This is a genomic window from Niallia sp. 01092 (assembly GCF_052318935.1).
Lineage (GTDB): Bacteria > Bacillota > Bacilli > Bacillales > Cytobacillaceae > Niallia.
In genome coordinates, this window is sequence record NZ_JBQRKO010000007.1 from 115,343 (window position 1) to 199,558 (window position 84,216).

Genomic DNA, 84,216 nt, shown 5'->3' on the forward strand with positions numbered 1-84,216 from the left:
AAAAGGACCATTTGTTCCATAATTGCCCCGTACACAGCAGGATCTCCTGTATGGACACGAACAACCTTTTTCCCTTCACGGATTCGCTCCACCATAACAGCTACCATTTCTTCTAAATGCATGCCTGCCGTTTTCATCACTTCTGCTGTTGGTTTTGCTTTTGCGATCAATTCTTCATTCACAAGAGAATCGGCATAAAGTACCACATCAGCTTCCTGAAGATGCTTTAAACCTTTTACTGTAATTAAATCCGGGTCTCCAGGTCCTGCTCCAATTATGTATAGCTTCATTTTCTCACCACCATTAAGGATAAATATTCAAGTTCTGCTCCTTCAAGCTCATCTAATTTCCAAACAATCTCTTCGTCCGATGTAACCTTTGTTACGACTGATGCTTTATGTAATAAATCTAATTCTCGTAAAATTTGAATCATCAAATCAATCACTTTTGCCACTTTTATAAAAACAATGCAATCATGGTCTTCAATCGCTTTTTTCATTGTTTCATAGTCATCTCGCGCCGGAATAATGGCCACATGCTCATCACCATCTGCCAGTGGAATGCCAAGTCTTGCAGCAGCTCCGTTCATAGATGAAATACCTGGTACTACTTCAATTGGCACTTCTGGATAACGTTCCTTCATAAGGCGCATCATATGTATAAACGTACTGTAAAGAAGTGGATCGCCTTCTGTAACGAATGCAACATCCTTGCCTTCTCGAAGCTTCTCCCAGATGCTTTCAACCGTTTCGCTCCATTTTCTTTCTAAAATTCCTGTATCTTTTGTCATCGGAAAAACAAGTCCAAGCATTTCCTTTTCATTTGGCTGAAAATATACTTCTATGATCTTTTGGGCATAGCTTTTGCTTCCTCTTTGCTTTTTCGGATAAGCAATAACCGGTGATTCTTTTAACTTTCGAAATGCTTTTACTGTGATTAATTCTGGATCCCCAGGTCCAACCCCTAGGCCATATAGTGTTCCAAGCATGCTTATGCTCCTCCCTGTCGCTCTGCAGCAATAATATAAATAGGATTTAATGCATCAAAACGTGTCAAATTCAAAATTGGTTTGCTTCTTGAAATTTGAGCAAGTGTAATCTCTGTATTAAACCCTTGCTTTTTGAATACCGCTGCAGCTTCTGCTAAATTTTCAATGGTGACTGCATTTAATACAATCCGGCCTTTATCTTTTAAACGGCTGCAGCAAATAGATAAAATTTCATCCATTCCACCTGCCGTACCTCCGATAAACACCGCATCGGGATCTGGAAATTCATCCAGCTTCTCTGGTGCTTTGCCATGCACTACCGTTGCATCCACACGAAATTTGGCCAAGTTTTGTTGACAATTTTCCAAGTCGGCTTCATTTTTTTCAATCGCAAATATTTGCCCTTCTCGAGCAATCTTTGCCGCTTCAATCGCTACAGATCCTGTACATGTCCCAATATCCCAAACTATACTGTTTTCTTTTAAACGCAATGCACTGATGCTTAAAGTTCGAATCTCTTTTTTTGTAATCAGCCCTTTATCAGGCTTTCTTTGAATGAATTCTTCGTCATCAATGCCAATCGACCATGACGGCCCTTCTGCGTTTTTCTTTAATACGAGAACATTCAACGGTGAAAATTCAACACCCTTCATGTCTTCAAGATTAAACCATCTGCATCTTTCATTTTCTCCGCCCAAATTCTCTCCAACAAATGCCTTGAATTCAGTCATACCAAAAGACAACAAATAGTCCGCAATTTTATTTGGTGAATTTTCTACATCTGTCAAAATGGCTACTTTTTCTTTGCCATCAATGCGCTGTGCCAATCCCTTCATACTTCTTCCATGAACGCTTGTGAAATACGCATCCTGCCACCGTTCTCCCATTTTGGCAAAAGCAAGCTGTACTGAACTTAAATAAGGGTAAATTTCAATACTCATCTTGCTCGATAAATAGCTTCCGATTCCGTAAAATAACGGATCTCCTGATGCTAAAATAACAACGCTTCTCGTCTCAGACTGAAGGAGCTCCACAAGTGAAGTGAGCCCCCCTTCAATGACAACCTTGTCTCCTTCGTAATCGGCAAAAAAAGAAAGCTGCCGCCTGCCGCCTACTAATACTTCACTTTCATCAATCCACTTTTCATACATTGGCAGCAGACTTTGTTTCCCTTCATCACCAATTCCAATCATTTTAATAGACTTCACCACTTTGCACCGCCGTTCCTAAAAACTCTCCCTTCATTGTATATAGGGAGGTATCTACTTCCATGCCGCCTCCTGTCTCTTTTAAAGCAGAAAGACAGCAATACTTGCAAAGCGTCTCAAAAAATTGCAAATGGCCATTTGCTGTCATCATGTCGCCAACCTGTGATGCTGTGTTGGCATTTTTAATTTCTTCCACTAGTGCAGAAGATGCTCCCGCTTCGCTGGCTGCTTTCGCCAAAAAATGAAAATCAACAGGAGCACTTTTGGAATGAACCATCATGACACCTTGTGCAACCTTTGAAAATTTCCCCATCATACCAACCATGGAAACTCTTTTAACACCTTGCTTTTTGCATTGCTTCAATGTAAACCCAACAAAATCTCCCATCTCGATAAATGCTTCTTGCGGCAACTCTGGATATTGCTCCATCGCATATTTTTCACTTCGCCCGCCTGTTGTAATGACAATATGGTCGCAATGACTTGCCCGTGCTACGCTAATAGCCTGAACGATGCTGGCTTTATATGCAGATGTAGAAAAGGGAACAACGATTCCCCTTGTACCTAAGATTGAAATACCGCCAATAATACCTAAACGTCCATTTAATGTCTTTTTGGCTATTTCTTCGCCGTCTGGCACAGAGATGACAATTTTAATTCCGCGGTTAATGTCATATTCCTTTAATACCTCTTCGGCTGCCTCTCTTATCATCCTACGGGGCACCGGATTAATCGCTGCCTCACCTACTTCAACCGGCAATCCTTCTTTCGTTACACGCCCAACACCTTTACCACCGTCTATCACAATACCTGTGTTATCAGACCAGGAAACAGCAGAAATAATTAATGCTCCATGTGTTGCATCCGGATCATCTCCAGCATCTTTAATGATGCTCGCCGTCCCTGTATCAGTTGTGAACTCACAACTTTCTATCTGAAAAGTGGCAAAGCGCTTAACCGGCAAATAAATCGTTGCTTCGGTTTGCGCTTCATTTGTAATTAATGCTGTTAACGCTGCCTTTGTAGCTGCAGTTGCACACGAGCCTGTTGTATACCCTTCACGTAGCTTGCTTTTATCTTTTGGTAGTTCTTTCATGTTTCTTATTCCTTGTCTGCAAGAATAGAAATGGCATTCAATGCTGCAACTGTGACGGTACTCCCGCCTTTTCTTCCAATATTCGTAATAAACGGAATATCAAGTTTCGCCAGCTCTTCCTTGGACTCTGCAGCAGAAACGAATCCTACCGGCAGTCCGATGACAAGACCAGGCTTAGCCTCTCCTTCCTTAATAAGACGAATTAGTTCAAGCAACGCTGTCGGCGCATTACCAATTGCAAAAATACCGCCATCCGCTTCTTTTATCGCTTTTCTCATCGAAATAATTGCACGTGTTGTATTTAACCTCTTTGCTTCTTCCATCACATCCGGATCAGAGATGTATACTTTAATTTCTCCGCCGAACTTTTCAATTCTTTGTTTGTTTGCTCCAACTTGAACCATCTGAACATCTGCTACGACTTTCTTCCCGCTTCGAATCGCACGAATTCCGGCTTGGATTGCATCTGGATGAAACAGCATACTGTGTCCTAGTTCAAAATCGGCTGATGCGTGAATGACACGCTGCACAATCGGATATTGTTCATCTGTAAAAGAATGCGGTCCAACTTCCTCATCAATCATTTCAAAACTTTTTCCTTCAATTTGCTGTGGCTGCACGGTAATAGGTTTAAATTCTGTTTTAAAATCCATCCATTCCAACTCCTTATCGAATAATTTTTTCTTTTTCTGCTGTAAGTGGCAGTATTTCACTTATGGCTTGAATAACATCAGAAAACTGAGAATAAACATGCCCATAATCAATTCTCGGACGCCTGATCATGATAATCTCGATGCCAAGCTCTTTCGCCGCCTCTACTTTTTGATCAACCGAACCGACTTTCCCACTTTCTTTCGTCACCATCACATTTACTCCATATTGTTTATAAAGAGCCTGATCAAATTCCTTTGTAAAAGGACCTTGAATCGCTATAATATTTTTTTGCAGAAGCCCAAGCTTCGTACATTTTTCCATATTTTCAGCGATTGGAAGCATACGAGCAATCAGACGTATATCCGGAACTTCCAACAGCTTCTTCGTAAACACTTGAAGTGTTTTGCTTCCTGTTGTCAGCATCACAACTCCTTTTTTCGTTGCTGCCAATGACGCCGCTTCTTCGTAATCGTCGACAACAGACATTTTTTCATACGCAAATGTCTGTGATTCACGTTCATATCGAATGTACGGAACCTCTGCTTGTTTTGCAGCACTTATTGCATTTTTGGAAGCTTCTTCTGCAAAAGGATGGCTTGCATCAACAACAGCTTGTACGCCTTTTGCTTTTATTAAGCTCATCATTTCTACATCTGTCAGCCTTCCTGTCAGCACGTCGATTCCAGACCGTTTCATTTCGGCTTCTGCACTTTCCGTAACAACGGTTGTAAGAATGTTATATCCCACTTCCTTCATTCTAATTGCCAACATACGAGCATCACTCGTCCCAGCCAACATTAATATCATGTTGTATCTCCTGCCTTTTGCACCGCATGTTCATGACTATGATGGTGATGATGATGGTGATCGTGATCATGGTCGTGGTCATGATGATGGTGGTGATGAACATGCTCCATTACACCAAGGCGATATTGACATGTGTCACAATTCATTTTCACTTCGTCTTGAAGTGCTTCTTCGGCACGGTCCTTTAATATAGTTTGCAATTTAGGATGGAATCCAAAATAGTCTGCCAACTTAAATTCAACAGCCGGGTATTGAGTTTCATATTGAACTACCATATCCTCCAAACGTTTAATTAAGATGCCTGTGAATAAAAAGTAAGGTAAAATAATCACTTTTTTCGCTCCAAGCTTTATACAGCGATCTATTCCTTCATCTACAAGCGGATTTGTAACCCCCATAAAAGCTGGCTCAACAATCTTATAATTTGTTTTCTCCCATAGTAATCTTGCAATCTTATACAAATCGCTATTTGCATCTGGATCGCTCCCGCCGCGCCCAGTCAGCAAGATTGCTGTATCAGAAGCAGGGTTATCCAAATCCTCCCCGGTTTCTGCTAATCTCGTTGTTAAAATCTCGAAGGTTGCTTCATGAACACCAATTGGTCTTCCATATGTAAGCTGCACATGCGGATACTTTTCCTTTGCTTCGTCAATTGCTGCTGGAATGTGAATTTTTGAGTGTCCAGCAGGCAAGAGCATAATTGGAATTACGACAATGTCATTAGCTCCCTTTTCTACGCAAATATCAATCCCCTGATTCACGTTTGGCCTTTCAAACTCTAAGAAACACGTTTCTATTAATAATGATTGATCCCAATCTGCTTTCATATTTTCAATAAATTGCACAACTTGGCTATTCCCCTCAGGATCTCTACTCCCATGTCCTACAAACAAAATTGCTCTCATCTTGTTTCCCCCTTTGTTTAACTTTAATTATTTCTTAATCACCGCACGGCGCTTCTGCAACCTGCATTTTTGGTGTAATATCTTGATATTGGAATCCTTGTATGTTCTTTATTCGTTTAAAAAATTTATGGAAACGCTCATTCGGGTGCGCTTTCTCTTTATATTCTTGTATAACGGCTTCTACTATTCTCACAATTTCATCAGGTGAAATGCCTTCCGCAACAATTTGACCAGAGTGTGCATTTCTTCCAACTGTCTTTGCACCTAAAAATAAATCAAACGCACCTTTACGATACACAATGCCAATATCCTCTTTTACTGCACCGTAACATGCCATACCGCAGCCATTAAAACCAAGCTTCAGTTCTTTTGGCAGCTGCATTCCCCCAAGCTTTTGCTGCAATGCTTCTGCATGTGGGATAGAATCACTTTTCTCACCATCACAAAAATCACATGCTTTTACTGTCAGGACATCTCCTACTGGAGAAAGCAGAAAATTAGCAGCCGTTAATTTCTCTGTAATTTCAGCTGGATTGGCAGTTGGAATTTGGAGCTTTATATGATGATCCTGTGTATACTCCATTACACCCTCTTCTCCAACAATATCAGCAAGTACAATCAGCTGCTTTGGCGTGAATTTTTTATTGACAACACCAGGGCTAACTGCAAGTTCAAAAATAGATTGGATAGGCTGATGGACGTATTCGCTTTTGAAAGAATCCTTCTCTTCCCCTAAAATCGCTTTTAATGCCTGTTCTGCTACTTCTTTTGATGAGGCTTTTACTTCTGCAACTGCAACAGCCGCTTCACTCTTTGCTGCCGTTTCCACTTGGTCAAGCGCCCACGGCTCTGCTTCTTTTCGCAAGCGTTGATGCGGTTTTAATGGCTGTTCTGTTTGATTCAGCGTATATTTCTTTTGATATCCACGTGGTGTAATCATCAAATCATCATAAAAAAAGGTAGACGAATTTCCGATAATAACGGTTGTCAACATCCCGATTTCATGATCAAGCATTTCCTTTAGGTTGGTCATGACAATACTTTGGCGGTCACGATACGCACTTTTTACTAACCCTACTGGTGTATCAGGAGAACGATACTTTAATAAAATTCTTTGCGCTTCCGCAATCTGTCTCGTTCTTCTGCCGCTTTTTGGATTATATAAAGCGATGACAAAGTCAGCCTGAGCAGCAGCATAAATTCTCTTTTCGATTAAACTCCAAGGTGTTAAATGATCACTTAAGCTGATTGTACAAGCATCATGCATAATAGGAGCTCCTAATAAAGAGGCACAAGAGTTAATCGCAGAAATGCCCGGAACAATCTCTACTTCTACTCCTGTTTCTTTTCTCCATCCTTGTTCAATCAGAACTTCATAAACAAGGCCTGCCATTCCATAAACACCTGCATCACCACTGGAAATAACAGCAACCTTTTTTCCTTGCTCCGCTTGTTTTACAGCTTCCTGCGCCCTGGTTACCTCTTCTGTCATTCCCGTACTGACAAGCTCTTGCCCTGTTAATAACCCCGCAATTAATTCAACATATGTTTTATAGCCAATGACTACATCGCTTTCTTGTATCGCTTCTCTTGCCCGATCCGTGATATGCTCAAAGCTTCCTGGACCGAAGCCAATTACAAGTAGTTTTCCCTTCATCATCATGCTCCTCCTTGCCAATATTCAAACATCATATACTCCTGTTATAGAGCCCTATGTTAAGTAAAATTTTCTTCTCTCTAAAATAAAAAAGCACTCCTACCAAAGCAGGAGTGCAGAATAAATACACACAAAACGATGCGTTTTGCATTCAACAGCACTTCCTCCTATATCCCGTAGGTTAATGAAGTCTTTAGATAAGGCAGGTCTCCTGACTTAAAATCTACATTCCATTGCGTCTTCCCAAACATTTTCAGTGACACTTGCAATGAAACTCCTTATTACAGTGGCGGGTACCGTGACGGATTTTCACCGTTCTTCCCTTTTAACGCAATTTTTGCGCACCTTGTCTAAAGCATTATGTAGTTGTATTCGTATCTCATAAATCGTTTCATTTTCTGTATTACAAAACTTGTTGCCTTCTATTCTTTAATACTACTTTAAAGTAACTTTTCTTAAATGTCCATTAATCAAACAAATAATCCATTCTATTGTTTCTTCTAAAAAAATAAAGTGCCCCTGTTAACACCATTAAAATAGAAAAATCCGTTAAATAATTTCTACTACGTTTATAGTGTTTATTCTATCAATTGTAAGCAAAAAAAGAAATCCTAAAAATGATGTCTATATCTTGATAAAGTAAAATTACAATTGACTATTCTAAATTAATCTATTATTCTTAACTGGCTTTAACTTAATGATATTACCCTATTTTTTCTTACACTAGCATTATGCAGCTTCTTCCTAAATATTTGCGTTGGACTTGGAAAAGAGATAAAATTACATAAATCGTAACCATTACGCTTTAAAAGGAAGAATGAAGCAAGACAAAGAAATAAAACTATTAACTATTTTAAATCGTGATGACTTTATTTTATTTGGAGGGAAATATTTATGGCGACATGGGACTTAAGCAATACGAAGCATCATATCCTTATCTGCAACGGCAGCAGCTGTAATCGGGCCGGAGCAGAGGAGCTGACACAAGCGATTCGGAAAGAAATCTTAGACCGAGAACTTGACGATGCGCTTCACACGACACGTACACGATGTAATGGAAGATGTCATGATAAATGTGTTGTTATCGACTATCCGAAAGGAACATGGTATCAAGATTTAAAACCTGAGGATGCCCCCCTCTTTGTTGACTCGCTTCTTGTCAATGAAGATTTTACAGAAAAAGTAAGCCATACGTTTAATGGTGAAGGGTTTGATCGTGAACCTGAAGTCATCACAGGGGTTTTTAAAGACACAGAAAAGGTGAAAAAAGTATCTAAAACACTATAAATAGTGATACTAAAATAATAGCAAAACAAAAAACCAATTGTAGACAGGTTCCTTTTTCTCTACAATTGGTTTTTATTCTAATATAATGAATTTCTCTCTACTTTTTTCACATTAACTTTTCCTGAAAAAAAGGTTGCGCCTCCACCCATATCAGCGATCCGATCAGGTGTAAGACTGTTCACTAACTGCTTCTTATCTTTTTCATCTGCCCACAAGCCTTGCGATACTACAACTCCAGACAAAACATTTTCACCTACAGATGCAATAATTTCACATTCTCCTCGTTCATTCCACACTTTAACAAGATCCCCATTTTCAATGCCATTTTCTTTCGCATCTAGAACGTTCATAAAAAGCTTTGGATATTTCTCCATCGAAACATGCTTTTCATTGTTTGAAAAGGTTGAATTTAGAAAATTATGATTTGGCGCTGGTATATACAGAAAACCACCATCTTCTTCACTTTCAAGTGGAATATAGGTTGGAAGTGGAAGATAACCGTCTTCCTCCATTTTTTTTGAATAAAGCTCAATTTTTCCACTTGGCGTTTTAAGTGGAAATAAGGATTTTGAGCTCGCTTTTACATACTGATAATCTAAAAGTGATTGAAGAGTGATACCTTCTAAATAACGATTATTTTCATTATCAAGCGCTTGTTCAATCATCTCTTCCTCTGTATCTTGGAAAATCGAATCAGTGAAGCCCATCCCTTTTGCTAAAAGACGCATCACCTCAACATTTGATTTTGATTCACCATAGTTCTCAATTACTGGCAGGTGAATTTGTATATATTGATGCCAATAAGAAGCGTAGAAGTCCATATTTTCAAATGCTGATGTTGCAGGTAATACTATATCGGCATATGCAGCTGTTTCTGTTAAAAACAAGTCGTGAACAACTGTAAAAAGATTCTCCCTCATTAATCCTTCTTTTACTTTATTTGCATTTGGCGCAACAACGGCAGGATTACAACTATATACAAACATAGATCGAATTGGCGGATCAGCGTGCAGTAATGCATGTCCAATCGAATTCATGTTAATAACGCGAGTTTTTTGATCAAGCAATAAATCTGGTCTTTGCAAAGCCTTTGCATTTGTAGCTAAAAAACCTGAATTTGATTTTATTGCCCCGCCTCCCTTAACAAGCCACTGTCCCGTTAATGCAGGCAGACAAGAAATTGTTCGTACACAATTTCCTCCATTATCATGATGCTGCAACCCATTGCCTATTCTAATGAAAGAAGGAGATGTTTTCCCGTACATCCGTGCAAGCTTATAAATATCATCGACCGGTACTCCTGTTATGCCCGATACAGTTTGCGGATCATATTGATGGACATGCTTTTGCAATTCTTGATATCCAATCGTATATTCTTGTAAAAAATCCCTGTTCACCATATTTTCTTCAAAGAGAATATGCATGATTCCTAATGCAAGTGCACTATCCGTACCTGGCAAAATAGGAATAAACCAATCTGCCATACGTCCTGTTTGATTTTTATGCACATCAATAACGACGATCTTTGCTCCTTTTTTCCTAGCTTTTTGAGCAATTGTCAATTGATGCATATTTGTACTAACAGCGTTAATACCCCAAAATAAAAAGAGTTTTGTGTTAATCGTTTCTTCTGGGTCAATCCCTATAGCATCACCCATTGTATATTTGTAGCCTGTTGAACCAGCAACTTGACAAATCGTTCGATCCAACCTGCTTGCTCCTAGACGATGAAAAAAGCGTCGATCCATTCCTTCTGCATTTAATCTCCCCATATTTCCATAAAAGCTATATGGGAGGATACTTTCTGAACCATATTGTTCGATTAATTCTTTCCAATGGTTTGTAATGGTTAAGATCGCTTCATCCCAGCTAATTGGTTCAAATTTCCCTTCCCCTTTTTCTCCTACTCTTTTCAGCGGAGTTTGAAGGCGTTTCGGATCGTATATCCTTTCCGTCATATGACGAACTTTATTACAAATATTTCCTTTTGTAATCGGATGATTCGGATCCCCTTCCACCTTAATTATTTTTCCATTTTGCTTATGAACGAGCAACCCACATTGATCCGGACAATCGAGTGAACATACAGACGGAAAAATCCCATCCTTTTGCTGAACAATATTTTGCATGATTATCACCTTTATCCTTTAAGAATCTCCTTTTAAACCTTATACTACTTAAACCATTCATACAACGTAATCTCATGATAAACAGGGTCATAAATAGGATTGGATTGAAACGTTTTTACTTTTTGGATTTTGCCTGACAGATCAATCCCTTGTTTCGAAAACCCTTCAATTACTTTATTCGTTAAAAAAATTTGACTGTTTTTATAATAACTCATATCATGCAAGAAAATCTCGTATGTCATAATTTTTTTATGATGAATTGGGGAGTCCAAGTATTCCAATACCCTTGTTTCTTCCCATGTGTAAAGAATAGAGTTTTTATCCATTTTTTTTGTGTATTCTGCTAATTGATAGCTGGCAGGCATTTCGTTAGCTTGTTCATCAATCATTTGGACCGATTTTACCGAATTCGAAAAAAGCAAGATTATAAAGATAACGCCTGCTATCGGATGAGTCCATTTCTTTAAAACTGCTACGAACAGGATAAATAGGATAAACAAGACAACAGGCACAATATGCCGAGGTTTATCCACATTTTGTGCCAACAGCGCCCAAATAAAGTAGCTTAAAGCCATCACATAAGCCAACGAAAATGTTTTTAAACTCCACTTAAAATGCAATAAACCATAAAGCAAAAATAAGACCATGATGATAGCAATAATAATAGACAGCGACGATAATCCATGCCAAAAAAGATTGTTGAACATCAATGTAAATACCCGATCCAAAATAGATTGATCGCTTGAAACCGCCGTATTTCCCCAATCATTAAAGTGGCCGCTCGTAAATGCAAAGGCAAGCTTCACAAATCCATGAATACTTCCTTCAGAAAAAATAATGCCCGCTATCCATATGAGCTGAAACAGGAAAGCAAACACGATGCGCATATACAGCTGCTTCCGTGTATATGTTTTGTCGTTCCATTTTTTCCAGAACAAATAAATAAGTCCAACGCCAAAAGGTATGTAAGATAAACGTATTCCAAGCAATACACTAAAAAGAATCAGAGGCAGCCAATCAGCAAGGCGCCCATTCTTTCGAACGGCTCTATCAATGCTCCAAAAATACCACCATAATGCCGCTAAGCCCGCTCCTTCAGACATCGGTTGATTTACAGTTAATAGAATATATGAAGAGGAGTATATCATGGCAGTAATCAAGAAACTGAACGGCTTTGAAACATGTCCTCTTGCCAGATTATAAATCGGAAAGGTTGCACTAAAATAAAAAAGAATATTAAATACCGTTAAGGAAGCTGTTTGATCTTCTATGAATTGATGGATAAACATTCCACCAAGAATAAAGTAAGGGTATCCGGGAAAATGTGGCTGCATCGCCATGATATCGAATCGTTCCAAAGCAAGAGAATAATCCACCTGATCCCATGAAGCTGCGAAGGCATTAATGTGCTTTAATTGGTACAAGAATAAAATGATGATGGCGGCTATACTTGTCAAGACAAGTATTTTGTAATGCCACTCAGCTTTTTTATGTATATCCATATGACCTTCCTTCTAATAAGCATATAGAAAAAAGCACAAGGAAATCCTAGTACTTTTCATAAACGTGCTTATTCTTTTGATTGCTTACTGCGTTTTTTAAAGCTTTTGTCTTTTTTTTACTGTTTTGTTTTACATCGTCAGTAGATCGATAAGACGTTAATAAATAAATTCCGGCAAAATAGCCAAGGTAGGCAATAACTTCTTCTATAGATGGCATCGATGAGTAGCCAAACAATGCTTTCAAAAAGATGCCAATTTCCCCTGACAATAACGGTGCTGTCCCATGATCTCGCAAATAATGATCATAATCAATCGGATGCTCCGGCAGGAACCAAGTTAAATCGTATAGATGTGGAATGACACTTCCGATAATCTCTAAATCCTGCATCATCGAAATAGCCTGAACCAGAAGCCCAGCAGCGATTAAAATGATAAATGCCCCTGTCACTTTAAAAAATGTCTTAAGCGATATTTTCATTGTTCCTTTAAAGAATAGGTGAGAAACAACAAATGCAATGACGACGCCAGTAATAGCACCCCATCCGTGCATCGCAGCACCAATATTCCCGCCAGTAATAGCAGCAAAGAAAAAGACGGTTTCAATCCCTTCCCTAAGGACTACTAAGAAAGAGTGAATGACCATTCCAACAACATTTCCTGTTGAAATAAACTTACTCATCTTGTCTTCCGTATTGCCTTTTAAGTCTCTGCTATGGCTAGCCATCCAAAATACCATTTGTGTCAATAGGAGAGCAGAAATAATCATGATGCTTATTTTCAAATACATTTCACTGACCATTGCCGCAAAGCCAGTGAATACAAGTTGAAATAACATAGCAGCCCCAAAACTAGCCAATACAGCTAGCCCGGCTCCCAGCCATACATATTTTGTATACTTCTTGTTATCCGTTCTTTTTAAGTATGTCGTGATAATTCCTACAATCAAGAGCGCTTCAAGAACCTCACGAAATGTAATTAACAGTGCTTGTATTTCCATAAAATGACCACCTCTCTCCTATTGAAAATAATTATTTTCTTTTTTGTCTTGCCACGATAATAACAGCTGCAATAACAACTACGATGATAATGATTGGCAGCCAGTTTCGGATATTGGATAAATCTGTCCAATCTTTATTTTTTTGTTCTGTTTCTGTAGCACTTTCAGAAAAATGTCCTACTTCTAAACTTTTTATCTTAAATTCTGATTGAAGCTTTGAAAGAATTGTCTCTTTACTTGCTTTAAAAGCGTCTAAATCAGCTTTTTTTTGCCCTACTCCAAAAAGTCCAGGATTGCCCAGAGAATCTAAAGCTTTATCAAATTCTGCTTTGAGCTCTTTATCAAGATCTGCGTTTTTTGCTTCTATTTTCGGAGACAGTGCTTCATATGTAGCAAATCCCTTCGCCAACAATCGTTTACTCGTATCAAACTCTTTGAAATTTTTTTCAACATTTTCCAAACGCCGAGCAATATTTAATACAAGAAGCACATCCATATTTTTAATCGTCTGTTCCTTATCTTTATCCTCTATGTTTTGGAGAATAATTTTCGATGGATCCGGTCCCATATGCATATCGACTTCTTCTTTAACGGTTTCATAATGTTTTCGTGCTGTAGTAAAATCTGGAGGATTTTTATCTAATTCGATCACCATTTCTTTATATGCTTCAGCTAATTCTTCCTTATTTGGATCACCATATGAATAAGCATTCGCTGTTATAGAAAACAAATGGGTAAAAAGAAAAATAACTGCAAAAGTTAAAATAATTCGCTTTTTCATATCCTAGTTCCTCCTATCGATAATGTTAATGATAATGATTATCATTATTTATGTCAATGTTATTTTGCTATTTTCAGGCTGTTTTTATGAACTTTTTCTGACTTTTCCAATTCTTCTAAATTATAAGCATTCTTATGAATATCAATTTTTTCAACCTTACGATTCCATTCCTTCCAAATTACAGGAAGAACGGAAGATAAATATCCTTTAAAAGTAATAAATGATTCCCCAGTTGTACGAACTTGGTATGGAATAGCTACTTCCTTCATCCGAAACCCTTTTCGAACGAGGTTTAATGTGAGAACTTGTGCATAATTATAATCATGAATAATTTCAGCATGTTGAAGGGCTTGTCTCGAAAAAGCCCTCATCCCCGACTGTCCGTCGTGAATCCATTTTCTCAATAACAAGCTCTGAAGAAAGGTAAAACAATAGTTGCCTAAACGGCGGTGAATCTTCATGCCCTTAATGGTGCCTAAAAAGCGTGACCCCATTGTATAATCTGCCTCTCCTTGAAAAATGGGGTGCAACAGATTAGGAATGTGATGAGCAGGATACTCTCCATCTGCATCGATCATCACACCAATGTCTGCTCCTCTTTCAAAGCACTCACGAAGCCCAGCGCGAACCGCTGCACCAAGTCCCTGGTTTTTCGAAAAACTGACAATAAAGTCTGCTCCAGCTTTGTTTGCTACTTCAACAGTTTGATCACTGGAGCCATCATCAATGACCAAAACTTTTACATCCACTTTTTCATGAAATTCCCGGGGAATATTTTTAATAACGTCTCCGATTGATTCCTCCTCATTAAAGGCTGGCAAAAATACAATCACTTGAAGTTTATTCATTATTACATCTCATCCTTCTGTTCAATGGCATCTGTTAAGACTTTTCCTCTGCTATGACTTGGAAAAGGCGCACCTAGTAAATGAGCTAATGTCGGTGCTAAAGAAACAAGACTATGTTTTTCTTCCACTTTCTTTCCTTTAGCAATATTCGGTCCGTGGATAAAAAAGGGAACAAATCTTTCTCCTTCATCTAAATGACCATGGCCGCCGATCCCGTCAGCCTGCCCATGATCCGCACAAATGAAAAGGGTTGTATTGTCCATCTTCCCCTCTTCAGTAAGCCAGTCTACAAAATCTTTTATAAGTCTGTCAGCTTCGTGTATTTTTTGCAGGTATTCATCATAAAGCACACCGCGGCTATGACCGGTTTGGTCTGTTGCAATCATCTGTACAATAAACAAATCTGGATCTTGTTCTTTCATGATTTTTTTTGCCCGCTTCATAATATTCGGATCCGCCTGATCATTATGCATTACAGCCGTTACCGTTTCAACATCGCTTCCCATCGAATCAACTAAATGGGCGATTCCAAGCAGCCTTCCTTTTTTGCCAACCTTCCTTAACGAATCAAAGATACTCTCTACCTTAATTCCTAATTTCCAAACCATATTGGAGTGAATGCCATGTTCCTTAGGATAAGTTCCTGTAAACATCGATGAAAAACAAACGACCGTTCTTGCAGGGTAGACGGTTTCCATGTTCATATATTCTGTACCGTTGTCCTTTAAATAATCAAGAAATGGCGTATTTGCATCATAAAAACGCTCCTTGCGCATTCCATCTATCACAATAACAATCGCTTTATCAGAAATGCTTTTTTCCGGCTGTGCAAACTGATCTCTTGTAAAGCCGCTATACATTTTTGGCTTCCAATCGAATAGATTGCGATGAAGAATATAAGCAAAGACAAGCACACTTAAATAAAAGATGACAATAGATGTAAAATCAACTGAAGTACCTGAATCTAATTTTGCATAGAAAAATTCCCAAAGAGACAACAACAGTAAAAACTTAGGAATTTGTTCCTGAGCGTTTCCGCTTGTTGAATCACTATTTTTCATTACAAGCTTCCAAAAACGGGTAAAGTTTAACCACGACGTACCGATTCTTAAATGATAATAAAGCGTACCCCAAAAGAATACGGTAAAAAAGAAATATAGACCGATTGAAAAGAATAAAAGACTAATATTTGTATCATTCCATATGATTAAATAGGCAACAAAAGGAACCCAAAGATAATTGCGTAAAAAAAGCGGAAAATCAAAAAGATAATAAACAACTAACAATGGGATCACATACAAAAACGATTGAAATAAGGCTAAGGACGAATCCCAATCGGTCAAAACTGCCATGTGAAATAACAGCATCGTTCCGACCACAAAGATCGGTGTAAAAGGTTTCCCCTCATTTAATAAATTCCAGCATCGTGCCGCAACCTTTTCAAATTTTGATGCACTTTTCATTTGCTTCTCACTCCTCTCACTCTTGTCCAGCTTAACATTGTCTTAAATGATACCCGATATAGAAATATAGCTATTGCCCCTGCTGCATATGAAAAAAAGAATTTGACAGCATGAGTAACAATAGCAATCGTATAACCTTCTTGAATCGCAAATCCGAATAGTCGCAATGCAAAGACTAGAAAGCTTTCATAGTTGGCTATTCCACCCGGTGTTATTTGGAAAATTTGTCCTGAAACCGTTACACTATTGGCAAAAACAGCTTCGAGAATCGATAAGTTTCCCTTGTAAACGATAACCGTTCCGTATAAGACAGCTGCTTCTAAAATCCAACTTAATCCTATAGCAGTAAAGATCACCATTCCATTTCTGCCTTTAAACGCTTGTTTGAATAGTTTAAGGTGCCGTTTTAAAAAGACTGGAAAAAACCGCACTACGACGATCACGGAAAGAATTAGTACAACACTTCCAATTATGACCAGTGGAATAGGTATTTGAAAATCTACTCCAAGCACAAAAAGACCAGCCATTGTAAAGGCTATTAAGCAGATCATGTCCAGCAGCCTTAGAACAATAACAGAATGGACCGCATCCTCCCCGCTTATGTCATCCCTGGTGCTCAAGATTTTTATTCTGACAAGGTCGCCTGCTTTGATGGGCAATAAATGGTTCACAAACAAACTATATAAAATTCCCACTAAACATGTCGAAAACCTAGGCCGTCCATTTAAATAAACTTTCCAAGCTAAGGATTTCAAACAAAAAGAAAGAAAATATACTAATAATATTGCAGTCAGAGTGAATGGCGATTGTATAATAGCCTTTATACCATTCCAAATCCATCTACCATCAAAGTAATAGAATGTCAGATAAAAAAAGAAACCTACAACCAATAAGGAACATATTAACTTTACCGCTTTAAAGGTAATCTTCATTTTCCTTCGCCCACTTTACGGTTTCGGCTAAACCTTTCTCAAAACTTATTTTAGGCTTGTACTCGAAAAAATCTGCTGCTTTATCAATATCGGCCCATGTTTGTACAACATCTCCTGTACGAGATTTTTCTTTCCTAATCTTCATCTCTGGAAAATATCGCTTTAATTCATCTAATAAGGAGAGCATGGAAATTGGGTTGCCTGAACCAAGATTAATTACTTCGCTTTTATGTAATTGAGTCAACGATAAATAAATGCCGTCAACAATGTCATCTATATAGGTAAAATCACGAATTCGATCTTCACCAAACAGTGTGATTTCTTGATTCTTAAGCAGCTTTTTTAAAAAGATCCCGAGTGCCATATCTGGGCGAACCCAAGGTCCGTATACAGTAAAAAAACGTAAGATCTTCGTTTCAAATCCGTATAAATGTCGATATACATGACAAAAAGACTCTGCGGAATATTTGGAGGCAGCATACGGTGAAATCACGTTGCCGGTAGCCAGCTCTTCCTTCAATGGCCCCTTTTGGTTTCCATACACAGATGAGGAAGAAGCAAAAATCATTTGCTTAGCACCACTTTGTCCACAGGCTTCCAGAACATTGATGGTTGCTTTAATATCATAATCCACATATTCTAATGGCCTTTCAATCGAATAAGCAACACCAGGCAAGGCTGCTAAATGGATAACCGCATCTGGTGAAATAGATTGAAAGAAAGCAATTGTTTCTTCCCTATTTAAAAGGTCCAATAGTGTAAATCGATCCTTGCTCAAAGAGTCAATGGTACTCAATTGTTTCCTTTTTCTTTCTTTAGAATAGTATGGATGCAGACAATCGATGATATGGACCTCATGATTTTCTGCTATTAATCTTCTTGCTAGATGGCAGCCAATAAATCCTGCACCACCTGTAATGATAATCTTCAACATAACACCTCTATCTATTTTATTGGACTTCATTATTCCAATTATAGACGTTTTATTCAACAGGAAAAACCTTGTTTAATGACAAGGTTTTTCCATTAGTGTAAATGGTTTATTTCGCTTGTTCAATAACTTTTTGCAATGTAGCTTGGATTTCTGCTAAGATTGGCTCTCCTGCCTTTTTATCCTTCGCCTTTGCTGCTTCAAGGTATTGTTGAGCCTGCTCGGTTAAAGTTTTATAGTCTTTTTCACCAATAAGTCCTTTGATATCTTCCCCAATGACATCAATAAACAATGCACCTTCCAATGCGGTAACAGCTGACTTATCTTCTCCCCAAGTTTCTACACTTTCCTTATATTCATCCAAGGCAATTTTGGAAAATCCACGTACAAATGCTTTATTTACAGCTTCTGGGTCAAGCTTTGCTACATCATTTTCTAAATTGAATTGGCTCTCTATAAATGCTGCTTCCTCTGCAGAGTGCTTGTCCACGTATGTGAAAATAGATTGGTAAAATGCCCAGCCTTCTGCTTGTTCAATTTTAGCCTCTTCTGCGTTTTCTTTTGCAGCTGCAGCAGCTTTTGTCGCATAACCATTAGGCTTTGCACCTGTTGCCAAATAGAATGTTTTCATTAATGTTTTATCTACCACTTGTTTTCCTAATAAGAAGCCTAGCTGATCACCTGACTCTGCAGCTTTTTCAATTTCATTGAATCCGCCGTCAATAACGGAAACCATATTCGTTCCATAGGCAGCATCACGCTTTTCAACCGTTGTTTGCAGGATAGAATAAAATTCCTTTGCTTCTTCTATTTCTTCTTTTACTTCATCCTTTTTGCCCCAGTTTTCTTCAATTTCAGTAAATTCATGTTTAACTGTTGTATAGAAAACCTTTTGCATTAATTTATCGAAAATCTGTCTTACAACGACAGGATCCATTGATTTGTCTTTGCCTGCCTGAAGAGCAGCTGTTATGTGCTGGTCGCTCTTTGCTTCAAACTCTGCATCGCGGTTTTGAACAAGGGTTTGAAGATTTTTTGTATAAAGCTCGGATACTTTCCCGAAATCAACTTCTTTTCCTTCTTTGGCTTTATCTAATTCTGTAATAGCTTCTGTATAAACGGAAGCATAATCTACTTCTTCTGAAGCTTTAGATTCTTCCTTTGCTGCTGTCTCTTCTTGTTTTTCCTCTTTTGGCTTTTCTGCATTATCCTGTGCTCCACAAGCTGTTAAAAAAGCTGAAGCCATGATAAAACTGGCAAAAATAGATTTTAATTCTCTCTTTTTCATTTCGTTTCCCCTCTTCTGTTTTAATAAAAAATAGATAAAATAATTACTTAATTGAAATTGATTTTCATTTATGAATTTGATTATATGGAGAATGATTCTCAATGTCAATGAGTTGTGAGATAATTTTTTGAAAAGTAATAATATTTTTTTATAAGAATCCATTATTGGTATCTACTGTAAGTATGCTGCTGAATTTAATGGAAATAATAGTGAAATCAACCAAAAAATGCTTCGGTTATGAACTTAACCCAAGCATTTTTTACTATAATGTAATTTATTCAATACTTTTTTTCAACCTATTACAAAACAATAAATTCTTTGTTTATTATACTTCCAATTCCTCCTTTAAGGCCTCCAAATCAACTTTAAATACTGCCTTATACGATTCTTTTTCCCCATTGCTGATTTCTACAACTGGTACATATCTAATACCATATTTCACCTCTAATACATCTCTTAATATATCATTCTCTGTTACATCAATATTGGAATATTCTATATTATTTTCTGTTAAATAAGACTTTACTTCTTCACAATAGCTGCAGCCTACTTTACTCCATACGACTACTTTTTTTGTTTGACTCATATTGCCTCTGCCCCTTCTATTTCCAATTTTATATCTGTTTGAATTGCTTCTTTTAATAATCTAAAGGATTTAATTCGTTTCTCTATATCTTCAATAGGTGTCAAAGCAATTATTTCATCTATTTCATATTGTTCTGATAATTGAACAATTCTTTTTCTTACACTTTCTTTTGTACCTGCAATATAGCCTGCCTTTTGCACTTTTATTTGATAATCTAGTCCTTCGCTTTCATTTATTAATTTTTCTGCTTGTTCATTTGTGCCCACATTCAAACTTTTCCCGTTTGAGAAAGTTACCTTAATTGTTTCCTTTTGTTTTATATAGTCAAGTGCTTCTTCCTCTCTTTCAGCAACTGCAATAGTCGTTGATAAAATGAAAGTGTTTTTTGCATCTTTAGGAGATAGTTGTTGAAATCTTGCTCTTGCTTCTTTTAATACAGCTTCTTCTCCATTTATAAAAAAGGCAAACACATAGGAAATCCCTAATTTTGCAGCTAGTTCTGCACTTTCAACACTTCCTCCAAGCAAATAAAGCTCTGGTTTTACTGTTGGAACAGGAGTTGCCTTTAACTCCGCAGGTGAAAGATTATATTCGCTTGATATAAAATTTTTTACCTCTTTAATCTTTTGTTCAAAGCTTTTTTGTGTTTCTTTTTTGTCCTCTTGCAAAGCCTTTGTAGATAAATTCAATCCGCCCTGTGCCTTGCCAATGCCTAAATCTACCCTATTGGGAGCCAGCGATGATAAAACATGAAAAGCTTCTGCCACTTTATAAGGACTATAATGCTGCAGCATCACCCCGCCTGAGCCAATTTTTATATTTTTCGTTTTTGCTAATAAGTATCCAATAAGAACTTCAGGCGCAGATCCGGCAATTTCTTCACTGTTATGATGTTCAGATACCCAAAAACGATGGTAGCCTAAATCATCAGCTGCTTCAGCAAGCCGGACTGTGTTCAGCAAACCTTGTTCTGCTTTTTCCTTTTCTCCTACTGGACTTTGATCAAGAATGCTTAACTTTATAGTCATTTTTTCACCCTCCCCGCCGATTGAATAAAGTCATATTCGGGCTGAATTTGAAACCCTCCCTCTAAATAATTTTTATTTTGAGTATCCATTATAAAATCACCTGATAAATTTGTTATTTTTCCCAAAATTATATTCTCCTTCCACAATTCCATCTAAACCACTTGGAATAGTTGTTGATATAGATTATAATAAAACAAATATTTGCATATGTATAATCAGTAAAAGTAAATCTGTACTTTAAAATTTTTAAATTTCATATAAAGAGGTGTAAATAAATTGGAAATACGAGCGATCAGAACCTTTACAACAATCATTAAATTAGGCAATTTTCAAAAAGCTGCCGAAGCCTTAAATTATTCTCAGCCAACCATCACCCTACATATTAAGCATTTGGAAGAAGAAATCGGCGAAAAATTATTAGATCGAGGAAAAACGCTCAAAATGACTGAGGCAGGTCGGCTTTTTTATGAACGAGCGAATGCTTTATTAAGGGAGTACGACCGATTAGATAAAACTTTAGAAGATTTAGAAGGCGGCAATGCAGGTTTAATTCGCATAGGTGTATCTGAACCAACAGCTAGTCTAGAATTTCCGCACATACTATCTAACTTCTTAAAGGAGCATCCAAAAGTAGAAGTGTCTATATATGTGGCAGATGCTAATACATTAAGCACGATGCTTTATCGCGACGAAATTGATTTTGCCATTTGCGGTGCACCGGAAGTAACGATGGAAAACGTTTATAAACCTTTATATTATGACGACATTGTTTTACTAGTATTTGAGTCTCATAGGTTAGCTGATAAAAATGAAATTAATCTAAAAGATCTACAGGATGAAACACTACTTTTTACTCCGAATAATTGCCCAATCCGGATCAAAATTGAACAATCAATTGTAGAAGCAATTGGAACAAGTTATAAGAAATTAGAGCTAAGCAGCAGCATGGCCCATAAACATTATGTACAGAAAGGAATAGGCATCTCCCTTTTTACACGAATAGCCCATTCCTCCCCAATACCAGGAACAAAAATAGTGGAGATTAAGGATCTGGATGCAGCACCAGTAATTGGGCTACTAAGAAGAAATAATAGCAGTTTTGGCAAAGCTTCTACCAACTTGCTTCAAGTCATTGAAGATTATTTCACCGAAAAATCTTCAATGAAAAAGCCTTTGGCTATCTAGAGTATAAATATGAAATTTTCTTTAGGAGGATCATCAAATGAGTAATGAAGACCTTTGTCAAAAAAGAAGAATGCTCATCAATAAATTAGTCTGCTTTGGAAACGATAACATCACGACGTTAAACAACTTGTCCCTTAAAGAACTACAAGAAAAATATCATCAATTTGAATTTTGTACACATCCACATTTTGGGGCAGGTTCACTTATTTGGAGAAAAGGAAGTTAATCAAAGCTTAAACAAGCGGTTGCTCCTTCGTCCGTCTAAACCCAGTGCTTTTTCAGTGCCGAGAATAATAATTTCTATTAAAAATAATCCATTATCCTCCTATAACTTTTAGGAAGATAATGGATTATTTATTGATACCTATTCATACTTGTGGGATATACTTAGCAGATAAGGACTGCCCGTATAGTTCTACTAATGCTTGTTCCGCTAAATCTGCAAAGTAATAGCTTGCAGGCAATATCGCTTCTTCATTTAAATAATATTTCGGATGATGAAGCCCGTATTCTCCCGCTACTCCAATGTTGACAAAAGCACCTCTGATTTTTTGCTGGTAAAAAGCAAAGTCTTCACCACCTGCAGTCGGTTCTACTTCGACCACTTTATAGCCATTTTGCACAGCAATGCGTTTCGCGAAGAGCGTCCATTCTTTGTCATTTTGAACAGATGGTGGTCCAGGATGCCATATTAAACGTGCTTCTCCGCCATAGCTTGCAGCGACTCCATTTAACACCCTTTCTATTTTTGCCGGAATCGTTTTTCTTATTTCTTCTTTAAAGGTGCGGACAGTTCCTTCTAAATAGACTGATTCAGGTATTACATTCCACGTGTTGCCTCCATGTATTTGTGTCACACTTATTACAACACTTTCACTAGATTTCGCCTCTCTGCTTACAATCGTTTGTAATCTTGAGATAATTTCCGCTGCTATAATAATAGGATCTATTCCTTCCTCCGGTTTTGCAGCATGGCTGCCTTTCCCTTTTACTTCTATCTCAAATCGATCTACACCTGCGGTTAGCACCCCTTCTTTTGTTCCTAATACACCTAACTCGCTAAGTGGATCATTATGCAATCCAAAGATTGCTTCTACATTTTCTAATCCTTTTGATGCGAGAATTGCTTTTGCTCCATGCCCTGTTTCTTCAGCTGGCTGGAAAAGTACTCGAACGGTTCCCTTTAAATTTTCTTGCCTTTTCTTTAATAAATAAGCAGCACCTAATATAACAGCAGTATGAAAATCATGTCCACAAGCATGCATGACACCTGGAACTGTTGATGGAAATGGAATATCTGCTTGTTCATGAATTGGAAGTGCGTCAATATCTGCACGTATTGCTATTGTAGGACCAGCAACATTCCCACTTATTTCACCAATAACTCCCGTTTTAAGAGGCAGGTCCAAAATGTCAATGTCCGCTTCTTCTAACCACTTTCTTATTTTTAAGGTGGTTTTTACTTCTTCATTCGATAATTCTGGTTCCTGGTGAAGATTTCTTCTGACATCAATTAATTTTTGTTCTAATTCACTTTCATTTTTTGTAAAAATATCTAGAACCAACGGTTTCCTCTCCTTTTCTTCATAAAATAATAGTCTTCTATTTCAAGCTATTACTAGCCCAATATCCCCATGAATTCAATTAAAGTATATTAGACTTTAACGAGGAATACTCTAATTTTGGCAAATGATTATCGTTCAGTTCTTGTTTTCCTAAAACTCGATCTAATATCATCTTCTCGTAGTAGATAAATTCATTATTTCTAATTCTTGGTCTTGCTAATGGAATCGAAACATCCATCGCTATACCCCCTTCTTCTATTAGAAGCACACGGTCAGCTAAAGCTACTGCTTCACTGACATCATGTGTGACTAAAATAGCAGTAAACCCTTTTTCTTTCCATAAGTTTTCGATTAAGTTTTGCATTTCAATTCTCGTTAATGCATCTAATGCACCAAGAGGCTCATCAAGCAATAACAGCTTAGGATCAGCTGCCAACGCTCTCGCTAAAGCTACTCTTTGTTTTTGGCCTCCGGATAATACCCTGGGCCATTGATTTCCCTTTTCTTCTAAACCTACAGATGCTAAAGCTTTATAGGCATCTTCCTTGTTCTTATTGACAGCGCAAACTCTTACATTTTCGACTACTTTTTTCCATGGCAATAACCTTGACTCTTGGAACAGCACTCTTGTTTCTGCATTATATCCTTGAATTTTTTTCCCTTCTGTAAGCAGCTCTCCATTAGACGGCTGTTCTAAACCAGCTATCAATCGTAACAGCGTACTCTTTCCGCAACCGCTTTTCCCGACAATCGCAATAAATTCGCCTTTATTAATAGTCAAATCAATATTTTTTATTATATTTGCCTCACCAAAGCTTTTGTCCAGTCCTTGAATTTTCACATTAACTCCACTCATTTTATAGCTCCTGCCTCCTATCATTTTTTATTCCATTTGTATTAATTAATTTTTTGAAAAGTTAGGATGCCATTGCAGCCATCTTTTCTCCAGAAATTTAGCAATCGTATCTGATAGTTTTCCAAGAACGGCATATATTAAAATACTTAAAACAATTACATCCATTTGCATAAACTCTCTTCCGTTCATTGCCATATATCCAATCCCTGAATCAGCTGCAACTGTTTCAGCAACAATTAACGTGAGCCACATCACGCCTAAAGAATACCTCACACCTACTAAGATAGAAGGCAGCGCCCCAGGCAGAATAACATGCCAGAATAAAGCAAAACGATTTAAATTATACACTTTTCCCATTTCCGTTAATCCCTGCTCAATGGAGCGAATACCATGAAACGTATTTAAGTAAATCGGAAAAAATACCCCTAATGAAATAAGCACTAATTTTGCCGGCTCCGCAATTCCGAACCATAAAATCACTAGCGGAATAAGTGCAAGATGAGGAATATTCCGCACCATTTGAATCGTTGAATCCAAAAGTTTTTCAGACGTTGAACTTAATCCGTTCACTAAACCTAAGAGAAGGCCGACGCTTCCCCCTATAATAAATCCACTGAAAGCTCTTTTTGCACTATCGCCAATATAGTCAGCTAACTCCCCGCTTTTTACTAAAGCAATAAATGTACCTAACACCTTTAAAGGTTCTGGAAAGGTTTGTACGCCAATGGTTCCACTTGTTGTAAGTACATGCCATAAAAGAAGAAGAATTACAGGTACAATCCATGGCAAAATTTTATAAGAAATTCTTACTTTCTTCTTCACCGAAATTCCTCCTTATAGTGTGTGTTCAAAAAGGTAACAAATTAGAAGCAAGAAGATCGAGGCGGCGTAGCTTTGAGCAACACAGCGTATGCTTTTAGATACGTGAGTAGCGGAAAAGCAAGCCAACGAAGAGGTTCGACGCTTATCATTTGGTGCCTTTTTGAACATCCTCTTATACTAATTTTTAGATAATTCGTCTGTAAGCTCTTGATCAAAATCATGATTCCAAAAGGAAGAAACATCAATATTTTCCTTTATTAAGCCAACCTTTTTGAATGTTTCCACGATATCCTGCTGCGAATCGGTATTCGCTTCTGACAGAGGAATAACAGTTGATGGACGCTGCTCTTCCCCTTCTTTTAATATCTGCAATGCTTGCTCTACTGGCTGCTTTGTATTTTTCGCTACTATTTCCGCCCATTCTTCCTTATTATTGCGTTCCCATTCATATGCTTTATTTAATCGATCCAGATAATCAATAATAGCCGCATGTTTTCCTGGATCTTTAATAGCTTCCACTGATGCATTCACTTGGAAATTGCCTGATAAAATATCTTTTGCACTAGCAATCGTTTTTGCATGCTGCTGTCTTGCAGAAACAATCGCATTCCCATAGCTTGCTAAAGCATCAATATTTTTTCCTAATAATGCTGCTAAACCGTCCGAAGTTGTTAACGGTACAGGCTTAATATCATTCCATGTCAACCCAGCGCTTTCTAGCATTTTAATAAGAAAATAATGAGCTGTTGTATTATTGACATAACCTACTTTTTTCCCTTTTAATTCGGAAACATCCTTTATACTGGACCCTTGTGGTACAACAAGTTCCTGATTCAATGTACTCGATTGAATGATCGCAATTACTTTTGAATTGTCTCCATTTTGTGATAAGGAAGAAAAAATTGGTGGAATTTCACTTGAAGTTCCAAGGTCCACATGACCAGCATTCATTGCTTCCAGTATTAAATTTCCACCTTGAAACACATTGTATTGAACCTTGTATGGTGTATCGTCAAGACCAGCTTCTTTAAGTGCATTTTGATAAGTGCCCCATCCTGTCTCTGCTACCCGCAAAGTTACATCACTTAACTCGTTTTTCGTTTCCTTTCCAGTTGCACTCGTTTTTGTACTATCATTGGAGCATCCTGCTAAAACACCCGCTGCTAAAGCGATTGTTGCAATAATTGGCATGATTTTCTTCTTCATACTTTCTCCCCCTAAATTTCAATACAACTAAACTTATCTATTAACTCGGTTTTAAAGCAATAAACATTTTATATAGATGTATTTAACGCTCTTTCTACTATTTTTTCACCAAATGCATTTGCTTTCTCTATTGCATTTATTAATGTCTCTTCGTTTACTTCAAAGTCCAATACTCTTATTGCTTCTTCTCTAATTTTGACACTTGCGGCGATTCGATTAATTTGTTTCTGTTTCTCATGCTGTACTTCAAGCTGCTCTAATGTGATGGAACCTTCCCATTTGTGCAGGATAGAAATCAATTCAGCTACTTCTTCATCCGGTTTTCCTTCTAATATAAGTTGTGCTATTAGTCCGAAACCAACTTTTTCTCCGTGCAAGCTTTTAGCTGTCCCTGGAATAGCAGTGATGCTGTTATGGATAGAATGAGCAATTGCTGCACGAGGCTTTTCTGTTTTTATGCTGCCAACCATCCCTGCCAACATAATGATTGCATCTACAACTTTTGTAAATTCTTTCGTTACTCTAGCCTTCTTATTGTCCTGAAGTGCTGCTGCCCCGTTTTCAAGAAGAATATCTAATGCTAATTTTGCTGTCGTTAAGGATGTTTGAAACGCAACATCATTTCCTTCATTGCTTATATGTGGTGCAATTTCATACCATTTAACAATCGTATCCGCAATACCTGCAGCTAAATATCTAGAAGGAGCCTTTACCAAAATATTAGGATCGACTAGCACGGTATGGGGAGATTCTTTTAAAATTTTATACCCTACTGCTGCACCTTTATCGTTGTATAGAACTGTTAAGGCGGACCATGCTGCACATGTAGCCGCAATGGTTGGTATCGTGACAACCGGTACACCAATATTTTCGCCGACTGCCTTTGTACTATCTAAAACAGTTCCACCACCAATCCCTACAATAACATCTGCCTGTAATTCAACTGCAATCCCTGTAATAGCTTGAATCGATTCTTCTGTGCAATACCCAGAATAAACATGTACTTGATACTCGACTCCTGCATTTTCTAAGCTTTCCCACACAATCGAATCAACCGCTGCTAAAGCGGTATAGCTTCCTATAACAATCGCCTTTTTTCCAAGTTTCCCTATATATTCACCTGCAGAATAAATAATATTTTCTTTCTGTATATACTCTTTCGGCGCTTTTATTTTGGACATATAAAACCCTCCTATTTTTGGTTTAGATCTTGGTATTCACTTTTTAAACTAACTAAACAAATCGGATTAGTTTGATGTGTATTCATCATACAACAACACTTAATAAAAGTATAATTAGTAAAAATGAAGAGGTGCTTTACTATTTTTAATAGAAAAGACATAGAAAACACATAAATTACAAAAGGAGTTTCAAAGATTATTCGCTGGAGACCCAGTAGTGTAAATTAGAAGAAATATTTAATACTATTAAAAACAAAAAGAACCAAAACGTATCCACTTGCAAGTAGATACGTTCTGGCTCTTATTTAAAAACATTAAAATATGGAAAATAAAGAACCGAAAATGACAATAAACATGGAAGCCACACGGTAACTGATTTGTCTCATGTCAACTTCACAGAATTTTAGGCAAAGGAAGCCCATTCCTTCAGGCGTGGAAGGAATTTGTTTTTTTTGAACATTTTGTTAAAAGGTGCATTTGTTCTAGTTTATTTGTTATAATCGAAACGCGAACGAATGTTCGGTAAGGAGGATTGAAATGGCAAAGGAGATAACGCCTTCCTATGTATTAACGATGGAATTATGGACAAATCCTTCTATTATTAAAGATATAGAAAGCAATTTAGAAGTGAGTCGCGTCATTTATAATTCGTGTCTTGGAGAACTATTAAAACGGGAAAAACAAATGAAACGGACAAAAAAATATAAAAAATTAAGAAGGTGTCTTCGTACTGTTTGTAAAAAAAGTTTCCTATTATGAAACGCAAGGAAATAAAAAGAACATTCCATTCTATCAAAACGAGAAAAAGCAAATCATGAGGAAAATATTTGATATACAAGAACAATTTGAGTTAACAGAGTATGCGATGCACGATTTCTTAAAACCATTCGGAACCATTTTGGAAATACATTAAATGCAGATATTGCTCAGAAGACTGCTACTCGTGCTTGGAATACATTTTGTAAGAAATTGAAGGGTGAATCCAAGAGAGTGAACTTTATTAAACGCGGAGAAATGTTTAGTTTTGAAGGGAAGAAAAACAATACCGGCTGGTTTTATCGAGATGGAACCATTGTTTTTGGAAAAACAAATATACATTTAATCATAAAAGAAAATGATTTGTACGTGCAGGAAGCATTGTCTAACATCGAAAACAGCGTTGAATTTGCATACAAAACGAAAAAAGGCGAGCTAAAAAAATCTTTCCATAAAGTAAAATATGTTCGTATTGTAAAGCGTGTCATTCGCGGGAAAACTCGTTATTTTACCCAATTAATCGTTCAAGGATTTCCTCCAGCGAAACGAAAGAAAGATGGTTCATTCAGGCATCAAATTGGAAAAGGTCGTGTTGGCGGAGACTTAGGAACTTCTTCTATCGCAGTCGTTGGAGAGAATAACGTTCTCTTAACGAATTTAGCTGAGAATGTGATGAATCAATCAAGGAAAATTCGATTGATTCAAAGAAAAATGGATCGTTCCAAACGAGCGATGAATCCGAACAATTAAAAAAGGAAAAAAGACATGGATTTACTCCAAACGTTATTTGAAATTAAAATCGAAACGGAAAGAGTTATACCGAAAACAAGCCGATACCAGAAAACAATCTCATCGTACATTAGCTAATAGACTTCTATCTTTCGGAGATGAACATTACTGGGAAGAAATGAATATAAAGAGTTTGCAAAAGCGTTCTAAGAAAACAGAAATCAGTGAAAAAACAGGAAAATACAAACGTAAAAAGCGTTTTGGAAAAAGTATTGGACATCGAGCTCCAGCAATGTTTATGAGTATACTTGAACGAAAAGTAGCAGCTCAAGGCGGAATGTTTAAGAAGGTAAATACAAGAACATTCAAAGCTAGTCAGTATAATCATAAGACAAATAATTATAAGAAAAAAGAATTGAAAGAAAGATGGCACATCTTTAATGATGGGACAAGAATTCAACGAGATTTATACTCGGCGTTTCTGTTGATGAATTCTAATCGAACAGGGACAAAAACGAATAGAAAACGTTGTGAAAAGACGTTTGAAATGTTTCAATCTTTACATGATAAAGAAATAGAACGAATAGAAAAACAAGGAGTAATGGTGTTAAATTCAGGCATTCAATTAAAAAACAAAAAAACTGCCGTAGCAGTTTAAAAAAATAATGGCGGTGTGACCTACCGAGTCTGTGAGGACCATAGATACAGTCGCAAATGGCAACAGAGGTTGCTTTGGCTGTGAAAGTTCTGAATAAACCTTTAAACATAATGTTTATTAATGTCAGTGCTTCATTCCCAAGCCGTCCGCTTATAAGAGTGTGGAGTGTGTGAATGTACTTGTACATGTATGAATGAAGAGAAGCAAGAATTTTTCAGAACCCCATTGCTTTAGCGATGGGAGTGTGTCAGCTTTCTTTTAGTATGGCGGCAAGACTGAGTCTTTCAGCATTAGTTGATACACAACATCACCTGGTAAATCCTCATATAGATAAACGGATCCAAAAAAAGCGCCATTCGATCCTATATGAGTTAAAATTCGTAAAAGAACTTTCTTCATACTTATTTCACCGCCTTTTCATCTCTATTTACTTTCTTTCTGGTACTTTACTGTAACGATTAATAGGAACCTTTAAACCTAAATGACCTCTTAATGTGTCATGTTCATAAGCTTCTGGATAAATCCCGCGCTCTTGTAAAATAGGGACTACTTGTTCCACAAAATCGGATAAATCATTAGGAAGCAGGGTATGAATGATAAAGCCATCTGCAGCTTCTTCCTCCAGCCATTCTTGAATCAAGTTTGCAACATATTCAGGTGTACCTAAAAAATTACTTCTCGGTACTGCTACTTGAAGTGCCACTTCTCTTAACGTCAAATTGTTTTCTTTCGCTAGTCTCTTAATCTCATCTGTTGTACTTTGGAATGCTTCTTTGCCAATGTTGCCGATATCAGGAAATGGTTCATCAAGCGGAAATTTGCTGAAATCAAAGTGATCAAAGAATCTTCCTAAATATTTAAGGGCATTTTCAATTGGTATGAGGCTAATAAAATCATGATATTTACGCTCCGCTTCTTCAGTCGTGCGTCCAATAATTGGTGTAATTCCTGGAAAAATCTTTACCCTTTCAGCTGATCTTCCCTTTTGAATTGCCTGCTCTTTAATGTCTTTGTAAAACTCCTTGGCTTTTGTAATATCGCTTTGATTCGTAAACACCGCATCTGCTGATTCTGCCGCAAACGCCCTCCCCCTTTCAGAAGAACCTGCTTGAAAAACAACGGGATGTCCTTGGTTTGACCGAGCAATATTTAATGGTCCTTTTACCGAAAAATGCTTCCCTGAATAATTCAGTTCATGCAGTTTATCCGGATCAAAAAATACACCTGTTTGCTCATCTCGAATAAAGGCATCATCTTCCCAAGAATCCCATAGTCCCCGAACAATATCTAAATGCTCCTCTGCAATTTCATAGCGGAGTGAATGAGAAGGAAGACCACTTTTACTAAAATTTTCTGCGGCTCCACCAAGTGGAGTCGTAACCACATTCCAGCCTGCTCTTCCACCGCTAATTTGATCAAGGGAGAGAAATTGCCTTGCTACAGTGAACGGTTCACTGTACGTCGAAGAAACAGTTCCAACTAAACCAATATTTTTTGTCGCTGCTCCTAAAGCTGATAATATGGTAATTGGTTCAAATCTGTTTAGAAAATGCGGCAGTGATTCTTTATTAATGTGAACCCCATCTGCAATAAAAACAAAACTAAATAATCCTTTTTCCGCTGTCTTTGCTTGATTGATATAAAAATCCCAATTTACACTGGCATCGGAAGGGATATCTGGATGTCTCCAACCGTCTGTCGTTCCACCAACACCATGTATAATCAACCCAAATTTCACATGTTTCTTTTTAGCCATTAAAATCCCCTCCAAAAAGTATTCTTATAAGTTTAGTTGGTTTTTAATAAAAAAATTATTTTTTTAATTTATTGTTATATACTCTAAAACTGCTTCTCTTCATTCTTTTCTCCTGCGAATCTCCTAATCAATTATTCTTTCACAGGCTGCTGAATCTGGCTTAATACTTCGTTAAGCGTGTTGATTACCCTCTCTTTTACCGTTTTTTCTAGTTCAAAACGATTCCCTTCCAGCTTTGTAATTTGCGTATCAACTGTATAAACAACTTTTAAAATATTCGTTGCACCTAATGCGGAAAGAACTGGCTTTAGTGCGTAATCTATCACCAATAAATGACCAAAAGATCCGCCAAGAACGAGTGGCACAATTATTTTATTATTTAATCCATTTTGTGGGAGCAAATCTAGATAGGTTTTTAAAATCCCTGTAATAGAAGCTTTATAAACAGGTGTTACAATAACAATAACTTCACTTTTCTCTACGATTTGATTTATTTCCTTAATCTTATCGTTGTTGTAGTCAGCAGTTATTAACGCCTCGCTTGGTAATTGATGAATTTGAATCACCTCTGAATCAATCCCATGTTCTTCTAAATAATTTGTACTAAAATCAATCAAACCTGTCAGCCTCGAATAAACAGAATTACCTCCAGCTAAAATAGCAACTTTTGTCATGAACAATCCTCTCCTTTTTTCATTTCATTTATTCCTATATGATTAATTGGTTATTATTATAAGCCAACCCGACTATAATGTATATTTTGTATTTCTAAAGTGACACTTTAATAATCCTAAATTTACCTGTATTAAATTTAGAAATAAAACTTTGATTAAAACACATCACAAACCCGTATTTTACGGTCAATAAGAAGAATTAAGCTTCGTTTTTATAAATCTTTGTCCTTTAATCGACGCGAAATAAGCTTCTGCTAGTATTTTGATTCCCCGGTCAATTTGTTGCTCATCGCAGTAAGAGAAACATAGACGGATTTGATTTTTCCCTTCACCGTTAACATAAAATGAACGCCCTTCTATCACACTTACACCATTTTCAAAGGCTTGTTGTACAAACTTTGCTGTATCTACCTCTGGCTTAAAGTTTAACAATAGGAAGAACCCACCTTCTGGTACGATAAAATGGACTTCATCTCCGAAATACTTCTGAATACTATTGACCATCGCATCTTGTTTTGAGCGATACGTATCAATTAAATTTTTCAAATGATCCTTATATGAAATTTTTTCTAGTAATGCAGTAACAATTTCTTGTGTAAATGGACTTGTTTGGCTGCCTAGTGCTAATGTGTGTACTTTTTGCAGCACTTCTTCATTCGCAATCATCCAACCTAATCGAAGACCAGGGGCGATAATTTTAGAGAATGTACCCAAGTAAATAACACGCTTTGGGGCAAATGAATAAATAGACGGTAAATATTCATGTGTAAAGCTTAAATCACCGTATGCATTATCCTCTAAAATATAAAAGTTATATTCATAAGCAAGCGCTGCTAATTTTTTCCGACGCTCTATCGATAGCGTTACACCAGCTGGATTATGGAAATTAGGCATGCAATAGAAGAACTTAGGAATTGGTTGATTCTTCCCTTTAGCATCCTTTAATGACTGTTCAAGAATGTCCACTTGTACACCCTCTTCATCTAGAGGAAATGTTTTAATCTGGGCGCCAGCTAAACGGAATGACTGTAAACCATTAAAAAACGTTGGACCTTCAACCCAAACCTCATCACCTGGATTAATTAGAACACGTGTCGTTAAATCGATACCTTGCATAGCCCCGAATGTCGGGTAAATTTGCGTTGCCTCAACGAAAATCTTACTTTTTTCCACTTGTTCTTTAATCCATTGTCGTACCTTTGCGGGTCCTAATCCTCCTGAATAATGTAGCGCCTTATGACCATTTTCTAAAATCGACTCAGAAGCGGATTGCGCTAATGTGCGGATTGGAAAAAGAGGGGTTGACGGGAATCCAAATGATAAATGGACGTGATTAGGTTCAGTTACCGTCGTACCTCCAATAGAAGGTGTTTCTGGTAAAAGCTTAGAATATTAATAGTTTGGTAGTTGTTCTGTCATAGATAATCTTCTCCCTTACATTACTTTAGAAAGATTAATTTCACCATCAGCACTTATAGCTTTGACATTTAATAAATGTTTTTTATAAGTGTTCGAGGTTCGTTGCTCCATATCGTGCTTGGAATCTCACGCCTTAGTGTTGGTGCAACATCTGCTGCGAATCGCTCGATCTGCTCTAGCTGTTCTTCTTCTGTTAATCCATCCACACTAATACTTAATACTTGGTTTTTATAAGCAGCATGATAGTTTAGTATTTTTTCTATTACACTCTCCGCACTGCCGACTAAAACTGGTCCATTCTTCATGTTATCTTCAAGGCTCTTAAACGGTGATTGATTATGCTTCGCTGCATCTGTATTATTAAATGCATGATAGTATGGACGATAGCGCTTGATTGCCTCCTCCATTGTATCAGCCAAGAACAAACTGCCTGTACCTGAGCCGACAACAGCACCCTTTGGATTATGACCATAATAGGCCCACCGTTCATGATAGTGATCAATCAAGGATTTGTACTTTGCCTGAGGATGAAAGGTGTTTGATGAAAATATCGGGTCTCCATATTTTGCAGCAAGTTCAACAGAGAGCATGCTTGATGCACTTCCATGCCATACTGGAATAGACTGCTGAAAGGGTCTCGGCTGAGTCGTTACATTATTCAACGCAGGACGATAACGTCCCTTCCAGGTGACATTTTCCTCCGTCCACAATCGCTTTAGAAGGTCATATCTCTCCGCAAGCGATTCCCATTGCTCTTCTTCAGTAATACCAAAAAGGGGATAGTGGCGCGGGTCATTTCCTTTACCGATGATTAATTCCAGCCGCCCACCTGAAAGATGATCTAGGGTGGCATAATCTTCCGCTACACGCACTGGATCTAATACGCTAAGAACAGTAACGGTGGTTAACAGACGTATTTTCGAAGTTCTAGCGGCAATGGCTGTAAGGATAACTTGCGGAGAAGAAGATAAGAATGGTTCACCATGCCTCTCTCCTATTCCAAAGGCATCAAAGCCATGTGATTCAGCAAAAACTGCTTGTTTTAATACATTTTGAAATTTTTGCTGTGTCGTCAATTTTTCCCCAGTTAATGCATTTGGGAGATTCTGCACAAGTGTAAATAAAGCTAATTTCATCTGCCATAGACCCCCAATTCCTATTTTGGGGTCAGACCCCTTTTTTCTTTCTATTCAAATAAGTCAGTTGATAAATATCTCAATCCGGTATCTGGAAGAATTGCAACAATTCTTTTTCCTTTATTTTCGGGGCGTTTTGCAAGCTGTGTTGCCGCCCAAATTGCCGCACCTGAGGAAGTCCCAACCAAAATCCCGTCTGATTTTGCTACTGCTCTTGCTGCTTCATAAGCTTCGCTCGTTTCCACCTCTATTACTTCATCATAAACATCTAGATGAACATTATCCGGCACTCTTTCTTCTTCCACATCAGAGAATCGATGTACACCAGTTATTTCAACTATATCCGGATTGTCTAGTGTTGCAATGGATGCTATTCCTGGTTCCACTCCTACCACTTTTATGTTTGGATTTTTCGACTTTAAGTATGCTCCGGCACCACTAAGTGTCCCGCCAGTTCCAATTGTCGCTACCAAAATATCTACTTGACCATCTGTATCCTCCCAAATTTCCGGTCCTGTTGTCTCTCGGTGAACTTTAGGATTTGCTTCATTTCCAAGCTGATTTAAGAAAACAGTATTTTCTTCTTTTTCAACAACAGCTTTCCTAAAGACATTAATAACTTCAACAAAGTCTCCGTCTGTTTCTTCAATAGCCTCAACTAGTTCAGGTACATCGGAAAATGGAATGACTTCTGATCCATATGCTCTTATAACTTTTGTTCTTTCCTCACTTACACCGTCTTGCATGTAAATTCTAAGCTTATAACCTTTAGCTGCAGCAATTGCTGCCAAACCTATCCCCGTATTACCACTTGTTGTTTCTAGTATTGTGGCGCCATTTTTTAATAATCCTCTGTTCTCTGCGTCTTCAATCATTCCCTTTGCAATTCTGTCTTTAATACTATTGGAAGGGTTTAAATATTCTAGTTTTCCAATAATCTCTGCTTCTAACTGATTTTCTTTTTCGTAATTCACGATTTCCAATAAAGGAGTTCTGCCCACAAGTTCAGTAATAGATTTTTTAATTTTGTTCGTAACAATTTGACTCATACACTTTATCCTCCTTAATAAATAAGAATAATAGGAATTAATCGGTTGATTTACCCATTCAATAAAATAATGTCTTATCTTTCATACGAAAAGCGTCCTAGGAATTGCTTTGTCCGCTCTTCTTTTGTATGTTCAAAGACTTCCTTTGGAGAACCTTGTTCAACAATTACGCCATCTTCCATAAAAATTACTCTATCAGCAATATCATAAGCGAAACTCATCTCATGTGTAACAATGACCATGGTTACACCTTCTTCTGCAACCTTTTTAATGACATCTAATGTTTCCCCTACTAATTCTGGATCTAGAGCGGAAGTTGGTTCATCGAATAAAATAACCTCTGGATTTATAGCCAATGCCCTTGCTATGCCAACGCGTTGTTGCTGCCCACCAGATAATTGATGAGGATAAGCATCTTTTTTATCTTTCAGCCCCACTTTATCCAATAAATCCAGACCAATATTATATGCCTTATCTTTTGGTACCTTCCGAGCTATAATTAATCCCTCTATAATGTTTTCAATTGCTGTTTTATGCAGGAAAAGATTATATTGCTGAAAAACCATAGCTGTGTTTCTGCGTATATCAAGAATATCTTTCGAACTTGCTTTTTTAAATTCTACTTTTTTATTACCTATAGTAATTTCCCCATTGTCTGCCCGTTCTAAAAAATTCAAGCATCGCAAAAAAGTCGATTTTCCTGACCCGCTTGGTCCTAATATAACCACTACTTCTCCCTTTTCAACTTTTAGATCAATGCCCTTTAAAATTTCATTTGTTCCAAATTTTTTGGAGATATTTTTAACTTTTATCATACTAAACGTCTCCTTTTACCTCGATTGAAATGATTTTCATAAACTGTTGACACGCCTTCAATGGCAGCACATACAGACCAATATATAAGAGATACAGCCACATATGCCTCAAGGAAACGATAATTAGCATTAGCTTCAATAATAGCCCCATCCAATATATCCACTACCGAAACCATAGAAACTAGCGAAGAAGTTTTAATGAGACCAATTAATGTACTATTAATCATCGGAAAAGCAATAGGAATTACTTGTGGAATGACCATTCTTCTAATTAATTGACTTTTTGTTAATCCTATCGAATAAGCCGCATCAAATTGTCCTTTTGGGATTGCTGCCAGAGATCCCCTAAAGACCTCTGACAGACCGCTAGTTGCATATAAAGTTAGGGCAAAGATCGCTATCCATCTGCGATCAATATCTTTGAAACGTATAGACCAAGAAAATGTTTGTGCTATTTTATCTAAAAGATCTGCACTAACAAGATAAGCTACTAATAAAATTAATACGACGGGAATTGCTTTAAAAATTGTAACAAACCACTTAAAAATACTCGAAAGGACAGGGATATTAAAAAAGCGTACTAGTGCAATAATAAGCCCCAAAATGGAACCTAAAATAAGTGGCAGAAATCCCAATAGTAGAGTGGTAGGTAAATATTTCACTGCCGCTAAAAATACTTTAAACATAAATGCGAAATCAAAATCCATTTTCTCTAACTCCTTTCGATTTATTTTGTGTAATCTCCTCCTAAAACCTCTTTGGAAATTTCAGCTAGCTTCCCTTCATCAATTAATTTTTGTAATGCACCATCAATGTCTTCCTGAAGCTTTGTATCAGATTTTTTAGATAAAAAATAGGTTTTCGAAACATATGCTGGTTCCCCAGATGTTACTAGGTTTGCATTAAACTGCTTATTTAATTTATTTACATCATATTTTGTCGATAAAATAGCATCAACTGTTCCGTTTTGAAGATTTTTAACACGGATTTCACTTGAACCATCTCCATAAAGGATGTTAATTTTTTTATCATGTTTTTTATTGTATTGCTCTAAAAGATACGCATAGTTGCTTCCTGTAGATACTTGCACTTTTTTCCCTGCTAAATCTTCTAATTTTTGAAAGTTATTACCTGAATTTTCATCTACCACTATATAGCCTGTATAATCCGTGTATCCCACTTTTCCATATAAATATTTCGCTTTTCTTTCATCATTAACTTCATATTGATGGGCTGCTAAGTCTACTTTATTTGCATCAAGAGCAGGTAATACATTTTTAAACTCAAATGTTTCATATTTAAATTTGTATTGAGGTAATTTTTCATCCACTGCATCAAGAACTGCTTTTTCATATCCAGTCGGATTTCCCTTTTCATCTAAATAAGCAAATGGTTGATAGGAATTGCCTGTCCCGATAATAATTTCTTTTGCATCTGAATTATTATTTGCTCCAGCACTTTCACTTTTAGAAGTTTCATTGCTTCCGCATCCAGCCAAAACAATTCCAAGTAAAGCACTTAGTCCAATAACTTTTAATCTACCAAATTTTGTTCTATTCATCATTGTAATTCCCCTTATTTGTATTCTAGTTTGATTTATTTTTTTCATTTGTTAATAACAAGGGTTTATTTTTGTTAACTGTAAATAAAAACCCTGTTAACTTCTTCTTACTTCTGCTTGGATAGCGATATTTAATTTCTAAAATGTTAAATACTTTTTCAAGTAGGATGCTTAAAACAATAAATATGATTGCTGCAATAAAGTAACCCTCAATAACACGATAATATAATGCTCCTAATGCCTGTACTTTCCCCATTACATCCAATATCCCTATAGAAAAAGCTAACGAAGTATCTTGCAGGAGATTTATGATCGATGCTCCCAAATTTGGAATAGCGAATGCACGTGCTTGCGGGATTAGTATTCTTTGATAGGTCTGTCTTTTGGTCAATCCTATAGATGCAGCCGCTTCGTACTGGGAAACGGGAACACTTAACAAGGACGAACGGAATATTTCAGAAAAGAATGCTGCTGTATTTAACCCATAGGTAATATAAATGAAATATATTTTGTTCCATTGAGAAAGGTCTATTCCTATTAAAGCTAATAAATTTGGAAGACCATAAAATACAATAAACATTTGAACTAAAATTGGTGTCCCCCTTATAAAAGAAACATAAAGAATACAAATTTGTTTTAATATCGGGATGTTTTCTATCCTGATATAAGCAATTAAAATACCTAACACACTTCCTATAATGGTCGCAAACAATACAATCAATAAAGTTGTTGGAAGAGCGCTCAACACTTTTGGGAAAAGTGAAAAGACATACTCCCATTTGAAAAACTCTCCCATGTAATTCCTCCTTTCTTCTTTTGCAAGAGAATCACATTAAGCTTTTGACTCGGCAAATGGCGGCGTTCCCAATAGCTCTTCATCAAAGCGGTCTGGAATTAGCACTTTATACATTAGTACACCAAGATCCCCATCATTTTCATGTTGAAAATATTCTTTATAGCCCTTGCGTTTGTACATGTCAAGAAGCCAAGGATGTTTCCTGCCAGAAGTCCCCAGTGTATAAGCAGGAGCTTTGAAAGTATCACGCAGTAGCGTTTCTACATAGTCTAACAATTTATTCCCAACCCCCTGCCCTTTCAAATTCGGTGCGGTTGCAAACCACCATACAAAAGGATAGCCTGACACGGGAGTTGTGCTTTCCCATGGAAAACGAATCGTAATCGTTGATATGATTTTGCCATCGCGTTCTAATACTATAGCAGTTGACTTCACTATATTTTCAGTTACCGTTTCAATTGTTGCATTTGCAGATGGCCAGTTGATTCCTAAATCGCGAATCGGCTCAAAAGCACTAGATAATAATTCAAAAAACGCTGGAGCATCTTCTTCTGTCGCTATTCTAAAAATATCTTTACTCATATAAATTCTCCAATCTATATAATATTTTTTGGTTATTTCCTTATTTAAGGAAAAGATATTACATTAACATGTAACCTTAGTAAAACCAAGCTACGATGTGAAATTTTTAACCTTTGTCTGTAAATGAATTACTCCTTCCGTTATATCTTTCTATTAATCCATGTATTCGTATCGGATATATACACTATAATGTTTTTTAACACTCTTGACCAATTAGTAATAATAAAGTGACACTTCAGTAAAACTAAATAATCATAAAAAACTTCTTTTCTAAATAGCTGCAAAAAAAGACGACTCCAAAATTCAGAAATTGAATTTTAGAGTCGTCTTTTTGATTATCGAATTACCTATGTTTTTTTAGATGTTTTTTTCATTTTCCACAATATGTTTCAAAATAGATAATTTATTTTCCCAAAAGCGTTCATAATAAGAGATCCACTCTTTTACATCTGCCAACGGTTCTGGGGATAGTGTATACAGTTTTTCTCTGCCTACTTTTTTTGAACGGACTAGTTTTGCCTCTGATAGGATAGCGAGATGCTTGACAATTGCGGTCCGGCTTATCGGAAAATGGCTCGTAATATCGGCAATAGGTAGCTCCTTTTCCGATAATAATTCCATCACTTCTCTTCTCGTAGGATCAGCTATTGCCTGATAAACATCATGCTTTTTTGCTGTACTAGCCATGATTATTCCACAGTCTCTTTCAGCCTAATGACAATTTGCGACCATCCCATGTTCATGCGATCGCGGATAATTGATGCTTTTTCATTCGCTTTCCCTACGATTTCATCTGCTTCTTTCCATCCAGCATGAATAACTGTAAATTCTGTTGTCGTGCTGTCTATTTCTTTTAAAAGAAAAGAAACAACCCACCCATCAACATCCCATGTAAAAGATAATTTCGTTGGTGCTTCTACCTCAATCACTTTACAAGGAGACGGACCAAAGGGAGATTGCAAATAAAATTCATGCCCTAGCTCTAATTGAAAATCATTAGGCATAAACCATGCAGCTATTCCTTCAGAAGTCGCTACTTTTTGCCAAACTTTTTCAATCGGCGCATTTAAATTAATTTTTTGCACAATATCTTGCACTTTTTCACCCATAGAAAAACACCTACTCTTTCTAAAATTATGACACCTTTTGGTTTCATTTATAATATAACACCTTTTGGTTATATGTCAACTTTACTTCAGATTTGTCATGTATGCTCTTCTAACGCAAAAAGGGACTGTCCCTTAAGTCGGTTAAACCGACTTTTGAGACAGCCCCAGAATTTTTAAGATATATCAGATACACTCTCTTGCAATTCTTTAATATTCCCTTTTTTACGCATATACCATACACCGTTATATACAGCAAAATAGTAAAAAACCAATCCTACTATTGCTGCAACAACAGACATAAATGGTTCTGGAACGATTCCATGACCGCCAAAATTCCCTAAGTAGCTCAACCCAACAAGGAGAAGAATGTAAACAACAAGATATAGGCCACCAAAGAATTCTTCTATTTTATGTTTCTTGATAAAATGAATGACTAAGTAGCCGCCAACTCCTAAAATTAATCCGGTAATGGCAAGCTGCACCCTGCTCCAGTTTGTCCAATAAATAAGAAGTGTAGCAAAAACAAAGGCTAATGGCGCAATAATATTCATACCTGGAAGTCCATTATTTTTTGTCAAACCAACCTTACGGAAAACCATAACGGTTACACATGCTGAAGCATACTTAAATATACCAATTGCTCCTACAATTGCAACAATTGCAGTCCAACTCTTTAAAGGAAATAAGAATAATAATCCAATAAAGAAATTAAGAGTAAGTGCACGAGTTGGAACGCCAAATCTTTTGTTAATTGTTCCGAAGAAAGATGGCAGGAACCCGCTTTTCGCCATGCCAAAGACATGTCTTGACGTACCCGCTGTATAAGCAAGCGCTGAGCCTGTTGGAGAAACCATGGCATCAGCAGTAATGATCCAAGATAACCAAACCATATTTGCCATAAGAGCTAGATTAGCAAATGGAGAATCAAACTTAATTCCACTCCAGCCATTAGCCAACATATCTGGTGGAACTGCTCCAATAAAAACAATTTGCAGCAGAACATATAATATTGCTGCAGCTACCAGTGAAGTGATTAAAGCTAGTGGAATATTCCGTCTAGGTTTAACCACTTCTCCACTCATCATAATAACGTTCCCAAATCCTGTATAAGCAAAAAATATACCACTTGTTAATACCGCACTTAAACCAGCACTATACCCATTAGGGGCAAACCCTTGACTTGTAAAGTTCTCGGCATGAAAACCTGTCATAAAAAAAGCAATGATTGTTAAAACAGGTACTACAAATTTGATAGTGGTGATTACAGTGTTTGTGACAGCAAATAGCTTCACACCAAAATAGTTAAATATAATAAAGAATATCATTAATAACATTGATGCGAGCATGCCTGTTGTAGTAAGTTGCTCCTTTGCTGCATCATACAGCCCTGGCCAGAACTGATTAGCGTATTGAATAACTCCTGCCGATTCCACAGGTGCAGTAGCACAGTAGCCAAGCCAGATAGAATAACTAGTTACTGTAGCAAGCATTTTTCCATGAGAATATAGGGGATAGCGCCCTAAACCACCTGTTTCAGGCTTAACTCTTCCTAATTCAGCATAAATAAGCGCTATGAGTGTAATGGCAACTGCGCCAATCACCCAAGAAATAATCGCTGCAGGACCAGCTAATTTCGCTGCTGCCCACGGACCAAAGAGCCAGCTTGACCCTATTATTCCTCCAAGGGATAATGCCGTAAGCGACCAAAATCCCATTTTCTTTTTCAAATATTGTTCTTGATTCATGATGTACCTCTCTTAACTAATATTAAATCCTTAATCTATTATTTCGTTCGACTTTATTGATTTTATTGTAATCATTTTTATTTTTCAATGTATATTTTTGGATATCAAAAAAAAACAACTATTCATATTGCTGAATAGTTATGTAAAAACCAATCAAATCAAATGTTTAATTGGAGAGCGGATTAATTTTATATTAAGAAAAAATTAATTGTTGTTCTAATAAGACCATTTTCTTTTCTTCTATGCTTTTCCGGCAATTTATCACCCGTTGATTGCTGCTTCCTCTATATAATAAGGATAAATCTCTTTTTTCTTTTACAAAAGGGCCATCTACAAGAATATCCAACTCCTTGCATAACTTCATAAATGGCTCCTTTTTTGCTTCCATCAAATACTCCCACTTATATCCAGTATAGCACCATATATTTTTACCTGCTTTTTTCAGCTTTTCAGCCAAAATAGCCAAGTCATTTAATTGCAGAAGCGGCTCTCCGCCGCTGAAAGTAATATTTGTCAAAGGATTATCCATTAACTCATCATAAATTGCTTGAATGGACATTTCTACTCCGCCATCCTTATTCCAGCTTTGCGGATTATGACAGCCTGTACATTTATGGGGACAACCTGCAAAAAATACGGTGCTCCTTAAGCCAGGGCCATCTACAATGCTGTCATGAATAATATTCAGCACTCTCATGAATGCTTAACCCTCTCCCTTTCTTCAGCACGTTTTGCTGTATTCCATTTATCCAATGACCCTACTAAATACCCTGTTATCCGGCGGATTCGTTCAATTTGACTTTCCTCTTCCTCCCCGCATTTCGGGCACCCGTTATCAATAATTCCTTTATGACCGCAAGTCAAGCATCTATCTACAGGATGATTAATGCTGCCATAACCGATGCCTGCTTCTTTCATTGCACAAACAATTGCCTTCATTGCCTCTTTATTTTTGCTGGCATCGCCGTCTAATTCTACATAAGTAATATGTCCTGCATTTGTTAGTTCATGAAAAGGAGCTTCTTTTTTAATTTTTTCGATTGCTTTTATTTGATAATAAACAGGAATATGAAAGCTGTTCGTAAAATACTCTCGGTCAGTGACTCCTTTAATGACTCCATGCTTCTTTTTTGTTATCTTAAGCGACTTTCCTGCAAACGATTCTGCAGGTGTTGCAATAAGCGAATAATTTAATTGATATTTTTCCATCGCTTGATCTGCCGCGTTTCTCATATGCTTTACAATTTTCAATCCTAAATTATACGCTGCTTTGCTTTCCCCGTGATGAACACCTAACAAAGCTGTTAAACATTCTGCCAACCCTACAAAACCAATCGATAATGTACCTTGTTTTAAAATATCTTCTAGATAATCGTCCATCTTTAATGTTTCCCCGTTTGCCCATACACCTTGTGTAAATAAGAATTTAAAGTTTGCGACTGTTTTTTTCCCTTGATAAACATAACGATCATATAGCTGTTTAATGGTTATTTCTAAGAATGCATCTAATTTGGCAAAAAATTGATCAATCGACGTCACTTCTAATGCAAGCAGCGGTAAATTAATGCTTGTAAAAGATAGATTTCCTCTGCCAACAGCCTGCTCTTTGCCATGGATATTCCCCATCACTCTTGTCCGGCAGCCCATCGTTGCCACTTCGGATTGTGGCGTCCCATCATAATATTTAGCATTAAAAGGAGCATCAATAAAAACAAAATTCGGAAAAAGCCGCTTGCTTGTTGTTTCAATTGCCAATTCAAATAGATAATAGTTTGGGTCGTCTTGAAAATAATTAATCCCTTCTTTTACTTTAAAGACAATGATCGGAAAAATAGGCGTTTCCCCTGTACCCAACCCTGCTTGTGTAGCAAGCAATAAACATTTTGTTAACAAGGCTCCTTCTCTAGAAGTATCTGTTCCTAAATTAACGGACACAAATGGAGTCTGGCCCCCTCCTCTCGAGTGCATGCTATTGCAGTTATGTGTAAAAGCTTCACAAGCTTGATATGTTTCTTTTTCGGTCCATTCCCAAGCCTTTTTTTCAATCAAAGCTTTATCCTCCATTATTTCTTGTAGTTTTCTTTTATTTTTTTCATTCGTTTTTTTTATGTAAGGAGCTAAATCATAATCCAGCATTGGAATAGCTTGTCCACCATGCTGCTGATTTTGATTTGCCTGTAATATAATAGAAGTTAATGCCATCGCACTCATAATATTTTGTGGTTCTCTCATAAACCCATGACCTGTATTAAATCCATCTTTCAAAATTTTCCCTAAAGGAATTTGACAGCATGTTGCCGTTCCAGAAGAATAAAAATCAAGATCATGAATGTGGATGTATCCTTGTTGAAATGCTTCTTTTGCTTCAGCAGATAAAAGATTTTCAACTGTATAATGTCGAGAGGATGTGGAAGCAAAATGCATCATATGACTCATCGGTGAAAGTCCATCTATGTTTGCATTTTCTTGTATGAAATCATGATTGTCACTGCGAACAATTTCATCAAATTCCGTTAATAGTTCTGAATAATTCCCCATTATTAATCACTCCAATAGATTTATCTTCCTTGTAATTATAAATGGTTATCCTCACCAACAACGATATATAGACAATATTTCACTGAATGTACACAATATATAGTGTTTTTGATTTTTTAGTTAAAAAAGAGGTTGACCCAAAGCTTAGGAGGGATTTTTGCACCTTCGCTTCATTAGGATGGTATGTGATAAACTAGGCATAAAATGAAGAATTATAATTGGAGGATTTATCATGCAATCTTCAAAAGGCACGATACAAGAAATGTTTATTACAAGCAAAGAACTAGGTGAAGAAGTGAAACTGCTAGTATATCTTCCACCTTCTTATTCACCACTTTATAAATACAATATTCTTTTCGCACAAGATGGAAAAGATTATTTTCAATTTGGACGAATTGGAAGAGTGGCAGATGAATTACTGCAAGCAAATAAAATTCAAAATACGATTATTGTTGGTATTCCTTATGTGACGGTTCAAGACAGAAGAGAAAAATATCACCCTTCAGGACAAAAAAATAAAGCATATATCCGTTTTTTAGCACATGAACTTGTTCCGTTTATTGATAAAAAATTTCCAACTTATCAAATGGGACTTGGAAGAGGACTTATTGGCGATTCATTAGGTGCAACTGTTTCCCTTATGACAGCACTAAAGTTTCCTCATACATTCGGCAAAGTAATGCTTCAATCTCCTTTCATAAATAAAGAAGTCTTACAGGCTGTTCAAGCATTTGATCGATTCCACCTTCTTGAAATATTCCATATTATTGGTACAGAAGAAACATCGGTTAAAACAACGATTCAAACGATCGAAGATTTTCTGACGCCAAATCGGGAACTGGCACAGCTTTTACACGAAACAAACGCCGATTATACATATGAAGAATTTAACGGAGATCATACTTGGAAGCATTGGCAGCCAACGCTTAAAACAATCTTAGAAAGAATGCTTTGTTAATGGTAAAGGGGACGGAGCTGACGCTACTTTAATGAAGGCTGTTTTCTCAAAGTTTGTTGTTTTCACAAAAAAGGGAGGGCTTACTTTAGTGTTGCCTTCTACCCAAAATTAATTTTCATACAAAAATTTGGAGAAGAAGTACTCAGCAGACTGAATACACGTAGACTCCTGTGGGAATGCGAGAAAGACGAGACCCCACAGGAGCGTATGCGACGAGGAGGCTCGACGCTCGCCCACGGAAAGCGTAGTGTATTCAGTCTGCGAGTTTAAAAGCAACAATCTATATGAAAACAGCCTTAATGCAAAAAAACGATGATGCTCTATAGTTTGTTTTTGTCCTTAGAAAGGATGGAGTAGCTTCACTCACGCCGCCTTTATTAGGTTAGAAACTGCTTTTTCCTTGTTAGATGATGAGACGAGGCATGAGTCTCCATACGAATTTTGTTTACTAATTCTTAATATTAAAACGATAATAACTTTTTAAACTTCACCAAAATATTTGTTATAATATCTTACATAAAACAATAAAGACAACACGATATATGTTGGCTTCTTAATAAAATGGAGGGAATAATCAAATGAAATATAGTATTGTTATTTTCCCAGGAAAAGAGTTGCAAGATAAAGCTAATTCTTTACGTAAACGGTTTGACCCTAAATATGCATTAATTCCACCGCATATTAGCCTTATTAGTGAATTTGAAGCAAATCCTGCAGAAATAAAAGAAATTAGTAAAAAACTAGAGAAAGTAGCCAGTCACTTCCCTACTATTGGACTAAATATTTTAAAAATTAGCACGTTTCAACCTGTCGAAAATAAAGTTTATTTAAAAATAGAGCCTACCCCGGATTTAGAAGATTTACATATTGAGCTTTCCAGCATACTTGGAGTGGAACAACAAAAGGATTCGTTTGTTCCACATATAACAATTGGCCAGCAGCTGACAAATGATGAGCATCTTGATATGTATAGCAGTTTGAGGATGAATACTTTTCAATATGAAGAGCAAGCTGACCGTTTTCATTTATTATACGAGCTTGAGAACGAATCCTGGACAGTATACGAAACATTTAGACTAGGAAAGGAAATGTGAGTAAATTGGAAGTAATTATAGCTAAAACCGAAAAAGAGTTAGAAGATGTATATTATGTTCGCCGGACTGTTTTTATAGACGAACAACAAGTACCAGAAGAAGAAGAATACGATGAATACGAACAAGACAGTATCCATTTTGTCTTGTACGATCACAATAAGCCGGTTGGAGCTGGACGTTATCGCACATTTGATGAGTACGGAAAAATTGAAAGAATTTGCATCTTAAAAGAAAACCGCAAAGGCGGTTCAGGCAAAACTATCATGAAAAAAATAGAGGAGTATGCCAGTCACAATGGAGCACCTGCACTTAAATTAAATGCACAAACACACGCGATTCCTTTTTATTCGAAACTCGGTTATGAAGTAGTATCAGAAGAATTTTTAGATGCAGGCATTCCTCATAAAACGATGATGAAAAAAATAAAAGAATGATTGTTTTTTGCTCCTAAATTCAATCACGGTTCAGTTAATCAACTTGTAAAATAAACAAAAAACTCTTGTCAAAATTAGACGAGAGTTTTTTGTTTATTTTTTTATTATTTGCCTACAATGGTAAGGAAAGGGTTGATTTCATTGGATTTTCTTCACATCGTAATAGAGCTTATTATTGGTTTTCTTTCCCTTCTTTTTTTAACTAAGATTCTCGGGAAAACGGAGATTACTCAAATTACTACCTTTGATTTTGTTTCTGTTTTAGTGCTTGGTGAATTAGTTGGAAACGCCATGTATGATAAAAAAACGGGATTGCTGGAAATTCTTTTTGCCGTCGGAATCTGGGGATTGTTAATTTATACTACCGCAATTTTCACACAAAAGTTGCGATTAACACGAAAACTATTAGAAGGAAAACCAGCCATAATTATAAAAAAAGGGCAAATTGATTATCAAGAGATGAAAAAAAATCATCTAGATTTAAATCAGTTGCAGCATCTTCTTCGAGCTAAAGAAATATTTTCCATCACGGAATGCTATTATGCTATTTTAGAAACAGATGGCACTATTAGCGTTATGAGAAAACAAGCTTATGCCACACCTACTAAACAAGACTTAAATTTGCCTCTCCAGAGTGTTTCCTTGCCGATAAGCATTATTCTCGATGGAGAAATAGTCGTGGAGAATTTACCGATCATTGGCTGGGACGAGCAAAAATTAAAAAACGAGCTCAGTTTTTTAGGAGTTTCCTCTTATAAAGACATTCTTTATGCAGAATGGCAGGAAAATAAACCATTATATGTGCAAGGCTATTAATGCGCCGGCGCTTTTCTTAAACAAATGCATGAAAGTTTCTTCCTTTTCCAGTAAGCTGTGCTTCTAATAAGGAAATGTCTTTATTTTCATGCATTTGATTGTTCGAATGAGAAACGCTTATATGATTAAAAATGTTCTCATTCGCATCTTTTGTTTCCTTTTGCAAGCGATTGTTTATTGGAAATATACGAGATATCTCCTGTTGTTTATACGGGTTTGTTTTTTTGCCAATTTCTCGTAAAGTATATTGTTCATACTGATAATTTGTAATCGGAAGAATATAACCCATTTCCCTTTCCCTCCTATAAAAAATTATATGTTGAACACGTACTATTATTATTCCCAGCATTTTTAACCGCTTAAGCACGCTTCCCCTCTTTTCTCTCTCCTATGATTTTGATATGATTAACTGTAATCTTTGTAGAGCGGAACTCCGCTGTTAAAACTAGTTAGAATTAATAGATTTGAGGTTGCCTATGCTATCAGCTTTTTACGTAAATAAATTAATACACTTACATACAATTAATAGACAAGATCTTCAAAAAATTCATGAAGATGGAAAACAAGGCTTGCTGGCATGCCCAGTTTGCGGAGAAACCGTTATGCTTTATATAGGAATAGAGAAGACTCCCCATTTCTTTCATCTATCAACCAAAATAGATTGCGAAGAATTTTCCTCTTCCGCTTCAGAAGAAACAGCAGCAGGTAAAGAATATGAAGAAAAAAATGGATTTAGAATTCCAAAATCTCGAACGATTGGCAGTGAACCAGTAAAAACAGGCTATAAAGAAACGAAGCAGCTACAAATAAAAGCACCCTTTTATCAGCCCGTCCCAACTGAGCCTTCCTATAAAGAGAATTATCTCCAATTGCTTCATAAAAGCGGTGTAATGCTTGATCCATCTCAAGCAAAAGCTGTTGCGATTCAAAATGGGCCAGCTTTAGTAGTAGCTGGTGCCGGCAGTGGAAAAACCCGTGTGTTAACAACAAGAGCAGCTTATTTAATACATGAAAAAGAAGTAGACCCATCATCCATCATGTTAGTCACATTTACATTAAAAGCAGCGACCGAAATGAAGGAACGTTTGCTTCAGTATCCTAATATGTCCCAGTCGCTCGTCAATAAAATTGTTTCCGGTACGTTCCATCGTATTCTTTATCAAATATTAATTTTTCATCAACCAGATAAATGGCAGCGGCAAAATTTATTAAGTAAAGATTGGCAAAAAGAAGCATTATTAAAAGAGATAGGCAAAGACTTGAACTTGGATGGAAAAGAGTTTCCTTTTGATGCAGCCATACAGCAAATTGGCACATGGAAAAACTCGTTGCTTTTTCCACATGAAATAACCGCTGCAACAGAATGGGAAGAAAAGGTACTCCCTCTTTATAAACGCTACGAGGAGAGGAAACATCAACAAAACTTATATGATTTTGATGATATGCTGCTTGGTGGATATTACTATTTCCTTGAAAATCCGCATATGTTGGAAATGTATCAAAATCGCTTTCAACATTTTTTATTAGACGAATTTCAAGATATTAATAAAGTGCAATATGAATGGATTAAACTGATTTCGAAAAAAGCAGCAAGCGTGTATGCGGTTGGAGACGATGATCAATCTATATATGCATTTCGAGGAAGTGATCCAAAATACCTTCTATATTTTGAAAAAGATTTTCCAAATGCAAAAGTAATTATTCTTGATTATAATTATCGCTCTGCACATGAAATTGTCACGACAGCACATGCAGTCATCAGCAAAAATAAAAAACGCCGTCAAAAAAATATGATTGCTACCTACTCTGGAAAAACACCAAGGATGTTTTATCCATATGACGAAGAAGAAGAAGCAACCATGATTGTAACAGATATGCAAGAAAAAATAAAAAAGGGATATGAACCGAAAGATTTTGCTGTTCTTTATCGTACAAACACAAGCAGTCGAGCTATATTTGAACGGCTCGCATCTTCCAATCTACCGTTTAAATTAGAACAAAATGCCGGTTCTTTTTATAGTCGCTTTATTGTAAAAAGCATGATTGGATATTTAAAACTAACCATTGACCCTGATAACCATGATGCGGTAAGAGATATTCTGCCCTCTTTATTTGTGAAAAAATCTGTTCTGCAGGATATAAAAGCAACCAGCATCTTACAGGACTGCAGTTTATTAGATTGCTTCCTTTCTGTAAAAACCGGGTTTGCCTTTCAAGAATCCCGCTTAAAAAAAATCCCTTCTGTTCTTCATAAATTAAAATATAAGAACCCAGTGGATGCAATCACAATAATAGAAAAAGAACTGGGATTTCACGAGTTTATTACGAAACGAGGAAATGAAGGAAATCAATGGGATAAAGGATCGGATGATATTCGAGATTTAAAGGTAGCTGCAAAAAAGTTCTCTGCAATCGATGAATTTATTGCACATACAGAACATATGATAGCGATGAATACAGAAATAAAAAAACAATATTTACATGCAGACAACACCGTTACATTAAGTACGATTCATCGTGCCAAAGGATTAGAATATAAAGTGGTTTATTTATTAGGAACCGTCGACGGCTCTATTCCGCATGATTATTCACTAGAAGCACAACGTAAAGATGATCCTCTACCGCTGGAAGAAGAAAGGCGGCTTCTGTATGTTGGCATGACTCGAGCACAACAAGAGCTGTATGTATCGATTCCTATGCATATACGTGGAAAAAAGGCAAAGGCTTCACGCTTTTTACCCTCTATTTAAGAAGAAATCTAAACCATTTTATACAAAGTAAAAATGGGGTTCTCTAAGTTCAATAAATCTATCTAGAGCTACCCCTTTTTATTTTGAGTTACTTTTTATTAATCATTTTGGATAAAGTGTTAAAGTCTAATTGTTTCCCGTCTGAAACAATTGATTTTACAATTTTATCTTCAGTTTCTTTAGGCACAGACTTTCCTGCTATCTGGGATACTCGGCGAATTACGCCTCTAACTGTTTTTTCATCTTTAAAATTAGCATTTTGTAAAGAATTAGCTAATTCAAATATATCTTTCATGTTTACACCAGTTTTTGATTCTATATTTTTAAAGAAATTATTGTTCATCCTTATTTTTCCTCCTTCTTAAGCTACTTTATATAGTATGAAGCTTAAGAAAAAAGGTGTAGCTTCCATTTAATAAAAAGTAAAATGCCTATAAGTTTTCACAACCACAGTAAAAAGGATGTCAACTTAATAGCTAACATCCTTTTACCTTTTAAACACTGCAGCCAACAACAAATCTATTTTTGTTGTTGGCTGCAAGTTTTTTTAATTAAAGAAAGCTTACGCCTACAATAATTAATAGTATAAATAATACTACAATCAATACAAAGGAAGAGCCACCATAGCCGCCTCCGTATCCATAGCCGCCGCCATAACCGCCGTAACCGCATCCACCGAAACTCATATATTCTTCACCTCACTTATGCCTTAGTCTCTATTAGCATATGGATAGTGAGTAGCATTGTATAGGCAAGCTACTAATACAGTAAAGAATGTACGATTGTCTTATTAGACATATGGCCAAAAACTGTTGTAGATTTGGATATATTACCTATTTATTCTATTCCTGATCATAAAAGTCAAACGTAATGGTTCCATTATGATCCACCTGTGCAAGAAAAATTTCTTCTAAAACTAAACCTCTTTTTTCTAACGCACTTGCTACCCATTTTTCACTCAAGTTGCATTTATTTAACGCTTTATCATTTATTTTCCCATCCAAAATAATAGAATAAAGTTCTTTTTCTACAGGTGGAGAATCGATGATATCTTCTACTAATACTGGCTGCTTTGGCTTTTTTAAAAGTACACTTAATCCCCCATTCGCTTCTAAAGTGGCAAATTCAACATCTTCCACCCGAAAAATACTTTGTGTTCTAAGCTGCTCTAACAATTCATCTAAACTGTATTTTTCCTTTCTTAAATTATCTTCTATAAGATTTCCATTTTTAATAAAAATAGTTGGAGTACCTTCCACAAAATTACGGAATCGTTTACTTTTTAAAGAAAGATAACTAATAATTACTGGGAAAGTTGTCCAAATAATAATTGCAGTCACGCCTTCTCTCATCTTTAATTCTGAGTCCATAGATAAGGTTCCTGCGATATCACCAGTTGTAATTCCAACTATATATTCAAAAAAAGATAATTTAGACAGCTGTTTTTTCCCAAGAAGTTTCGCAATAAAGAAAAGACCAATGATGATTAAAAAAGAACGAATGAATGTGTTTATGACTTCAGACATTTCGTACGTCTCCTATAAAAAATATTCCACCAAGATAAATATTCAGCCTTTTGGTTTAAAAAGCAAGGCACCGATAAATCCAAATACGATGGCGGCAGATATTCCTGAACTTGTGACCTCAAACATTCCAGTTAAAACACCAATAATGCCATGGACATCAGCTTCTTGCATCGCTCCATGCACGAGCGCATTCCCAAAACTGGTTATCGGAATAGTTGCACCCGCTCCCGCAAAATCTGCAAATGGTTCATATAATCCTACTCCGTCTAAAATCGCTCCAATTACGACCAAAGTTGATAATGTATGAGCTGGCGTAAGTTTTGCCACATCAAACATAAGTTGTCCAATGACACATACTAAACCTCCAATTACAAACGCCCAAAAAAACATGGGGATCATCCTTTGCACCTCCTAGCTTTTTTTTGTTTATTTAAAAAGTTATATTTCAATGGATACTGCATGGGCAATACATGGAATCGTTTCATTTTGCTGAAAACTTAACGGAGATAATAAAGCTCCTGTTGCAACAACTAATATTCTTTTATACTTTCCATTTTTCATTTCATTAAGTAAATGGCCATATAAAACGGAAGCCGAACATCCTGCTCCACTTCCACCTGACTGTACTGGCTGATTTTCTTTATACAGAAGAAGTCCGCAATCATTAAATTTTGTTTCATCTATTTCCCATCCCATTTGTTTTAATAGGGCCATCGCTGTTTCTCTGCCAATTTTCCCTAAATCACCTGTAACAATTAAATCATAATACGAAGCGTCAATTCCTAAATCATTAAAATGGGAAGCGATTGTGTCAGCTGCTGCTGGCGCCATTGCCCCTCCCATATTAAAGGGGTCTGTTAATGCCATATCAATTACCTTTCCAATTGTTGCAGAAGTCGTATATGGCAAGTTTGCTTGATGATTGTTTGCAGTAAGCAAAGCTACTCCCGCACCAGTTACCGTCCATTGTGCAGTCGGCGGTTTTTGTCCCCCGTATTCTGTCGGATAGCGGAACTGCTTTTCAACAGCCGCATTATGACTGGAGGCACCTGTTAATATATTATTTGCACCTTGATAATTGATGATAAAAGAAGCAAGCGCTAAGCCTTCCATAGAAGTAGAACAAGCACCAAATAAACCAAAGTATGGGATTTTTAACGTTCTTGCAGCAAAACTTGTTGGTGTCATTTGATTAATTAAATCACCAGCTAAAAAAAACTCTATATCTTGTGGCTTCACTTCACTTTTTTGCAAAGCAGTTTGAGCAGCTTCCTCCAGCAATAATCTGTGTGCTTGCTCATACGTGTCTTTGCCCATCCATAAATCATCATGAAGTATATCAAAATCGTTTGCTAAATTACCGTTTCCTTCAAAAGGTCCACCAGATACGCCTGTTGATTGAATCACTGGATGATTAGGAAAAAGCCATGATTGTTTTCCTTTAAGCAATTTAAAATCCCCCCAGCTTTATAATAATCGTTTTAATAAGTGCAACAACAAATGCTGAAAAGACACCAAATACTATGACAGACCCTGCAAGTTTAAATATATTTCCACCTACACCAAGCACAAATCCTTCTGTACGATGTTCGATTGCTGCTGATATAATACTGTTTCCAAAACCGGATACAGGTACAGCACTACCAGCACCACCAAACTGGCCGAGACGATCATATATTCCAAATCCTGTCAACAACATAGAAAGGAAAATAACCGTTGCACTTGTTGGATTTCCAGATGTTTGTTCTGTGAAGTGAAAGAAATAAATATACATATAAGCAATTAATTGCCCAATTGTACAAATGATGCCGCCAACAAAAAAAGCTTTCACACAATTTTTTACAACTGGGCGTTTTGTTTCAAACTGCTGTTCTAATGTTTCATATTGTTTTTGCTGTGGCGTTTTTTGCTCCTCTTGTTTATTTGGCATTGTTTTTCCTCCTTTATTTAGGGAAAAGGGGTCGGAGCTACGCCAACTGTAATGGATAAAAAATGAGTGATGGTGCTCTGTAGTATATTTTTTATCCTTACTAAGTTAGATTGGCATCGCTCACGCCGCCTTTATTAGATTTGATTCTTCCTTTTCCTTGTTAGATGGTAAAGACAAGGGACGAGGATCCATATATAGGCCTTATGTCAGTTCATCGTTTAAACGAATGATTTGCTTTAATCTTTTATCAGCTTGTTTGTCCGTATAATTAGGATCTTGCAATTTTTCCCACAATCTTGCTGACTCTAGAAAAATTTTATAATCGCTTGATAAAGTAAAATTTTCATCAGGAAATTTCTTTTTTAGTTTTTCTTTTAATTCTTTTTCAATGCCTTTCATTTTCAATCGATACATATGCTTTACTTTATAAGCAACTAAAATATCCTTTTTTCCTTTTATAACAGCAACATCATATATAGAAGGAACTGCACTTGTTTCCTCTTTTATTTGTTCTACCTTTTTTTGATTTGCTTCATGGTCATTCTTTCCAATAACAACAGGCTGTTGATTTACCATTTTAAACAAAGCCCACCTGCTGTGACTAGAGTATTTTTCACAGCCGGTCAGAATCATGCTGATTATTAGCAAAAAAAAGATTACTGTTTTTTTATTTGTCATATTCTTCCCTTCCTACATATGTAATGGTATCGTTTAATCTTTTTTTATTTTTTTCTATTAATAAACTTTTTATGAAAAATTTTTACTTACGGAATGAACCAATTTTTGTAAGACATAAAAAAGAATTCCTCTATTTTCAGAAGAATTCTTTTTTATCCCATTCTTTTTTAGTGTGAAAACAGGCCAATAAGTGAAGTAGAGAAGATTTTCAACTCAAGTGAATTAGTGCTACAACAAAAGTTGCCGATTGCTGAAACGAGTTCACTTGGACGATTTTTTCCCGCATCCACAGCCTGATTTTTTTTTCTTTTTCTTTTGTGGTATTGTTTTTACTGCTTCTGAACTTTTTTCACTTTTTTTATGATACATTCCCTATCCCTCCAAGCATACATTATCCAAACGCTACCATATACTATGTTTAATAAAATAAGCTTGTGTAAACATCTTGCCTATATTCCTAAAGTTTGCTTATTCCTCTGGTAGCACTCTTTGCAGCAAAGCTTCAATAAGTGCAGCTGCACCTGCAATGGCGAACACAAGCACAAAAGGAGTGTAGACAACAGGAAACAGAAAATATAATAGAGTTAAAAAAATGGCAGACCAAACTCCTGTACACCAATAACAACTAATTAGTTCTCCAAAAAAACTTCTAACCTTACCTGACTTTGGAACATAATATATTTCATCTTGACCAGCTTCGTTTTTTTCTGTTATTTCCTCTAATACTATATTTCGGATAAATTCTGTAATTGTGTCATACACCATTAGTCTTGTGATCCGGAAACTTGCAAGGATTAATAAAATAAAATCCATAACATGTATATTCAATCTTACCCTCTCCTTCTTTTCATATTTTTCCATTTAAAACAAGTGTATCTCAGCCCCTTTCCTCTTTAGGTAAATGCCTAAATTTACAGAAAAAAGGCGTTTGTCCGTAACCCATAAGGACCTTTGGCAATATGTTAGTAGTGTAGTATCACAAAGAAAGAAACAAAATAAGGAGGAAATAAATTATGGGTTGTGGAAAAAAAGACGATATTCACGGTACATCTAGCTGTGTTTGTGAAGTAGTTCGTGCCATTAAAGATATCCAAGATAATGCAGAAGACCGTTGCGAATGTGAAACAAACTGTTTCTCAGAACCACTTGGTTCACTTGTATCACCAACAAGAAGAGAAAAAGCGGATACTCGTGTATTTGTTTTAAAAACAGCAGAAGGAAAACCATTTCACGCTTTCTTTAGAGGAGACGATTGCGCATGTGTGTCTATTTTCTTCCGTGTAGAAGATGTATTTGACAACTGCTGTGCAGTATTAAGAGTTCTTGCTCCTGTGAAAAAAACTCATTCAGGAAGAGAAACACTTGATATTGTAGAAGACTGCTGCATTGATTTAAAGAAAGTTTGTGAAGTAGACGGCTTCCGTCGTACAAGTGACTGCATTACAGTTGATTTAAAATGCTTCTGTGCAGTACAATGTATCGCTGATGTAGATTTAGATATTTGTGATTAATAGGACCAACTCATGGTTATCTTTTATGCAACCAGTCTGTGTAGGCTGGTTGCTTTATACTGCAAGAAGGCGTTCAAAAAGTCCGGGAAAAATAGCTGTCGAATTTCTGCGTCAGTTTGCTTATCCGCTCCTCACGTATTAAATGCATACGCTGCGGTGCTCTAAGCTAAACTTCCTTGAACTTCTCGGCTCTTTTTGTCCTCCTTTTTGAACACTCACTGCAAGAAACTTTCCCTATACACTTTACTCCTTCCCACAGACAATCACCGGTTTTCATTCATTCCATTTTATGCTCTATAATATCCCCTCATGTTAATGGACAACTTAGAAAAAAACTGTTCAATAAAATGTCACTTGTTATCTATTAATTTATCTACCTTAAATAAAGGCTCTGATTTGCAAAAGGTCAGGGAATCCACTCCCTTTCCGCGGACATTCTTTCAAGCCTCCTCGCTCGCATACGAGAGGCCACTGAAAAAGTAAATGCTATAAAATATAGGTAGTGACAATCTAAGCAACGAAGAGGTTTTCGTTTGGTTTTCCGAGGCTTACCAAAATGATGGTCGTTTTCAAACTCTCTATACCATTTTTACCCTAATAAATTTAAGTGTTTCACCTATAATTTATCTAATAAAACACTTTTTCAGTGCCATCCGTATACGATCCTGTGGGGTCTCGTCTTTCTCTCATTTACACAGGAGTCTACGTGTATTCAGGCTGCTGAGTACTTCTTCTCCCATTTTTTACGTAAAAAACAACAAACTTTGAGAAAACAGCCTTTAACAAATAACAAAGTCTAAATAAAAAAACCTTCATCTAATAATAAGATGAGGTTTAAACTTTTAATACTTATAAGCCAATCATTTTTACTTCTTTAATACTATTTAAAGAAATTTTCATAACAGATTCATTCATTAGTTTCAGTTGGACTGATTGCTCATCTTTTCCAATAACAAAACCACGAGCATTATGATTATCTGTCATAATAATACAAGGAACTGGCGGAAGCTGTTTGGGGAAATTCAGAAGATAAACAAGCTTCTCGTCTATACTCATATCTTTAAAGCTTTTTAACCTTCTAAAAGCAGGCTTTTTTGCATCATTGCTATTCCCATCTTCTTGTTTTATATTATATTCTTCAATCTGTTTTTGTACTGCCCCTGGAGTTTCAGTTATATTTGCTGCTATTTTCTCTTTTTCCTCTGTTGCCTTCTCTTGTAGTTGCAATTTCTCTTCAAGTTGTTTTTTTATTAGTGCCTTTTGTTTTTCTTGTTTTGACTTTTTTACTGAATATGAAGCTTGCATCGTATTATTAATAACAGATTGATTGCTCTGTTTAACAAACAACAATGGTGTTTTATCTCCCTTTTTATTCAACATGATGTCACCTCCTAAAAGCACTTATCATTTAAGTAGAAAGGAAATACCTAGTTCTTCCTAATGTATGCAAGTGGCAGTGACTTCGTTAATATACTTATATTAGAATAAAGCTTATCTTATCTCTAATTAAACAAAAAAATGCTCTTTTCGTATAGATTGTTGTTATTTAACCCGCAGCATGAATACACTTCGCTTTCCGCGGACGAGTGCCGAGCCTCCTCGTCGCTATGCTCCTGTGGGGTCTCGACTTTCTCGCTTTTCCCGCAGGAGGCTACGTGTATTCAGGCTGCTCAGTGCTTAGGCCATGTTTATTATTTTATTCAAAAACAACAAACTTTTAGAAAACAGCCAATAAAAAAACTTTATTTTCCCAAATGGAAAATAAAGTTTTTACAAAGTATTATTTATGAAATAATATGGTATCCAGAATCGACATGGATATTTTCTCCAGTTATTCCTCTTGCAAAATCACTGAATAAAAATACTGCTGTATCGCCCACTTCTTCTGGAGTCGTTGTTCTTCTAAGTGGTGAACGTTCTTCAATTTCTTTTAAGATCGAGTTGAAATCACTGATTCCTTTTGCAGATAATGTACGGATTGGACCAGCAGAAATAGAGTTAACACGAATACCGTCTTTCCCTAAATCTGTCGCTAAATAACGTACACTTGCTTCTAAAGACGCCTTCGCAACACCCATCACATTATAATTTCGGATAGCACGCTCTCCACCAAGATACGTTAAAGTTACAATGCTTCCGCCCTCTGTCATTAATCCTTTTGCTTCTTTTGCAACAGCTGTTAAAGAATATGCACTAATATTATGAGCTAATAAAAATCCTTCTCTTGTTGTATTCATATAATCGCCTTGCAGCTCTTCTTTATTAGCAAATGCGATACAATGAGCAACACCATGAATCGTACCTACATCTCCTTTAATTGTTTCAAAACATGCAGCGACTTCATCATCATTTGTAACATCACAAGGAAGAACGATACTGTCATTTGCACCTAATGTTTCCACTAAATCACGAACACTTTTTTCCAACCTTTCACCAGCATACGTAAAAATTAAACGAGCTCCTGCTTTATGAAGAGATGTAGCAATTCCCCAAGCAATACTTCGTTTATTAGCAACACCCATTACGACATAGGTTTTGCCTTTTAATGAAAAAGTCATTTTGTTTCCTCCTATATATTATTACAAGTTATTAGTACCTAGTACTAATTCTACTACAAAAAGAATAAAAAGAAAAGCACTGTTACTATAGGGTTTTTACTTAATTTCCCTAAAATATTCACAATATTATACGTTTGTCCGATTGAATATGAAAAGCGGAAGCGCCTTGATCAGCCCCGAAGAAAAATGTTCTATTGGCTCAAAAAGTGTTTTTTACTTTTAGAGACAAGAGGTTATCTTTCACAGGGGCTAGGCGCTGGAGCTAGACATTAACCTAACTTCAGATATAAATTCTGATACTATAAGAAAGGCGGAAGCGTCCGTTAGCTATGTATAAACCTTTTCTCCAATCTTTTCATTTGGAAATAGCTTTTTAAAAACAATCGGCGTAATAATACAAGAAATAATAGCAACTAGAATAAACATACCGCTCATTTGAGATGTAATGCTATTCATTCTTTCTCCGATCGTCGCAGCGGCAATTACTAAAGATAAGGTCGATGTTAATAAAAATCCGGATGAAACAATTGTTTTTGTGTCATACCACTTTTTTAAATAATAAATCGGTATTAGCTTGCTTGCTAATAACGCTACTAATAATAGCGGGATAAACAACAATAGCATCGGATCTGTAAATAAAGACCAAATATCCATCTTCACTCCAACCATCACAAAAAATATAGGAATTAAAAACCCATATCCAAAGGAGTCTAATTGATGAACTAATTCTTCATTTGGTGACAAAAGGGAAACTAATACCCCTGCTAAAAAAGCACCAAGTATGTTTTCCGCACCAACAGATTCTGATAGAGCTACTAAAAATATAATGAGTGCAAAGACTGCTCTTGTACCTATTTGAACAGTTCCTTTTGATAGTGAAGCTATTAATTTATTGTTTTTGAACCTTCTGCCTGCAAAATATAATAGAACACCTGCAGCAAATAAAATAAGCAGCAGCCATGTATTGCCTTCACTTTCATTAACTGAAGCAAACACAGCTAATAGAATCATTGTCACTAAGTCTACTATTACAGCAACCAGCAAAATAATTTGTCCAATAGCAGTCTTTATGATATTGGCTTCTTTTAAGGTTGGAACAACAACACCTAAAGAGATAGTCGAAATAATAATGGTCATTAAGAAGACACTATCAACAAAACCTGCCAATACAAATACATAGCTTAATAAAATAGAAAGAATAAAAATGCCGATAAAAATGATGAACGAAGCAGAAAACGGGTTAGGCTCCAATTTCCCATTTGGAAGTGTTTCTCTTTTTTTATTATTTGAAAAGGCAGTAAAATCAATTTCCAGTCCACTTAAAAACATTAAAAAGATAAATCCCAGTGTGGACAATGTTTCCAGCCACATATCTTGTTGAACAAGGTTAAATCCACTTTTTCCGATAATTAATCCCATTAAAATTTCTGCCACTACAACAGGGATCACATTCAGTTTAAACCGATGAAGAAGTATCGGCGTTAATAATGCCACAATGATGACAATTACAAGTGACATAACAGAAGCTCCATGGCCCATGTTTATCCTCCTTTCAATATGTGTTTTATAGTAACAAATCTTTTTCTATTTGTCGTTAATCTCACCTTATTCATTAATTTTTAACAATTCATTATAAAAGACTCCATTATTTTCACTGAAAAAATAAAATGAGTTAATTTCATGATTTCTATTATAAATAAGCGTTTACTTCTTCATAAAAGGTTAAAATAGTAAGAACATAATTGTTGTGCTAAAAGGTTTAGTATAAGCTTTATTACATTCTTTCCTATACAATAATATTAAAAATATTGGAGGTTTTTATGAAATTAGACATATTTGGTGATATTCATGGCTGTTATGAAGAATTTAAAAAACTTACTAAACTGCTTGGATATACATGGGAGAATGGTTTTCCTCTTCATTCAGACGATAGAAAACTTGCGTTTGTAGGAGATTTAACAGATCGTGGTCCATATTCGCTAAAAGTAATAGAAGTGCTGTGGAACCTTATGAAAAAGGATCAATTGTTTTATGTCCCTGGAAATCACTGCAACAAACTTTATCGTTATTTCTTAGGACGTAATGTACAAATTAGGCATGGACTCGAAACGACAGTTGCTGAAATACAGGAGCTGACACCAAGTGAGCAGATGAAAATTAAAGAAATGTTTATTGAACTTTATGAAAATGCACCGTTGTATCATCTTTTAGATAATAAAAAATTAATTATTGCACATGCAGGAATTCGCGAAGATTACATAGGGGAATACTCCAACAAAGTAAAAACATTCGTTTTATATGGAGACATTACTGGAGAAACACATGAAGATGGATTTCCTGTACGCAGAGATTGGGCAAAAGAATACGAAGGTAAAGCGACAATCGTATATGGTCATACTCCCGTAAAAGAGGTTCGAATCATCCATAATACGTATAATATTGATACTGGAGCAGTTTTTGGCGGAAAATTAACAGCGTTACGCTATCCAGAAATGGAAATAGTATCTGTTCCTTCAAGTATGCCTTATATCGAAGAAAAATTTCGATCGTTTATTTAATAGCAGGAAAGAAAAGCGCAGGCGCCTTGCTCAGCCCCGAAGAAAAATGTTCTCTTGCCTCAAAAAGTGTTTTCGACTTTTAGAGGCAAGAAGTTATCTTTCACAGGGGCTAGGCGCTGGCCTCTTAAGTACGCAAAAAAGGAAAATCGACTAAATACGCCACGTCCTGTGGCAACGTCGATTGACTCGCATCCTGCGAGCCTGTGGCAACATCGGCACTTGCACATCCTGTACGTCGAAGCTAGACACTAAACTAGGTTAATTTTTCAATAAATTGACCCTATCTTCCTTCACTATTTTAATTTTCCATTAATCAAATCATTCATATCATCCGGCAGAGGAACAGAGAAGGTTAGTTGTTTATACGTAATCGGATGAGTGAATTCAAGCTTTGCACAATGAAGCGCTTGTCTTTTGATTATTTCCCTGCTGCCTCCATATAAATCGTCTCCTGCAAGCGGGTGACCTAAATAGGAAAGATGCACACGAATTTGGTGTGTTCTTCCTGTATCTAAACGAAGTTCCACAAAGGTAAAATCGGGATAGTAGTGACAAACTTTATAACGAGTTCGTGCAAATTGACCGTCGCTGCGAACCTCTCTTTTAATAATACTATCATCTTTACGACCAATAGGCTCTTCAATCACTCCTTCTGCTGCAGGCATTCTTCCTTCAGCAAAAGCGTTATATGTTCGCTTTATCTTGCCATCCTTTTGCTGCTTGCTTAAAAGATGATGGATATGTCTATGTTTTGCTATTAAAACAAGACCAGATGTATCTTTATCCAGCCTTGTCACAATATGAACAGTTGAATGGATTCCTTTTTCTCGGTAATAGCCAACCAATCCATTTGCCAAGCTTCCCGTCGGATGCTCTCTAGAAGGTATAGAGCTCATTCCATCCCTTTTATTAACTACAAGTAAAAAATCATCTTCGTAAAGGATATTAAGTGGAATATTTTCACCCTTTAACCCTTCGCTCGGGTCTTCCTGTGGAAATGTAACCATTAAAAGGTCGTGATGCTGCAGTATATAGCGAACATTTTCTTCTTTATTATTAACCGTTATTTTACCACCCTTAAATTTTATTGCTGTTAATGCAATCTTTGAAATTTCTTTTTCTTTTAAAAAATCTTTAATAGTCGTTTCTTTCTCGTGTTCAGCAATTGACCATTGTAATCGAAATACCACCTATATCTGCTCCTGTCATCACCATTATTCTGAGATAAACGAATCATGCACCCTTTTCCAAAATGGGAATGGCCTATATCTCACAAACCGTATCTTCTCATCAGCAACGCGATATTGAATGGATTTTACATCTTTATGCCCCAAAGTAAGATGGTCTATTGACAATTGGAAATTCTGGCCATTTAACGGTTTTAATACACATGTATGATGGGAAGGCAAAATTAACGGGGAACCAACCGTTCGAAATACACGGTTATTGATGGACGCCATTTCTGCTAGTTGCATCGCTTGAAGCGATGGATGTACAATTGCTCCCCCTAATGCTTTATTATAAGCGGTGCTGCCTGACGGAGTAGAAATACATAGTCCATCTCCTCTAAATGTTTCAAAATGCTCTCCTCTTATTTCCACGTCCATCACAAAAGTACCATCTGTCCTTTTTACAGTCGATTCATTTAACGCCAAATATCTCTCTTCTTTTCCTTCTTCATGATATTGAACAATTACCTCTAATAAAGGATACTCTACATACTGATTAGGATAAGGTGTTTTTGCTATTGCTAGTACGAGTTTTTCTAAATCATCTGGCGTCCAATCTGCATAAAAACCTAAATGTCCAGTATGCATACCAACAAATGCTGTTTTATCTAGACGGTTGCTATACCTGTGAAATGCATATAGTAGTGTACCATCTCCCCCAACAGATATGACAATGTCAGGCTCATCCTCATCATATTCTTGATCAAAATCTAGCAAGTATGTTTTAATTATAGCTACTAATTTATCTGATTTTGAATCCCCTCTTGAGGTAACGGCAAATTTCATTTTATGATAGCTCCTCTTTCACCATTTTAATGGCTTGCTATTTTTTACGATTATTTTTTATTTCCTTTTTACGATTAAAAAATGCTTGTGCTTCCTGTATTTCCCCACGAATTAAGGACATTTCCTTATCAAGACGAAACGCTGCTTCAGCAGCACTCTGCAATCTCATTTGAATGTCCTTTGGGAACTGGCCTTTATACTTATAATTTAATGAATGTTCAATTGTTGCCCAAAAGTTCATTGCCAGTGTCCGAATTTGGATTTCCATCAGAATTCTTTTTTCCCCATCAATCATTTGAACAGGATATGAAATCACAACATGATACGATCGATAGCCACTATCTTTTTTATGTAAAATATAATCTTTTTCTTCTACAATTTCAAAATCATTTCTTTTTCTTAATAACTCTACTACTCTAATAATATCGTCAACAAATGGACACATCATACGCAGTCCCGCGATATCCTGCATCTCTGTTTCTAAATTCTCAAGAGAAATCTCTTTTTCATGGGCTTTTTCTAAAATACTTGCGATTGGTTTTACTCTTCCTGTTACAAATTCAATAGGAGAGTGTTCAACTTCTTCGTCAAATTGACTTCGCATTCCTTTTAATTTAACCTTCAGCTCATCAATCGCTTGTTTATAAGGGGCTAAAAACTGCTCCCAATGTTTCATGAATATAACACCCCAATTTTCAAAGGTTCTAATTATGTTATTGGTTGTAAAAAGGATGTTCAAAAGATCACCAAATTAAAGCATCTAATCTCTTCGTTGGCTTGCTTCTAATTTGTTACCTTTATGCACACACTTAAAGCTTTTTCAGCAATGATCAAGCATGTCTATTTTTCAATAAATACTGCTCCCACTGCATTCTCCATTTCATCACCATAATTACTGTTTCCATCAATATTTTCTACTAAATAATTTAGTTCTTCAAAAAATTGCTCTAATAAAACGTTATGACTTCCATTTGTTAAATAAACTGGCAAGTTTAACTCTTTACCTTCTTTCATTATATTCCACCATTTATTTTCAATCACTAAATAAACATAATAATCTTTTTCTTCTAATAAATAGATAAAGCTAAGCGCATCTGAATCTACGAGCATTTGTCCACTTGCTTTATAGCTATCAAGAAGAATAGATTCCTCTACTCTAAGTAAAAGTTCATTATCTATTATTTCCGAGTTCAATAGTTGTAATTTTTGATTCATTTTTCACCCTCCATATAATGCCCTATTTTACCACATAGATTTAATTTCTCCTAAACATTGCAGTTACAAATGAACAAAGGGATAATAAAGAAAGACTGTTTTCTAAAAGTTTGTTGTTTTTGAATAAAATAATAAACATGGCTGAAGCACTGAGCAGCCTGAATACACGTAGACTCCTGCGGAAAAAGCGAGAAAGACAAGACCCCACAGGAGCATAGCGACGAGGAGGCTCGGCACTCGTCCGCGGAAAGCGAAGTGTATTCAGGCTGCGAGTTAAATAACAACAATCTATACGAAAAGACCGTAAAGAGAAGAAAAAAATGGCCTTCATTTATTAAGGATTAAATGGGAAAAGAAAGGATTTTATTATGTCGCAAAATATCGAAATTGAATTTAAGAATATGTTAACAAAACAAGAATATTTATCTTTAATTGAATATTTCCAAATAGATGAAAAAGATTTTTTCCAACAAGAAAATCACTATTTTGATACCTCCGATTTTTTACTAAAACAACAAAAATCAGCTCTAAGAATTCGAAAAAAACAAGATGCCTATGAATTAACATTAAAACAGCCACATAAAGAAGGATTACTTGAAACGAATAAACTGCTGACAAAAGAAGAAAGTGATATTATTTTTCAAACTGGCAAGATAAACTTCGAACCATTTGTATCCATTTTATTAGGAATGAATATCAATCCGGATAAAATCTGCTACTTTGGTTCCTTAACAACCGTAAGAGCAGAAAAAGAATTTGGAAATGGTTTACTCGTTTTAGATCATAGTTTTTATTTAAACGAAGAAGATTATGAGTTAGAATATGAGGTAAGTGACGCTAAAGAAGGACAAGTTTATTTCGAGAAGTTATTACAATCCTGTCAAATACCTAAACGCAAAACGAAAAATAAAGTACAGCGGTTTTATTTAAAAAAGTATGAACAATAAGAAAAGTGGAAGCGCCGGCACTAGTACATCCTGTACGTCGAAGCTAGACAGTCAAGACAAATAACTTCATGATAGCAATGGAGGAAGTTCATGAGAATTGATACATTAAAAGTGATGCTTGAATTACAAGCACTGCAAAACTTTACATCAGAAAATTCAACTAGCTCTACCGGCTCTCTTTTCCAGGAATTATTAAGCACAGTATCTTCTTCAGACAATGCTTTATTTGCAAACAATAGAAATAGCAATACATCTAATTCTGCAGCGATTTCAGCAAATGCTGCTACCTATTTGCTTCCGAAAAGTTTAACAAAACTTAACGAAACAGTAAATGATTTTCAAGATATTATAAAAAAAGCGGCAGCGACTTATAATGTTCCGGAAAAACTGATCAGCTCCGTTATTAAAGTAGAATCTAATAATAATCCAAACGCAACAAGTTATGCAGGTGCCTCAGGATTAATGCAGTTAATGCCACATACAGCAAAATCTTTAGGGGTTAATAATGTTTATAGTCCGACAGAAAATATTATGGGCGGAACTAAATATTTAAAACAACTATTGACAAAATATAACGGTGACATCGAGTTGGCACTTGCAGCGTATAATGCAGGACCAGGAAATGTAGATAAATATGGAGGTTTACCACCATTTAAAGAAACACAGAACTATGTTGCTAAAGTAAAGCAACACTTCTTAGTTTAACGGTTCCTACGGTTATAATTGCACACAAAGAAATGTCCGTTGTTTTTAACAGTGGGCATTTTTTTGAAAAAAAATCATGAGAATATTCCATATACAGCGAATGTATTGAACCAATTTATATTCCTTTACAAGCTATTTATTTGTACAATTATTTCGGCATTGTTAAAATATATAGGAATAGTAGTTGGGCAATTATCGCGATATTATAAATGATGATAAAAAATACATGTATGCATAAAGGAGTTTTTTGATGGTCGAGAAAATGCCCACACCTTTTGAAGTTATTGGTGAACACACATTAAGCAAACTCATAGATGCTTTTTATAAGCGTGTAGGTCAACACCCTGATCTAGCTCCTATCTTCCCAAATGACTTAACAGAAACGGCTCGCAAACAGAAGCAATTTATGACCCAATATTTAGGAGGCCCTCCTCTTTACACAGCGGAGCATGGTCACCCAATGTTAAGGGCAAGACACTTACCATTTACCATTACGGAAAAGCATGCTCATGCTTGGCTAGCATGCATGCATGCTGCAATGGAAGAAATACAATTAGATCCAACTATCCGCGAAGGACTTTTTTCAAGACTTGCTTTAACAGCAAAACACATGATTAATTCGGAGGAAAATGAAAATAAAAAAGGTGATTACTCGTGATTGAAAAAGAATTGTCTACATCCAACCCGAACACAACCTATGAAATTTGCCATGACAGCAAACCACTTGAAATTTATATGTTTATTGATCCATTATGTCCTGAGTGTTGGGCGTTAGAACCGATAATAAAAAAGCTGCAAATAGAATATGGAAGATATTTTTCTCTAAAGCATGTATTAAGCGGCAGTCTCACTTCGTTAAATCTATGCAGAAAAACCAAATATAAAAGTATTGCGGAGTTATGGGAAAAAACGGCTAGTCGATCTGGAATGTCCTGTGATGGATCTGTTTGGCTGGAGAATCCAATACTATCTCCCTATCTTGCCTCTATTGCACTTAAAGCAGCCGAGCTGCAAGGGCGAAGATCTGGCATTCGTTTTTTACGGAAATTGCAGGAACTCCTTTTCCTCGAAAAACAAAATGTTGCGACATTCGATGTGTTAAAAAATTGTGCAAAAAGTGTCGGCCTTGATGTAATGGAATTTGTTGCAGATATTCATTCTGAAAGTGCTGCAAAAGCTTTTCAATGTGATTTAAAAATTACATCAGAAATGGAAGTAACCGAAATTCCTACACTTGTCTTTTTTAATGAAAATATTGAGGAAGAAGGCATTAAAATTACCGGTTATTATCCATATGAAATATATGTTCAAATAATGGAGGAAATGCTGCAAACGGCTCCGGAAAAGGCAGATCCACCTCCGTTAGAGAACTTTTTACAATGTTTTAATTTTGTTGCATCGAAGGAATTATCCGTTGTATATAATAAATCGATTCAAGAAATAGAAAAAGAAATGAAGAAGCTTCAATTAAAACAATTAGTGGAACAAATACCTGCAAAGTACGGCATGTTTTGGAAGTATGTTAAATAAATTTGGTTTATCAGATAAGAATCTCCCTCAACCTGATAGAAAATGAATAGGTAGAATAAAAGGATACTCATGCCCTATAAAAAATACGTACAGCTTTCATTATATTTATAAAATTATTTTTACAATGAGTATATCCATTTGGGGAATAAAATAAAAAAGGGCTTGCTGTCTCAAGGCAAGGCCTTTTTTATCGTTATAAACAAAGGGGATGGGAGAAATTTTCCACGATCAAACAAAGGGGTATAAGTTTGTTTGTGACAAATTTCACAATTAAACATTATCATAACTATATAGATAACATCAAGCAAATTAAGTTATTATTCATAAAATAGACAAATTTAACTTTTGGCTTGTTTTTGTATTTATTCATATCAGGAAATTTATATACATATAGTAGTTTTAATCATCATTCCTTTTCCCGAAAGGAGCAAATTTTATGAAAAAAATTGTGCTATTTGTTTTTGTATTATTTATTGCTTTTTGTTTTGGATTAAATATATTGGGATTAATGAATCTATTTCCCCTTTTTATCAGTTCCCCATTACTGTTTTTATCCTTATTCCTATTTATTGCTTTTTTAAATAATCGGAAAAAGTTTAAAGGCTTTTATTAAGAAAAGCGGATGCGCCTTGATCCATCTAACTTCAAACGTCTTATTCTTATCTTTTAGGCTATGTTAAAGCTCATTGTTGATTTTTGCACTATGTTGATCTTCGTTCCAGGCGTGAGACTCCTGCGGGAAAAGCGAGTTAGAGGGAGACCCCACAGGCGCACAGCGCCGAGGAAGCTCCCGGACCGCCCGCGGAAAGCGAACGCCTGAAGCGGAAATCAACAGGCAAGTTTAACAAAACCCTCTTTTAAAAAAAGCATGTGAGATTGTTGTATCTCACATGCTTTTTGTTTGTCGACAATCACTTATGATAATAAGCTTTCCAATTCCGTAAGCTTTTCTTCAAATACTTTACATGCATCAATAATCGGCGTTTTGCTCGTCATATCCACCCCAGCTTTTTTCAACACTTCAATTGGATAATCCGAACTGCCCGCTTTTAAGAAATCGATATATCGATCCACTGCTGGCTTTCCTTCTTCTAGGATTTGTTTGCTTAATGCTGTTGCTGCACTAAAGCCAGTTGCATACTGATATACGTAATAATTGTAATAGAAATGAGGAATTCTTGACCATTCTAACCCTATTTCTTTATCAATAGTAATATCTTCTTCCCCAAAGTATTTTTGATTTAATTTATAGTATTCTTCTGTATATAAATCAGCCGTCAACGCTTCGTTATTTTGTGCTTTCACATGAATTAAATGCTCAAATTCAGCAAACATTGTTTGGCGGAATACGGTTGCTCTAAAACCTTCTAAATAATGATTTAATAAGTAAATGCGCTTTTGTTCATCATCAATTGTTTTTAATAAATAATCGTTTAATAATGCCTCATTGCAAGTAGAAGCAACTTCTGCAACAAAGATAGAATAGTTTCCATACGGATAAGGTTGTGTTTTTCTTGTATAGTAGCTATGAACGGAATGTCCAAATTCATGTGCAAGTGTAAATAGGTTATTTACATTATCTTGCCAGTTCATTAAAATATATGGATTTGTGCCATATGCTCCAGAAGAATAGGCTCCGCTTCTTTTCCCTTTATTCTCCTGAACATCTACCCAGCGATTTTCAAATCCTTCTTTTAGAATAGATGTATACTCTTCACCAAGCGGTGCAAGCCCTTTAATCACTAAATCTTTTGCTTCCTCATAGCTGATTTCCATTTTTACATCTTTAACTAGTGGTGTATAAAGATCATACATATGCAGTTCTTCTACACCAAGGACTTTTTTGCGAAGTTTAATATAACGATGTAATAATGGCAAATATTCATTAATGGTCTCCACTAGATTTTCATATACTTGTTCTGGAATGTTATTTCCCGCAAGTGCCGCATGACGTGGGGAATCATACTGTCGTATTTTCGCATTAAACGCATGGTTTTTTACGTTGCCTGTTAATGTCGATGCAAATGTATTTTTAAATTTGCCATATGTATCATACACTGCTTTAAAAGCATCATGACGTACACGCTGATCTCCACTCTCTAAAAAACGAGAATATCTTCCATGAGTAACCTCTACTTCTTCTCCATTTTCATCCTTGATACTTGGAAATTCTAAATCTGCATTATTTAACATGCCAAATGTGTTGCTAGATGCATTTAACACTTCTGATGCTTGTGCAAGCAATGCTTCTTGATCTGCCGATAGTACATGAGGACGCTGCAAATTGATTTCTTCCAACGCTTTTTCGTATAATTTTAATTCTTTCTTATCTTCTAAAAAGCGTTTAATACTTTCTTCCTCAATGGATAAAATTTCCGGAACGATATAGGCTAATGCACCAGCAGCATGAGCATAAAGGTTTTTAATTCGGCTATCAAATCCTTGATAAAAGCTATTGGTTGTATCCTGGTCATAACGCATATGTGCATATGTATACAACTTTTCTAAACGACTTAATAATGCATCTTGATAAGCGAGCGCATTGTATAAAGTGTCCGCTCCTTCTGACAGCTTACCTTGATATTCAACTGCTTGTTCAGAAAGTTTTTTTACTTCGTCGAATTCTTTCTCCCACTCTTCATCTGTAGAAAAAATATCCTCTAATCTCCATGTGTCTTCAATAGAAACCTCGCTTCGCTGCGGTAACTTTTTTACGGTTGTTTCACTTGTCATAATTAAATCCCCCAATTCTTTATTTAAGAAGAAGTATAAAATTTTTCAACTTAGATGAGTGTCTAGCTCCAGCGCCCTATCGACTTCAACGCTTCCCTCACCTCGTCTACGATAAGTCAACTTCGATTCGCCATTCGGCTCATCGTGTTTCCTTTATCTCTGTAAAAGTACACAATCTAAAACCGCCACGTCCTGTGGCAACGATTGTGTGATCCACATCCTGTGGAACTCATCTTTTTCAGTCGATGAGCAAGGGCGCTTCCGCTTTTCTAATAATACGAAAATTTATTCATTAATTATTCTATTATATGCCTAATAAATCCTGCCTATTTATAAACTTTTTCAGAAGCTACGGTTATCATATGTCATAGTCTGTCTTTTTATTTAGTTAGAGATAAACAATTTATTTATTAAAGCTGCATTTTCTCGATAAAAATTTTCTTCCAACTGACGATTTTTTTCATAATTTGTTTCTATTATCATTTCTTTTTTTAATAAGTAAAAGTAAGGCTTCACTTCTATTAGAATGTTTACTGCGACTAGAAATTTCACGTAATCATAAACAGCTTGCTTCCATGTTATTGCTGATATCATTGGAAGCTTTCTTATTTTTATTTCGAAACGATCAATTCTATTTTGAAATTGTTCTGTAATTTTATGAATGGAGACAATTTTTTTGCCCTTCTCTCCTAAAAAATTATCTAACATGATAAACGTTTGCCAAAATAATGGAGTCGTTTCTATGTGGATATTTGTACGAAGTGGAACGCCAATATACGGTGGTAAAAAATGAGGATTACAATTATTCTTATATAACTCTTTTAAAAATCTATCATTATTTTTCGTCTGATAATGAATATGATGCACCTTCTGTTTTCGTATTTCTTCCATCCAAAGATGTAAAGGAATAGAAGGTGCTGGCATTTTCCATAAAGAGAAAAAAGTCAAGGAGTTTATGGATTGGGTATAGCATGAGGTAAAAACTTGATTAATCGTAATGGGAATGATGGGATGATACAATTGGAATCTTCGTTTAGAGGGACAGTAAGTAGGTAATACATATTGATTATGATACTTTGTGAGGAATTGATAAGAGAATGTAGATAATCGTACTTTATTTCTATTCCAATTTTTCATATTTTTTAATCCTAAAATCCAAATCGGATAAAAGCTTTCTTTACGGTAATTATTTGTTCTTTTTATTAATAATTCAGGCGAAATCTGCGAGCATTGATATTCGATTACGTAATATTTATTTTCGTAATATACACCGATATCTCCACGTTGCTTAATTGAAGGGAAATATGGTTCCAGCATTGGCTGCAAACCTAATCTGTCGAGCCAGTTGTACAGCTGTAATTTGCCTTCTAAATGATATTGTGACTCCGCTTCGGAATTTCCTGAACAAATAGTTCTATTTTCATGCGCAAAATGGGTTAATCTTTTTTCTCCCAACTTTAAAATAACTTTTTCAAAACATTCTGGACAAAAAAATAAATGGTTGGACCGCAGCTTCCGCAAGTATGCTTGATCTATGATTTTATATAAATGAATGGAAGTTCCATCCTCCATTAAAGCTGTAAACACGAATATACTCCCCTTTCTGATTGTCATCATATTAAACAAGCTCTAAAAGAGTATATTCGCTTTTTCCTGCTATTTTCCTTCTTACTATCTCAAACTTCGCACCTTCAAATTCGTTTGCAAATCTTGATAGGACTCGGTTTAGAACAATAAAAAGGGCGGCTTGTTTTTTATTGTTGAGGTTGCTTTCCACTACGGGTTGCTTCGCTTTCCGCGGGGTGGGAGCTGAGCCTCCTCGGCTTTGCCTTGCGGGGTCTCAGCCTTCCCACATTTCCCGCAGGAGTCTTCGCACCCTCCGTTACAAGCAACTTGTTTTAAAATAAGTTCTTGTTTTCGAATTTCATTACAAGGTATTATTGCTAAACAATAGTAGCGTTGATTTTTTTTAGAAGATAAGAAAATTTTTGAACTTAGATGAGTGTCTAGCGCCTTGCTTATGTTATCATTCAACGTTGTTCTATCAAAATGTGCCGCTTGAGTCTATTTCTATATGGTGGGTGTTTTCACCAGTTCAGCGACAGCAACTAATTGAATCAAACGGCTTGATTGAAGTGGAAGGTGCGAGACTCCTGTGGGATTAGCGGGTTAGATGAGACCCCGCAGGCGCAAGCGCCGAGGAGGCTCATCGCACGCCCCACGGAAAGCGAGCATCCTGAAACGGAAAGCAAGCCCCTATTTGTAAGGAATAATGTTTGCAAAAAAAACACCCTAAAAGACTAATCAATCACCCTTTTCTAATTGCTCTAAACTAAGTTATGGCAATACATGAAGAGGAATTTATAACTGCGAAGTTTGAGTTACTATTTATAATAAAGGAGACAATAATCTTGAAGTAGATTCAAGAATCCGAAAGCCTACATGTCTTTTATTGAAAGATTCCGCTTTTAATTCTTTCGCATGGTCCATATCATTTACTAATTCATTTACTAGTTGTTTCGTGCTTTTCGTTTTATATAAAAATGCACTTACTTCAAAATTGAGATGGAAGCTGCGCATATCCATATTACAAGTCCCTATTGAAGCAATCTCTCCATCTACTACAACGATTTTGCTATGCATAAACCCTTTTTCATATTCATATATTTTCACACCAGCTTCTAGCAGTTCAGGAAAATAAGAACGAGATGCATGAAAAACAATTCTTTTATCTGGCTTATTTGGAACTAATAATCGCACATCTAAGCCACTTAATGCAGCAATGTTTATAGCAGAAAAAATATCTTCATCTGGAATAAAATAGGGAGTAGCAATCCAAATCGATTTTGTCGCAGATGTCATCATGCTAAAAAATATATTTTTAATTACGCTCCATTCATTATCAGGACCACCTGCAATTAACTGAACACCACCATGTGTATTCTCTTCTGAAATAGGTGATAAATATTCATTTGTTAAAAAACTGCTGTTTGTCATATAAAACCAATCTTGCAAAAAAATTAACTGCAGCGTTCGAACTGCTTCTCCTTTTACCATTAAATGCGTATCTCGCCAAAATCCAACTGATGCATTTCGACCTAAATATTCATCCCCTATATTTAATCCGCCAACAAAACCAATACTTCCGTCAATTACAATAATTTTACGATGGTTTCGGAAATTAAATTTGCTGTTTAAAACAGGCATTCTTACTGGACCAAATGCAACCATCTCTACCCCTGCATGCTTTAGCTGATTAATAAATTTTTTCGACAATTGCCAAGACCCAACTGCATCATAAAGAAATCGGATTTTCACCCCTTCTTTTGCCTTCTTTATTAACACAGATTTAATTTCTTCGCCAATCTTATCATGGCGCACAATATAATACTCTAAGTGAATATGATGTTTAGCCATATTTAGTGCTTGAATAATAGCGGAAAATGTTTCATCCCCATTTGTTAGTACATTCGTTGAGGTACCAAAAGAAATCGGAGTATTTCCTAATTTTTCAGCTAAACGAAAAAGATTCCGTTGGTGCACTTCTAATTTTTCTATTTTCTCTTCTGATCCATCACGCATTTCCGTTTCTATACGCAGAAACATTTCTTTATCTAAAAAATACTTTTCCCGGTAGATTCGTTCCTTTCGATAATTTCTTCCAAATAGTAAATAAAAAATAAAACCGACAATCGGAAAACTTCCTAAAACAATCAACCAAGTTAATGTTTGTGTTGGGTGTCTATTTTCAAAAAAAATAACAAACCCAATAAAAGTAACAGACAAGCTAATGACTAAGCTTAGCTGTCCATATACTCCACCTTTGATCGTAATAAAAAAGTTAGAAATATAAACAAAAAGTCCTGCTACTGCCAAAAAAATACTTAACCTAGCTGTATGATTCATTCAAAACACCCGCCCATACTTCTCTGTCTAATTTAAAAAGTTTTTTATCATCTCCAGTGAAATTATACCCGAATACAACGAATCCCACTCTACTTCACAAACTAATTTTTAGTTAAAAAATACCGATTTCAAATGAAATCGGCATTCTTTAATGAAAATACTTTTTTAATTCAGTAAATACTTCATTTTCAATTATTATATTCCCATATTCTTCTAATACATGGACCGTCATTTGTGTTTCATGACCATATTCTAAAAGAATACTTAATGCGTTATCCACATCGTCTTCTTCTATTGTTTCATCTAAGAATTCCACATATAAATAATACTGGTTTTCATAGCTGTATAATTTTGTATCCAGATCGTTTATTCCCTGAAGTTTAGAAAGGGAAATGATATCTTCAAAATCCTTAAATGCAATAATAAACTCTAATGGATCCTCAAAGTCACCATCACTATCATTTACCGTAAAATGCTCTTCCATTAATTCTTCAAAGCCATCTACCGGTAAATCTTTCAATTTTTCTTCTGGGATTGAAATTTCAAACTTTTGACCATCCTTTGATAGCTGTGCTCTAGTCACTAATATTTCTAGCCCTTTATCTAATGCTTGAACTTGTATCCATAATGGACCATCTAAAATAAAATCTTCTTCTTGATGTACTTCATCCATCATTTCCCAAAAAAGTTCTTCGCTTCTTTCCCTGTTATACCAAATTTCCTCACGCTTAAAACCGCGTTCTTCTATATCAATGTACGAAATATAAAACTTTACTGTATGATCATTAATACGTTCAATTTCCATTCTGTAACACTCCCTTCAGGCTATGATGGAAGGGACTAATACCCCCATACAGATACTCGTCTTATTGTTTACTCCTTGTACTTATATATTCTATGACAAAAGCGAATGAAATGGAATTAAAATATACTGAGAATTAGAAAAACCATTATATGCCTATTCAAAGATTTTTCACATTTGTACTTAGTAGTATTACCGCTAAAAAATATTTCAATCAAAAGAATAAGCATGCAATAAGTATTCTATTCCATTCTATATCCTGATGATAACAAAATGGATGATTACCCTGTATTTTACCATTATCCGTTTATCTGCACAAATTTTATCACTTTTTAAGCATTTTTATGCTAGTACTATATAAAAAGGTCTGACATCTCTATACCAATAATAAAAATAGGTATAGAAATAGTCAGACCTCTATAAAAATCAAGCTATATTAATTAACTAACCGCTGTGCTTCACGCAATTGGAAAGTACGTACTTTTCTTGGTAAGAAACGACGAATTTCATCTTCGTTATAGCCAACTTGAAGTCTTTTTTCATCAATAATAATTGGACGGCGTAAAAGCCCTGGATTATCTTTTATTAGTCCAAATAAATCTTGTAATGGCATTGTTTCTAAGTTAACATTCAGCTTTTGAAATGTTTTGCTTCGTGTTGAAATAATCTCGTCTGTACCATCCTCTGTCATGCGAAGTATTTCTTTAATTTCTTCGATGGAAAGTGGTTCAGAAAAAATATTTCTTTCTTTATAAGCTATATCATGTTCTTCTAACCATGCTTTTGCTTTTCTACAAGATGTACAACTTGGTGAAGTGTATAATGTGACCATTTTACAAATTCACACTCCCTTTATTTAGACATGTATTTAAGTTACTATTACAACTACTTGAGTTCATCAAATTCTTAAATTATAATTAGTTTAATCAAGTAATTTATATTGATTATTATACACTATATATTGATAATTTGGTATATGTTTTTTAAAATATCATTCTCTGTTGCATAAATTTTTTTTACTTCCTACATAATATGACTTTTTCGTACGAATCATGATTATTTTTTGTTGGTTTCTCCTCCTTTTTTTAGAATTCTTCCACAAAAGTTTAGGAATTCTATTATTTGTTGCAGGTTATTAATATAGACGATTGAAAAGCAAAAAGGTTTCATTTTTTTTATTTATTAACCATATTTCTTTTCTATTACAAGAAAATTTCAACCCGTTGCATCTTTATTTTACCTTCTATTTATTCTCAATTAAGACATTTTTATTGAAAATTCGATACAAACATACATACTATTTTTCATAAATCTACAAAATTGGTCAAATTTCATCAAAAATATTTTCTTTTTCAGGATCGTCATGTACAAAAATAACTTGTTCTGCAGGTTCATACGATTGACCATAAAATTGTTTATCATTATACGTATGTATTTTCTTATACGTTTTTATAAGAGCTTGATAAACAACTTCTTCCCCTTCATTATTTGGTGCCCAATATAAGATTTCCATTTTATTTACTGTGTTTGTAGCCAGCGATTTTCGTTTATATCCAATTGTTTTTGCATGTTGAAAACCTTCTCTTTGATAAAACTTTACCCTTTTTTGTGTATCCGTATCTTTATAGTCAACCGGCTCTACTTCTAAAATAATTGGTTTGCCTTTATCTTTTAGTTTTTGCAGCAATTTATGCCCTATTCCTTTTCCTCTTGCTTCTGTGGAAACATATAAATAATCAATAAAAATAAAATCATCTACCTCCACATACATCAAAACATGATACTTGCCTTCGTCTTTATGATAAGTATCTGGAAAATCTTTTAACAATGCTTCCATATGTTCTTGTGATTTCATTTCTTCTATTGGAAAATATTCATTTAATTTGTCATACCAATGCATATTTTTTATCACCTCAAGCTTTGTTTATTTTTTCCTTTCTGGTGTATAGTCAACATTTTTTGTATAATTGCTTGCTGCATTCCATAATAAAAACTCATTTACGCCATTATCTTGCAGTGCTCTAATTTGATCTTCCATTTGTTTTACACCATAATGCTGATAATTGCCTTCACCTAACCATGAGGCGGTAAAATCTTGCAGCCATGGTCTGGAAACAGGTGCATTTTTTCTTTTTCCTAACTTGTTTTTTTCTACTTTTATATACTCATTAACTAGTTGATATGGATGTAAATCCGGTTTATCTATACCAAAATACGCACTCCAGTGGCTAGGATAAATCATGGAGGAGATGACATCTACATGGTCGCTTATTTTTGAAAAATTCTGCCCAATCCCTGGTGCTTCCTTTAATGTTGCCGTATAACCAAAGATATCGACAGAGACTTTAACATCATATGGTTTTAATTTCTCTTTCGCATATTTTACGAAATCAGATACTGCCTTTACTCTTTTTTCCCCTTCATTACCATTTAAATGATCATAGTCGCCTTTTGAATAGCTTAACTTTGCTTCTTTTCCTTCAAACCCTTCAGGAAACCGAACATAATCAAATTGAATTTCCTGAAACCCCATTCTTGCTGCTTCTATTGCAATATTTACATTATAATCCCATACTTCTTTTTGAAATGGATTAACAAATGATTCTTGTCTGCCATTTTTCCAAACATTCTTTCCATTCATAAAGGACCATTCAGGCTTTTTTGCTGCCAATAAAGTATCTTTAAAAACGACTACCCTTGCAATTGGGTATATTTTTTCTTTTTCTAACTGCTGCAACATGAAAGGCATACTTGAAATATATGATTTCCCAATGGAATAAAAAGACGATTCTTTTGCTGGTTTATACGTAAGATTTCCGAAATCGTCTTTAAAGTCAATCACCATTGCATTTAAATCCGTTTTATTAAGCAAGGAAATCAACTCGTTCCACTTTTCCCCTCCCGCAGAGTGTGCATTTACATATACTCCTCTTACTGCATCAGGATAGGTAAAAGAAAAGGCAGAATTTTTTAATCTCGGAAAACCATCTGGGATATTCTTTATTGACATGCTGACCTTTTTCTCTGGTTGTAAAGAATAGCTTCGCGCTCCTTCCACTCTCTTAACAAAAATGGAAGCAGGCATTATAAAAATAATCAGCAGCAAAAAAACCGTTAATCGATTGATTCTTTTTATCATAACTTTTCCCCCATTTACACAAATCTTTTTCCGTTCTATTTATCATTATTCACAAAATCAATCATTCACATTACAATTACCCGTTTCCTAATATTGTAACAAGATAATTTTATGTTGGGCATCCAATTTGCAGAAGTGGATTTAATTTTCTATTTTTTTCTTTAACTAAAGGCTATATTAAAGCTCATAGTTGATTTTGGCACGATATTGATTTTCGTCCCAGGCGTGAGACTCCTGCTGGAAAAGCGAGACCACTGAAGAAGTGTTTTATTATATAAATTATAGGTAAAACACTTATATTAAGTAGGATAAAAATGGTATAGAGTGTTTGAAAACGACCATCATGTTGGTTAGGAGAGGCGTCCCCACGACTCCTGCGGGATTAGCGAGACAGGCGAGACCCCACAGGAGCAAAGCGACGAGGAGGCTCGGCGCTCGCCCCGCGGAAAGCGTGTGGTAAGCCTCGGAAAACCGAACAAAAACATCTGATCTGATTGCTTGGATTTCCACTATCTATATTTCAGAGCATCCACTTTTTCAGTGACCTCCGTAAAGCGCCGAGGAGGCTCCCGAACCGCCCGCGGAAAGCGAACGCTATCGCTGAAATCAACAGGCAAGTTTAACAGCTCCTAACTAAAAAAAGGAGACAGAACTATTAAAAATTTACTGTCTCAGAAAATTTTTTTTACGCTCGCCTGCAAGATGTAACAACCAGCTATCTCGTTATGACGAGCTCATTTTATGTAATACATGATGAACAAAATGAAAGAGGGCTGGATTATGATTTTCCCTTTTATAAGAAATAATCCATTCCGCAATTAGTTCATCCTTTTCAATCTTTTTATAAACTACATCTAAGTTATGAGGATTTTTTGCTGTTGTTGGAATAACAGCAATACCTATTCCTGCTGTGACTAATCCAATCACCATTTGGCAGTCAGTCGACTCTTGTACAATATTCGGTTGAAATCCGTACTTTTCACATAGACTGACGAAATTGGTATACAAAGAAGGCCACGCACCTTTTGACAAAGAGATAATCGCCTCATCCTTTATATCCTTTATTGAAATGTTTTCTTGTTTAGCTAAACGATGATCTTTTGGTATAACAAAAATACTGTCACTTTGCATAAGGCTTTTGCTAATCAGCTCATCACTTGAGACTGGAGGGTGTAAAAAACCAATATCAATTTCCCCTTGTAATAATGCGGTTAATTGCTTAGGAATAGATAATTGACGAAGATCAATATCCACTGAAGGATACATACTTCTGAATTCCCTAATTGCTGGCGGTAAAATTTCATATGTAGCTGATCCAACAAATCCAATGACAATTTTCCCAAGCTCTCCCCTTGCTGTAAGACTTGCCGTTTCCACCGCCTTGTTCAGCTGATTCAAAACGGTACGGACTTGACTTAAAAACACATTTCCTGCTTCCGTCAATTCGACAAGTCGATTAGATCTATGAAACAACGGAAAACCCACCTCTTCCTCCAGATGCTTTATTTGCTGGCTAAGCGGTGGCTGCGTCATATTCAATCTTGCTGCAGCTCTTCCAAAATGAAGCTCCTCTGCTAAAGTGACAAAATATTGCAGCTGTCTAAGCTCCATAATAAGCAACTCCTTATTTATTCATTCGCAAAACATATCAAACACTCGTTAAATGTATATTGGAAATATTATCATGTTGCACGTATAGTAAATATTATCATGAAATCTACTATTTCATAAAGAATTACATTTTAAGGAGTGAAGGGTCATGAATCTTCATGAAGAAAGCTTTTATACAAAACGTGGTGCAGAGCTTGTTGTTGATACGTTGATAGCACAAGGTGTCACCCATGTATTCGCTATACCGGGTGCAAAGATTGACGCAGTATTTGATGCACTGGAGGATAGAGGCCCAGAACTAATCTTATGCAGACATGAACAAAATGCAGCATTTATGGCTGCTGCATTTGGGAGACTGACTGGCAAACCTGGCGTATGCCTTGTTACCTCAGGACCAGGAGCATCCAATCTTGCCACAGGATTATTAACCGCTAATTCAGAAGGAGATCCGGTAGTGGCAATTGCCGGAAATGTCATTAGAGCAGATCGATTAAAGCGGACTCATCAATCATTAGACAACGCTGCATTATTTAAGTCTGTTACTAAATATAGTGTAGAAGTCCAAGATGTAAACAATATACCCGAAGCATTGACCAATGCATTCCGAGCTGCTAAGTCTGGTCAATCTGGAGCAGCTTTTATTAGTTTTCCCCAAGATGTTATTACAGAAAAAACGACGGCAAAGGCTGTCTCTGCCCTTCCATCTCCAAAGCTAGGGCCAGCACAGGAAGACATCATTACTTCAGCAATCTCAAAAATTCAAAATGCTCATCTGCCGGTTGCGATTGTAGGCATGAAAGGAGGCAGACCAGCAGCAGTTAAAGCCACCCGAAAACTGCTTCACAAGCTCGGCTTGCCGTTTGTTGAAACTTATCAAGGTGCAGGCACTCTTTCGCGAGAGCTTGAAGATCAATATTTTGGCCGTATCGGTTTATTTCATAATCAACCGGGTGATCTGCTGATTGAACAGGCAGATGTTGTGCTTTCCATCGGTTATGACCCGATTGAGTATGATCCAAAATTTTGGAACGCAAACGGAAATCGAACGATTATTCACGTAGATGAAATACAGGCAGACATCGATCATTTTTATCAGCCAGAACTTGAACTAATAGGAGATATTGCATCGACAATTGAAAAGATGGAACATGATTGTTTCCATGTTAGCCTTGACAACGAGCAAAATCATTTCCTTTCAGAGCTAAAACAGCTTCTTCATGACATGGAACAGGTACCGCAAACCGACAATAAAGACCGCTCGCATCCTCTTCAGGTTATTAGTGAATTAAGAAAGCTGATCGCCGATGATGTAACGGTAACTTGCGATATCGGTTCACACGGCATTTGGATGTCACGCCATTTCCGCTCTTATGAACCGAACAAACTACTTATTAGCAATGGCATGCAAACGCTCGGTGTCGCTCTTCCATGGGCAATTGCAGCAGCTATCATTAACCCAAACGAAAAGGTCATCTCCGTATCTGGCGACGGCGGATTTCTTTTTTCTGCGATGGAACTGGAAACTGCTGTACGCATGAAGGCAAATATTGTTCATCTTGTTTGGAATGACAGCACGTACGATATGGTAGCCTTCCAGCAAATGATGAAGTATAAACGAAAATCATGTGTTGAATTCGGACAGATTGACCTCGTTAAATACGCAGAAAGCTTTGGTGCAACAGGGCTTAGAGTCGATTCTCCTGATCAGCTTTCAGAAGTGTTGAAAAAAGGGTTGGAACAAGAAGGACCGGTTATAATCGACATCCCTATTGATTACTCTGACAACAAAGATCTCGCAAGTCAAAAATGGCCAAAGCAATTTGAACAGAAATTAAGAGAGAAAACACTTTGGCATTCTAAATAAGAAAAGCAATGGCGCCCTGCTCAGCCCTGAAGAATAATGTTTTCTAAGCTCAACAAGTATTTATTGCTTATAGAGACGTTATTTTCCACAGGGGCTTGGCGACGCCGGCACTAGTACATCATGTACGTCGAAGCTAGACACTTGTCTAACTTCAAAAAGTTATACTCCCTTTAAATAAAGAATTGACAAAAGGAGTGATCATTTTGGGTATGTTAAACCCTTTACAAACAGGAATTAACCAAGATCAACAAAAAAATAACCAAGAAGTATATCAAGTTTCCACTATGACTTCATTGTTGGAAGCTGTCTATGACGGAGATTTTTCTTTAAGTGAAATACCAAAGCATGGGGACTTTGGCATTGGCACCTTTAATAAACTCGATGGAGAATTAATTGGCTTTGACGGCAGCTTTTATCGCCTTCGTTCAAACGGAACAGCCACTCCAGTAAAAGGAGAGGACAAATCACCGTTTTGCTCTCTCACTTTTTTCGAAGAAGATCTCGTCCATGAAATTAATCAGCAAATGACATTAGAAGAACTTGAGAAAGAAATAGATCGTATTTTGCCAAGTAAAAACCTATTCTACGCAATACGAATAGATGGTGTCTTCAAAAAAGTTCAGACAAGAACAGTGGAGCTTCAGGAAAAACCGTATGTACCAATGGTTGAAGCAGTAAAATCACAGCCGATTTTTGACTTCGAAGACATTAAAGGAACTATCGCAGGCTTCCGGACACCTCAATACGCACACGGAATAGCTGTTGCCGGCTATCACCTGCACTTTATTGATGACGGAAGAAAAGTTGGCGGACATGTTTTTGATTATACAGTGGACCGAGTCACCATACGTATTTCTCAAAAGCTGAACATGAATCTACAGCTGCCTAACACAGAAGATTTTTTCATTGCTAATATTGATAACGCAGATCTTGCAAAGGAAATTGCAAATGCGGAGAGCAGTCCTACTCATAAATAAGAAAAAACAAGGCTAATCCCATGTAGATATGGAAGAGGCCTTGTTTTTTTATGATTTTTGTTATTGATATTCATATTTATATTTATGAATTTTATGACAAAATGTGATGTTAATATAGTAGTTTATTTTCATATTTCATCATCCATTCAGCAGTTCCTTTTCATTATTTTCTCAGAGTTTACTTGATTTTTTTTTTGAAATAGGATAATTTAAGACTATACTTATCCATAATATTTAAATAATTGCATTGATAAAGAGTAGTACTTATACACATGGTTTTTAGAGAGTTTGTGGCAGGTGAAAACAAACATCCATGAATAAGGAATGGACTTTTGAGCACTGAAGTGGAAATGCTTTTTTTGCAAACTATATTTCAGCGATTGCCTTTCGTTAACAAGGTGAAAGTGGCTTTTTAAGTGTGTGTTCAAAAAGGGAACAAATTAGAAGCAAGCGAACGAAGAGATTCGACGCTTATCATTTTGTGACTTTTGAACATCCTCTGTAAGCAATTTAGGGTGGCACCGCGGACCATTCGTCCCTATGTAACAGTAGAGACGTGTGGTCCTTTTTGCATTTATAAGAAAAGCGTAGGCAGGAGCTAGACAACCGTCAGACTTCAGAAGACTTATACTTTTTATCTTTTTAAAAAAGGCTGTTTTCTCAAAGTTTGTTGTTTTTTAAGTAAAAAAAGGGGAGAAAAAGTACTCATCAGACTGAATACACGTAGACTCCTA

83 protein-coding genes, 2 pseudogenes, 1 riboswitch and 1 other annotated feature (1 of these 87 running past the window's edge) are annotated in these 84,216 nt (G+C 36.1%); of the genes and pseudogenes, 20 read left to right on the plus strand and 65 right to left on the minus strand.

The annotated features are described in order from the left end of the window. The 8 genes in view from cobM to cobJ are tightly spaced (at most 34 nt apart) and all read right to left on the minus strand, a layout consistent with a single transcriptional unit that may run on beyond the window. Positions 1 to 290 carry the 5' end (the start) of a precorrin-4 C(11)-methyltransferase gene (gene cobM, locus ACTXGU_RS08550; protein ID WP_443481083.1) on the minus strand. It extends 484 nt beyond the left edge of the window, so 290 of the gene's 774 nt are visible here — the first part of the coding sequence; it begins with the start codon at positions 288 to 290; its stop codon lies beyond the left edge, outside the window. Then, the gene (gene cobI, locus ACTXGU_RS08555; RefSeq protein WP_443481084.1) at positions 287 to 988 is read right to left on the minus strand and encodes a precorrin-2 C(20)-methyltransferase; all 702 of its coding nucleotides are present in this window, start codon (positions 986 to 988) and stop codon (positions 287 to 289) included. Before cobI ends, cobM begins: the two co-directional genes overlap by 4 nt. Positions 989 to 990: 2 nt before the next feature. After that, complete coding sequence (cbiE, locus tag ACTXGU_RS08560) at positions 991 to 2,181, minus strand: precorrin-6y C5,15-methyltransferase (decarboxylating) subunit CbiE (RefSeq protein ID WP_443481165.1); 1,191 nt, start codon at positions 2,179 to 2,181, stop codon at positions 991 to 993. Position 2,182: 1 nt separating this feature from the next. After that, positions 2,183 to 3,292 carry a cobalt-precorrin-5B (C(1))-methyltransferase gene (locus tag ACTXGU_RS08565; protein ID WP_443481085.1) on the minus strand — a complete coding sequence of 370 codons (1,110 nt, stop codon included), beginning with the start codon at positions 3,290 to 3,292 and terminating at the stop codon, positions 2,183 to 2,185. 5 nt (positions 3,293 to 3,297) lie between these two features. Continuing rightward, positions 3,298 to 3,945, minus strand: a complete 648-nt coding sequence (locus tag ACTXGU_RS08570) for a precorrin-8X methylmutase (RefSeq protein WP_443481086.1) — start codon at positions 3,943 to 3,945, stop codon at positions 3,298 to 3,300. Between the two features lie 13 nt (positions 3,946 to 3,958). Continuing rightward, positions 3,959 to 4,753, minus strand: a complete 795-nt coding sequence (cobK, locus tag ACTXGU_RS08575; RefSeq protein ID WP_443481087.1) for a precorrin-6A reductase — start codon at positions 4,751 to 4,753, stop codon at positions 3,959 to 3,961. Next, positions 4,750 to 5,658, minus strand: coding sequence for a sirohydrochlorin chelatase (locus ACTXGU_RS08580; RefSeq protein WP_443481088.1), 909 nt, complete (start codon positions 5,656 to 5,658; stop codon positions 4,750 to 4,752). The genes cobK and ACTXGU_RS08580 overlap by 4 nt, the downstream gene beginning before the upstream one ends. Positions 5,659 to 5,692: 34 nt before the next feature. Then, positions 5,693 to 7,315 carry a precorrin-3B C(17)-methyltransferase gene (gene cobJ, locus ACTXGU_RS08585; RefSeq protein WP_443481166.1) on the minus strand — a complete coding sequence of 541 codons (1,623 nt, stop codon included), beginning with the start codon at positions 7,313 to 7,315 and terminating at the stop codon, positions 5,693 to 5,695. A 184-nt stretch (positions 7,316 to 7,499) separates the two neighbouring features. Beyond that, positions 7,500 to 7,679: riboswitch (cobalamin riboswitch) on the minus strand. 530 nt (positions 7,680 to 8,209) lie between these two features. Between cobJ and ACTXGU_RS08590 the strand changes: the two genes are divergently transcribed. Then, complete coding sequence (locus ACTXGU_RS08590) at positions 8,210 to 8,602, plus strand: (2Fe-2S) ferredoxin domain-containing protein (protein WP_443481089.1); 393 nt, start codon at positions 8,210 to 8,212, stop codon at positions 8,600 to 8,602. Positions 8,603 to 8,679: 77 nt separating this feature from the next. Here the strand turns inward: ACTXGU_RS08590 and ACTXGU_RS08595 are convergent, their stop codons facing one another. The 12 genes from ACTXGU_RS08595 to ACTXGU_RS08650 form a co-directional block, all read right to left on the minus strand. Next, on the minus strand, positions 8,680 to 10,731 hold the full coding sequence (locus ACTXGU_RS08595) for a molybdopterin-dependent oxidoreductase (protein WP_443481090.1): 2,052 nt from the start codon (positions 10,729 to 10,731) through the stop codon (positions 8,680 to 8,682). A gap of 44 nt (positions 10,732 to 10,775) precedes the next feature. Then, entirely contained in the window at positions 10,776 to 12,233 is a 1,458-nt protein-coding gene (locus tag ACTXGU_RS08600; protein ID WP_443481091.1) for a hypothetical protein, read from the minus strand. A gap of 46 nt (positions 12,234 to 12,279) precedes the next feature. Beyond that, positions 12,280 to 13,230, minus strand: a complete 951-nt coding sequence (locus ACTXGU_RS08605) for an FTR1 family iron permease (protein ID WP_443481092.1) — start codon at positions 13,228 to 13,230, stop codon at positions 12,280 to 12,282. A 31-nt stretch (positions 13,231 to 13,261) separates the two neighbouring features. After that, complete coding sequence (locus ACTXGU_RS08610) at positions 13,262 to 14,011, minus strand: hypothetical protein (protein WP_443481093.1); 750 nt, start codon at positions 14,009 to 14,011, stop codon at positions 13,262 to 13,264. A 59-nt stretch (positions 14,012 to 14,070) separates the two neighbouring features. Next, on the minus strand, positions 14,071 to 14,859 hold the full coding sequence (locus ACTXGU_RS08615; protein ID WP_443481094.1) for a glycosyltransferase family 2 protein: 789 nt from the start codon (positions 14,857 to 14,859) through the stop codon (positions 14,071 to 14,073). Positions 14,860 to 14,861: 2 nt separating this feature from the next. Beyond that, on the minus strand, positions 14,862 to 16,322 hold the full coding sequence (locus ACTXGU_RS08620) for an alkaline phosphatase family protein (RefSeq protein WP_443481095.1): 1,461 nt from the start codon (positions 16,320 to 16,322) through the stop codon (positions 14,862 to 14,864). After that, positions 16,319 to 17,254 carry a lysylphosphatidylglycerol synthase transmembrane domain-containing protein gene (locus ACTXGU_RS08625; protein WP_443481096.1) on the minus strand — a complete coding sequence of 312 codons (936 nt, stop codon included), beginning with the start codon at positions 17,252 to 17,254 and terminating at the stop codon, positions 16,319 to 16,321. Before ACTXGU_RS08625 ends, ACTXGU_RS08620 begins: the two co-directional genes overlap by 4 nt. Then, positions 17,238 to 18,188 carry an NAD-dependent epimerase/dehydratase family protein gene (locus ACTXGU_RS08630; RefSeq protein WP_443481097.1) on the minus strand — a complete coding sequence of 317 codons (951 nt, stop codon included), beginning with the start codon at positions 18,186 to 18,188 and terminating at the stop codon, positions 17,238 to 17,240. Before ACTXGU_RS08630 ends, ACTXGU_RS08625 begins: the two co-directional genes overlap by 17 nt. Before the next feature lie 106 nt (positions 18,189 to 18,294). Beyond that, the gene (locus tag ACTXGU_RS08635; protein ID WP_443481098.1) at positions 18,295 to 19,473 is read right to left on the minus strand and encodes a hypothetical protein; all 1,179 of its coding nucleotides are present in this window, start codon (positions 19,471 to 19,473) and stop codon (positions 18,295 to 18,297) included. A gap of 325 nt (positions 19,474 to 19,798) precedes the next feature. Next, entirely contained in the window at positions 19,799 to 20,059 is a 261-nt protein-coding gene (locus tag ACTXGU_RS08640; protein ID WP_443481099.1) for a glutaredoxin family protein, read from the minus strand. After that, entirely contained in the window at positions 20,056 to 21,087 is a 1,032-nt protein-coding gene (locus ACTXGU_RS08645; RefSeq protein ID WP_443481100.1) for an LLM class flavin-dependent oxidoreductase, read from the minus strand. The genes ACTXGU_RS08640 and ACTXGU_RS08645 overlap by 4 nt, the downstream gene beginning before the upstream one ends. Beyond that, positions 21,084 to 21,212 (minus strand): hypothetical protein, encoded by a 129-nt coding sequence (locus ACTXGU_RS08650; protein ID WP_443481101.1) that lies wholly within the window; start codon positions 21,210 to 21,212, stop codon positions 21,084 to 21,086. The genes ACTXGU_RS08645 and ACTXGU_RS08650 overlap by 4 nt, the downstream gene beginning before the upstream one ends. 151 nt (positions 21,213 to 21,363) lie before the next feature. On the opposite strand from ACTXGU_RS08650, the gene ACTXGU_RS08655 reads away from it, so the two are divergent. Next, entirely contained in the window at positions 21,364 to 22,272 is a 909-nt protein-coding gene (locus tag ACTXGU_RS08655; protein ID WP_443481102.1) for a LysR family transcriptional regulator, read from the plus strand. 37 nt (positions 22,273 to 22,309) lie between these two features. Beyond that, positions 22,310 to 22,498, plus strand: a complete 189-nt coding sequence (locus ACTXGU_RS08660) for a Fur-regulated basic protein FbpA (protein ID WP_443481103.1) — start codon at positions 22,310 to 22,312, stop codon at positions 22,496 to 22,498. 142 nt (positions 22,499 to 22,640) lie between these two features. On the opposite strand, the gene ACTXGU_RS08665 is transcribed toward ACTXGU_RS08660, so the two are convergent. The 5 genes from ACTXGU_RS08665 to ACTXGU_RS08685 all read right to left on the minus strand — a co-directional run bounded on the left by ACTXGU_RS08665 (position 22,641) and on the right by ACTXGU_RS08685 (position 27,902). Next, the gene (locus tag ACTXGU_RS08665) at positions 22,641 to 23,837 is read right to left on the minus strand and encodes an amidohydrolase (protein WP_443481104.1); all 1,197 of its coding nucleotides are present in this window, start codon (positions 23,835 to 23,837) and stop codon (positions 22,641 to 22,643) included. Positions 23,838 to 23,916: 79 nt separating this feature from the next. After that, positions 23,917 to 24,693 (minus strand): ATP-binding cassette domain-containing protein, encoded by a 777-nt coding sequence (locus ACTXGU_RS08670; protein ID WP_443481105.1) that lies wholly within the window; start codon positions 24,691 to 24,693, stop codon positions 23,917 to 23,919. A gap of 45 nt (positions 24,694 to 24,738) precedes the next feature. Continuing rightward, positions 24,739 to 25,515: an ABC transporter permease subunit gene (locus tag ACTXGU_RS08675; RefSeq protein WP_443481106.1), complete on the minus strand. Its 777-nt coding sequence runs from the start codon at positions 25,513 to 25,515 to the stop codon at positions 24,739 to 24,741. A 177-nt stretch (positions 25,516 to 25,692) separates the two neighbouring features. Further along, entirely contained in the window at positions 25,693 to 26,721 is a 1,029-nt protein-coding gene (locus ACTXGU_RS08680) for an ABC transporter substrate-binding protein (protein ID WP_443481107.1), read from the minus strand. A 68-nt stretch (positions 26,722 to 26,789) separates the two neighbouring features. Further along, positions 26,790 to 27,902, minus strand: a complete 1,113-nt coding sequence (locus tag ACTXGU_RS08685) for an iron-containing alcohol dehydrogenase family protein (protein ID WP_443481108.1) — start codon at positions 27,900 to 27,902, stop codon at positions 26,790 to 26,792. Between the two features lie 537 nt (positions 27,903 to 28,439). On the opposite strand from ACTXGU_RS08685, the gene ACTXGU_RS08690 reads away from it, so the two are divergent. The 3 genes from ACTXGU_RS08690 to ACTXGU_RS08700 all read left to right on the plus strand — a co-directional run bounded on the left by ACTXGU_RS08690 (position 28,440) and on the right by ACTXGU_RS08700 (position 30,045). Continuing rightward, positions 28,440 to 28,661 carry a hypothetical protein gene (locus tag ACTXGU_RS08690; RefSeq protein WP_443481109.1) on the plus strand — a complete coding sequence of 74 codons (222 nt, stop codon included), beginning with the start codon at positions 28,440 to 28,442 and terminating at the stop codon, positions 28,659 to 28,661. Between the two features lie 231 nt (positions 28,662 to 28,892). Then, positions 28,893 to 29,408 (plus strand): hypothetical protein, encoded by a 516-nt coding sequence (locus ACTXGU_RS08695; RefSeq protein ID WP_443481110.1) that lies wholly within the window; start codon positions 28,893 to 28,895, stop codon positions 29,406 to 29,408. Positions 29,409 to 29,445: 37 nt separating this feature from the next. Continuing rightward, positions 29,446 to 30,045: a hypothetical protein gene (locus ACTXGU_RS08700; RefSeq protein ID WP_443481111.1), complete on the plus strand. Its 600-nt coding sequence runs from the start codon at positions 29,446 to 29,448 to the stop codon at positions 30,043 to 30,045. A gap of 258 nt (positions 30,046 to 30,303) precedes the next feature. On the opposite strand, the gene ACTXGU_RS08705 is transcribed toward ACTXGU_RS08700, so the two are convergent. From ACTXGU_RS08705 to ACTXGU_RS08780, 16 genes are all read right to left on the minus strand, one after another. Further along, complete coding sequence (locus ACTXGU_RS08705) at positions 30,304 to 30,444, minus strand: hypothetical protein (protein ID WP_443481112.1); 141 nt, start codon at positions 30,442 to 30,444, stop codon at positions 30,304 to 30,306. Between the two features lie 28 nt (positions 30,445 to 30,472). Further along, positions 30,473 to 31,801, minus strand: a complete 1,329-nt coding sequence (locus ACTXGU_RS08710) for an LLM class flavin-dependent oxidoreductase (protein ID WP_443481113.1) — start codon at positions 31,799 to 31,801, stop codon at positions 30,473 to 30,475. Positions 31,802 to 31,932: 131 nt separating this feature from the next. Then, complete coding sequence (gene ssuE, locus ACTXGU_RS08715) at positions 31,933 to 32,475, minus strand: NADPH-dependent FMN reductase (protein WP_443481114.1); 543 nt, start codon at positions 32,473 to 32,475, stop codon at positions 31,933 to 31,935. Positions 32,476 to 32,661: 186 nt separating this feature from the next. Next, positions 32,662 to 33,837 carry an aminotransferase-like domain-containing protein gene (locus tag ACTXGU_RS08720; RefSeq protein ID WP_443481167.1) on the minus strand — a complete coding sequence of 392 codons (1,176 nt, stop codon included), beginning with the start codon at positions 33,835 to 33,837 and terminating at the stop codon, positions 32,662 to 32,664. A 125-nt stretch (positions 33,838 to 33,962) separates the two neighbouring features. Beyond that, positions 33,963 to 35,030 carry an LLM class flavin-dependent oxidoreductase gene (locus ACTXGU_RS08725; RefSeq protein WP_443481115.1) on the minus strand — a complete coding sequence of 356 codons (1,068 nt, stop codon included), beginning with the start codon at positions 35,028 to 35,030 and terminating at the stop codon, positions 33,963 to 33,965. Positions 35,031 to 35,080: 50 nt separating this feature from the next. After that, entirely contained in the window at positions 35,081 to 36,079 is a 999-nt protein-coding gene (locus tag ACTXGU_RS08730) for a PLP-dependent cysteine synthase family protein (RefSeq protein WP_443481116.1), read from the minus strand. A gap of 74 nt (positions 36,080 to 36,153) precedes the next feature. After that, positions 36,154 to 36,894 carry an amino acid ABC transporter ATP-binding protein gene (locus ACTXGU_RS08735; RefSeq protein WP_443481117.1) on the minus strand — a complete coding sequence of 247 codons (741 nt, stop codon included), beginning with the start codon at positions 36,892 to 36,894 and terminating at the stop codon, positions 36,154 to 36,156. Further along, positions 36,891 to 37,601, minus strand: a complete 711-nt coding sequence (locus tag ACTXGU_RS08740) for an ABC transporter permease subunit (protein WP_443481118.1) — start codon at positions 37,599 to 37,601, stop codon at positions 36,891 to 36,893. The genes ACTXGU_RS08735 and ACTXGU_RS08740 overlap by 4 nt, the downstream gene beginning before the upstream one ends. Before the next feature lie 20 nt (positions 37,602 to 37,621). Continuing rightward, positions 37,622 to 38,458: a transporter substrate-binding domain-containing protein gene (locus ACTXGU_RS08745; RefSeq protein ID WP_443481119.1), complete on the minus strand. Its 837-nt coding sequence runs from the start codon at positions 38,456 to 38,458 to the stop codon at positions 37,622 to 37,624. Positions 38,459 to 38,480: 22 nt separating this feature from the next. Further along, positions 38,481 to 39,251: an amino acid ABC transporter permease gene (locus ACTXGU_RS08750; protein ID WP_443481120.1), complete on the minus strand. Its 771-nt coding sequence runs from the start codon at positions 39,249 to 39,251 to the stop codon at positions 38,481 to 38,483. A 36-nt stretch (positions 39,252 to 39,287) separates the two neighbouring features. Next, positions 39,288 to 39,833 (minus strand): GNAT family N-acetyltransferase, encoded by a 546-nt coding sequence (locus tag ACTXGU_RS08755; RefSeq protein ID WP_443481121.1) that lies wholly within the window; start codon positions 39,831 to 39,833, stop codon positions 39,288 to 39,290. Between the two features lie 357 nt (positions 39,834 to 40,190). Further along, the gene (locus ACTXGU_RS08760; RefSeq protein WP_443481122.1) at positions 40,191 to 40,520 is read right to left on the minus strand and encodes an ArsR/SmtB family transcription factor; all 330 of its coding nucleotides are present in this window, start codon (positions 40,518 to 40,520) and stop codon (positions 40,191 to 40,193) included. A 2-nt stretch (positions 40,521 to 40,522) separates the two neighbouring features. After that, positions 40,523 to 40,942, minus strand: a complete 420-nt coding sequence (locus ACTXGU_RS08765) for an SRPBCC family protein (protein WP_443481123.1) — start codon at positions 40,940 to 40,942, stop codon at positions 40,523 to 40,525. A 173-nt stretch (positions 40,943 to 41,115) separates the two neighbouring features. Then, positions 41,116 to 42,687, minus strand: coding sequence for an APC family permease (locus tag ACTXGU_RS08770; RefSeq protein ID WP_443481124.1), 1,572 nt, complete (start codon positions 42,685 to 42,687; stop codon positions 41,116 to 41,118). Between the two features lie 193 nt (positions 42,688 to 42,880). Continuing rightward, positions 42,881 to 43,384, minus strand: a complete 504-nt coding sequence (gene nrdG / locus ACTXGU_RS08775) for an anaerobic ribonucleoside-triphosphate reductase activating protein (protein ID WP_443481125.1) — start codon at positions 43,382 to 43,384, stop codon at positions 42,881 to 42,883. Then, positions 43,381 to 45,225, minus strand: a complete 1,845-nt coding sequence (locus tag ACTXGU_RS08780; protein ID WP_443481126.1) for an anaerobic ribonucleoside triphosphate reductase — start codon at positions 45,223 to 45,225, stop codon at positions 43,381 to 43,383. Before ACTXGU_RS08780 ends, nrdG begins: the two co-directional genes overlap by 4 nt. Before the next feature lie 232 nt (positions 45,226 to 45,457). Between ACTXGU_RS08780 and ACTXGU_RS08785 the strand changes: the two genes are divergently transcribed. The 4 genes from ACTXGU_RS08785 (at position 45,458) to ACTXGU_RS08800 (ending at position 48,527) form a co-directional block, all read left to right on the plus strand. After that, a complete protein-coding gene (locus tag ACTXGU_RS08785; RefSeq protein ID WP_443481127.1) occupies positions 45,458 to 46,183 on the plus strand; it encodes an alpha/beta hydrolase in 726 nt (241 codons plus the stop codon). A 578-nt stretch (positions 46,184 to 46,761) separates the two neighbouring features. Continuing rightward, positions 46,762 to 47,277, plus strand: coding sequence for a 2'-5' RNA ligase family protein (locus ACTXGU_RS08790; protein ID WP_443481128.1), 516 nt, complete (start codon positions 46,762 to 46,764; stop codon positions 47,275 to 47,277). Between the two features lie 5 nt (positions 47,278 to 47,282). Further along, positions 47,283 to 47,711 carry a GNAT family N-acetyltransferase gene (locus ACTXGU_RS08795; protein WP_443481168.1) on the plus strand — a complete coding sequence of 143 codons (429 nt, stop codon included), beginning with the start codon at positions 47,283 to 47,285 and terminating at the stop codon, positions 47,709 to 47,711. A 141-nt stretch (positions 47,712 to 47,852) separates the two neighbouring features. After that, entirely contained in the window at positions 47,853 to 48,527 is a 675-nt protein-coding gene (locus ACTXGU_RS08800; RefSeq protein ID WP_443481169.1) for a DUF421 domain-containing protein, read from the plus strand. Between the two features lie 16 nt (positions 48,528 to 48,543). Here the strand turns inward: ACTXGU_RS08800 and ACTXGU_RS08805 are convergent, their stop codons facing one another. Further along, a complete protein-coding gene (locus ACTXGU_RS08805; protein WP_443481129.1) occupies positions 48,544 to 48,816 on the minus strand; it encodes a hypothetical protein in 273 nt (90 codons plus the stop codon). A 187-nt stretch (positions 48,817 to 49,003) separates the two neighbouring features. Between ACTXGU_RS08805 and ACTXGU_RS08810 the strand changes: the two genes are divergently transcribed. Then, entirely contained in the window at positions 49,004 to 51,277 is a 2,274-nt protein-coding gene (locus ACTXGU_RS08810) for a UvrD-helicase domain-containing protein (protein ID WP_443481130.1), read from the plus strand. An 88-nt stretch (positions 51,278 to 51,365) separates the two neighbouring features. On the opposite strand, the gene ACTXGU_RS08815 is transcribed toward ACTXGU_RS08810, so the two are convergent. From ACTXGU_RS08815 to ACTXGU_RS08850, 8 genes and pseudogenes are all read right to left on the minus strand, one after another. After that, positions 51,366 to 51,620, minus strand: coding sequence for a stage VI sporulation protein F (locus tag ACTXGU_RS08815; RefSeq protein WP_443481131.1), 255 nt, complete (start codon positions 51,618 to 51,620; stop codon positions 51,366 to 51,368). A gap of 208 nt (positions 51,621 to 51,828) precedes the next feature. Beyond that, positions 51,829 to 51,897 (minus strand): annotated as a pseudogene (locus tag ACTXGU_RS08820) (YjcZ family sporulation protein); the annotation flags it as partial. Positions 51,898 to 52,119: 222 nt separating this feature from the next. After that, complete coding sequence (locus ACTXGU_RS08825) at positions 52,120 to 52,803, minus strand: DUF421 domain-containing protein (RefSeq protein WP_443481132.1); 684 nt, start codon at positions 52,801 to 52,803, stop codon at positions 52,120 to 52,122. A 42-nt stretch (positions 52,804 to 52,845) separates the two neighbouring features. Further along, positions 52,846 to 53,202, minus strand: a complete 357-nt coding sequence (gene spoVAE, locus ACTXGU_RS08830; protein ID WP_443481133.1) for a stage V sporulation protein AE — start codon at positions 53,200 to 53,202, stop codon at positions 52,846 to 52,848. Between the two features lie 39 nt (positions 53,203 to 53,241). Further along, on the minus strand, positions 53,242 to 54,252 hold the full coding sequence (gene spoVAD, locus ACTXGU_RS08835) for a stage V sporulation protein AD (RefSeq protein WP_443481134.1): 1,011 nt from the start codon (positions 54,250 to 54,252) through the stop codon (positions 53,242 to 53,244). Between the two features lies 1 nt (position 54,253). Next, positions 54,254 to 54,733 carry a stage V sporulation protein AC gene (gene spoVAC, locus ACTXGU_RS08840; RefSeq protein ID WP_443481135.1) on the minus strand — a complete coding sequence of 160 codons (480 nt, stop codon included), beginning with the start codon at positions 54,731 to 54,733 and terminating at the stop codon, positions 54,254 to 54,256. A 201-nt stretch (positions 54,734 to 54,934) separates the two neighbouring features. Then, the gene (locus ACTXGU_RS08845; RefSeq protein WP_443481136.1) at positions 54,935 to 55,411 is read right to left on the minus strand and encodes a sporulation protein; all 477 of its coding nucleotides are present in this window, start codon (positions 55,409 to 55,411) and stop codon (positions 54,935 to 54,937) included. 468 nt (positions 55,412 to 55,879) lie between these two features. Continuing rightward, positions 55,880 to 56,239 (minus strand): DUF1360 domain-containing protein, encoded by a 360-nt coding sequence (locus ACTXGU_RS08850; RefSeq protein WP_443481137.1) that lies wholly within the window; start codon positions 56,237 to 56,239, stop codon positions 55,880 to 55,882. Positions 56,240 to 56,424: 185 nt separating this feature from the next. Between ACTXGU_RS08850 and ACTXGU_RS08855 the strand changes: the two genes are divergently transcribed. After that, entirely contained in the window at positions 56,425 to 56,922 is a 498-nt protein-coding gene (locus ACTXGU_RS08855; RefSeq protein WP_443481138.1) for a CotY/CotZ family spore coat protein, read from the plus strand. 849 nt (positions 56,923 to 57,771) lie between these two features. Here ACTXGU_RS08855 and ACTXGU_RS08860 read toward each other — a convergent pair. The 3 genes and pseudogenes from ACTXGU_RS08860 to ACTXGU_RS08870 form a co-directional block, all read right to left on the minus strand. Then, positions 57,772 to 58,302, minus strand: coding sequence for a CotO family spore coat protein (locus tag ACTXGU_RS08860; protein ID WP_443481139.1), 531 nt, complete (start codon positions 58,300 to 58,302; stop codon positions 57,772 to 57,774). A gap of 404 nt (positions 58,303 to 58,706) precedes the next feature. Then, the gene (fabI, locus tag ACTXGU_RS08865; protein WP_443481140.1) at positions 58,707 to 59,480 is read right to left on the minus strand and encodes an enoyl-ACP reductase FabI; all 774 of its coding nucleotides are present in this window, start codon (positions 59,478 to 59,480) and stop codon (positions 58,707 to 58,709) included. Positions 59,481 to 59,819: 339 nt separating this feature from the next. Continuing rightward, positions 59,820 to 61,019 (minus strand): annotated as a pseudogene (locus ACTXGU_RS08870) (cation:proton antiporter); the annotation flags it as partial. A 281-nt stretch (positions 61,020 to 61,300) separates the two neighbouring features. Between ACTXGU_RS08870 and prpE the strand changes: the two are divergent. Then, positions 61,301 to 62,038: a bis(5'-nucleosyl)-tetraphosphatase PrpE gene (gene prpE / locus ACTXGU_RS08875; protein ID WP_443481141.1), complete on the plus strand. Its 738-nt coding sequence runs from the start codon at positions 61,301 to 61,303 to the stop codon at positions 62,036 to 62,038. A 293-nt stretch (positions 62,039 to 62,331) separates the two neighbouring features. On the opposite strand, the gene ACTXGU_RS08880 is transcribed toward prpE, so the two are convergent. The 4 genes from ACTXGU_RS08880 to ACTXGU_RS08895 all read right to left on the minus strand — a co-directional run bounded on the left by ACTXGU_RS08880 (position 62,332) and on the right by ACTXGU_RS08895 (position 65,268). Beyond that, positions 62,332 to 63,228, minus strand: a complete 897-nt coding sequence (locus tag ACTXGU_RS08880) for an RluA family pseudouridine synthase (RefSeq protein WP_443481142.1) — start codon at positions 63,226 to 63,228, stop codon at positions 62,332 to 62,334. A gap of 24 nt (positions 63,229 to 63,252) precedes the next feature. Continuing rightward, a complete protein-coding gene (locus ACTXGU_RS08885) occupies positions 63,253 to 64,053 on the minus strand; it encodes an NAD kinase (RefSeq protein WP_443481143.1) in 801 nt (266 codons plus the stop codon). 37 nt (positions 64,054 to 64,090) lie between these two features. Beyond that, positions 64,091 to 64,729 carry a GTP pyrophosphokinase gene (locus ACTXGU_RS08890; RefSeq protein ID WP_443481144.1) on the minus strand — a complete coding sequence of 213 codons (639 nt, stop codon included), beginning with the start codon at positions 64,727 to 64,729 and terminating at the stop codon, positions 64,091 to 64,093. Positions 64,730 to 64,893: 164 nt separating this feature from the next. Continuing rightward, a complete protein-coding gene (locus tag ACTXGU_RS08895; RefSeq protein ID WP_443481145.1) occupies positions 64,894 to 65,268 on the minus strand; it encodes a UPF0738 family protein in 375 nt (124 codons plus the stop codon). Positions 65,269 to 65,636: 368 nt separating this feature from the next. Here ACTXGU_RS08895 and ACTXGU_RS08900 point away from each other — a divergent pair, with 368 nt between their 5' ends. The 5 genes from ACTXGU_RS08900 (at position 65,637) to ACTXGU_RS08920 (ending at position 69,063) form a co-directional block, all read left to right on the plus strand. Next, positions 65,637 to 66,215 (plus strand): CYTH domain-containing protein, encoded by a 579-nt coding sequence (locus ACTXGU_RS08900; protein ID WP_443481146.1) that lies wholly within the window; start codon positions 65,637 to 65,639, stop codon positions 66,213 to 66,215. A gap of 90 nt (positions 66,216 to 66,305) precedes the next feature. Beyond that, positions 66,306 to 66,920: a lytic transglycosylase domain-containing protein gene (locus ACTXGU_RS08905; protein ID WP_443481147.1), complete on the plus strand. Its 615-nt coding sequence runs from the start codon at positions 66,306 to 66,308 to the stop codon at positions 66,918 to 66,920. A 250-nt stretch (positions 66,921 to 67,170) separates the two neighbouring features. Continuing rightward, positions 67,171 to 67,578: a globin domain-containing protein gene (locus ACTXGU_RS08910; RefSeq protein WP_443481148.1), complete on the plus strand. Its 408-nt coding sequence runs from the start codon at positions 67,171 to 67,173 to the stop codon at positions 67,576 to 67,578. Beyond that, positions 67,578 to 68,450, plus strand: coding sequence for a ClpXP adapter SpxH family protein (locus ACTXGU_RS08915; RefSeq protein WP_443481170.1), 873 nt, complete (start codon positions 67,578 to 67,580; stop codon positions 68,448 to 68,450). The genes ACTXGU_RS08910 and ACTXGU_RS08915 overlap by 1 nt, the downstream gene beginning before the upstream one ends. Before the next feature lie 436 nt (positions 68,451 to 68,886). After that, positions 68,887 to 69,063: a hypothetical protein gene (locus ACTXGU_RS08920; RefSeq protein ID WP_443481149.1), complete on the plus strand. Its 177-nt coding sequence runs from the start codon at positions 68,887 to 68,889 to the stop codon at positions 69,061 to 69,063. 302 nt (positions 69,064 to 69,365) lie between these two features. Here ACTXGU_RS08920 and pepF read toward each other — a convergent pair whose 3' ends face one another. From pepF to alsR, 8 genes are all read right to left on the minus strand, one after another. Further along, positions 69,366 to 71,183, minus strand: a complete 1,818-nt coding sequence (gene pepF, locus ACTXGU_RS08925; protein ID WP_443481150.1) for an oligoendopeptidase F — start codon at positions 71,181 to 71,183, stop codon at positions 69,366 to 69,368. Positions 71,184 to 71,567: 384 nt separating this feature from the next. Next, complete coding sequence (locus ACTXGU_RS08930) at positions 71,568 to 72,770, minus strand: competence protein CoiA (RefSeq protein ID WP_443481151.1); 1,203 nt, start codon at positions 72,768 to 72,770, stop codon at positions 71,568 to 71,570. An 801-nt stretch (positions 72,771 to 73,571) separates the two neighbouring features. Then, positions 73,572 to 75,089 carry a cardiolipin synthase gene (gene cls, locus ACTXGU_RS08935; protein ID WP_443481152.1) on the minus strand — a complete coding sequence of 506 codons (1,518 nt, stop codon included), beginning with the start codon at positions 75,087 to 75,089 and terminating at the stop codon, positions 73,572 to 73,574. A 148-nt stretch (positions 75,090 to 75,237) separates the two neighbouring features. Beyond that, entirely contained in the window at positions 75,238 to 75,894 is a 657-nt protein-coding gene (mecA, locus tag ACTXGU_RS08940) for an adaptor protein MecA (protein ID WP_443481153.1), read from the minus strand. 433 nt (positions 75,895 to 76,327) lie between these two features. After that, a complete protein-coding gene (spxA, locus tag ACTXGU_RS08945) occupies positions 76,328 to 76,723 on the minus strand; it encodes a transcriptional regulator SpxA (RefSeq protein WP_248560495.1) in 396 nt (131 codons plus the stop codon). Between the two features lie 492 nt (positions 76,724 to 77,215). After that, entirely contained in the window at positions 77,216 to 77,791 is a 576-nt protein-coding gene (locus ACTXGU_RS08950) for a GNAT family N-acetyltransferase (protein ID WP_443481154.1), read from the minus strand. 24 nt (positions 77,792 to 77,815) lie between these two features. Next, a complete protein-coding gene (locus tag ACTXGU_RS08955; protein ID WP_443481171.1) occupies positions 77,816 to 78,976 on the minus strand; it encodes a putative glycoside hydrolase in 1,161 nt (386 codons plus the stop codon). 777 nt (positions 78,977 to 79,753) lie between these two features. After that, positions 79,754 to 80,641, minus strand: coding sequence for an acetoin biosynthesis transcriptional regulator AlsR (alsR, locus tag ACTXGU_RS08960; protein ID WP_443481155.1), 888 nt, complete (start codon positions 80,639 to 80,641; stop codon positions 79,754 to 79,756). A 148-nt stretch (positions 80,642 to 80,789) separates the two neighbouring features. On the opposite strand from alsR, the gene alsS reads away from it, so the two are divergent. Both alsS and budA read left to right on the plus strand, forming a co-directional pair. Then, complete coding sequence (gene alsS, locus ACTXGU_RS08965; protein WP_443481156.1) at positions 80,790 to 82,505, plus strand: acetolactate synthase AlsS; 1,716 nt, start codon at positions 80,790 to 80,792, stop codon at positions 82,503 to 82,505. A gap of 209 nt (positions 82,506 to 82,714) precedes the next feature. Beyond that, complete coding sequence (gene budA, locus ACTXGU_RS08970) at positions 82,715 to 83,482, plus strand: acetolactate decarboxylase (protein ID WP_443481172.1); 768 nt, start codon at positions 82,715 to 82,717, stop codon at positions 83,480 to 83,482. Between the two features lie 238 nt (positions 83,483 to 83,720). Next, positions 83,721 to 84,025: a binding site (T-box leader), on the plus strand. The last annotated feature ends 191 nt before the right edge of the window (positions 84,026 to 84,216 follow it).

Coding starts and splice junctions, on each gene's coding strand:
- ACTXGU_RS08725 (WP_443481115.1), bottom strand. CDS start 35,030: ATGAAATTAGCTTTATTTACACTTGTGCAGAATCTCCCAAATGCATTA.
- prpE (WP_443481141.1), top strand. CDS start 61,301: ATGAAATTAGACATATTTGGTGATATTCATGGCTGTTATGAAGAATTT.
- ACTXGU_RS08730 (WP_443481116.1), bottom strand. CDS start 36,079: ATGAGTCAAATTGTTACGAACAAAATTAAAAAATCTATTACTGAACTT.
- ACTXGU_RS08895 (WP_443481145.1), bottom strand. CDS start 65,268: ATGAATCAAAAATTACAACTATTGAACTCGGAAATAATAGATAATGAA.
- ACTXGU_RS08705 (WP_443481112.1), bottom strand. CDS start 30,444: ATGAAGAAAGTTCTTTTACGAATTTTAACTCATATAGGATCGAATGGC.
- ACTXGU_RS08845 (WP_443481136.1), bottom strand. CDS start 55,411: ATGACAAATAAAAAAACAGTAATCTTTTTTTTGCTAATAATCAGCATG.
- fabI (WP_443481140.1), bottom strand. CDS start 59,480: ATGACTTTTTCATTAAAAGGCAAAACCTATGTCGTAATGGGTGTTGCT.
- ACTXGU_RS08755 (WP_443481121.1), bottom strand. CDS start 39,833: ATGAGTAAAGATATTTTTAGAATAGCGACAGAAGAAGATGCTCCAGCG.
- ACTXGU_RS08920 (WP_443481149.1), top strand. CDS start 68,887: ATGAAAAAAATTGTGCTATTTGTTTTTGTATTATTTATTGCTTTTTGT.
- alsR (WP_443481155.1), bottom strand. CDS start 80,641: ATGGAGCTTAGACAGCTGCAATATTTTGTCACTTTAGCAGAGGAGCTT.
- ACTXGU_RS08750 (WP_443481120.1), bottom strand. CDS start 39,251: ATGGGAGAGTTTTTCAAATGGGAGTATGTCTTTTCACTTTTCCCAAAA.
- ACTXGU_RS08595 (WP_443481090.1), bottom strand. CDS start 10,731: ATGCAAAATATTGTTCAGCAAAAGGATGGGATTTTTCCGTCTGTATGT.
- budA (WP_443481172.1), top strand. CDS start 82,715: ATGTTAAACCCTTTACAAACAGGAATTAACCAAGATCAACAAAAAAAT.
- ACTXGU_RS08770 (WP_443481124.1), bottom strand. CDS start 42,687: ATGAATCAAGAACAATATTTGAAAAAGAAAATGGGATTTTGGTCGCTT.
- spoVAE (WP_443481133.1), bottom strand. CDS start 53,202: ATGATCCCCATGTTTTTTTGGGCGTTTGTAATTGGAGGTTTAGTATGT.
- ACTXGU_RS08900 (WP_443481146.1), top strand. CDS start 65,637: ATGTCGCAAAATATCGAAATTGAATTTAAGAATATGTTAACAAAACAA.
- nrdG (WP_443481125.1), bottom strand. CDS start 43,384: ATGAGAGTGCTGAATATTATTCATGACAGCATTGTAGATGGCCCTGGC.
- ACTXGU_RS08710 (WP_443481113.1), bottom strand. CDS start 31,801: ATGGCTAAAAAGAAACATGTGAAATTTGGGTTGATTATACATGGTGTT.
- cls (WP_443481152.1), bottom strand. CDS start 75,089: ATGAATCATACAGCTAGGTTAAGTATTTTTTTGGCAGTAGCAGGACTT.
- ACTXGU_RS08740 (WP_443481118.1), bottom strand. CDS start 37,601: ATGGATTTTGATTTCGCATTTATGTTTAAAGTATTTTTAGCGGCAGTG.
- ACTXGU_RS08565 (WP_443481085.1), bottom strand. CDS start 3,292: ATGAAAGAACTACCAAAAGATAAAAGCAAGCTACGTGAAGGGTATACA.
- ACTXGU_RS08670 (WP_443481105.1), bottom strand. CDS start 24,693: ATGAGTGGAGTTAATGTGAAAATTCAAGGACTGGACAAAAGCTTTGGT.
- ACTXGU_RS08685 (WP_443481108.1), bottom strand. CDS start 27,902: ATGTCCAAAATAAAAGCGCCGAAAGAGTATATACAGAAAGAAAATATT.
- ACTXGU_RS08905 (WP_443481147.1), top strand. CDS start 66,306: ATGAGAATTGATACATTAAAAGTGATGCTTGAATTACAAGCACTGCAA.
- ACTXGU_RS08805 (WP_443481129.1), bottom strand. CDS start 48,816: ATGGGTTATATTCTTCCGATTACAAATTATCAGTATGAACAATATACT.
- ACTXGU_RS08955 (WP_443481171.1), bottom strand. CDS start 78,976: ATGCCTGCTTCCATTTTTGTTAAGAGAGTGGAAGGAGCGCGAAGCTAT.
- ACTXGU_RS08885 (WP_443481143.1), bottom strand. CDS start 64,053: ATGAAATTTGCCGTTACCTCAAGAGGGGATTCAAAATCAGATAAATTA.
- ACTXGU_RS08825 (WP_443481132.1), bottom strand. CDS start 52,803: ATGTCTGAAGTCATAAACACATTCATTCGTTCTTTTTTAATCATCATT.
- ACTXGU_RS08765 (WP_443481123.1), bottom strand. CDS start 40,942: ATGGGTGAAAAAGTGCAAGATATTGTGCAAAAAATTAATTTAAATGCG.
- ACTXGU_RS08815 (WP_443481131.1), bottom strand. CDS start 51,620: ATGAACAATAATTTCTTTAAAAATATAGAATCAAAAACTGGTGTAAAC.
- ACTXGU_RS08640 (WP_443481099.1), bottom strand. CDS start 20,059: ATGAGTCAAACAAAAAAAGTAGTCGTATGGAGTAAAGTAGGCTGCAGC.
- alsS (WP_443481156.1), top strand. CDS start 80,790: ATGAATCTTCATGAAGAAAGCTTTTATACAAAACGTGGTGCAGAGCTT.
- ACTXGU_RS08620 (WP_443481095.1), bottom strand. CDS start 16,322: ATGAAAAGTGCATCAAAATTTGAAAAGGTTGCGGCACGATGCTGGAAT.
- mecA (WP_443481153.1), bottom strand. CDS start 75,894: ATGGAAATTGAACGTATTAATGATCATACAGTAAAGTTTTATATTTCG.
- ACTXGU_RS08790 (WP_443481128.1), top strand. CDS start 46,762: ATGAAATATAGTATTGTTATTTTCCCAGGAAAAGAGTTGCAAGATAAA.
- cbiE (WP_443481165.1), bottom strand. CDS start 2,181: ATGATTGGAATTGGTGATGAAGGGAAACAAAGTCTGCTGCCAATGTAT.
- cobJ (WP_443481166.1), bottom strand. CDS start 7,315: ATGAAGGGAAAACTACTTGTAATTGGCTTCGGTCCAGGAAGCTTTGAG.
- ACTXGU_RS08610 (WP_443481093.1), bottom strand. CDS start 14,011: ATGAAAAAGCGAATTATTTTAACTTTTGCAGTTATTTTTCTTTTTACC.
- ACTXGU_RS08890 (WP_443481144.1), bottom strand. CDS start 64,729: ATGAAACATTGGGAGCAGTTTTTAGCCCCTTATAAACAAGCGATTGAT.
- cobK (WP_443481087.1), bottom strand. CDS start 4,753: ATGATATTAATGTTGGCTGGGACGAGTGATGCTCGTATGTTGGCAATT.
- cobI (WP_443481084.1), bottom strand. CDS start 988: ATGCTTGGAACACTATATGGCCTAGGGGTTGGACCTGGGGATCCAGAA.
- ACTXGU_RS08605 (WP_443481092.1), bottom strand. CDS start 13,230: ATGGAAATACAAGCACTGTTAATTACATTTCGTGAGGTTCTTGAAGCG.
- ACTXGU_RS08615 (WP_443481094.1), bottom strand. CDS start 14,859: ATGAATAAACTTCAAGTGATTGTATTTTTGCCAGCCTTTAATGAGGAG.
- ACTXGU_RS08635 (WP_443481098.1), bottom strand. CDS start 19,473: ATGAAAAAGAGAGAATTAAAATCTATTTTTGCCAGTTTTATCATGGCT.
- ACTXGU_RS08810 (WP_443481130.1), top strand. CDS start 49,004: ATGCTATCAGCTTTTTACGTAAATAAATTAATACACTTACATACAATT.
- ACTXGU_RS08680 (WP_443481107.1), bottom strand. CDS start 26,721: ATGAAGAAGAAAATCATGCCAATTATTGCAACAATCGCTTTAGCAGCG.
- ACTXGU_RS08760 (WP_443481122.1), bottom strand. CDS start 40,520: ATGGCTAGTACAGCAAAAAAGCATGATGTTTATCAGGCAATAGCTGAT.
- ACTXGU_RS08570 (WP_443481086.1), bottom strand. CDS start 3,945: ATGGATTTTAAAACAGAATTTAAACCTATTACCGTGCAGCCACAGCAA.
- ACTXGU_RS08735 (WP_443481117.1), bottom strand. CDS start 36,894: ATGATAAAAGTTAAAAATATCTCCAAAAAATTTGGAACAAATGAAATT.
- ACTXGU_RS08745 (WP_443481119.1), bottom strand. CDS start 38,458: ATGATGAATAGAACAAAATTTGGTAGATTAAAAGTTATTGGACTAAGT.
- ACTXGU_RS08785 (WP_443481127.1), top strand. CDS start 45,458: ATGCAATCTTCAAAAGGCACGATACAAGAAATGTTTATTACAAGCAAA.
- ACTXGU_RS08860 (WP_443481139.1), bottom strand. CDS start 58,302: ATGTTGAATAAAAAGGGAGATAAAACACCATTGTTGTTTGTTAAACAG.
- ACTXGU_RS08780 (WP_443481126.1), bottom strand. CDS start 45,225: ATGGGGAATTATTCAGAACTATTAACGGAATTTGATGAAATTGTTCGC.
- ACTXGU_RS08855 (WP_443481138.1), top strand. CDS start 56,425: ATGGGTTGTGGAAAAAAAGACGATATTCACGGTACATCTAGCTGTGTT.
- ACTXGU_RS08950 (WP_443481154.1), bottom strand. CDS start 77,791: ATGCATTGGTATGACAAATTAAATGAATATTTTCCAATAGAAGAAATG.
- pepF (WP_443481150.1), bottom strand. CDS start 71,183: ATGACAAGTGAAACAACCGTAAAAAAGTTACCGCAGCGAAGCGAGGTT.
- ACTXGU_RS08625 (WP_443481096.1), bottom strand. CDS start 17,254: ATGAAGATTACCTTTAAAGCGGTAAAGTTAATATGTTCCTTATTGGTT.
- ACTXGU_RS08630 (WP_443481097.1), bottom strand. CDS start 18,188: ATGTTGAAGATTATCATTACAGGTGGTGCAGGATTTATTGGCTGCCAT.
- spoVAC (WP_443481135.1), bottom strand. CDS start 54,733: ATGCCAAATAAACAAGAGGAGCAAAAAACGCCACAGCAAAAACAATAT.
- ACTXGU_RS08910 (WP_443481148.1), top strand. CDS start 67,171: ATGGTCGAGAAAATGCCCACACCTTTTGAAGTTATTGGTGAACACACA.
- ACTXGU_RS08590 (WP_443481089.1), top strand. CDS start 8,210: ATGGCGACATGGGACTTAAGCAATACGAAGCATCATATCCTTATCTGC.
- ssuE (WP_443481114.1), bottom strand. CDS start 32,475: ATGACAAAAGTTGCTATTTTAGCTGGAGGTAATTCTGTTTATTCGAGG.
- ACTXGU_RS08660 (WP_443481103.1), top strand. CDS start 22,310: ATGAGTAATGAAGACCTTTGTCAAAAAAGAAGAATGCTCATCAATAAA.
- spxA (WP_248560495.1), bottom strand. CDS start 76,723: ATGGTCACATTATACACTTCACCAAGTTGTACATCTTGTAGAAAAGCA.
- ACTXGU_RS08580 (WP_443481088.1), bottom strand. CDS start 5,658: ATGAGAGCAATTTTGTTTGTAGGACATGGGAGTAGAGATCCTGAGGGG.
- ACTXGU_RS08690 (WP_443481109.1), top strand. CDS start 28,440: ATGGCAAAGGAGATAACGCCTTCCTATGTATTAACGATGGAATTATGG.
- ACTXGU_RS08645 (WP_443481100.1), bottom strand. CDS start 21,087: ATGACTATAAAGTTAAGCATTCTTGATCAAAGTCCAGTAGGAGAAAAG.
- ACTXGU_RS08600 (WP_443481091.1), bottom strand. CDS start 12,233: ATGGATATACATAAAAAAGCTGAGTGGCATTACAAAATACTTGTCTTG.